This is a genomic window from Agrobacterium sp. 22094, assembly GCF_052046015.1.
In the GTDB taxonomy this organism is placed as follows: domain Bacteria; phylum Pseudomonadota; class Alphaproteobacteria; order Rhizobiales; family Rhizobiaceae; genus Agrobacterium; species Agrobacterium cavarae.
Genome location: NZ_JBQEPX010000006.1, coordinates 57,672 through 164,086 on the forward strand (window position 1 = coordinate 57,672; position 106,415 = coordinate 164,086).

A 106,415-nucleotide genomic window follows, 5' to 3' on the forward strand; every position below is an offset into this window, starting at 1 on the left:
ACGTCGACTTCCTGGCTCGTGGACAGGATCTTGCCGGGATGTACGTTCTTCTTGGTCCAGGACATTTCGGAAATGTGGATCAGGCCTTCGATGCCCGGCTCCAGCTCGACGAATGCACCGTAGTCGGTGATGTTCGTGACCGTACCGGAGATCTTCTTGCCAACCGGGTACTTGGCAGAGATGCCATCCCACGGATCGGACTCGAGCTGCTTCATGCCGAGCGAGATACGGTGGGTTTCCTGGTTGATGCGGATGATCTGAACCTTGACCTGCTGGCCAATGTTGAGGATTTCCGAAGGATGGTTGACGCGGCGCCATGCCATGTCGGTGACGTGCAGCAGGCCGTCGATGCCGCCGAGGTCAACGAACGCACCGTAATCGGTGATGTTCTTGACGACGCCGTCAACAACCTGGCCTTCTTCGAGGTTCTGAACGATTTCAGAACGCTGCTCGGCACGGGACTCTTCCAGAACCGTACGGCGCGACACGACGATGTTGCCGCGACGCTTGTCCATCTTGAGGATTTCGAAGGGCTGCGGGTTGTGCATCAGAGGCGTTACGTCGCGGATCGGACGAATGTCGACCTGCGAACGCGGAAGGAAGGCAACAGCGCCATCGAGATCGACCGTGAAGCCGCCCTTGACCTGGTTGAAGATAACGCCTTCAACGCGCTCGCCAGCTTCGAACTTGGCTTCGAGCTTGACCCAGCTCTCTTCGCGGCGAGCCTTCTCGCGCGACAGAACGGCTTCGCCCAGAGCGTTTTCGATGCGCTCGACATAAACTTCGACTTCGTCGCCGACTTTCAGCGTGCCGTCCTTGGACTTGGCACCGAATTCCTTGAGCGGAACGCGGCCTTCGACCTTGAGGCCAACGTCAACAATCGCGACATCCTTTTCGATGGCCGTTACGATGCCCTTGGCAACGTAGCCTTCGGCCAGGTCGTTGGAAGCAAAGGACTCTTCGAGCAGGGCTGCGAAATCGTCGCGCGTGGGGGTAGCTACAGACATTAAATCTCCTGAAGTGTCCGTTTCATCAAGGGACACACAAGCGCCGGGGGTTTGCGTTGATCATTCCCGAAATCCATGCCCGCCTTGTCGTGCAAGGCTTTCCGGCGCAGGGCATGCTTTCGGGACATTCCAGAACGGAAATCGGACCTGCCGGTTCCCGTGCAATTCTCATTTCTTCAGCGCGGCATCGATAATCGCTTTTGCCGCTTGAAACGCCGCCTCTATACTCATTTCCGACGTATCAAGCAAGTGCGCGTCTCCTGCTGGTTTCAAAGGACTATCAGACCGGCCCATGTCCCGCTCGTCACGCTTCTTCACATCTGCGAAAATCGCCTCGTAATCGGCAGTCCCGCCGCCCGCGACAATCTCGTCATAACGTCTCCTGGCGCGGATTTCGGGCGAGGCCGTGACGTAAAGCTTCACCGGCGCCTCCGGGCAGACAACCGTGCCGATATCGCGCCCATCCAGAACCGTGCCGGGCTCGCGCAGAGAAAAGGCACGCTGCGCCGTCACCAGTGCGCGCCGCACCGCGGGCATGACCGCAATCTTCGAAGCCGCCTCGCCCACCTCATGTCGCGAAAGAACCGAGCGATCCAGCCCGGCAAGATCGAGATGGAGCGCGGTCGCTTCCGCTATTGCCTCATCATCCAGAGGCTTGCCCGCATCAAGAAGTGCCTTGGCGGTGGCGCGATAGGTCAGGCCGGTATCGAGGTGATGGAAGCCGTAAACCTCGGCGATCTTGCGCGAAAGCGTACCCTTGCCTGCGGCCGCGGGACCATCGATGGCGATAATAAAAGTCATGGGGATAAAATCTCGAATGGACGTTTGTCTCGGCTTCGGGCTCTATCATAAAGAATGCGAGTATTCACCCCGAGAGCGGCCGAAAACTTCCACCCCCGTAATCCCATGCAGTTTATCTTTGACAGGCACCACGGCAGGGATTAAGGGGACCGGCTATAAATTTACCGTCTACTGCCGAATTCACGGCGTTAAGACCGAACTCATTCAAAAATTCGAGGCTTTGACAGTGGCAAAAGCGGAACTTGGAACCAAGCGCACCGACCCCGATACCGGCAAGAAATTCTACGACCTGAACCGCGACCCGGTTGTCTCTCCTTACACCGGCAAGTCCTGGCCGCTTTCCTTCTTCGAGGAAACGACGGCTCAGGCCAAGATGGAACAGGCCGAGGAAGAGGACGTACAGGAAGTCGATACCGAAAGCACGGATGTCGAACTCGTTTCGCTGGAAGACGCCGATGGCGACAACACCAACGACGAAGTTCCTGATGATATCGGCGATGACGATGTCGAACTGGACGACGACGATGACACCTTCCTCGAAGCCGATGAAGATGACGACGATGACGACGTCTCCGGCATCATCGGTGTCGGCGGCGACGACGAAGAGTCCTGATTTTCCAAAGTTTTTTCGCCCGGCCACAAAAAAATGTTGCCGGGCGAACTTTTCGGCTTGCCATCTTCATTCATGAGAAGTATCAAGCCGCCACCGAACGGAAACAACCGCTTCGGTTCCCGGAACCGGATCAAACATACCGGAACCCTTATGGGGCTATAGCTCAGCTGGGAGAGCGCTTGCATGGCATGCAAGAGGTCAGCGGTTCGATCCCGCTTAGCTCCACCAAATTTTCCAGCGACTGATCAAAATCTCACTAATCGCAAGTTTCGCATTGATCGCCGCTTCCATCCGAAACGTGTGATCGATTTCTCTTGCTATTCCGCTGCAAAGAGCGGCTATCTCTTCTTTTAAAGAGGAGAATCGAATGGCCAAGGGTCAGGTAAGAGGCAACAAAGAAATCCGCAAACCCAAGAAGGACAAGGCCCCACCGCCTGCCGCTCCTACTCTGGGTGCGAAGACAGTCGAAGCCAGCAAGCAGAAGAAGCCTCAGTAATTCTTCTCTTTATCCACATGTGGCGCGGGTCGCCGGGATTTTCCGAGACCCGCTAGGCAGCTGCGAAGATTGTCGCTATCAAAACGGACACGGCGGCGTCGGGGACCTGAGTTCGCACGTTTCGACAAGGGATGGCTTTCGAGCACAGATTTCTTCGGAACGCCCCTTAATTCATTTTACTGCAAGCCGAGAAATGAACCGTCATGTAAACCTGCGACAAAACCGACACGCGTGGTCGCCGACTATTCTCGACGTTTAAAGACTCAGACCTAGAGCATTTTTCCAGGCTTCGCCCGCTAAACTAGTAAGCGGCTTAAAAAGTAGCGCAACGACGAGTGACCACCAAAGTGCGCGATGACGCGCGGGAGAACTGTTCTGATCAATTATTTCCGTGAATGGAAATGCCCACTTTGCATAGCTGAACATGAAGCGATAAATCCATATCGCACTCAAAGCGATATAAAGATAAGCGGCACCGACAACCACAGGACTAGTTAGTCCAAGCCACTTTGAAACGAATGGCTCAAACGCCCAGCATGCATAGAGAGCTAACGGCAAGGCAACAACGAACAGGAATAGATCGTAGATCATCCCGCCGTGGAACCAGGTTCGTATTGGCCGTCTGCGCGTGATGTTTCTTCTGACGACCGCTTCCAACCCGCCCTGCCAACCTGGTCGGTTTCCAGAAATAGCCAAGCTCGTGTTATTGGGGGTTGGCTCAGATAGTACACTGCCAGCATCGAACAATGCCGGGGTCCGTAGATCAATTATAACTTCAAAAGCGTGTTCGGGCCGAACCCCAACTGTTTGCTGATACGGTGTTATGTTGGACAGGTGAATCACTCGTATACGCGGGCCCTCGTCTTCAACCTTGACTATGTCAGGATCGGTATCGTGAACAGCGTCGCCGTTCTCAAATTCCACAGTTCCTAAAATCTTAAATGTGTCGCGCCTTGCGTTTTCTTTATAGGTTTCGAACTCCTCGGCCGACTGGTCCGTCGGCTTCACTAACCGCGCTAATTCTATCTCGCCCTGCTCTGATACAACTTCATTAAGTTCCCTCCACATTCGTCGAACGCTGCTCAGTGTTAGAGAGATAGAGCCAAGAGGGATCTTCTTATTCGTCAAAGTTGGCATCGAAACCTCAGGCACCGTTGTCTGAAGAAAGACTTCACATCTGCTTATACTTTTTTGTCAATCTTCTTAATTATCCCGCACCGCGTTATTCACTGCTGGTTTATGAACGCGCCTCTCGCGATGTCTATCTCGATACGTCCTCAGCTTGAGTTTCGCTGTGCCCTTGACTTCTGTGAGCAGTCACGGGTCCCACAGCGTGCAGACTTAGGGGCATAGTGGCTAGACACTTACAGGCGAGCAGAAACCAAGTTTCTGTTGGCTACACTGTGACAATGAAAATTAATTTGGAAACGAGGTATCGCTCCTGAACACCGTGCTGACGCTAACCAGCAATGCCTCCGAAAAGAGAGTCTGACTACAACACCAGCAGAGACGCTTCGATCTCGTGCAGCGACATTATAGCTAGATCGATGACACAGAGAACTTATTCCTCGTCCCCATCATCCCCCGACAGATGATTGCGCGTCGACTGCTTCACTTGCCCCACATGCATAATCAGCCCCGAGATCACGATAGGATCAACGTCGGCCATCATGTCTTTCAGCCAGCCGTCATGGGCCTTTGCCATGGCGTCGAAGGTTGTGCGGCCCTTGTCGGTGAGGTGGGCGACGATGACGCGGCGGTCGTCGGGGAGGCGTTCGCGGATGACGAGGCCGTCTGCTTCCAGCCGCTCCACCAGACCGGTGATATTGCCGTTGGTCACCATTGTCCGCTTGGAGAGTTCGCCAAGCCGCAGGCCGTCGTTTTCGCGGTAGAGCTGCGAGAGAAGATCGAACTGCGGCAGCGTGGCGCCGAATTCGCGGCGCAGGCGGCGACGGATTTCCTGGGAGATGAGTTTGGTCGTAGACAGCAAGCGCAGCCACAGGCGCAGTTCCTGTTTCTTGCCATCCTGCGTATCGCTGATGATCGCTTCCAGATCGATAGCCGACATAACCCATCCCTTGTCCTGAAGTGTGCCGCGGTCTCTCATGCAGAACCCGGGCTCTTCAAGTTTCTTGTTCTAACGCATGGCCCGTAACGGCAAAACCTCTGCCTGCTTTTTACGAGACATGCTCTTATCGGTAGTCTAGAACACCATTCGTGCTGCGGGGTCAACATTCTCAAAGCTTCAAGCAATGTTTCGGCAGCGGCGGACGGGCGATTGCGAGGCTTGGAGTTCTCAAGCTGGCATGCCTTCGTGATGCGGTACGCTTCCGATATATGCATGTACAGATTTGGCAAAATCTTCAGAGCAGCGCGGTTTGGCTGGGAGTCACCTCAAGCCGCAGCTATGTCACTCACCTCGCTGATTTTAAGGCACCATCACGCCTCTTCAAACCTCTTCCGAAAAACAATTTAAGCTTAAACAAAATTCTTGCATATCCATATTTTTGGTCATAGGTTTTTCCCATTATCGCATCTGCTTCTTTCAGCAGCGCTGACGAAGCAGGAACAGACGGTTCAAAAAAGGGGAACTTGAATGACCGATGCTTCGATGATTGCAGGGCTTGCCAGCGGGTTGCTTTCCGGCAAGGTGAAGGTGGTGGATCTGACCGCGCCGCTTGGGCCGGACACGCCGGTTCTTTATCTGCCGCCGCAGTTCGGCAAGAACACCCCCAATGTCAAAGTCCACACCATTTCCGCCTATGACCAGGACGGCCCGTTCTGGGCGTGGAACTGGCTGGAGCTTGGGGAACATACCGGCACCCATTTCGACGCGCCGTGCCATTGGATTACCGGCAAGGACAATGCCGAAAACACGACCGACACCATTCCCCCGCAGAACTTCGTCGCGCCGGTCAACGTCATCGACCGCTCAAAGGAAGCGGCTGAAAACCCGGATTACCTGCTGACTGTCGAGAGCATTCAGGAATGGGAAGCAGAGCACGGCGCGATCGAGCCCGGCACCTGGGTGCTGCTGCGCACCGACTGGTACAAGCGCAACGGCTCGACGGAGACCTTCCTCAATGCCGATGAGACCGGTCCGCACTCCCCCGGCCCAACAGCGGAAGCCATCGAATATCTTCTCTCCAAGGGCATCATCGGCTGGGGCCAGGAAACCATCGGCACGGATGCAGGCTCCGCAGGCGGCATGAACCCGCCCTTCCCGGCCCACAACCTCATGCACAAGGCAAACAAATACGGTCTTGCCAGCCTCTGCCATCTCGATCAGTTACCGCCAAAGGGCGCGATCCTGATTGCGGCGCCCCTGAAGCTGGTCAAGGGAACCGGCTCGCCCGTGCGTGCGCTGGCGCTCGTTGCCTAAGCCAGCCTGGCACAGCCTTATCTATCGGTCGGAGGCGTGGTTCACGCCTCCGCATCGCCCATCATGAAGATGCGGCCTCCGCGTCTCCCGGAGTTTCCCCATGGCTGATCCTGATTACATCATCGTCGGAAGCGGCATCAATGCGCTGGTGGCTGCAGCTCTCTTAGGCAAGAAGGGCAAGCGCGTCCTGCTGCTTGAGAGAAACGACCGCATCGGCGGCTGCCTGCGCACCGAAGAGATCACCCTTCCAGGCTTTCGCCACGATGTCATGGCAACGACCATGGTTCTGTTTTTGACCTCACCTGCCTTTGCCGCTCTCGGCAAGGATCTGGAGGAGCGAGGGCTGGAATTCTGCCACACGTCGATGCCAACCGGCGTTCTGCGGCCGGATGGCACGCATGCCATTCTCTCCATGGATCGTGCCCGCAACATTGCCCATTTCGATGGCATCTCCGAGGGGGACGGCAAGGCCTTCGACCGGGAGATGGGTCGTTTCGCATGTAATGCCGGCTTCGTCTTCGGCCTGCTCGGCGGCAATCTCTGGTCCACGGCGACAGCCAAGCTGCTTGGTCGCGAGGTCTGGAAACGGGGTTTGAAGGGACTTACCGCATTTTTCGGTGAAGCCTTGGCGCCCGCGCGTGGCTATCTCGAAACAACCTATCGGTCCGAAGAGCTGCGTGGGCTCTTTGCGCCCTGGGCGCTGCATTGCGGCCTCGGGCCGGAGAGCGCCTATTCCGCAGAAATGACCCGCGTCATCGGCTTTGCCATCGAGGCGGCGGGTTGCCCAATCGTCAAAGGCGGGGCCGATAATCTGCTGGCAGCCTTCGAGAGGCTGATCACCGATCAGGGCGGCAGCATCATGCGCAACGCCGATGTTGAGCGGGTCGATGTCGATGGGTCCGGCAAGGCCGTCGGCGTCACGCTCGCCGATGGAAAGCAATTGCGCGCAGCCCAAGGCGTCATCGCATCCGTTACGCCACACCAGCTTTACGAGCGCCTGCTCAGCGCCTCATCCACCGCCCTGCCCCAGCCCGTTCAGGAAGGACTTGCCAGCTATCGATACGGCAAGGGCAACATGCAGATCCATTATGCGCTGAAGGCACCCCCGCGTTGGCGCGCCGGGGAGGAACTGAGCAAGGTGGCGCTACTGCATCTAACCCCTGGTCTCGATGGCGTGTCTCGCTCCGCCAATGAAGCCGAACGCAGTCTTCTTCCGGCAGAACCGACGGTCTGCGTCGGCCAGCCGACATCGCTCGACCCAAGCCGCGCGCCGGATGGCGCTGCCATTCTCTGGCTGCAGGTGCCGGATACGCCGCGCCATATCAAGGGCGATGCGGCCAACGAGCTTGCCTGCCCGGCGGACGGCCGCTGGACGGAGACGCTGCGAGAAGCCTTTGCCGATCGCATAGAAACCACGCTGCGCGCACAGATCGAGAATTTCGACGCGATCGTTCTGAAACGCCGAGCCTACGCGCCGACGGACCTGGAGGCGATGAACATGAACCTCGTCGGCGGTGACCCTTACGGCGGTTTCTGCGGGCTCGACCAATTCTTTCTCTGGCGTCCGTTCAAAAGCTCGGTTAACCACAAGACCCATGTTGCGGGGCTCTACCATATCGGGGCGTCCACGCATCCAGGTCCGGGTCTGGCAGGCGGCTCCGGTTTCCTGCTCGCCTCGTCTTTGCGCTGATAAAGGGATGAAAGCACATGGATAACGGCTTTTCCGTCGAATTCCTCGGAAATCCCGACGACCAGACCAAACGCATTCCCAGCCTCGGTGAGATCGGGCTCAACAATTTTGCGCCCTACATCATGAACCGCATCATGGCGCGGTGGAATGCGAACCTTGCCGAAGACATGAAGGCGCGCGACGTCACCACCGTGAAGATGCGCGCCCTTGCCGTCCTTAACGTCTCCTCGTCGCTCACCATCAACGAGCTTTCCGTCTTCGCCGTCACCGAGCAATCGACCATGAGCCGAACGCTGGATTCGCTTGAGGAACAGGGCCTCGTGCGCCGCGTGCCGCGCGCGGACGACATGCGGGTGCGCGATGTGACAATTACCGATGAAGGCCGCGCCGTGTTCGAAGATGTCTGGCCGATCATGTACAACGACATGTGCCGGATGTTCAAAGATATCGACGACGAGGAATATCGCGCTTTCGTGACGACCCTGCACAAGATCCTGCGCAACATCCGTCGTCACGATATCTAGAGGACAATCGGTCAGCCGCTTTGACGCAGGTCTCCACAGGCGCAGGCATCGTTTGCCGCTTCTTGTTGTCCCGTCACCTCAACCGCCTCCCATTTGCGCAGCCGCGATGTCTTGCCGATTCCCGGATTGAAGCTGTTGGTTGGGTCCAGTTGACGGTAGAAGGCCTTGAGTGCTGGCTTTGCCTCATAGAGGTGGCCGACATTGTGCTCCGCCGGATATTCTGCGCCGCGCACGTCCAGCGTTTTCATGATCGCGTGCTCCAGCGCTTCGCAATCCACACCCTTATGCACCAGATATTCCTGATGCATCACCTGGCAGAGAAAATGGCCAACGTAGATTTTCAGCGCAATCTTGTCGCTGATCTCTTCTGGCAGCGTCTCGAACCAGTCGATCGTATCGCGTGGCAGGGCGACGTCGAGCGCCACGATATCCTCGATCGTCTTGCGATGAACGGCGCGGTAACGCACCACGGCGCCCCCCGTGACAAACCTGTTGAGGAAGGCCGCCTGTCCCTCTTCCTTCGTGCATTCCAGAAAGTCACCGTTGAGGCCCGGAAAGATCGAATTCAGGTAGTCGCGCATTTCCGCAATGCAGGCGCCACCGGTGCGAAACATCAGGTGATGCGCATAGCGGTCGCGATAGTCGATGAGACGCCTCGGAAGGTGTTCGGGTAGGAGCCGGCTCAAAGTCTGAAGCAGACGATCCGACAGCGTCTTGCCAAGCCCGAGCATTTCAGTGACGCCATCGAACCAGCTTTTCGCCGCATAGGCGCGGGGCACATTGACCGAGCCAAACTTCTGAATGAAGACGAAGAGATCCTTGCCATAGGTCTGCGCTGCGCCAAACGCATCGGCATGCATATACTCGCCGGCAATGGGCAGGTTACGAAACTGGCCCAGCACGTGGCGGCGGATCGTCTGCAGCGCGGCAGGGTCGTTGCTGCCCACGTAGAAGACCTGCTCTTGCGCCTCGGCAGCAAAGGTATCCATGCGCACCGCAAAAACGGCAACCTTGCCGGCAGAGCCGGAAACCTCGTAATGCCGCCTTGGATCAGCGTTGAAACGCGCTGGCGTCGAGGCATCGATATCGCGGACATAGTTTGCATATTCGCGGTCGGATGCCCACGCGCCATTTTCGTCGTGGATGTCGGCGGCGGTGTAGTCGCCGCGGTCCAGACGCGCCAGAACATCTTCCGGGTTCTGTCCAAGTTCAACGCCCAGATGGTTGACGAGCTCGAGCTTGCCGTCAGCATTCACCCGCGCAAACAGCGAAAGCTGCGTGTAAGCCGGGCCGCGATGGACCAGCGAGCCGCCGGAATTATTGCACACACCGCCCGTCACCGAAGCACCGATGCAGCTTGAGCCGATGACGGAATGGGGCTCGCGCCCAAGCAGCTTCAATCGGCGTTCGAGACTTTCAAGCGTCGCACCCGGCAAGCATATGACCTGTGCACCATCGCGGATCAGATCGACGCGCGAGAGGCGCATGGTGTTGATGATGACGATTGGCCGGTCATATCCGTTTCCGAAGGGCGTGGAGCCGCCAGTCAGACCGGTGTTTGCGGCCTGGAGGATAATCGCCACATCAGCGTCCACGCAGGCTTGCAAGACATGCCACTGTTCCAAGAGCGTGCCCGGCTGAACGGCTGCAGCAATCTCCCCGTCTCCGTAACGATAGCCGGTGCGGAAGCGACGGGTGGCGCGGGCGCCGACGTGGACATGGCTGTCGCCTGCAATGCTGCGCAAACGTTCGATGAGGGTCGTGATCATGGAAGGAGCCTTTCGATCCTTGCAGGCCGTCCATCTCCTCAATACGGGACGTCATGCTGATATCGTGGTCGGCCTGGTATGGCAGGTCGCGTTATTTTAGGAGAAGTCCGGCGGGTGTAAATCCGCTGTTGCCTAATAGGGATATAACATTAGCAGATAGCGAAACCATCACCTGAGCGTCAAGAGCCGGATAAACTCGGAGGCTGCCGGTGGCAGGGGTGTGCGGGTGCGGGTAATCAGCTCATAGGCCTGGCTCTTGGAATGAAGCCTGAAAGAGAGTTTGCGGGCAATGCCGAGACCTGCAAACACATTGGCAACATCATTGGACAGGAGGGCAACGTAGTTCTGGCTGGACTGAACCAGAGACATGGTTGCGAAGGCGGATCGCGTCTCGACAAGCGTGCGAGGAAAGGCAAGACCCGCCTGCTGATACTCCTGTTCCAACGACAAGCGCATCGGCATCCGCGCCGTGTAGACGATCCAGCGCGAGTCGGAAAAGTCGGTGAGCGTTACGCGCTTGCGCCCCACCAGCGGATGCGCCGGATTGGCGACGACCGTCAGAATTTCATCCTGAAAGGCAAAGACATCGTAGAGTTCGGGTGTCGGACTGACGGAACTGCGACCAATCACCAGATCAAGGTCGCCGCGATCGAGTTGGCGCAGAAGCTCGCCGCTCGTATCCTCCAAAATCTCGATCGACACGCTTGGAAATCTTTCGGTGAAGGCAAGTACAGCCTCCGTCACCAGCGGCACCGCACCCATGATGGTGCCGACCCGCAGCCGGGCCCACTCTCCGTCGGCAATATGGCGCAACTCTTCCTGAAAGCTTCGAACCTGAGACATCATCACCTTCGCATGGCGGATGGCGCATTGACCTGCGGGTGTTGCCGACAGCCCGCGATTGGTGCGTACGAAAAGCTGCTGCTGCGCGGTTTCCTCTATTTCCTGGAGGCTTTTGGTGGCCCGAGGCTGGCTCATGCCGATACGTGCGGCGGCAGCCTTGAGCGAGTTGGCATCATCGATGGTAGCAAGCAAGTGGATCTGCCGCATCGTGAGACGGCCAAGCCCGCGCATCGTCTGATCCATCATCATATATTCCCTCCCGTTATACCCATATCGACACTTAGCGCATTTACGGGGGGAAATATATCGATATCGTCGTCAACCAACGCACAAGTTGCTGGCTCTCGCGACGACCCTCACAGGGCCGGCGGGGGTCGCTTGCGCCGAATTTGGGAGGTTAGACGTGCCACTGATAAACTACATCACCCGTGTCCAGTTTGGATATGGTGCGCTTGAACTTTTGGCAGACGAGCTTGCACTGGCAAAAATCGACAGGGCGCTGATTGTCAGCGACAAGCCGATTTCGGCGCTTGGGATGGTAGAGCGGGTTTGCGCGCTCGTCGGCAACAAGGCTGCAGGCATCTATGACGAAACGCCGGGCAATCCCAACGAAGTGGCCGTACGCGCGGCAACCGAGCTTTTCGTCTCCAGCGGCGCGGACGGTCTGATCGCAATCGGCGGAGGCTCAGCGCTCGATCTCGCCAAAGCGGTCGCGGTGATGGCAGCGCATGACGGACCGCTTAAGACCTTTGCCGCAATCGAAGGCGGCACGGAAAAAATCTCCGCCAAGACATTCCCTGTGATCGCCATTCCAACGACATCCGGCACGGGAAGCGAAGTCGGGCGCGGCGCGATCATCATCCTCGAGGACGGCCGCAAGGTCGGTCTCCTATCGAACTATCTCGTGCCGAAAGCTGCAATCTGCGATCCGGAACTGACGCTCAGCCTCCCTGCCATGCTGACAGCGGCAACCGGGATGGATGCGATTTCCCATTGCATCGAGACCTATCTCGCCCCCTCCTTCAACCCGCCAGCCGATGGTATCGCGCTTGAGGGGCTGCGCCGTGCCTGGGGGCATCTTGCAGCCGCCACCTCAGAACCTGGCAACCGTGAGGCCAGGCTCAACATGAGTATCGCCGCGACCATGGGAGCAATGAGCTTCCAAAAGGGTCTTGGCTGCGTTCACAGCCTCAGCCATTCATTGGGCGGCCTGAACCCTAAACTGCACCATGGTACGCTGAATGCGATTTTCTTGCCTGCGGTTCTGGAGTTCAATCGCTCGGCACAGACGGCAATCGCGGAAGACAAGTTCTCCCGTCTGGCTCATGCCATGGGTCTTGCCGGTCCCGACGACGTGGTGCCTGCAGTGGAAGCCATGACACGGCGCATCGGTCTTCCCGTCAAGCTCTCCGAGCTCGGCGTTGAAGAGAGCCTGTTCCCCGCAATCATCGCCGGCGCGCTGAAAGATCACACCCATAAGACCAATCCGCGCGAGGCTTCCGACGAAGATTATCAAGCGATGCTCTCACGATCCTACTGACATCACACACAGGCCCATGGCGCATTTTGACCGGCTGCGGAGCCAGGGTTGGGAGCCCTGAGCGCCGCGTGCGGCTTGCCTTTTACCGGGCGGCCATATGCCGGGCACCATGACCGCGCGCGTGACCTGACTTGCAGACAACTGACTACTGTGGAGGAAATCATGTCAACAACAGACAAAGGAAGCCTGGAGGCTTCCACCATGAAAGCCGTTCTCTGGCGGCTCATTCCCTTTGTTATGCTTCTTTATTTCATAGCCTATCTGGACCGCGTCAATATCGGTTTTGCAGCGCTGACCATGAACGCGGATCTCGGTTTTTCCGCGACCGTTTATGGACTGGGCGCCGGCATCTTCTTCATCGGCTATGCGCTTTTCGAAGTGCCGAGCAACATCTTTCTGCACAAGCTTGGTGCGCGAGTATGGATCGCGCGCATCATGATCACCTGGGGATTGTTGTCCGGTGCCATGGCATTCGTCACGAATCCCACCAGCTTCTACATCATCCGCTTTTTGCTCGGTGCCGCCGAGGCTGGCTTCTTCCCCGGCATCATCCTGTACCTCACCTACTGGTTTCCGGCCAAGACGCGCGGTAAGGCCATTGGCCTCTTCATGGTTTCCATCCCGTTGTCGGCCATGATCGGCGCGCCGATCTCTTCAGCCCTTCTCGGCCTCGACTGGTTGAGCATGCGGGGCTGGCAGTGGATGTTCATTTTGGAAGCGATTCCCGCGGTTATTCTCGGCATCGTCACGATCTTCTACCTGACAGACCGCCCTGAACAGGCAAAGTGGTTGTCGCCAAGCCAGCGTGACTGGCTTTCGGCCAAGATGGCCGCCGAAAGGGGCGCGATTGCCAATCAGCATGGTGAGAAGTCGCTGAAAGCAGCCCTCCTGGACAAGAAGGTTCTCGGCTTCGCATTCATCTATTTCTGCGTCGTGCTGGGTTCCTATACGCTCGGTTTCTGGCTTCCGCAGATGATCAAGAGCTTCGGCGAGATGAGCAACTTCCACATCGGACTTGCGACAGCCGGCGTCAACATGTTCGGCGTGGTGGCGATGATCTACTGGACACGCCGCTCCGATGCGCGGCAGGAACGTCTTGGCCATTTCGCCTTCGCCGTCATCCTCGCAGCAATAGGCTTTGGTGTCTGCGCGGCGACACTTTCGACCCCGATCGTGGCCGTGATCGCTCTGACCTTCGCCGGCATGGGCATCTTCTCCGCCCTTCCCACCTTCTGGGCACTTCCGACGACCTTCCTGACAGGTGTCGGCGCGGCTGCAGGGATTGCACTTATCAACTCCATCGGCAACCTTGCCGGTTATCTCGGACCCTTCGTCATGGGTTATTTGAAGGATCAGACCGGCAGCTACTCGGCCGGATTGGTCATCGTCTCAGCACTTCTCGCCTGCGGTGCTCTGAGCCTTCTCTTCGTCACCCGGATGAAGGCACCATCTGCAAACACGCAGCATCCCGCCTAACCCAATCGTCCTCCCGCGGACCAAGACGCTCCCTCGTTCTTCGAGGGGGCGTTTTGTATGTGCTGCGGCTGTGCTTTCGCGTCTTTCGCTGATCGGCCTGAACTGCATGCCGATATCTGAGTTATCGAGTGGATGACCGTTCGAAACAATGAAATCAGAGCTAGGATAGCGAGATGCAGATAGACCATTTTATCCCTTCGCCAAGCGACTGGGTTCCCAATCATCCTACTTTGCCAGTTCTGGTCTATAGCCAGATCCGGGCCGATGTGGATTCATCGGCTTTCGAGGACATGTTCCACGACAATGGCTGGACCGGCATCTGGCAAAACGGTGTCTTCGCCTACCATCACTATCACAGCGGTGCGCACGAGGTCCTCGGCGTCGGACGCGGTGAGGCGAAGCTGCAGATCGGTGGACCGGATGGAAAGTTACTGGATGTGAGGCAAGGCGACTGCCTGCTTCTGCCTGCGGGAACGGGGCATAAGCGGCTGGAAAGCTCGAGCGATTTTCAGGTGGTCGGTGCTTACCCGCCAGGGCAGGAGGCAGACATTCAACGCGACGCGCCGAATGAGAAGATGCTGGCGCTGATAAAATCTCTTCCTGTTCCCGAAACCGATCCGGTCCTGAAAACATCCGGCGGCTTGGTCGAACTCTGGCGTTAGGCGATAACAACGATCAAAGGTGACGAGGCCTCTGTCTTGAATGACGAGGCCTCGCCGTTTTTTACATCATGAAAGCAGAGGCACCAGCGCGCTGACGCTCTGCTTGGCGTCGCCATAGAACATGCGGGTGTTCTCCTTGAAGAACAGCGGGTTCTCGATACCGGAATAGCCGGTGCCCTGGCCGCGCTTGGAGACGAAGACCTGTTTTGCCTTCCACACTTCGAGCACCGGCATGCCGGCGATCGGGGAGTTTGGATCCTCCTGCGCCGCCGGATTGACGATGTCGTTGGAGCCAATGACGATGACGACATCGGTGTTCGGGAAATCGTCGTTGATCTCGTCCATTTCCAAGACGATGTCGTAGGGCACCTTGGCTTCGGCAAGAAGCACGTTCATATGGCCCGGTAGGCGGCCTGCAACGGGATGGATGGCAAAACGCACGGTCTTGCCAGCTGCGCGCAGCTTGCGCGTCAGTTCCGACACCGCGGCCTGCGCCTGCGCAACCGCCATGCCGTAGCCCGGGACGATGACGACACTGTCGGCCTCGTTGAGAGCTGCAGCAACGCCTTCGGCATCGATCGCCACCTGTTCGCCGCTGATTTCCATTGCCGGACCGCTTGTGCCGCCAAAACCACCGAGGATGACCGAAATGAAAGACCGGTTCATCGCCTTGCACATGATGTAGGACAGGATCGCACCCGAAGAGCCGACCAGCGCACCGGTGACGATCAGAAGATCATTGCCAAGCGTGAAGCCGATCGCCGCTGCCGCCCAGCCGGAATAGCTGTTGAGCATCGAGACCACGACCGGCATATCGGCGCCGCCGATGCCCATGATCAGGTGATAGCCGATGAAGAAGGCGAGCAGCGTCATCAGCACCAGCGTCCAGGCACCCGCGCCGTTGCAATAGAGGATGAGCAGAAGAATGGAGAGCGCCGCAGCCCCTGCATTGAGGATGTGCCCGCCCGGGAGCTTCTTTGCCTTGCCATCGACCTTGCCGGCCAGCTTGCCGAAGGCAACCACCGAGCCGGTGAAGGTGACAGCTCCGATGAAGACGCCGAGGAACACCTCGACCTTCATGATCGCCAGTTCCACCGGCGTCTTGTGCGCCAGAAGTGCAGCAAACCCGGTCAGCGCCGAGCGTGACGCTTCATCGAGAGAAGCCACATGCGCTTCTTCGATATGGGCGTTGAAGCCGATGAAGACGGCTGCCAGACCGACGAAGGAATGGAGTGCGGCCACGAGCTGCGGCATTTCCGTCATCTGCACGCGGCTTGCCACGAAGTGGCCGAGAACCGCCCCGCCTGCCAGCATCACCAGCACGATGAACCAGTTGCCGACATCCGGTCCGAAAACCGTAGCGATGATCGCGAGCGCCATGCCGGTGATGCCGTACCAGACGGCGCGTTTGGCGCTTTCCTGGCCGGAGAGACCGCCGAGCGAAAGGATGAAAAGAACCGCAGCGGCAACATAGGCCGCCGAAACAATACCAAGTGTCATGATTATCCTCTCACCCGGCTCAAGACTTCTGGAACATGGCAAGCATGCGCCGTGTCACGAGGAAGCCACCCACGATATTGATCGTCGCAATCAGCACCGAGAGTGCCGCCAGAATGACGACAAGCCAGTTGCTCGAACCGACCTGCAACAACGCCCCCAGGATGACGATGCCCGACACGGCATTCGTCACCGCCATCAACGGCGTATGGAGAGAATGGCTGACATTCCAGATGACCTGGAAGCCGATGAAGCATGCCAGAACGAAGACGATGAAGTGGCTCATGAAGCTTGCAGGCGCATAAACGCCGACGAGAAGAAGCAGTGCCGTGCCCACAGCCAGAAGAGCGACCTGATTCCTGGTCTGGGTCTTGAACAGCGTGATTTCCTGCGCCCGCTTTTCCGCAGGCGTCAGCTCCTTGGCTTTCTCCTTCGGCTTCTGCGCGGCAATGGCCTTGATCTTCGGCGGCGGCGGCGGATAGGTAATCTCACCCTCATAGGCAACCGTTGCACCACGGATGACATCGTCTTCCATGTTGTGCACGACCTGCCCATCCTTGCCCGGCGTCAAATCGGCCATCATGTGGCGGATATTGGTGGCATAGAGCGTGGAGGCCTGGGCCGCCATGCGGCTTGGAAAATCCGTATAGCCGATGACGATCACACCGTTGTCCGAAACGATGCGTTGATCGGGAACGGTCAGATCGCAGTTCCCGCCGCGTTCCGCAGCAAGATCAACGATGACGGAGCCGGGCTTCATTGCCGCGACCATATCGGCGAGCCAAAGCTTTGGCGCATCGCGACCCGGGATCAGCGCCGTGGTGATGACGATGTCGATCTGCGGCGCAAGCTCGCGGAATTTGGCCAGTTGCTTCTCGCGGAATTCAGGCGATGACGGAGCGGCATAACCGCCGGTCGCAGCACCATCCTGCTGCTCGGCGAAATCGAGATAGACGAATTCAGCGCCCATGGACTCGATCTGCTCCGCCACTTCCGGGCGGACGTCGAAGGCGTAGGTAATCGCGCCAAGCGACGTGGCGGTGCCGATCGCAGCAAGACCCGCAACACCTGCGCCGATGATCAGAACTTTGGCTGGCGGCACCTTGCCCGCCGCCGTCACCTGACCGGTGAAAAAGCGGCCGAAATTGTTGCCCGCCTCGATGACAGCACGGTAGCCGGCGATGTTTGCCATGGAAGACAGGGCATCCATCTTCTGGGCGCGCGAAATGCGCGGCACCATGTCCATGGCGATGACGGCGGCACCCTTGTCCTTTGCCTGTTGCAGAAGCGTCTGGTTCTGTGCCGGGTAAAAGAAGGAAATCAACGTCTTGTCCGGCGAAAGCCGATCGATCTCGGAGGCTTCCGGCGGGCGAACCTTGGCGATGATATCGGAACCCGAGTAAAGCGCATCGGCGCTCTCCACCACTGTCACGCCCGCTGCTCGATAAGCCTCGTCGGAGAAACCGGCAGATTTGCCAGCTCCGGTTTCGATGAGGCATTCATAGCCCAGTTTCTGCAAGGCCTGAGCGCTATCCGGCGTCATCGCGACGCGCGCTTCGCTCTCATATATTTCTCTCGGTGCACCTAGTCTCAAAAGTCCCTCCCTTAAACCCGAAACACTGCAATGACGTCGTCTCATATCGACCCGGGCATCGGCCCGAAAATCGACGTCGATTTTTGGACAGCCCAATGCACAGGCTCAAAATGGAGAGCGGCCTTTGTGCGTCCTAACGGACTTAAGACGCTCTCGTCGATGACGGTATTAACACAGTCGCGAGTGCCGCCAAGGCCGCTACAGCCGCAAATATGTAAAAGTTCCATTCAGGCGCAAGATTTGTGCTGGCGATGAAGCCGCCTAGCAACGGGCCTGTCAGCGCGCCGATACGGGAGAAGCTCAGCGCAAAACCCGTGCCCGCCGAACGGATTGTGGGATCAAGCCGCTGCGCCAGAAATCCGGTAAGAATGAGGGACGCAGACACCGTGCCGAAACCGGCTATGGCGACGAAGACGTAGTTCAGGAGAATAGAACTCTTGAAGGTGAGTGCGGCGATGCCGATGGCACCGACCAGATAGGAGAGCGCGACTGTGCGCTTGATCCCGAACCTGTCGGCCCATGTGCCGAGCACGATACCACCAATGGCCGAGGACAGGCTGAAGACCGCGAGGAAAAGCAGGCTATCGCCCAAATCGTAGCCGTTCTTGCGCATGATCTGCGGCAGCCACTGCGCCAGGCCATAGACGAGAAGAAGCCCGAGAAACAGACCGACCCAGAAGCATATCGTCTCAAAGGCCTTGTCGCGGGCAAAGATGGTTTTCAAAACAGCCGACCAGCCCGGGCCTTTCGGGTTTTTTTGAACGGTCTTCGGAACGGCGATACCCATGCGCCTTGCCGTTTCAGCAGCCTCTTTTTGCTTGCCGCGCAAGACGAGACTTTCAACGGATTCAGGCAGCAGGAAATAGAAGACCGGCACCACGAGAAGCGGTGCTGCACCGAAGAGAACGATCACCCGCCATCCATAGTCTGCGAGAAAACCCCGGCTGAAAAGCGCCGCCGCCAGAATGCCGAGCGAGTAACCGGAATACATCAGGCCATAATTGAAGCTCTTGCGGCTTTTGGGCGAGTACTCCACCGTGAGCGCCGCAGCAACGGGAATGATGCCGCCAAGGCCGAGACCGGCGACGAAGCGACTGACCGCAAACCAGAATGGTGTCGGCGCCAGTGAGGTCGCGATCATGCAGGCGGCAAACAGGCTGAGGCAGCCCATGAAGAGCGGCTTGCGGCCATAAAGTTCGCTCAGCGTGCCAACGACGATGCCGCCGATCAGCATGCCGATCACGGTATAGCTTCCCATAGCGCCCAGTTCGAGCGGCGTCAGTTTCCAGACTGGATCGGTCGCAAGGGCAGGAAGAATGGCGCCGAGAACGCCAACGTCGTAGCCTTCCGCGAAGATAGCGAACCAGCAAAGCGCCACCACTAGCAGGCTCTTACGCGATGAGATTTCTGCAGGCGTCGCTGCAGCGTGAGACGGTCGTCCGATGGACTGTGTCATGACAAAGTTCCCCCTTGTGCACGAGACCAGGCCCCGCGCATTCGACACGAATTGAAATGGTGAAATGGGGACGGTCGCCCTTCCCAGGGCGCCGCCGTTCTTATGGTTATAGCTTCGCCGCCAAGGCTCAGAGCGTCGCGACGGTCTTCAGGGCGCCATCGAGCGCAATCCCCTGCTCATCCAGAAGTGCTGCCTGCCGCAGACGTCGCATCCAGGCAGCCCCATCCTCACGATCGCGCAGCAAGGGCAGCGCCGACATAACGCGATCGAATTTGGACAGGCCACGCGAATGCGTATCCGAATAACCCTTCACCAGACGGCGGTTACCAAGGACCTCCACAGCGAGATCGTAATTGGCGGCCAAGACCTCTTCCGCTTTTTGAATCCAGGCATCGCGGTGAGCAACTTCGATATGGTGGCGCAAGCTGCCCCGGCGGAAGCGTCGCAAAGCGGACGTGGAGTAAAGCCCGAGAAACCAGAACAGAGTGCCGGTCTTCACGCGCCTGCCCTTGTCGATACGGCGATTGAGGAAAGCGAAGAGTTTCGGGCTGTTTTCGATCCACTGGCCAAGCCTGCGTGGAAGCGTGCCGCACACTTCTTCCATGCGCGGATGCATGTATTCCGTCGTGTAGAGCAGCTGATCGCCCTTGACGCCGACTTCCTTGCGCACGCGCTCGAAGCGGGCGGAACGTGTTTTCAGATCTGCGACACGGATGACGTCATCATAGGCCATGGCGACAGCCAGATACTTCGCCGCCTGCGTTGTGAAAGCATAATCCCTGTCTGCGCCACCTTCGGCGGCATCTACCTTATGAAGCGAGGCCACCCTTGTCAGGTACTCGTCTGCGTAAGCCGGATCCTGAAACTCCGTCAGCTTCTTCACACCGGCATAGAGCATGGAATGCGCGTTTGGCGGAAACTCCGTGCGAATGCGACCAATGAGTTTATCCAGCGCGGGATGTCCGGCGGAAGCGGGCAGCTCTTCCAGCTTCTTGATGGGGGTGGCGGAAAGCTTGTCATTCTCGCCCTTGGTCGCCCGCTCGTGAGCAGCGTTGAAGGCGCGAAGGCTGGCCTCGATCCCCTTGCCGCCAGATTTGATCGTCTCTTCGAAGACATCCTTGGAAAAGGGCAGCGCCTTGGAGGCCGCCAACGCACCGAAAAGCGCAGACGACACGACGCTGCCATTCTTCACCGCCAGGGTATCCATGTCGAAAGCGATCGTCTTCTTGGCGGCAAAGTCCGTCGCATCGACCACGACTGTGGGATCACCGATACCATCGCCCGGCTTTTCCTTTTCCCCAACCGCGTAAGAGCGATGAGTTGAAGCGATCAGCAATGTCTTGTCGGGCGTGACAAGGCCGCGAATGACCGAGCGGCCAGCCTCCATCAATTCGGCGGCAATGACGATATCGACGTCGCCGGGTGTCGGCATCAAAGACAGGATCGGCTTTTCGCCCTCACGGGCCTTGAGCAATTCGAGATAGTAGATGGTTGCGCCCGTGCGCTGGGCAACACCTGGGACCGAGGTCGTCTGAGCAACCCATCCCTGGCCCTCGGCAAGCGATATGATCCAGTCCGCCAGGACACCGCCGCCCTGGCCACCCATGGCGAGGATGGCGATCGAAAGCGGCTTGTCGGCGGAAAGGACGGACGAAAAATCTGTTTGCAGGCTATCCATGATGATCTTCCCTCCTTACGCCGGAAACACAACGCGCGACGCGTTTCTGCGCTTTTGCAGCCACTGGATGACCGCCGACCGCAGGCGATAGAGAAACCTGTCGGTCTTTGTCGGATTGTGGATGACATCGGCCCGGTAGAAGGATGGGCAGAGCACCGCGGCTTCCGAGACTTCCCCGCAGTTCCCGCAACCGACACAGGAATTATCGATCGCCGCGACCGGATCGTCCTTCAGCGGATCGTCGGTATGCTTGACGGAAAGCGACGGACAGCCGGACAGGCGGATGCAGGCGTGATCGCCGGTGCAGACATCCTCATCCACGCCGAAGCGTTCCTTGACCATGCGCTTGCCGTCCTTCACGGCCTTGGCAAATTGCGGTTTGACTCGGCGCTGTTTGTTCAGCATGCATTCGGAGGAAGCGACGATGATCTTCGGACCCTTCTCATCCGTCGTCAGCGCCTCTTTTAACGTGTCGCGCATCTTCGCAACATCATAGGTGCGGTCGATCTGCTTGACCCAGGTGGCGCCGATGCCCTTCACCGCTTTGACGATCGAATTGTTGGTCTTGCGGTTGGGATTGTCGGCGCGCGACGACAGGACGTCCTGCCCGCCCGTTGCGGACGCATAGTAATTGTCGACGATGATCGTCACGCCATCCTGCTTGTTGAAGACGGCGTTGCCTACGGAAGTCGCAAGACCATTGTGCCAGAAGCCACCATCCCCCATCACCGAAATCGAGCGCTTGTCGGCTTCGACGTTGAATGCCGAGGCAGAGGCCGGGCCAAGGCCGTAGCCCATCGTTGTGCCGCCAATATTGAAGGGCGGCAGGATGGAGAAGAGGTGGCAGCCGATATCGGCCGATACATGGTGTGGTCCAAGTTCTTTCTCAACCAGTTTCATCGCAGCGAAGATGGGCCGCTCGGGACAGCCGGTGCAGAAGCCGGCCGGACGGGCTGGCACGACCTCCGCCAGTGCCTTCACCTTCGGATCGCTCAACACGGCAGAAGGATCGGGAACTGGTGGGCGATTGCCGAGAAGCTGCGGCGCGTTGACCTCGAGAAACCCGGTCAGCCCCTTGATCAGTACCGGCGTCGTATACTCGCCGCCCATGGGCAGCAGGTCTTTGCCGGATACCTTGGTCTGGATGTCGCGACGGCGCATGAGCGTGTGGAGCGCCTGCTCGATATATTCAGGCGCGCCCTCCTCCACCATCAGCACCGCCTTCTTGCCAGCGGCAAACGCGATGATTTCGTCATCGATCAACGGGTAGGAGACATTCATGACATAGAGCGGGATGCGGCTGTTGCCATAGACATCGGCGAGGCCGAGATGCTGAAGCGCCCGCATGGTGCTGTTGTAGAGACCTCCCTGAAGGATAAGACCAACCTCGCCTCCGGATGGGCCGAAGAACTCGTTCAACTGGTTGGTCTTCACGAACTCGACTGCCGCTGGCCAACGACGCTCCAGCTTGTCCTTCTCGTGCTGGAAGGACGCAGGCGGCAGAACGATGCGGTTGAGATCGCGCACCGGATTTTCCAGCGCCTGTTTCAGCGTGTAGGACGGACGCTTATTGTCCTTGGCAACGAACTGGCCATGAACGTGACAGCTGCGGATACCGACCTGCAGCATCACAGGCGTGCTGGACGCTTCGGAAAGCTCAAAGCCCTTTTCGACGGCATCGACGATGGAGGTCAAATTCGGACGCGGCGTCAAAAGCCACATCTGCGATTTCATCGCAAAGGCGTGGCTGCGCTCCTGCATGATGGAGGAGCCTTCGCCATAATCCTCGCCGATGATCACAAGAGCGCCACCGGTCACTCCACCGGAGGAAAGGTTGGAGAGCGCGTCGGAGGCCACATTGGTTCCAGCCGTGGACTTCCATGTCACCGCACCGCGGACCGGATACATGACAGAGGCAGAGAGCATGGCCGCGGCTGCCGCTTCGGACGCCGAGGATTCAAAATGAACGCCCAGTTCCTCCATCACATCCTTGGCGTCTGCCAAGACATCCATGAGGTGGGAAATCGGCGATCCCTGATAGCCGCCGACATAGGACACGCCGGATTGCAGCAGCGCCTTGGTAATGGCGAGGATCCCCTCGCCGCTGAAGATTTCGCCTTCACCGAGCTTGAGATCTTCGACCTCGCGCGCAAATGACCGTTCGGCCATGGTGGTTCCCCTTATGACTATTACGCCTTTATATGCAAAATCATATTTCTACTTTCGAGCAGATGTCAACAGGGAAAGATTTAAGCCTAAAGTAATTTCAAAAACTCGATATCAAGCCTCTAAACTGCATATTTTTGCACGGCTATACAGGCAGAGCCATATGCATATGCACATTTCTTGCGCAGATCGGCGCCACGGCGCAACTTTTCCACCCCAGTGGCGCGGAGCCAACGCCAGCACAGTTGATTTCCTTTATGCTTGAAATATCATCGAATTGGGTGGCGGCACAAAGGACCATTCCGAGGCTCGTCCTCACGGCTGTTCACGAGACCTTCGACCATGTCGCGGGTCACACGGCACGTACGCGTCAAGACATGCCTCTGCTCTGTCGCAATGTCTGCGAGGGCGTTTCGCCGTACCTTTCTCGATAGGCAAGGGCGGCACGGCCGAGATGGCCGAGACCGGAGGAGAAGACGGCGTCTGCGACACTGATATCGGCAGATGGCGCCAGCAAGGTTTTGCGCAAAAGCTCCAGGCGTGCATCCTGCACCGCCTCCATCAAGGTCTGGCCCTTGGCCTTTCGATAGCTGTCCTGAAGGGTGCGCAGTGGAACGCCCGCCGCCTCAGCAATATCGGTTGCGGTGATGGAACGCTCGGCATTGGCCCTGATATAGTCTTCGGCGCGCTGAACCGGTACTGGACCCGCACCTGGACTTGATCGTTGAAGAAGACCCTTGCGGTTATGCGGCAGTCCGCTCAACAGGAGGTTGATCAGCCCGTCCCGAAGCATGATCCGATAGGCCTCGGAAAAATGCCCTCTGTCCTTGGCGGCTCCTGACATCAGCAAGCTGTGCTGAAAGATCCCCTGCCCGATTCCGGAGGTCAGATCGATCGCCGGTTCGAACTCGATGCGCTCGGATCGCTCATGCGCCAGGTTCTCGAAGTGGCTTTCCACCAGATCGCGCTCCAAAAGCACGATCAGCTTCTCGCATCCCTCCGCCCAGCGCATGCGGGTCGAGAGCGTCGGCGACAGAAGCGTTGCCGTGCGGCCTTCTGCAACATGGGTCTCATCATTCCCGCAACGAACGACGGCACTGCCCTTTATCGGAAGCTGCAGAAGAAAGAAGCGCGAAAGCTCGCCCGGATCGATTTCGACAGCGGAACCATAGGAGACGACATTGATGGAGTGGCCCGGCTCCTCCACCACATCGTGAACCGCGTGAAAGCCGCTTTTCCAACGTCCATCGACGAGCAGAAAATGCGGACAGAATATCCGTCCGATCGCTTCGCGCGCCTCGTCCACGTCGTGGGTGTCTACCACAGGACAGGCTCCTGGCTGCTGCTTGCCGATATCGATCATCAGTCACTCGCCGAAATGACAAAAGTGAAGTTTCAGACCGCCTGTTGCCGAAACTGGACAAATCCCTGCGCAATCTGGATTGCCGATTGGACCTGTTCGCCGGAACATCATGGAAAGTTTAAACATAAAACGAATGCGAAATCCATTCGCAAAGGGAACAAAAACATGAGCAGTGAGGAATTCCGCGCCGGCATGCGCAAGCTGACCGGCGGTGTTACCATCATCACCTCCATGGATGCAGAGGGCAACCGCTGCGGACTGACGGCCACGGCCGTCTGTTCGCTGTCGACTGAGCCTCCATCGCTTCTGGCCTGCGTCAACCGGTCGAGTTCGGTGGCCGCCGTGGTGGAAGCAAGCGGCGTCTTCGCCGTCAACGTTCTGTCACTCGATCAGCAGCCAGTGGCGGAAGTCTTTGCCGGGCGTGCTGGCCTCGTGCGTGAAGAACGCTTTGCCGCCGGCGAATGGATCAAGGGTATCATCACCGGCGCGCCGGTTCTGTCGCAGACCTGCGTCTCCTTCGAATGCGAGATCGCCGAGGTCAAGGAATTCGGCACGCATCTGATCCTGATCGGCACCGTCGCCAAAACCCATTGCGCACCGGAAGACGATAATCCGCTGATCTACGGCAACGGCGCGTTTTTGACGGCAGCGGTTCCGCCGCAGGCAGCCGCCTGACATCCACTCACAATTTCTGCTGACATTTGCAAGGAGACGACGATGCGCGGACTTCAAGGGAAAACTGCGATCATTTCCGGCGGCGCGACACTGATTGGCGAGGGCATTGCCAAGGTGCTTACCGGTTACGGCCTTTCGGTGGTGATTGCCGATATCAATGAAGAGGCAGGTCAGGCAGTGGCTGAACGCGCGGGAGAGAAGGTCCACTTTATCCGCACCGACATTACCAGCGATGCCGACATCGGCGCGCTCGTTGAGAAGACGGTCCAAGCCACCGGCCGCCTCGACTTTCTCGTCAACGTCGCCTGCACCTATCTCGACAATGGCGTTGAGACGAGCCGGGCCGACTGGCTAAAGGCCTTCGACATCAACGTCGTCGGCTCGACCGCTCTCATGCAGGCAGCCCACAAGCACCTCGCCAAGAACAAGGGCGCCATCGTCAATTTCGGCTCGATCTCGTCGCGCGTCGCACAGACCGGACGGTGGGTGTACCCCGTTTCGAAGGCCGCGATCCTGCAATTGACCCGCAACCAGGCCATGGATCTGGCGCCTGACGGCATTCGCGTCAATGCCGTGTCTCCCGGCTGGACCTGGAGCAATGTGATGGTCGAGTTGACCAAGAACACCCGCGAAAAGGCAGACAGCGTCGCCAAGGATTTCCATCTGCTGGGACGCACCGGCAGCCCCGAAGAAGTGGCGGAAGCCGTGGCATTCCTCCTCTCCGACAATGCGAGCTTCATTACCGGTACCGATATTCGCGTCGATGGCGGCTACACCGCCATGGGACCGGAACGCAACGAGCCGGCTATCCCGCGCCTCATGGATTGAGCCGCGCTGAGATCAATAAACGGGAACATCACAGCGGAACTTGAGAAAACAGGGAGAATGGAAATGACGAAGAAGCGCAGTTTCACCATTGTTGGCGGCGGCCAGTCCGGACTGCAACTCGCCTGTGGCCTGCTGGATGCGGGGCACGCGGTTCACATCGTACAAAACAGAACGGCAGAAGAGATCGCCGCCGGTCGGGTTCTGTCCAGCCAGTGCATGTTCGATAACGCCTTGCAGAATGAGCGCGAACTCGGTCTGAACTTCTGGGGCGACAGCTGCCCCACCGTCGATTCGATCAACTTCGTGGTTCCGGCACCCGATGGCGGCAAGGCCATCGAATGGAACGGAAAGCTCGACAGCAAGGCCCAGAGTGTGGATCAACGCGTCAAGATTCCGCGCTGGCTGACGGAATTCGAACATCGCGGTGGGCAGTTGACCATTCATGATGCCGGGATCGAAGACCTCGAAACCTATGCGCGGGAAAGCGATCTGGTGATCGTCGCCGCCGGCAAGGGCGATATCGCCAAGATGTTCGAGCGCGATCCGCAACGCTCGCCCTATGACAAGCCGCAGCGCGCATTGGCGCTGATCTATGTGAAGGGCATGGCGCCGCGCCCCGGCCATTCGGCGGTCAATTTCAATCTGATCCCGGGCGTGGGGGAATACTTCACCTTCCCGGCGCTCACCACCACGGGCGCCTGCGACATCATGGTGTTCGAAGGCATTCCCGGCGGCCCAATGGACTGCTGGAAGGATGTGAACTCTCCGGACGCGCATCTCGAAAAGTCGAAATGGATTCTCGACACCTTCCTGCCTTGGGAGGCGAAGCGCTGTACCAATGTGTCGCTGACGGACGACAATGGCCGCCTGGCAGGAGCCTTTGCTCCGACGGTGCGCAAGCCGATCGGTAAGCTGCCATCGGGAGCGACCGTCCTTGGCCTCGCCGACGCCGTCTGCCTCAACGACCCGATCACCGGGCAGGGTTCGAACAACGCATCGAAAGCGGCGAAATATTATATGGACGCCATCCTCGCCCATGGCGACAGGCCGTTCGACGACGCCTTCAAGCAGGCAACCTTCGAGGCCTATTGGGACTATGCGCAATATGTGGTCGGCTGGACGAATGCGCTGCTCGCGCCACCACCCCCGCATGTACTCAACATCATGGGCTCGGCCCAGGCCTATCCCGCACTGGCAAAGCGCATCGCCAACGGCTTCAACGATCCGCGCGACTTCTTCCCTTGGTTCGCCGTCCCGGAAGAAGCCGATGCTTATCTGACGAAGCTTGCCGCTTAAGGCTTTTCACGAATTGACAGGCCGTGCATCCGTGCGGCCTGTCAGTCTTCCAGTGGTTCTTTCGGCAGGCGACGATGGGTCGCGGCACTCAACGCCGCATGCTCGTAGATTCCGGTCATCAAATCGAGCGTGGTGGTGGCGTCTTCAAGACGATGGCGTAGCTCCGGCACGGATTGAACCGCCTTCGCCAGTAGTGAGGCGCGCACATCCGCATAGCGATCGGTCACCAGCTTGCCTTTCTCCGTCACGCTGTAGACGACGCCAGATCGTCCGCTGCCGCTCTTTTGAACCAGACCGGCTGCGATCAGCTTTCGCAGGCTATACTGCATGTTCGGGATGTCTTCGCGATTGGCCAGTCGCGCCAGATCCTTGATCGATTTCGGCCGCTCATTCATGCGGATGATATGCAGCATGGCGTTTTCCGGACCACTCACCGCAAGATCGACCACAGAACCCAGACATTCTGCCTGCCATCGGCCAAAAGCCTCGAAGGCCCGCATCAACGCGAATTCGGCCTCCGCCAGATCGACTTCGACGGGTGTGCGGGCCAGATGCCAACGCCGGTCCAGTGCCGGGTCCTGATCCTGCTTTTCGTCGCCGCCCTTCTGCTTGCTCATCGATCTCGTCGCCCTGCTCTTGCTACTGCATCGGCCCGAAAATTGGCCTCGATTTTCGGAAAAGCACGATGCGTCGATTCAAAAAGGTAAAGCGTCCTTTGCGCGTCCACTAGGACGCACAGCACTTTAGTGCCTTTGTGATGGCTCGATTGCCCATTGACAAGCTTCAAGTTTAAAATAGACTTTCTATTGTAAATTCTATTAGAAAAATGGGGAACCAACCATGACGGAGAACTCGATGTTCGCCGCCGGGCAGTTTTTGCTTGGCACATTCGCATCCAATTGCTCGGGCGGCATGTCCGTGACCAAAGTGCCGGAGCGCTGGGACAACAGCTGGACCAACAATCTGAAGCTCGCCCGCCTGCTGGATGATGCCGGGATCGACTTCATGCTGCCGATCGCCCGCTGGATCGGTTACGGCGGCGAGACGAATTTCCACGGCAACGTGCTGGAAACAATGACCTGGGCTGCCGGATTGCTGGCCAGCACCCGCACCATCAATGTCTTCGCCACCATTCATACCGCCGCCAATCATCCGGCCGTGGTGGCAAAGCAGATCGCCACCATCGATCAGATCAGCAACGGCCGCGTCGGGTTGAACATCGTGGCTGGCTGGAACCAGCCGGAATATGAGGCGCTGGGCCTCAATCTACCCGCGGATCATGAAAGCCGCTACGCCTATGCCGAAGAGTGGTTCGATGTCGTCAAGGCCCTCTGGCAAAAGGAGGAAGCGTTCGATTACGACGGGACGTATTTCCACCTAAAGAACGTCCTGGGAGATCCCCGCCCTTCCCACAAGGTGCCGATCCTGAATGCCGCAGGCTCCGGACAGGGCCGAGACTTTGCCCTGCGCAATGCCGATTTCCTCTTCACCCCGGCAATCGATCTCAGCCGCTCCACCGCGGAGATTGCGGAGTTGAAGGCAAAGGGTGCGGAAGCCGGCCGTAATACCGGCGTCCTGACCTTCTCACACGTCGTCTGCCGTCCGACCGAAAAGGAGGCGAACGACTATCTGCAGCATTTCGGCAAGGACAATGCCGACTGGGGCGCGGTGGATAATCTGGTGAAGCTGCAATTTGCCCATGCAAATTCCTTCCCACACGATCTTCTGGCACTCATCAGAGATCGCATGGCAGCCGGCCACGGTGGTTTTCCGCTGGTCGGAACCCCGCAACAGGTGGCAGAGGGCCTGGTCTCGCTGTACAAGGCTGGCTTTGCCGGGACGACGCTCTCCTTCGTCGATTACGCCGAGGAGTTCCCATACTTCCGGGATGCCGTTCTGCCGCTTTTGGAGCAGGCGGGCATTCGTGTGCCTGTCGTAAGACAGCACGCCGCTCTTGCAAGCTGAGCTATCAAGGCTTGCGACCCCTTGTATTGAAAACAAAGGCTTAGCGCGCCTGTGGCGGAAGCTTTGGGCATACGAACCCTAATTTCCTAAGGTCGCAGGCACCACCCCTGCGGCCATTTATTTTAAGCCTAAAATAAAATTTGATATATGCATCTGCATACTTGACAGTCCCGATATCGAAAATTAGTTTAATCTTCAAATAAGCACACATGACGGTGCACTCAAAGCCACGGAGGGTTACATGCGTATCGTTTGTATCGGTGGAGGCCCAGCAGGGCTTTATTTCAGCCTACTGATGAAGAAACTGCATCCCGAACATCATATCCGCGTCGTCGAGCGCAACCGTCCCTATGACACATTCGGCTGGGGCGTCGTCTTCTCCGACCAGACCATGGCGTCCATGCAGACGTGGGACAAGGAAAGCGCTGACGAAATCCAGCAGGCGTTCAACCACTGGGACGACATCGAGGTGCTCTTCAAAGGCACGCGCCAGCGCACCACTGGCCACGGCTTTGTCGGCATCGGCCGCAAGAAGCTTCTCAACATTCTCCAGAGCCGCTGTGAGGCGCTCGGCGTCGAACTCATTTTCGAGACCGATGCGGGCGGCGACCAGGATTTTCCGGACGCCGATCTGATCATCGCCTCCGACGGCTTCAACTCCAAGGTTCGCAACCGCTATCCGGACGTTTTCGAGCCGGATCTCGTCAAGCGCCCGAACCGCTACATTTGGCTTGGCACCAACAAGCTGTTCGACGCCTTCACCTTCGACTTCCGCAAGACCGATCGCGGCTGGTTCCAGGCGCATATCTACAAGTTCGATGAGAATACCTCGACCTTCATCGTCGAAACCACCGAGAAGGCTTACGAGGACCATGGCCTCGGCCAGATGACCCAACAGGAATCGATCGATTTCTGTCAGAACCTCTTTGCTGAGACGCTTGAAGGCGCGGAGCTGATGACCAATGCGCGCCATATGGTCGGTTCCGCCTGGTTGAACTTCAACCGGCTGATCTGCGGCAAGTGGAGCCACTTCAACGGCAACTCCCATGTGGTGCTGATGGGCGACGCCGCTCACACCGCGCATTTCGCCATCGGCTCTGGCACGAAGCTTGCGATCGATGATGCAATCGAGCTTGCCAACCAGTTCAACAAGGCTGGCCACGGCAAGGACAGCATCGCCGATGTGCTGAAGACCTATGAAGACATCCGCCGCGTCGACGTGGCCCGCATCCAGAATGCCGCCCGAAACGCCATGGAATGGTTCGAAGTCGTCGGCGATCGCTACGCCGATACGCTCCCGCCGGAACAATTCATGTATTCGATGCTGACCCGCTCGCAGCGCATCAGCCACGAGAACCTGCGTCTGCGCGACAAGGAATGGCTCGAGGGTTACGAGCACTGGTTCGCCCGTCACTCGGGCCTCGCCGTCAAGGAGAATGAGCGCTGCCTGCCGCCAATGTTCACACCCTATACATCCCGCGGCACGACGCTACCAAACCGCATCGTTGTCTCTCCCATGGCAATGTATTCGGCGACAGACGGTCTACTCGACGATTTCCATATGGTGCATCTTGGCGCCCGCGCGCTTGGCGGTGCCGGTCTGGTCTTTGCTGAAATGACCTGCGTCTCTCCGGATGCCCGCATTACCCCCGGTTGCCTTGGGCTGTGGAACGACGAGCAGACGAAGGGCTGGAAGCGCTTTGTCGATTTCGTCCACACCAATAGCGCCGCCAAGGTCGGCATCCAGCTTGGTCATGCAGGACGCAAGGGCGCAACCGAACGGGCGTGGGATGGTATCGATCAGCCTCTGGAGGAAGGCGGGTGGCCGCTTCTCTCCGCCTCGGCGATCCCATACTTGAAACACAGCGTCGTTCCGAAGGCCATGGACCGCGCCGATATGGACCGGGTAAAGGCCGATTTCGTGGCCGCCACGCGGCGTGCAGCGGAAGCCGGCGCCGACTGGCTGGAATTCCACGCAGCCCACGGCTACCTGATCTCCTCCTTCCTGTCGCCGCTGACCAACCGGCGCGAGGATGAGTACGGCGGATCTTACGAAAACCGTGCTCGCTACCCGCTGGAAGTTTTCGCCGCCGTGCGTGATGCCTGGCCGGAAGACAAGCCGATCTCGGTTCGCCTGTCCTGCCATGACTGGACGGAAGGTGGAAATACGCCGGAAGATGCCGCGATCTTCGCCAGGATGTTCAAGGACGCAGGCGCAGACCTGATCGACTGCTCATCGGGCCAGGTCTGGAAAGAGGAAAAGCCGGTCTATGGACGCCTGTTCCAGACGCCCTTCTCCGACAAGATCCGCAACGAGATCGGCATTCCAACCATTGCCGTCGGCGCCATTTCCGAGGCCGATCACGCCAACTCCATCATCTCCGCAGGCCGTGCCGATCTCTGCGCCGTGGCGCGTCCTCATCTGGCCGATCCCGCCTGGGCTCTCCACGAGGCGGCGAAGATTGGCCTGAAAAACGTGCCCTGGCCGAAACAGTACATGTCCGGCAAGTTCCAGTATGAGGCGAACCTCGAACGCGCCAGCGCGGGCAAGTGAGAGCGCCATGCTAGATGCTCTTCCCCTTGAAGGACGGCACGCGCTCGTCACCGGTGCCGGAAGCGGCATCGGTGCTGCCATCGCCCGCACGCTGGCGAAGGCTGGGGCCAATGTGACGCTCGCCGGTCGCCGCCGCGAGCCACTCGAAGCGGTCGCTGCCGAGATCGGAAGCCAGGCCCTGGTCCTCGACGGTTTCGACGTGACGAAACCGGAGGCGATTGCCGCTGGTCTGGAGAAGGCCCAAAGCACCTTCGGCCCCGTCTCCATTCTGGTGAACAATGCCGGTGAAGCGCCAAGCGCGCCCTTCGAGAAGACATCGTCTGATATGTGGAGCCATGTTCTTTCGGTTGATCTGACAGGCGTGTTCAACGTGACTCAAGCCGTGCTGCCTGACCTTAAGGCCCATGGCGAGGGAGCGCGCCTCATCAACATCGCCTCGACGGCTGGGCTGACGGGCTATGCCTATGTTTCCGCCTACTGCGCCGCCAAACATGGCGTGGTCGGCCTGACACGGGCTCTGGCGCTGGAGCTGGCGAAGAAGGGCGTAACGGTCAACGCCGTCTGCCCCGGCTTTACCGATACGCCGATCATCCAGCAGTCGCTCGACACCATCATCCAGAAGACCGGGCGCAGCCGCGAGGAAGCGCTGGCGGAATTCACCAAGTCCAACCCGCAAGGCCGGTTGATCCAGCCGCAGGAAGTCGCGGACACCACGTTGTGGCTTGCTTCGCCTTCAGCGGGTTCCGTCACCGGCCAGGCAATCGCGATTGCCGGCGGTGAAGTCATGGCAGGCTAAACGGAGTTCAAGACGAAAATGCCCTTTACCCATTCCAAACCCATGCGCTTTGGCGACTGCGACCTCACGGGGATTGCCTATCATCCGGCCTATCTCTCCATGCTCGTTGACGTGAACGAGGCGATGTTCGCTTCCTTCGGCGTCACCTGGAAGGAACTGATGTTCGAGCGCAAGCTCGGTCTGCCGACGGTGACCATGAACCTCGAGTTCAAGAAGCCCGCCGTCTATGGCGACACGCTCGATTTCGCCGTGCATGTGCGCTCGATCGGCCGGGCCTCGCTTGATCTTGAAACCATCGTCACCGTCCGTGGCGACATCATCTGGTCGGTCAAGCAGAGGATCGTAATGACCTCGCTTGAAGACCACAAATCCCATCCCTGGCCTGACGACGTGCGCGCAGGTCTCACACGTTATCTGGAGCCAAGACATGATGCATGAAATCATCCAGCCGGACGGCTGGGCAAAGCCGATCGGTTATTCGAACGGTATCAGCGCGCGCGGTCGCATCGTACAGGTCGGCGGTCAGATCGGTTGGGACGAGCATTGCCAGTTCCACTCGGACGACTTCGTCGAGCAGGTGCGCCAGACGCTAATCAACATCGTCAGCGTGCTGAAGGCAGCGGATGCGAAGCCTGAGCATCTGATCCAGATGACCTGGTACTTCACCGATCGCGTCTCCTACAAATCACGCATGAAGGAAATCGGCGCGATCTACCGCGAGATCATCGGTCGCCACTTTCCGCCGATGGCGGCAGTCCAGGTGGTGTCGTTGATGGAAGACCGCGCCAAGATCGAAATCCAGGCGCTGGCCGTCGTTCCCGATTGATTGAAATCTGCAGAGGAGGAGAGAGTCCATGACCAGCACCATCAAACCCTTCATCACCCGCAAGGGCCAGGAAGACACCGGAACCGGCCAATCCGGCGGCTGCGTCCGCATTTCGGGTGTCAGCCCGCAGCACACGCCAGCCACCAAGATCTGGTTCGGCAAAGTCTCCAACGAGCCGGGCTATCGCTCCTATCCGCATCACCATGGCGAAGCGGAAACTGGCGGATATGTGCTGAAGGGCAAGGCGCGCATCTATTTCGGCGAGAACTGGAAAGAGTATCTCGACATGGAGGAAGGCGACTTCATCTTCGTGCCGCCGAACTGGCCGCATATCGAGGTGAACATGTCGACGACGGAAGAGCTGGTGTGGCTCACTACTCGCACCCCGGACAACATCGTCGTCAACCTGCCGGATGTAGACGATTCCGTTCTCGAAGGTTTCAGGAGAGCCTGATGAAACTATTGCGACACGGCCCCGCAGGCGCCGAGAAGCCAGCCCTTGTGGCGAAGGACGGCTCGATCCGCGATCTTTCCGGCGTCATTGCCGACTTCAACGGCGAGGCCCTCTCCGACGCCGGTCTCGCGCGGCTCGCTGCAATCGACCCGATGACGTTACCAGAGGTCTCGGTCGAGCGCATTGGTGCCTGCGTGCCGCGTCCGGGCAAGTTCATCTGCGTCGGTCTCAACTATGCAGACCATGCAAAGGAAACCGGCAAGGCTCCGCCGGAGGAGCCGATCCTGTTCATGAAGGCGACCTCAGCCGTCGTCGGCCCGAATGACGATGTCGAAATCCCGCGCGGATCGAAGAAGGCCGATTGGGAGGTCGAGCTTGGCGTCGTCATCGGCACGCGGGCGAAATATGTGAGCGAAGCGGACGCGCTGAACCACGTCGCCGGCTACTGCGTGGTCAATGATGTGTCCGAGCGGGCCTTCCAGTCCGAACGCGGCGGCCAGTGGACCAAGGGCAAGAGCCACGACACGTTTGGCCCGACAGGCCCTTGGCTGGTCACGCGCGACGAGGTAGCCGACCCTCAGAACCTTGCATTGTGGCTGGATGTGGACGGCGTGCGCCGGCAGACCGGCAACACGAATACGATGATCTTCGGCGTCGCGCATCTCGTCAGCTATATCAGCCAGTTCATGACGCTTGAGCCCGGCGACGTGATCGCCACCGGCACGCCGCCGGGTGTTGGCATGGGTATCAAGCCGGAACCTGTCTTCCTGAAGCCTGGCCAAGTCATGACGCTCGGTATCGAAGGTCTGGGTGAGCAGCGGCAGCAAACCGTAGAAGCGAGGGACTGAGCCCATGACCAATCTTTCAGGACGTCTTGCCATCATCACCGGGGGTGCGCGTGGCCAGGGCGAGGCTGAAGCCCGCCTCTTCGCCTCCAAGGGTGCCGCCGTCATCATCGCCGATGTGCTGGCCGAGGAAGGTCGTGCGCTCGCGGAAGCCCTACAGAGGGAAGGCCGCGAGGCCCGCTTCATCTATCTCGACGTGACAGACCCAACCAGCTGGGCAGGCGTTGTTGCGCTTGCAACCGAGTGGAAAGACCGCATCGACATTCTCGTCAACAATGCCGGCATCATCAACCGCAGCATCGTCGAAACCACCAGCCTGGAAGCGTGGGAGCGCGTGCTGAAGGTCAACCTCACAGGCGCCTTCCTCGGCATTCAGGCGGTGACGGAATTGATGGCGAAATCCGGCGGCGGATCGATCATCAACATCTCATCCAATAGTGGGTTTTCCGGCCATTATGATCCCGCCTATACGGCAAGCAAATGGGGCCTGCGCGGGCTTACCCGCAGCGCTGCCATGGAACTGACGCCCAAAGCCATCCGCGTCAATGCGGTCTGCCCTGGCCTCGTCGTTACGGGTCTGAACGCCAACAGCCCTCACCTGAAACCGATGATCGACATGACGCCGATGAAGCGCAGCGGCAAGCCGGAAGAGATCGCCGAGCTCGTCCTCTTCCTGGCGTCTGACGCCTCAAGCTTCATTACAGGAGAAGACTTTGTCATTGACGGCGGCTTCACGGCGGGTGCGGCTTATCGCAAGGTGGCGTCCCAGACAGGGATATTCGACCAATAGTTCTCCATCCGAGGCACTGATCACCTGCATCGCCGGCATGGGTACTGCTCACTGCCGGCGATGCCGTTTCTAGCGATCAACGAAAATATTTTATTCTGATTTTTAAAGAAATTAGGAATTGATAATTCCCGCCGCTTTTGCCAATGTGGAGCCCGTAGAAGGGCGTAGCGCGTTTTTCCTTCGCATTATAGGGTTGTTCCTGCGGAGAATATGTGGTGGTCAAGCCGGATAGACACAGCGACGACAAGCTTATCGTCTTCGATGTCGGCGGAGTCTTCATCGAACTGAATGTCGAGAGGCGCCGCGCTGCGCTTGAAGCGGGTGGGCTCTGGTCGCCGACCGCTCAAGCGAATGCGGACCTGCTTCGCCTCAACATGCAGTTTCGCCTGGGACAGATCGGCGAAGATGACTATCTGGCTCGCGCGTCCGAGATTTATGGACTAACCGCTGAACAGGTGGCGCAAGCGGAAACCGCGCTTCTCGAAGGCGTTTTCACCGGTATGGTGGATTACGCCCGCACCCTGAAATCCAGCCATCGCGTTGTCTGTCTGTCGAACACGCAGGCCATTCATTGGCGCCATATCATCGAAACCATGCTCGGAGCCGATCTCTTTGATGCCTGCTACCTCTCCCATGAGATGGGCATGGAGAAGCCGGGCGAGGAGATTTACCTGGCGGTTCAGCACCGCGAACATGTTTCGCCCGAGCAGATCGTCTTTATCGACGACACGCTGGAAAACATCGAGACATCGCGCAGGCTCGGCTGGCACAGCATTCACCATATGGATGCGGCCAAGACGATCGCGGCGATAGACGAAGCGATCGCCGATACGCCGCCAAGCGGCACGTCCTGAGCGAAATGGAGGTCTGACCTTGGCTCAACTGTCACTGCGCGGCATCAAGAAACGGTTCAAGTCCGTCGAGGTTCTCCATGGCATCGATCTCGATGTGAAGGACCGCGAACTGATCGTCTTTGTCGGGCCGTCCGGTTGCGGAAAATCGACCCTTCTTCGCCTGATCGCCGGTCTCGATCCGATCACCGATGGCGAATTCCGGCTGAATGACAAGCGCATGAACGAGATCGCGCCATCACGACGCGGGATCGCCATGGTGTTCCAGTCCTATGCGCTTTATCCGCATATGAATGTCTATGAGAACATGGCCTTCGGTGCGCGGCTGATGGGCCTCGGCAAAGCGGAAGTCGAAGCGCGTATTGGCGAAGCTGCTCGCATGTTGCGGCTGGAAGCCCTGCTGGAGCGCAAGCCGCGCGAATTGTCAGGCGGACAGCGACAGCGCGTTGCCATCGGCCGGGCGCTGGTGCGCAAACCGCAGCTTCTCCTGCTGGACGAACCGCTGTCCAACCTCGATGCCGCGCTCCGGTCAGAAGTGCGGCTCGAGATCGCCCGTCTCCACCGCGAGATCGGCGGCACGACCATCTATGTGACCCATGACCAGGTCGAGGCCATGACGCTTGCTGACCGGATCGTGGTGATGAATGGCGGCCGGATCGAGCAGTTCGGTTCCCCGCGTGAGCTTTACGAGACGCCAGCCAACGTCTTTGTTGCCAACTTCATCGGCTCGCCACGCATGGCGATGCTGACTGTCGAACGGGAGGGCAACCGGCTCGCTGCACCCGGCATCGGCCAGATCTCCCTGCCCCGTCTGCCATCATCGCCAGAGCGAGAACTGTTGATGGGTGTGCGGCCGGACGGCATGTCGATTTCGTCAGGCACGCGCGAGGACGGTTTCGCTGCGAAGGTCGTCTACACCGAATATCTCGGCGATAGCGCCTACGTTTATGTGCGGATGGGGGATGGCGCACCTGTCTCGGTACGTTGCGGGCCGGATACGCAATTTGCGCCTGACACCCCGGTCACCATCAGCGTCGAGCCTGAGAAAGTCCATTACTTCAGCCGTGAAACATCGCAACGACTTGCGGTGTGATCGAATAAATCGCGTAAACCAAAAAAGAAGGAGAGGAACAGATGAAACGATTTCTACTGGGAGCGGCAATTGCCTGCACCACCATGCTTTCAGCCGGCGCGACCTTCGCAGCTGACCTGACCTTCTGGACCTGGCGCCAGGAAGACAAGGCCGAATATGAAAAGTTCTTCGGCGATTTCAACAAGGCCAACCCGGACATTACGGTAAAGTTTGAGGCCTTCGAAGCAACGAGCTACAATACCGTCCTTTCCACCGCGCTTGCAGGTGGCAAGGGTCCGGATTTGATGATGACCCGTACCTATGGCGGCATTGAAAGCCTGGCGGGAGCTGGCTACCTGATGCCGCTGGACGATACGAAGATCCCAGCACTGAAGGGCTTCTCGGAACCGGCTCTTGCCTCCGCAACGATGCGCTCAGACAAGACGCTCTATGCCGTTCCCGCCGCAAGCCAGACCATGCTCGTCATCTACAACACCGAGATCTTCGAGAAGAACGGCATTACCGAGCCCAAGAGCTGGGACGAGTTCATCGCTGCTTGCGAGAAACTGAAGGCAGCGGGCGTGATGCCTTTTGCCAATGGCACGGCAACCGGCTGGCAGAATGAGACCATCGTTTCCGCACTCACGTCCTCCATCATGGGCAAGGCTTTCTATGCCGACCTTATGGCCGGCAAGACCGACTTCAACGACAAGCGCTATGTCGAAGCGCTGACCAAGCTCAAGGAAATCTCGCAGTATTTTCCGGATGGCTTTGTCGGTCTGGACTATGCGTCCGCGCAGCAATTGTTCACCTCCGGCATGGCCGGCATGTTCGCTGGCGGCTCCTTCGAGCTTGCTAACTTCGCTAAACAGAACCCGGAGTTGAAGATGGGTGTCTTCGCCGCCCCCGGCCTGAAGGCGGAAGATGAGAAACTGGTTGGCCTCTTCTATGATTCCGGCTTCGGCGGCAACGCCAAACCGAAGGACCCGGAGGCCGTGCTGAAGTTCCTGAACTACGTTTCCAGCAAGGACTTCGGACAGGCCTTCGCCAACGGTCTGAACAACGTTTCAGCCGTTCCCGGCGTTACCTTCGACAACCCTCTGCTCGCCGAGGTTGCCGAGCTCAACAAAGATTCGATCCCCTACATGACGCTCGTCAACTTCCGCTACGGCGAACCGACGGGTTCGAACCTTATCCAAGCGGGCGTTTCGAAGATGCTGAACGGGCAGGCTACACCGGCCGAAGTCGGCAAGTCGATGACCGATGGTCTCTCTGCCTGGTATGCTCCGTTCAAGAAGTGATCGGACTTTAGCCGGGCTTTCCAAAAGTTCAGCCTCTCACCTTTCGCAAAGCTCGAGAGCACTGCCGGTGAACCGCCTTCACTGACGATGCTCTCACAGGTCGCTCCTTAACCGGAGCGGCCCACTCCACCGATCGATGGCCGTTGGGATAGTGTCGATGATGTCCAGCAAGTTGACAGGCAGAAGACTTTGGATTGCGGCCCTTGTGGTCCCGCCGATCGCCTTCATGTGCCTGTTTCTCGTATATCCGATCCTCTCGGCTTTCGCTTACGCCTTCTATGAATGGAGAGGGCTTGTCCGCGGCGACTTCGTCTGGTTCGATAATTTTTACCGCGTGCTGTTCAAGTATCCGTTCTCTGAGCGCACCATCAACGCCTTCAAGCACAATATCTTCGTCTTCTTCGCCCTGATGGTGCTTCAAAACGGCGTTGGCTTCATCCTCGCCTATTGCCTGTGGCGCGACCTGTGGGGCGCGCGCTTCCACCGCATCGCCGTCTTTTTGCCAGTGGTGCTTTCCACCGTCATCGTTGGCCTTCTGTGGAAGCTCTTCTATCACCCGCTCTTCGGCGCAGTGAACGCGAGTCTCAGGGCCGTCGGGCTTGGCAGCCTGGCACAGCCCTGGCTGGGCCAGGATTCAACCGCCTTGATGGCGATTATCGTTGCCAATGCCTGGCACATGGTCGGCTTCCCGACGCTGGTCTTCCTCGCCGGGATGCAGCGCATCCCGTCGGAGATTCTCGATGCCGTGCGCATGGAGACCGAAAGCGAATGGGTGAAGATGAGCAAGATCGTCTGGCCACTGGTGGCTCCTTCAGCAACAGTTGTGTTCACCCTGCTCTTCGTCGGTGCCTTCAACTGGTTTGAGCTGCCCTTCATCATGGCCGGTGTGGACGGCAATCCGCACGAGGCTACGGATGTGCTCGGGCTTTACTTCTACCGCACCGCCTTCGGCAGCATGTCCGCGTCCGCTGAGAACTTCGGGCCCGGCAGCGCGCTTGCGGTGCTGATCTTCCTGTTCATCGCCGTGGTCTCCAGCGTCATTACAGTCAGACTGCGCAGACGGGAGATCCAGCTATGAGGAAGGGGATCGACCGCGGCAGCTTCCGCACCTATGGCTGGGATGGGCTGATCCAGATTCTGCTGATCGGCAACAGCATCGTCATGCTGACACCCATCGTCATCATGTTCTTTTCCGCCTTCAAAACCAATGCGCAAATCTTCCAGTCCCCTTTCTCCATTCCCGATTTCACCAATGTCAAAAGTCTTCTTCGCGTGTGGAACGAGACGGACTTCCTGCTCTATATGAGCAATTCGCTCATCGTCACGGCGAGTTCCATCGCGCTGATCCTGATCCTCGGCACCATGGCGGCATACGCCATCGCGCGTTACGAGTTTCGCGGTTCAGGCTTCATACTGCTGTTTTTCCTGGCAGGGCTTACCCTACCGCTGAAACTCGCCATCATTCCGCTCTTCATTCAGATGCGTGATTTTGGCCTGATCGACTCACGGCTGTCGCTGATCTTCATCTATGTCGCAACCGGCCTGCCGACGACGGTGTTCATCCTGACCGGCTTCATCCGCAGCCTGCCGAACGAGCTTGAGGATGCCGCCCGCATGGATGGCGCCAATGAAGCGCGGATCATGTGGTCGATCATGCTGCCGTTGGTCCGACCTGCCATGGTGATCGCGGCAATCCAGAATGTCGTGCCGATCTGGAATGACTTCTTCTTCCCGCTGATCTTCATCCAGAACAACAATCTGAAGACCCTGCCGCAGGGACTGACCGCCTTCATGGGCGAGTTCGGCACCGATTGGGGCGTGCTGTTTTCCGGTCTGACGCTCTCGGCCCTGCCGATCATCATCCTCTATATCGCGCTGTCGCGACAGTTCATCAACGGCATGACGGCGGGCGCCATCAAGTAGAACGACTCAGGATTTGAGAACCGAGACCGCCGCCTCACTGGCATGAATGGCCTCATTGGCGCCGGGGATCTTGGCGATCAGCAGCAGGAACACCAAGTCGCAAATCGCAAGCTGCGCATCGCGTGAAGTAATGGCAGAGGACCGTACGCGCTCCTCGTCTGCAACGGTGTGGAGGGTGATATCGGCAATCTGGCTTAGCTTGTTTCCGTGCAGGCCTGTCAGCGTCACCACCGTCGCACCGCCCTTTTTCGCCAGTTCTGCAAGCCGGATCGTCTCGTTGGTCGAGCCGGATTGGGAGATCGCGAATAGAACGTCGCGGCTGTTGAGCGAAGCGGCATTCGCCATCTGCACATGCGGATCGCGGTCCATCAAAGCGACAAGCCCTAGCTTCAGAAGCTTGTAGGAAAAGTCACGTGCCACCAGCGAGGACGCGCCAATGCCGGCGAGATGGATGCGCCTTGCCGACGCAATAGCCGAGACCGCAGCTGTGACCGCATCCTCCGCATTGACCTCCATCGTCTGCTGCATGGCGGAAACCTTGCTCGCCACCAGCTTCTGCTGGATGGTGACGAAGTTGTCGCCCGCATCGATCGTGCCGTGGATCATCCCGGATGGCACGCGCCATTCTTGCGCTTTTGCTTTCGTTACGGCCAGTTTCAGCTGCTGATAGCCGTCATAGCCGATCTTCTGCGAAAATTTCACCACGCTGGACTGGCTGCGACCGGTTGCTGCAGCCAATTCGGCGGAAGAAAGCTGCACCATGCGATCGGGATCGTCGACGATGAACTGGCCGATCTGACGCTCCGCATCCGTCATGAATTCCAACTTCGCCTGGATGACCTTCAACACGGACATCGCGTTCCTCCGACCGGAATAAGATATTCGTAAATCAAAAATTCTCTGGAATATTATAGCGCTTATCTTATGATTGGCTATCCAGATTTCAGCATCAGTTTTGACCCGGAAGGTCTTTTATGGATGAGTTGCATATCACCGGCGGAACGAGGCTTGATGGCGCGGTCCCGATTGCGGGCGCCAAGAACGCGGCACTGCCGCAAATTGCCGCCGCCCTTCTCTCCCCGCATCCGATTGAACTGACGAACCTACCGAAGGTTTCGGATGTCGACAACATGCTGCGCATCATTTCCCTTTATGGTGCCGCGGTTGAAAGACATGCGGGCGGCACCGTCATCAATGCGCAGAACGTGATGCCGGGCGAGGTCGATTACGAGACCGTTCGCAAGATGCGCGCTTCCATATTGGTCCTTGGGCCACTGCTCGCCCGTTTCGGTTCTGCGCGGGTGTCGTTGCCCGGCGGCTGCGCGATTGGCGCACGACCTGTCGATATACACTTGAAAGCTCTTTCGGCCCTTGGCGCGACGATTGCCGTGGAAGGTGGCTATATCGTTGCCTCGGCATCGAATGGACTTAAAGGTGCCCGCGTCGTCCTGCCCGGCCCTTCCGTCGGTGCCAGCGAAACGGCATTGATGGCGGCCTGTTGCGCCACCGGCGAAACCGAAATCCTCAATGCGGCGCGTGAACCGGAAGTCGTCGATCTTGCCGCCTGTCTCTCTGCCATGGGCGCTGAGATCGAGGGCGCTGGCACGCATCGGCTTCTGGTCAAGGGAAGCACGCGCTGGCGCGCGGCAAGCCATCACGCCATTCCGGATCGCGTCGAGGCCGGAACCTATGCGGCAGCGGCGATGATAACGGGCGGTCGCATCGAGCTTGTCAACGCACGCATGGAGCATCTCTCATCGGTCCTGCAGGTCCTGGAAGGTATGGGCGCTACCATCTGGCCCGGTGATCGTGGTGTTGTGGTCGAAGGCGGTGAGCGCATCAAGCCTGCTGATTTCACCACCGAGCCTTACCCAGGCTTCCCGACGGACTTGCAGGCGCAGTTCATGGCAATGGCCTCGATTGCCGATGGTGCCAGCGTCATCCGCGAAACAATCTTCGAAAACCGCTTCATGCATGTGCCGGAATTGTCCCGGCTGGGCGCGAACATTGCGCTCAATGGCTCCGTCGCGACGGTTCGCGGACAGCAATCCCTGAAGGGCGCGCCGGTGATGGCAACCGATCTGCGCGCTTCGGTTTGCCTCGTGCTTGCGGCACTTGCCGCGCAGGGTGAGACTATCATCAAGCGCGTCTATCACCTCGATCGCGGTTATGAGCAGCTTGACCGAAAGCTCGCCCAATGCGGCGCCAATATTCGTCGCGTGTCCCTATGACTGAGCCGAAGAGCGATCAGAGACTTTATCTCGGCGTCGATGGAGGCGGCACCGGCTGCCGGGCAAGAATCGTCGATGAGGCAGGCCACGTTATCGGGCAAGGATTGTCTGGTCCGGCCACGACGCGTCTTGGCGTACCCAACGCATGGGCGTCCGTACTTCGCGCCTGGACGGGCGCGGCCGAAGAGGCAGGGCTTGATCCTTCCGGCGCGCCGAATGTCGTGGCTGGCATCGGCATTGCTGGCCTGACGCGTGCGGGCTCGCGCGAACAATTGCAAGCCCTGCCCCATCCCTTCGCCGACATCTACTTTACCTCAGATGGCGCTGCCGCATGCCTTGGCGCTCATTCGGGTCGTGATGGCGGGATCGTCATTGCAGGGACCGGCTCCATTGGGCTCGCACTGGTCGCAGGCGAAGAAAAACGGGCGGGTGGTTACGGCTTTCCGATCTCCGACGAAGGCAGTGGTGCCGATATGGGATTGAAGGCGATCCAGTCCGCGCTTATGGCCTTTGACGGGCGTTGCGACAAGTCGGCGCTTCTCTCCGAAGTTTTGAACCGCTTCGATAACCTCCCCGCCAATATCGTCGGCTGGATGGATAAGGCAACCGCGACAGATTACGCGACGCTCGCGCCCCTTGTCCTGCGTCACGCCGATCATGGAGATCCGGCAGCCCGGCAGATCGTTCAATCCGGGGCTGGCCATATAGACGGGCTCGTGCGCCGCCTCATCGAGTATGGCGCGCCAGCGGTCACCCTACTTGGCGGTCTCTCAGGACCACTGGAGCCGTGGCTTGCTCCCGACGTGCGCAAGCGGTTGAAACCTGCAGATGGCGACGCCGTTTCCGGTGCAATAATCCTGGCAAAACGCCTGTCAGCCTGAACGCAATCTGGGTGAATCTTTTGCCGCTTCGAACGGAATAATATATTCCGTTATTCATTGACATGCGGAATATACGATCGTAGTCTGTTAAAAAATCGAGTGAGGATCCATGTCGCACCTGCACCTGATGGCGGAACTTGAGCAGCTGGTTTCCGAGGCTCGCAACCCCAATTCCATGTCGATCGATCTGCTTCCAACGGAAGAAATCCTGAAGGTGATGAACCGGGACGATGCGCTGGTTCCCGAGGCGGTCGCTCGCGTCATTCCTCAGATTGCTGAAGCAGTCGAAGAGATCGTTCGCGCCTTTCGCAGCGGTGGACGGCTGATCTACATCGGCGCCGGCACCAGCGCGCGCCTTGGCGTGCTCGACGCCTCCGAATGCCCTCCCACCTTTTCCGTGCCGGAAGGCATGGTTGTCGGTCTGATTGCCGGTGGGCCGCGTGCCATTCTGCATGCGGTCGAAGGCGCGGAGGACGATGTGGAGGAAGGCAAGCGCAATCTTGCGGAGATCGATCTTTCCGCAAAGGATGTGGTGGTCGGCATCGCCGTCAGTGGGCGCACCCCTTACGTCGTGGGCGCGCTGACCTATGCGCAATCCATCGGCGCAAAGACCGTGTCGCTCACCTGCAACCCGCATTCGACGCTGGCGGACATGGCCGATATCGCCATAGCGCCCGTCGTCGGGCCGGAGGTTGTGAGCGGATCGACTCGGCTGAAATCCGGCACGGCGCAGAAGCTCGTCTTGAACATGCTGACGACCGCCAGCATGATCCGTATCGGCAAGACTTACGAGAACCTGATGGTCGATCTGACCATCAGCAATCAGAAGCTTCGCGCCCGCGCGATCCGTATCATCATGGAGGCAACGGGGTGCTCGGCGGACATTGCGGAAGATCAACTGACGGTCAGCGGCAACAATGTGAAGCTCGCAATCCTGATGATTCTGAGCGGATTAAATCGGGAAGAGGCCGAAGCCGCGCTGGTTCGCAATGACGGATTTTTGCGCAAGGCGCTGACTGAATCAACCAATTGAACGCAAGACGTGCTGCATACCCGGCGTTTGAAAAGGACGGGATCGGCCAACCAGAGGGAGAATAAGCATGACGATGATCGCTCGAAAATGGCTGGCTTGTGCGGCAATCGCCGGGAGCCTTCTGACAGCCACCGCCGCACCCGGATTTGCCGCCACCTTGAAAATGGCATGGGCACAGGATGCGACAGGCCTCGACCCGCACAAGCAGACGGCCTTTTCCTCCATCCGCCTGCTGGAACTGATTTACGAACCCCTTGTCCGCCTGGATGGCGACCTCAAGGTGGTGCCGGCGCTCGCCAAGGAATGGACATTTTCTCCCGACGCCAAGACGCTGACATTCAAGCTCGATCCAGCAGCCAAGTTTCACAATGGCGCAGCCGTGACCTCGGCGGACGTGAAAGCCTCTTTTGAGCGCATCCTCGATCAGGCGACGGGTGCATCCGCACGCGCCAACTATCTCTCGATTGCCAGCATCGATACGCCGGATGCTACGACGGTGGTCTTCAACCTGTCGCAGCCGGATGTGCCTTTGCTCACCGCCATGGGCAGCGTCAATGCGGCCATCGTTCCGGCTTCCGAAATTACCGCTGGCAAGATCGGTACGGCTGCCATCGGCAGCGGTCCGTTCAAGCTGGAAAAGTGGGAACCGAACCAGAAGGAAGTGCTGAAAGCCAATACGGAATGGGCCGGCGGCAAGGTGGGCGTTGATGGTATCGACATCAGTGTGCTGCCGGATGAAAACGCCATTCTCGCAGCGCTGCGCGCCAAGAAGGTCGATTTCGCCCTGCTCAACGACCCGCTGGTCGCAACGCTCGTGCCGAAGGTGGCAGGGCTGACCTTGAACCGTAAACCGGTCCTCTCCTACCATGCGCTGCAGCTCAATGCCTCGCGTAAGCCGATGACGGAGCTTGCCGTGCGCCAGGCGATTTCCTGCGCCATCGATCGTAAGGACGTTCTCGATACGGCTCTGCTTGGCGAAGGCGAAGTCACCGGGCCGCTGACGATGCCGCTCTATCGCTCCGATCCAAACAGCCTCTTCTGTTACAAGAAGGATCTGGAAAAGGCGAAGAAGCTGATGGCCGATGCCGGGCTGAAGGACGGCTTCTCGGCAACCGTGATTGCCGCCACTGGTGAACCGCCGACCGCAGCTGCCGAAGCTCAGGTCATCCAGTCGCAATTGAAGGAAATCGGCATCAATCTCGACATCAAGATGATGGAGCTCAACGTCTATGTCGACACATGGCTGAAGGGTGATTTCGACATGGCGGTGGCGCTGAATGGCGGCCGGGCCGACCCCTACACCATGTATAACCGCTACTGGACCAAGGCCGGAAACCTTCAGAAGGTCGCGAACTATATCGACGACACGCTGGATGATCTGATGCAAAAAGGCCGTGTCGAAACCGATATTGCCAAGCGCAAGGAAATCTTCGCCGCCTTCGACAAGCACCTCGCCGAAGTCTCGCCATGGATCTGGCTCTACACCGGCTATTCCTACACGGCCCAGCAGCAGAATGTCGAAAACTTCGTGGCGACACCGGACGGTTCGCTCTTCGGCCTTGCCAAGGTCACCCTGAAGTAATGCGTGCATGAGGCGGATGACGAAATGACCTACTTGCTAAGACGTCTCGTGACATTCCCGCTGGTGATGCTGGGTGTCTCCGTTCTGGTCTTCGTCGCCATCCGCCTCGTCCCCGGCGATTCCATCACTGCCATGCTCGGCACGGAAGCCGGGCTTCTGACACCGGAGCAGAAGCAGGCACTGTCCGCCTATTTCGGCCTCGATCAGGGCTGGCTAGTGCAATATGGCCGCTGGCTCTCTGGCGTCGTCTCAGGCAATCTCGGCCTCTCGGTCACCTATGGCAAGCCGGTACTCGACGTTATCCTCCAGCGTTTCCCTCTGACGCTGGAACTCGCCTGCCTTTCGGTAGCGATTGCGCTTGTCCTTGGCCTACCGCTCGGCGTCTTTGCCGCCACTCGCAATGGCCGGGGCTCGGATCTCAGCGTGCGCATCTTCGCCATGATCGGCCAATCGACCCCGAGCTTCGTCTTTGGCCTCGGCATCATCTACATCCTCTCGGCAGGCTTCGGCATTCTGCCAGCCATGGGCGATTATGTGCCCTTCACGCAGGATCCGATCGCCAATCTCTCACAATTGTTTTTCCCGGCGCTGACACTTGGGCTGTCCTTCACTGCCTCCGTCACGCGCATTTCCCGTTCGGCCATGCTTGATGTGCTGAGCGACGATTATGTGCGTACCGCCCGCAGCAAGGGTGTGGCACGTCGCAACGTCATCTGGCGGCACGCCCTGCCGAACGCGCTGATCCCGGTCATCACCCTCTGCGGTGTCGAGTTCGGTTATCTGCTGGGCGGCGCAGTGTTGGTCGAGCAGATTTTTGCGCTGCCCGGTCTTGGACGCATGACGCTCGAGGCCATTCTTCAGCGTGACTATGCGCTGGTTCAGGGTGCGGTGCTGTTCATCGCGCTCAACTTCATGATCGTCAACCTCCTCGTCGATCTCGCCTATGTGGCGCTCGATCCCCGCATTCGCCTGGGGAGCCGGTCATGACATCATTGATCTCCCGCCTCCTTCGCCACCCGAGCGGCTGCGTCGGCGCGGCCATCGTCCTCATCTACCTGTTGCTGGCATTTGCCGCATGGCTTGGGCTGACGCCCTACGATCCGCTGCAACAGTTTCGAATCGACCGCCTGCAAGGCCCAAGTGCCGCGCACTGGATGGGAACCGACATGTTCGGGCGTGACGTACTCAGCCGGTTGATGATCGGCATCGGCCAGTCCTTCCTCGTCGCTTTTTCCTCCGTCGGCATCGCCGCCGTCATCGGCACCGTTCTGGGGCTGACTGCCGCATGGGTCGGGCGTCTGTGGGATGGTGTGGTCATGCGGCTGATGGATGTTCTGCTTGCCTTCCCGGCGATCCTGCTGGCGCTGCTCTTCATCACCGTCGTCGGCCCCGGAACCTTCACCAGCATTCTCGCCATTGCCTTTGTTTATACGCCGATCTTCACCCGCGTGGTGCGCGGCCCGGCGCTGTCGATCAAGGCGCGCGATTTTGTCGATGCGGCGCGGACCTTCGGCAGTTCCACATCCTATATCCTTACCCGGCACCTGATGCTCAATCTGGTCGCGCCGTTGACTGTGCAGGTGACGCTGGCACTGGCATGGTCGCTCCTCACGGAATCGGGCTTGAGCTTTCTCGGCCTTGGCACGCAGCCGCCGGACTCCTCGCTCGGCCTGATGCTGGCCGATAGCATCAACCTGATGGAGATGGCGCCCTGGCTGCTGATCTTCCCCGGTCTTGCCGTCATGCTCGGCATTCTCGGCTTCAACCTTCTGGGCGATGCGCTTCGCGATCTGCTCGATCCCCGCATGCGACGGGTGGCCTCATGACTCGACTTTTTTCAGTTCAGAACCTTAGCGTCGGCTTCGGTCGCGGCAATGCCATCAAGCCAATCGTCGAAGGCGTCAGCTTCACTCTCGATGCAGGCGAAACACTTGCCATCGTCGGCGAAAGCGGGTCGGGCAAATCCGTCACCGCGCTGTCGATCAACCGTCTGATCGATTATAGCGGCGGCAAGATCACCAGTGGTCGGATCGATCTGTCTCTCGCAGATGGAAAGACGCTAGATCTCGCCACTCTGGACACTGGGCGCATGGAGCGCATCCGAGGGTCGGAGATCGGCATGATCTTTCAGGAGCCGATGACCTCGCTCAATCCGGTTCTCACCATCGGCAAGCAGATCGAGGAAGTCTTCCGCCTGCAAGGCAAGGGCGGGACTGAGGCGCGTGCCGAGACACTCCGCGCGCTCGACCGGATGCGCATTCCCGACGCAGCGAGACGCCTCGGCTACTATCCGCACCAGCTTTCGGGCGGAATGTTGCAGCGGGTAATGATCGCGATGGCGCTCGCAGCCTCCCCCCGCCTTCTCATTGCCGATGAGCCGACCACCGCACTGGATGTCTCTGTCCAGGCGCAGATCATGGCGCTTCTTGCCGAGCTTCAACGCGAGACCGGCACCGGCCTCATCTTTATCACCCATGATCTCGGGCTGGTTGCCGGTATCGCCGATCGCGTGCTCGTCATGCAATCCGGAAAGGTGGTGGAACAGGGAAAAGCCGACGATATTCTCGACCGTCCGCAGCACAGCTACACACAACACCTGCTGAATGCCGTGCCGCATTTTGCCAACGGTCGGCATGTCCGCGACGACGCGCCGCGACTGAAACACGCGTATGAGCCCGCCATACTTGCGGTCAAGGAGTTGACCGTACGCTTCCCCACGACGACGGGGCTCTTACGCAGACCCGCCGGCGCAACCCATGCGGTGGAAGCTGTGGATTTCGAGATATGCCGGGGCGAGACTCTGGCGGTTGTCGGAGAAAGCGGATCGGGCAAATCGACCACTGCCCGAGCTCTTCTCGGTCTGGTCAAGACCACACGAGGCTCTTTCACCACGCAATCGTCCGGGTCGACAAAGGCGCAGAAGCCGATGCAGATGGTGTTCCAAAACCCCTATGCTTCGCTCAATCCGCGTCTCGATGTGCAAAGCCTTTTGGCCGAGCCCGTCATTGCAGCGGGCATCCGCATCGACGGACAGATCACGTCGCGCATGACAGCGCTTCTCGATCGCGTTGGCCTTCCATCCGATAGCCTCACCCGCTATCCGCATGAGTTTTCCGGCGGCCAGCGCCAGCGTCTTTGCATCGCCCGCGCGCTGATGCTCGATCCCTCCATTCTCGTGCTGGACGAGGCAGTGTCGGCGCTCGATGTGTCCGTCCAGGCTCGCGTTCTCGATCTTCTGATCGACCTGCAAAAGGAGCGCGATCTTGCCTATCTCTTCGTCTCCCACGACATGGCTGTGGTCGAACGCATCGCCCACCGCGTGGCCGTGCTCTATGCAGGCCAAATCGTCGAAATCGGCGACGCCCGCTCCGTCTTGTCGAATCCCCAACACAGCTATACCAAGAAGCTGATTGCAGCGGTGCCGACCATGGAACGGCGGCGCGAGCGGTATGAGCTGAACACCGAGGCCTTGCCGACATTGCTGCGTCCCGAGGGCTTCGAGCCGCAGCCCTCACGCTGGGACCAATTTGGCGCAGACCACCGGGTGAAGCTTGAAATGGCGGCAGCCAACTGAGGGGGAAATATCCATGGCCGAAGCACAGTCGCCTCTCCTTACGCCTTTCGACAGTGGGTTTGGTCTCCTGAAAAACGCCGTGGAGGACGGTCGCATTCCAGGCGGCGTCTTCGGCATGATCGACCGTGAGGGCATGCGACTGACAAGCGCGATCGGTCACGCGCAGACGGTGGGTGGCGAGCGGCCGATGATGCTCGACACCTGGTTCGATCTCGCTTCGCTGACCAAGGTCATCTTCACCACGCGTAAGATTCTCGAGCTGGCAGTTTCAGGCGCGATCGATCTCGATAGTTCCATTACGACGCTCATTCCCGATTTCCGGCAATACGCCCCAGATTGCTGGGAACGGAAAGTCACCTTCCGCCAGTGCCTCGGCCACCAGACCCCGTTTCCGGCGGTAGAACCGGTCTACACCTATGGCGATGATCCCGACCGCTTGCGCGCCTTTGTCCTTCAGCGCGAATGGCGCCATGGCGAGCCTGCCTATTCGGATATCAATTACATCCTGCTTGGCATCGCTCTCGAGAGGTTGGAAGCCAAGCGTATCCGCGAGATGGATGCCGGTCCGGGCTTTGCCTTTGAGAGCACGCCTGAAAAAACCGCGGCCACCGAGTTCTGCAGCTGGCGTAACCGGATAATCTGCGGCGAGGTGCATGACGAGAATTGTTACGCGCTTCAAGGCTCCGGCCATGCGGGACTGTTCGGCACTGTCGATGCCGTTCTCGACTATGCCCAATCGCTATTGATTTGGAACGAGAACAGCGATCCCGTGGTCGGGCTGATGCGCCAACCGCTTTCGGATAAACGCACCCACGGATGGGAACGCCCCTATGAGGGTTGGTCGGGTGGCGCGCTCTGCAATGATAGCGTTATCGGCCATACCGGCTTTACCGGAACCGGTCTCTGGATCGATTTCGACAAGGGTCGCGCCTGGACCTTGCTGACCAACCGCGTGCATCCGAGCCGCCACGTCGATAGCGGCATTTTCGCACTGCGCGCTGCCATCGGCGATATGATCAACACGCATTGAGGAGAGACGACATGGAACCGATCTGGGCCGTGGGTTTGATGACGGGAACCGTGCTGGATGGCAACATCGACGTTGCGCTTCTTCACACCGATGGAGAACGCGTCGAGCGCTTTGGTGCCTACACGCTCGCACCCTATGATCAGGCGGTTCGCGAACTTCTGGAGGAGACGCTGGCTGAGGCCCGCAAATGGAATTTCGAAGGACCGGAGCCGGAGATTTTTGGCCGAGCCGAAGACGCGCTGACCCGCGCTCAGTCCGCGGCCGTGGCAGACCTCGTGACGGATGCCGGGCTTTCGCTCTCCGATATCGGCGTTGTCGGCTTCCACGGGCAAACCGTTCTGCACCGTGCGCCGCAACCGGGCCGCCTTGGCGCCACGCGGCAACTGGGCGATGGCGAATTGATGGCGAAGCTGCTGGGCACCAAGGTCGCCTACGATTTTCGCAGCGCCGATGTTCGCGCTGGTGGACAGGGTGCCCCGCTTGCTGCCGCCTACCACTCGGCGCTGCTGAAAGGCGTCGCGCAGGACGGGAGTGCTGCCATCCTCAATCTCGGCGGTGTCGGCAATGTCACCTGGAGCGATGGCAAGAGCCATGTCGTTGCCTTCGATACCGGCCCGGCCAATGCCCCGATCAACGACTGGATCAAGCAGCATGGACTGGGCGACATGGACCGTGACGGCCTGATCGCCGCATCGGGTCAGGTCAACGAAGAGCGCCTGGCGAAGCTGCTACAACATCCCTATCTCACCGCCCGCTTCCCGAAATCGCTAGACCGCTTCGATTTCGGTGCCAGCATGGCAGACGGCCTTTCGCTGGAAGACGGCGCCGCCACGCTGACGGCCTTCACCGCCTCCGCCGTCGGCAAGGCACTGGACCTTCTTCCACAGCGCCCGGAGAGACTGTTCGTTAGTGGCGGCGGTCGCCATAATCCGACGTTGATGAGAATGCTGGCAAAGCTGGCGCGAGTGGACGCGCAGCCTGCTGAAACACTGGGCTGGCGGGGCGATGCCGTAGAGGCAGAATGCTTTGCTTTTCTGGCCGTCCGCGTTCTGCGCAATATGCCGATCAGCTTCCCGACCACGACCGGTGCACCAGAACCGATGACCGGAGGTCGACTGGCGGCCTAAAATTTTTCGGGTAGGACCGTTTAGAGTCGCTTCTTCAAAAATTTGCGTGTGCGGCCGATCGGAAAATCCGGCAGCTCCCCGAACACCTCGTAACCCTGGCGGCGATAAGACTTCTCCGCCGCCGGGTTGAAGGTATCGATCCAGGCGGAGTGACATCCGCGCACCCGCGCTTCCTCTTCCGCGGCCGTCAACATGCGGCCTGCCATCTGCTGGCCACGGAGGCTTTCGTGAACCCAAAGCCACTGTACGTAGAGCCAGCCCCAGGCCGTGTATCCATTGATGCCGGCAAGTAGCGCGTCGTCATTGCCACGAATGATCACCGCGAGCGGCACCCTTTCGGCAGAGCCGACGTCGGCATCGTTGAACGCGCTAAGATTGGCACCGATGGCCGCAATGTCTTCGGGGGAAGGATGATCGGTCACTGTCAGATCGGGCTTCATGCGAGTTCTCCGAGACTGAAGAGCGCTTTAAAAAAGACTGCCCTGATTTCCCGGGTCGCTTGCAACCGGCTTCACGGACTTTTTGCGTACCTGAGCCGAGGACGTATCCGCTAAAGCCGGCGCATCAGCACCCGCCACCGCCGAAACTTCGCCATCGGCAAACTCCACCGAAATGACCGCACCGGGAGCAACGGCCGCGGCGCGTGTAAGTGGCCGGTTCTCCTCATCGCGAATGACCGCATAGCCGCGCTTCAAGACGTTTTTGTAGGAAAGCGATTGCAAGATGCGCTCATGTGCAGCGAGACCGGATCTATTCTGCGCCATGCGATGAAGAACAGCCGTGTCGGCGCGCCGCACGCAAGCCAATAGTCGTTCTTTCTGCCGATCCAGCTGGCCAGACAGGCGCATAGGCAGGGCGCGCAGGGACGAGTCCGATGACGAGACCCGCGCCTTGGCTTGCAGCAGGCGTCTCTCGATCAATGCTTCTGCCCGCTGCATGCGCTCATTCACGCGCTGGCGATGCTGGCGCAGGCCGTGGCCGAGAACATCCGGCCGCAATCCGGACGCGGTGCGCTCGAAGCTGCGGCGCTTGTTCATGGTGTTGAGCTCAAGCCCTCTGCCAAGCCCGACGGATACCTCATCGAACCGACGGCGGGGAAGCGCCAGCAACTGGTCGAGCGAGGGAAGCGCGCGCACCAACGCACGAAGTCCCTGGGCGCGATTATCCATATGCCGGCGCGTCGAACCAGATAGACGTGCCGCCAGACCGGCAAGCTGGGCCTCGAGATCGGCCCGAACCGGCACGGCCATTTCCGCAGCCCCTGTGGGCGTTGGCGCACGAACATCCGCGGCGTAATCGATCAAGGTCGTATCGGTTTCGTGGCCGACAGCCGAAATCAGCGGAATTGCGCTTTCCGCCGCCGCCCGCACGACGATTTCGTCATTGAAGCTCCACAGGTCCTCGAGGCTGCCACCGCCACGCGCAACAATCAGCACATCGGGCCGGGGAATATCGCCGCCGTGAGGCAAAGCGTTGAAGCCCCGTATAGCGTTCGCCACCTCTTCACCCGAACCCTCGCCCTGAACCTTGACGGGCCAGACCAGAACGTGAACCGGAAAACGATCTGAAATACGGTGCAGGATATCGCGGATGACGGCACCTGTCGGCGAGGTCACCACACCAATGACCTGCGGCATATAGGGCAGCCGACGCTTGCGCGCCTGATCGAAGAGCCCTTCCGCAGCCAGCCTACGGCGGCGCTCTTCCAGCAAGGCCATCAAAGCGCCTGCTCCCGCGGGTTCCAGGCTTTCGATGACGATCTGATATTTCGACGATCCCGGGAAGGTCGTGATCTTTCCTGTTGCGATCACTTCCATGCCCTCTTCCGGGCGGAACTTCAGCTTGGAAAAGCTTCCCTTCCAGATGACGGCATCGATGCGTGCGCGATCGTCCTTCAGCGAAAAATAGGCGTGACCGGATGTGTGCTGTCCGCGGTAGCCGGAAATCTCACCACGTACGCGCACCTGATCGAACGCTGTCTCCACCGTCCGCTTGATGGAACCGGACAGCTCGGAAACGGAAAATTCGGTGAGGTTGCTCAGCGCTGGCTGACTGAAAATATCGCTCATACCCAATGGTAACCGATGCGCCACGATTCGGGAACCGTAAGGACTTTGTGACAGTTTGAATAAAAACTGGCAGAATCGTTATACTGTGTTACCTTCGATATCTTGAAGTGCATGCCATCGAGGAGACATCGCAGCTTTTGAGGAGAAGATGCCTTGTCTTGATTGCTTTGGGAGGAGCGGCATCATGGAATTTGTTCTGGGAATAGCACTTGGCTTGAGTGCTGCGGCAACACGTTCGACCTTTGCCGTCGCGAGCGTCGGCATCCTTGTGGTGGCAGTCTTTGCAGCTGCCGCGCTTATGGCGGCAAGCGGCGTTTCGATTCTGACGCTTTTGGCGACGTTGGTAGGGCTGAACATCGGTGTCGCCATGGCCTTCGTCGGAGCGTTCGCGCTTCGGTAAGCAGCTGCTGACAACGCTCAATTGAGGACTTATGATCACGCTTGCTCATGATCGAGGTTTGGCGTGACATTTCTTCGTTTTATTTCTGTTCAGTTCACGTGCATGGCACTTGATGCTTTCGTCACGTGGATGCTCCTGTCACAGGTTGGCGTTCCGGTTCTGCTTGGAAAAACACTTAGCTTTCTTTCCACCGCAGCTTTTGCCGTTCTCTATCTGCGGCGCAGAGGCGCAATTGCGAGCACCAGCCGCTTCATCGTAACCAGCATCACTCTGATCTCGTTGCTCGTCAGCTACGGCATCTCCACGCTGCTCTTGTTGCGCAATCCTATGCTCCAATGGCCGTTGGCCTTAATTGCCGCCTTCGTTGCGGCTCTGCTTCTGTCCCTCATCGGCTACTGGCGCGCTCCTCGCTCAAGTCCCGGACGATGAAGCGACGTCCAAAGACGACGTGTAGCGCATCGAGAGTCTAACGTTCGCTTCTTCCTTCCGTCGAGGCTCTTCGACCACGAGCAAGATGGCCCGATATGTCCTCTTTTCGTCCGATGAACGCATTTCGCCTTTCTATCGCGGGCGTAAAACAGTATTCAGATGAACACTGGAGTTACAAAAATGTCCCACAACACCGCGCTTCTCGTTATCGACGTCCAGGAATCCTTCCGACACACACCCTACTTCGAAGAAAGCGGCCTGACGAAATTCATCGCAGCCCAACAGGCGTTGATCGATGGAGCGGAAGCGGCAGGCATTCCCGTCGTGCAGATTTTCCATGTCGATGGAGACCGGGCCTTCTCGGCCGAAAGCGGCTTTATTCGCACATTCGAAGGAATCAGCATCAACCCAAGCGTGACTTTCCAGAAGAACCGTCATTCGGCCTTCGTCGGCACCGGGCTTGACGTCTGGCTGACGCAGCGGGGGATCAACCGTCTGATCGTCTCCGGCATCCGTACCGAGCAATGCTGCGAGACCACAACGCGCCATGCCGCCGATCTCGGCTATAAGGTCGATTACGTGACGGAAGCCACGCTGACCTTCCCAATGACGCATGCCTCCGGCGAGGTCTTCTCGCCCGCCGACATTGCCAAGCGCACCGAACTTGTTCTTTCGGGACGATTTGCGCGCATTGCAACCGTCGAAGATGCAATCAATGATATGAGGAAGGCTGACTGATGAGCCAAGGGCCTGGCGACACGCCGCACGTCATTCCTGTTTTTGTGGTGCTGCCCCCGCAGACACTACTGCTGGATGTTGCCGGGCCTCTGGAAGTGCTGCGCTACGCCAATGAACAACAGAAGAAAATCCGCTTCGTTTGCCACTACATCGCAGCGCAGCCAAACCAGACGACGACGATAGGACTTGGCCTTTGCGGGCTTGAGCCTCTGCCAGATGTGCTGCCCGCACATGCGATGATCCTGATCTCCGGAAGCTCATCTATGACGCCGCAGCAGCCGGAGGCGTCCAAGGAACGGCGCGCTCTTTCCGACTGGCTGCTGCGAACGGTGAGGCCGGACACGACAATCGTCAGCATATGCTCCGGCGCGTTGATTGCCGCGGAGGCCGGGCTGTTCGATGGCCACTCTTGCACCACGCACGCCCACTGCATCGCCGATCTCAAGCGAATTGCGCCGCTTGCCTTGGTTCAGGAAAACAGGTTGTTCGTCGAGGATGGCAAACGCTTTTCAAGCGCTGGCATTTCCACCGGCATAGACCTCATTCTGCATCTCGTCTCGACCCTCGTCAGTCCAGAGGTCGCCGCCCGCATCGCGCAGATCATGGTGGTCTATATGCGCCGCACGACTCACGATCCACAAATTTCACCCTGGCTTTCGGGCCGAAACCACATTCACCCCTCCATTCATCGAGCCCAGGATGCCATCGTTGCAAATCCGGCAGAGGACTGGACGCTGGCGCGCCTCTCAGACATTGCCAATCTCAGCCAGCGACATCTGTCCCGGCTGTTTCGAGAGCAGACGGGGCTAAGCGTCGTGGACTATGTCAACCTCATCCGGGTGACCCTGGCGCGCGATATCATCTCCCAATCCAGGCTCGATATGGAGGCCGTGGCAGAACGCTCAGGCTTTGCCTCCGCGCGTCATCTGCGCCGCATCTGGCAGCAGCATCATGAAAAGCCACCGACTGCGTTTCGAAACCTCTCCTCGTGACAGGCGTTTGCCTCTTTGGCGAGATAATTGGATCACGGAAATTCAATAGTCATCGCCTGGCAGCACCGCTAAACCATTCGAGAGACAATTGAGGAGAAACTCCATGCAGAACCGAACGCTTGGCCGCACCGGCCTTCCCGTCGCGCCTATCGTCTTCGGTGGCAACGTCTTTGGCTGGACCGCAGACGAGAAGACCTCCTTTCAACTGCTGGACGCCTTCTTCGACGCCGGCTTCAATGCCATCGATACGGCCGATGTCTATTCGGCCTGGGTACCAGGCCATCAGGGTGGAGAATCCGAAGCGATCATCGGCAAGTGGCTGAAGAGCGGCTCCGTGAAGCGTGACGACGCCGTCATCATCACCAAGGTCGGCTTTGACAATAATGAGCGCAAGACAGGGCTGAGCGCTGACTGGATTGCCAAGGCGGTCGACGATTCGCTGCGTCGTCTGCAGACCGACTATATTGATCTCTATCTCGCCCATAAGCCGGATGATGCCGTGCCTCTTGAAGAAACGCTAGGCGCTTTTGCCCGGCTGAAAGAGGCTGGCAAGGTCAGAGCCATCGGCTGCTCGAACTACAATGCGCAGCAGCTTCAGGCCTCACTCGATGTCGCGGAAGCGACCGGGCTCGGACGTTTCGACGTTCTTCAGCCGGAATACAATCTCTATACCCGCGACAAGTTTGAAGGCCCGCTCGCGGACCTTTGCGCCCGCGAAGACATCGGCGTCATCAATTACTACAGCCTCGCTGCCGGTTTCCTGACCGGCAAATACCGAACCAAGGCCGACACCGAGGGTGTTGCGCGCTCCTATCGCGTCGCCAATTATCTCGATCCGCGTGGGCTTGCCATCCTTGGCGCCATGGACACAATCGCTGCTGAGACCGGTGCACGGCACGCCGACATTGCGCTCGCCTGGCTATTGGCAAAACCATCCGTAACGGCCCCGATCGCCAGCGCCACGAGCCTTTCGCAGTTGGAAAGCTTTAAACGCGCGGTCAACCTTCGCTTGAGCGACGAGATGATCCGGCTATTGGACGAAGCAGGAGCCTGACAGAGACAATGACACTGACGATCCGCGATGCCACCAGCAGTGACCGGGATGATTGGCTCCGTCTGTGGAAGGCGTACCTCGCCTTCTACAAGGTCGATCTACTAGACGACGTGACCGACCATACCTGGGAACGATTGCTGGACCCGGTATCGCGGCTATCAGTGCGACTTGCCGTTCTGGACGGCACGGTCGTCGGCTTCGCCATCCACCATTTTCATGAATCCACCTGGGCCAAGACGCCGGATTGTTATCTTGAAGATCTCTTCGTTGATGGCACCATCCGCGGCAAAGGCATCGGTCGCGCCCTGATCGAGGATCTCATTCGGATCTGCCACGAAAACGGATGGTCGCGCCTCTACTGGCATACGGATGAAGGCAATCACCGCGCCCAAGCGCTATATGACAGCTACGTCAAGAGCGACGGTCATATCCGCTATCGGCTGAAGTTCTAGAGCGCTCCAGCAGAGGTTTGCCAGCCTCTGGCGGCGCTCAGTGATCCTGCTGGAATGCGCGCAGATCAGCCACGACGTTGCATTGCAGACCGCTCGGCTCATAACGAACCGTGACCTTGCTATTCGAGACCCCGGACACCCCGGCCTTGATCAATCGTGAGCCAGCGCCCTCGCGGTCCGGTGGGCAGACCGGCGGACCGCTCTTTTCATGCCACGTAAATTCGAAGGTCTCCCGGTTCTCGCCAACAACTTGCCAGGAAATCTCGATCTTGCCAGTCGGCGTCGAGAGCGCTCCATACTTCACGGCATTGGTGGCAAGCTCATGGAGAATAAGGGAAAGCGACAGCGCCGGGCGAGAGCCGACGTGGATTTCCGGCCCCTCCACGATGAAGCGAGGCTCGCTCGGGTCATCATGCACCGCCAGCATCTGCCCAACGAGATTGCGGACCGTGGAGGAACCTAGCCCTCCCTGGATCACCGTATCATGGGCACGGCTCAAAATATTGATGCGCTCGGCGAGCGTCTGCCGCGCCACATTCATATCCGGTGCGGATCGCAATGTTTGCGATGCGATGGCCTGAACCATGGCCAACTGGTTCTTCAGGCGATGCCCAAGTTCATGCGCCACCAGTTCCTTGTGCCGCTCTTCGGCCAGGCGCTCGGTCACATCCTGTGCCTGAACCAGGATGCCGAAGATCTCGCCCACGGCATCACGCATCGGCTGATAGACCAGATCGATCGACCGATCCTGCTTTTCACCGCCCGGCCCGCGGTTCAGCTCGATCGACTGGCCTTTTGCGACAAAGGGTTTACCTGTCCTGTAGACCTCGTCGATCTTCTCGATATGCCCCTGCTGCGCCACTTCCGAAAGCGCCTCGGCGATTGGCTTGCCTATGATCTCGCGCCCGGCACCGATGATGGAATAACATTCCTCATTGGCAAATTCGAAAATGTGGTCGGGACCGATCAATGTGGCGATACCGCCAGGCGACAGTTCGAAGACCTGCCTAAGGCGCTCCTGCTGCAGCTTCTGCTCACGGCGCATCAGCACCTCGCCGGTGATTTCCGAGCACGCGCAGAACATGCCGAGCACCGTCCCCGAATGATCGCGAACCGGCGTATAGGAAAAGGCAAAATGCGTTTCCTCCGGATAGCCCTTGCGGTGCATGGTAAACTCGATGTCGTCCATCGATGTGCCCTGACCAGCATAGGCGGCACTGATGATCGGTTCGACCTTGTCCCAGATGTCAAACCACAGATCCTGAAAAGGCTTGCCAAAGGCGTCCGGGTGACGGTTGCCGCACATGAGCGAATAGCCGTCATTATAAAGGGTGATCTGCTGCGGCCCCCAAACGATCAGCATCGGCTGAAGCGAGCCAAGCATGACGTTGACAAGAACTTTCAGCTCGACGGGCCACGCGTCCTTTGGCCCTAGGGGATTGTTGTCCCAATCAAACTCCCGAAAAATCCGCCCGCATTCACCGCCGCTGACATAGTGCAAAGACATCCCCTTGGAGCAAGCGTATCAAGGCAGCATCGTTCCCGAACACGCCAACCGCAACTATAAAATCCGAGTACCAAAATCCAGTTGGTCCCGACGAAAGTCAGCGTTGCCGTTGCCAGCAGCGACCGCCCCATTTCGTGACCTCATTCAAATCAGAAGCACAATAGCCGAATACACATGAACGTGCCAGAGAGCCCGCCAATATGCAAAGGGTCGCAGGCTGCGTGGATTTCCGAAACTGCGTTTGAGCGCCCCTGGAGGCGCCTACTCAACTGCCTGAAAGAGACATGGCCACGCGCGGACGTGCTGTTGCTTAAGGTCGAAATCCCAGAATACAGAGGCTTACCGAACTCCAAGACTCTTTAGCCGGCGCGATATCGAAACCCTGCCTATTCCCAGGATCGCAATTCGCATGGTTTTCAAGACAAAACAGAATTTTACGCTTGCATGGCGCCATGGCTGTGGCTATGAACGGCCCGCTTACCACAGCGCGCCGGAGAGGTGGCAGAGTGGTCGAATGCACCGCACTCGAAATGCGGCATACCTGCAAGGGTATCGTGGGTTCGAATCCCACCCTCTCCGCCATAAATAACTTGGGTTATCAGCGCTCTTCATGATTTTCCGATTATTCAAGAACGTGAATGCCGCTGCGCAAATTGGCGAGGGCCAAATTTGAGGCGCTCCACCAGTCAGTGAATGTCAAAACGTCCTTTTTGAGAAGTAGCTTCACCCTCTCCGCCAAGCTGCTCGTCCCAAAATGGTTGTCGAACGTCTTTAAACCCTGAACCTAGCCACCCCACCACTCTGACTGATTTGCTGCTTCGCTTCTCAGCAATCGTTTGATTCAGGTGGGTATTGTTTCCTGAATAACCGGAAAGCACTATCTCAGCACTTTCGTCGATAGCTCTTCTCAAAAACGGCCAACACCTTTGAAGAATTTCTGAGGCTTCTATCATGGTCCGCTTGTGCGCGACATGGCTCGGTCGTCCATTGACGCGCCGCCCGGCGGGTAATCTCCATCATCTGTTTCAGGCGACACCTGATGGCATATTGGCATTTGCAAGATTATGCCACGTGAGAGCCGCTTGCGTTGCCTTATCAGCTTCTCGACGCATGCGATCATGACGGCCCACGCAGGCCGTCATGAGTTTTTGTGCTGTTCAGCCCAAACCCATCAAGACCTCGGCGGCAGAATTGGAAGAGGTTCTGCGCGACCGACGATGAAGGCGTAGGAGAAGGCGCCGACCAGTGCCATGCCGGCTGCCATCATGAAGGATGGCGTGTAGCTTCCGCCGAACATGTCCAGCAGAAATCCGAAGAGCAGCGGGCTGATGATGCCGGCGATGTTGGAGGCGAAGTTCTGGATGCCGCCGATCGAGGCGACGTGGCGGGAGCTTGGCGCGACGTCGGCGGGTAGCGACCAGATGCCTGTCGCGGCAATGGCAAGGCTGCTGTAAGAGATCGCCAGGAAGAACAGCGCCATATAGAGCGACTGTGTCAACGATGCCGGCAGGATGGCAGCGCCACCCAGCATGCCGCCGACCATGATGATCTTGCGCACCGTGGTGACATTGGCACCATTGCGGATTGCTCTATCGGCCAGCGCGCCGGCAATCCATGCGGTGACGACAGCAGAGAGACCTGGCAGCATGCCATATAGGCCAAGTTCCGCGAGGTTGAGGCCGCGGGCGGTCTTCAGGTAGCTTGGGAACCAGGTGAGGAAGAAGTAGATCACGAAGTTGAGGCAGAAGAAGCCGATCATCATGCCCCAGATGGTGCGGTATCTGAAGAGATCGACCCATTTGATCTTGGCTGCTTCAGGATCGTCGTTTTCGACGGTACGCCCGCCATTCTCGATGATGTAGCGACGCTCCAGGTCGTTTGCCCGCTCATGCTCTGTGGGATCGCGGTAGGTTACGTACCAGAAGAAGGCCCAGATGATGCCGACGGCGCCGAGGATGATGAAGGAATAGTGCCAGGTCGCCACGGCAATGATGGCCGTGACGATGGGCAGCGCCAAGACGGTGCCGACGCGAGAGCCCGAGTCGATGACAGCCGTTGCAAAGGCGCGCTCGCTCTTCGGGAACCATCGGGAGGCGGCTTTGGTGGCAGACGGATAGGCCGGGGCTTCACCGGCACCGAGCGCGAAACGAACGGCGAAGAAGGTCCAAAAGCTGTAGGCGAGCGGCGTCAATGCCGTAAAGACCGACCACCAGACGGCGGCAAGCGAAAAGGTCTTGCGCGCGCCGAGCTTGTCGGTGATCCAGCCGGCAAGCAGCATCATGCCGTCATAGGCCCAGAAAAACGCGCCGAGAATCAAGCCTTTCTCGGTGTTGGTGAGATTCAGGCCAAGCTCGGAGTCGATGAAGGGAAGCGCGACGCTCATATTGGCGCGATCGAGATAGTTGATCGAAATCCCGACAAAACACATGAACAGAATAAAATATCGAACTTTCGTGGCGCCGGCGGGCGCACTCTTTGGGTTTATCATGACATCGAACCTCCCTAGCATGATGAACTCACCGCAGGCCGCGGGATTGCTCTGCTTCTGAGGATCGAGCAGATGGCACCGATCTTTTCAGAACGATGGAAGGCCTTCGGCATGCCGGGCAACATCAACGGAAGAACAGACGTCCTCCGATAATGGCCAGCATCATTCATTTATCAATCAACTCTCCACCAGTAAATAGACGAAACGGGCGAGCCGATGCGAACGACAGGCGACGCTGGGATGCAGGGCACAACGTTATCTCTCGTTGGGACGCTGGCTCCCTATCGTCTGTTGGTCGGGGTCTGGGTCGAATAATCGATAAGCTGTTCTGCAGATGGACGCTGCGCGACTTGCTCGCTCAGCCTTAAGAGTTCGCCCGACATGGACGAAGACTAGAGATGCGGATGGATGCGGTCACTCCATCCGTGAGTGTGGATCTGGTGAGGCAAAATGCGGCTACAGCATCGGCCCGAAAATCGAGCTCGATTTTCGGAAAAGCACGATGTGTAAATTTGAAAAGGTAAAGCGTCCTTTGTGCGTCCAATAGGACACACGGCGCTTTAGGGCTTCTTAAGCGCAGGCCGTGCTCCGTGTCGGTCAAGAACGGTGACTGATCCGCGTTCTTATTGCTGGGCCATGCGCGACAATCAGCGCGCCGCGAGTTCGATCTTCAATGGAGCAGCACCGGCCACGATCTCCAGCAAGCGGTCGATGTTCGGATGGGCGCCGGGACGGTTCTTTGCGTCGGCCGTGTGCTCGGCGAAAATATCGAGCCCATGGGTCGCTGCTTGCCTGCTCAGCGTCCCGAAGCATTGCTCAAGATATTGATAGACGGCGAGCGAGCCTTGCTTGCCGGGCTGGTTTTCGATCGTGGCAACAATATTGCCGTCGGCATCAATGAGGTTGATCTTCGCCAGTCCATCGATCGAAGGCAGCAATTGCAGGTTATCCTTGAAGGAAGCGGTCGGCTCAATCATGATCTGGTTCTCCTAGAGCATCGGCCCGAAAATCGGACTCGATTTTCGGATAACACGATGCGTCGATTCAAAAAGGTAAAGCGTCTTTTGTCCGTCCAATAGGACGCACGGCGCTTTAGCGTCTGTTTCGCCAGCGTTTAGCAGCTTCATCACGCTGCCGCCACCGGCATCGACTGAGCTTTTGAATTGACGCTTTCGCTGCCATCACGCAGGCAAAAATCCTGATTGCCTGTCGGCATAAAGGCGCTATCATCGCGGTGTTGTAAGATCATTGTCTTTGGGAGGAGCAATAATGAGACGCATGTGGCCAGAGGAATTTTCCGCTCTACTCGACCATGCCGAAGAGGTGAACCTCTCCATTCCACCGGCAGAGGGCGGCGGCGGCAAGGAGCCGACCACGAGAAAGGCCCTCAAAGCCCGCATCACCCAGGACGACTTTGAGAAGATCTGGCCCCTGGCGGAAGCACGCTACCGGCTGGATGGCAAGTTTTCGGGCAAGGCGATTACGCTCATCGCCAACAACCCGCATTACCGGCAGTGGCACCCGTCTGATGGCGGTAGCGAAGAAGGCGTGGCAGACAGCGGCCACACATACACGACACGATACGTCATCGTGCATTTCCTATTGGATGAGGTGCGCGAACCCGTCGAGGCGTGAAAATGGCCTGATCGGCTTTGCGAAGCGATCGGTCATCCGATTGCCGAGCGACTGATCGCGCGCGGCAGCCTTAAGCTGCCGCGGCGTGCATCCCGCCCCTGACCGAACGCGTGGTGGCAAACTGCCCCACCATCTGCGCCAGTCTTTCGGTCTCGTGCACCAGGGTCTGTGCTGCTGCAGTCGTCTCCTCAACCATCGCCGCGTTCTGCTGGGTCACCTTGTCCATTGCGTCGCCAGCAGCGGAGACTTCGCGCAGGCTCACCGCCTGTTCGCGCGCTGCAATCGCAATCCTGTCAATGATAGCGCTGATACCACCCACCTGCTCGCAGATATCCTTCAGAGACATCCCCGTTTCATCGACGAGCTGAACGCCTGTCGTGACCTGGGCTGACGATGTGGAGATCAGAGCCTTGATCTCGCGTGCGGCACCGGCCGATCGTTGCGCCAGTTCGCGCACTTCCTGAGCGACGACAGCAAAACCCTTACCGGCCTCTCCGGCGCGGGCCGCCTCCACCCCGGCATTCAGCGCCAGGAGGTTGGTCTGGAAAGCGATTTCGTCGATCACGCCGATGATGTTGCCGATCTTGGTCGAGGATTCCTGAATTTCGCTCATGGCACCGATGGCGCGCTCCACCACGATACCGCCACTCTCCGCATTGGTCTTGGCAAGGGACACCGTCTTCTGCGCGTGGCTTGCGCCATCGGCAGTGCCGTTGATGCCGCTTGCCACTTCACCAAGTGCGGCAACCGTTTCTTCAAGAGAAGCGGCCTGCTGCTCCGTGCGGCGGGCGAGATCGTTGGAGGCGCTTGAGATTTCAAACAGTCCCGACTGAATGGTGCCGACGCTCTGGATCACCGCATCGATGGCCTCTTCAAGCGTAGAAACCGCGCTGTTGAAGTGGTCTCTGATCCGATCGTAGCGTGGATCGACTGCGCCGATGCGCGCCGTCAGGTCGCCCTTGGAAAGCGCATCAAGACCCGTCGAAATCTGGCGGAAGGCATGTTCCATCGCCTGCGCTTCCGTCATGCGTTCAGCCTCGCGCTCGAGGCGCATATGTTCGGCCTGCTGTCTTTCCCGATCGGCCTCCGCCTCGGCATGGATGCGGGCGCGGTCATTTTGCTGAAACACCTGCAGCGCACCGATCATCTCACCGATTTCGTTGTCTGTCTTGGCAAGCTTCAGTTGGGTGTCGGCCTCGCCCCGTGCGAGCCGCGCCATGGCTTGCGCCACCTGCATCATCGGGCGAGCCACGGAGCGAACCATGAAGAGCGCGATCGCCATCGCCAGGACAAGGCTGAACAGGCCAGCACCCCACATCCAGGATGTGCCCTGGCTGCCTTGACGTTCCGAAGTCGAGGCGATTTCGCCGGCGATCTTCACGATGCCGTCGGTAACGCTTTGCAATGTGGAAACGACGAGCGACGCCTGCTGGTCGGATGTCGCCAGATTGGTCTTCATCGCGTCGAAGGACTGACCGAGCTGAGCGAGATTGGCGGTCATATCGGTGCCGCTGGTTTTCGACAGCATGGTGCCCAGCGCTTGCGCCTTCTTCAGCCCGGCCGCAATCACCTCGGCGGAGTCTGTCGATGGCTGGACGCGGTATCGTTCGACCTGGGCAAGCGTGTCCTTCAACACATTGCTGAAATTGCGCGCCGTACCGGAAATGATGCGCGCCTTGGAGCGCGCCTTGTCCTTCTCGCTTTTGGAGGCAAGTTCGGTCTCGGCGGATTTGCGCAGCGCTTCGTCAAGCGCCTGGGTGATGGTGGAAATCTTGGAGAAGAGGGCGAAATCCTGCGTTGAAACCAGTGCCGCGCCATTGTCCTTGGCAATCGCTTCTTGGATATCCGCAAATGTCGCCGCCAGATTGCTAACGATCGGCTGGATGTCCGGCGTGCCGCCGAGCTTCACGACTTCGGCAAGGCCTGCCTCGGCACGCGCCATCGGTTCGGCAAGCTGCGCGGTAGAGACCTGAGCGCCTTGGCCTGCGGCACGAACCAGCGCAAGCTCGATCGCGTTGATGCCTTCATTGAAGGTGCTGGCGTTCTGAATGAGAATGCGGATGCTGTTGAGCGTCACCAGCGCGTTGTTGGAATTGGTCTCTGCCTGGCTGGCAATATCCTGAGAGGTCTTCTCGGTCTGTTCGGCAAGCGTCACCATGCTGCCAGCGGCATCGCGCAAGGCAGTCCCCGCCTTCTGAACAGTATCCTGCGAGGCCGCAAGGGCTTTTACCGCGTCGGATGTCTTGGCGATCCCGCTGGAGAGTTCGGATTTCTCGCTTGTGGAAAGAGCAAGCGCGTTGAGCTTGGATTGGGCCGTATCGAGAGCGCCGACAGCCTCGTCGATCCATTTGGGATCCTTGCTGACGAGATATTGGATGATCGCGCCTTCGGCCTTGTTGGCGCCGATCAGCACCTTCGACGTGTCCACCGTCTGGGTTACGGCGCCGGTCAGGCTTCCCATGCCCCGAATGCCAACAACTGCCACAAGCACGACCGATATGAGCAGCAGCGCCATCCCACCCGTCGTTCTGAAACCGATGGACTTCACCTTCTGGGATAATGCCATGCTCGTACCCTCTTCCCCACAGCGGCTTAGCCGGCTGACCACCGGCAGACGCTAGAGGAAATGGATAAAAAACATCTTAAGTATCGAACGAGTATCGGCCACGCCGATACGGAGACGTCTTCGAAAAGGCCCCGGTATCAGCAGGATTGCATCATATGTCATGGTCGTCGCTGTTGATGCACGATGCGCTTGGGCGACGAGGTCTGGTCTTCATGTCTCGGCACCTTCCACTCTCGCCACGGAATACAGTCCTTTCGCTAAGAGATTGGCGGGCTTGGAACACAAGGCGAAAGATGACGTTGTGAAGAAAATGTCATGGATGAAGAAGCACTGCTCGACTTTTTCGACACGTTGAAATTAGACGCTTCTTTCGGCTGGCATGCGATTACACATGATGGATTATCGAATGGACATCCGCACGCACTCTGACGTCGAAAGCCATAATCTCTCAAGAGATGAGAACGCGGGCAGCAACATCCCGCGGCCGATCTCAGATCACGGTATCGTCGGCGATCTGGCAACACTGGCGCTTATTGCTAAAGACGGTGCGATCGATTTCATGTGTTGGCCAAATTTCGATAGCCCAACCATCTTTGCCGGCCTGCTCGATCCGGAACGCGGTGGTCTGTTTGAAATCCTGCCGGATATTCCCGATGTTCGGATCGTGCAGCATTATCGGCCAGATACCAATGTGCTGGTCACTCGCTGGATGGGCGAGAACGCCAGCGCCGAACTCACGGACTTCATGGCGGTGAGGGAAGACAGTGCCTCTACCTCAACGACATTGGTGCGGCGACTGAGAGTGACACGCGGGACGATTGCCCTCACGCTACGCTGTGCGCCTCGGTTCGACTATGCAAGGCAGAAAGAAACAGCGGAGGTTTACGGTCACACTGCCCTTTGGCGGCCGAAGCACTGCGACGGGATCAGGCTCACTTCCAGTCTCACGCTTCAGCCGCTCGATGGCGACGTGATCTGCAAGGCAAACCTGACCGCCGGAGAAACAGCCGATTTCGTTCTGACCGGCGCCGACGAAGAGGCAATGGACCTGGCAGACGTCGCGGGGTTCGAGGACGCGACGATCCAGTATTGGCAGGACTGGGCCGCACAATCGTCCTATCGTGGTCGGTGGCGCGAAATCGTGACCCGTTCTGCCCTGACGCTGAAACTGATGACGTCACGCCGCCACGGGTCGATCATTGCCGCGGGAACCTTCGGGCTGCCAGAGGCACCTGGCGGAGTCCGAAACTGGGACTACCGCGCAACCTGGATCCGCGACGCATCCTTCACGGTCTATGCGCTGATGCGGCTTGGCTATCAGCAGGAAGCGCAAGACTTCACATCCTGGATCGGCAAACGCGCGATGCGATGCGGTGCGAATGGAAAGCTCGACATCATGTACGCCGTCGACGGAAGCACAGTCGCCGATGAGGTATCTCTCGATCACTTAAGTGGATATGGCGGAGCGCGTCCCGTGCGGATCGGAAATGGTGCGGCAAAACAGGTGCAACTCGATATCTATGGCGAGTTGATGGATGCCGTCTATCTCAGCAACAAATACGGCCACGCCATTTCCCATGATGGCTGGAACGGTGTGCGCGATATCATCAACTATGTCTGCGAACACTGGGAAGAGCCTGATGCCGGCATTTGGGAAATGCGGCGCGGCCCGCAGCATTTCCTGCATTCGCGCCTCATGTGCTGGGTCGCAGTCGACCGCGCCATTCGCCTGGCGAGCAAGCGATCGCTCGCGGCACCCTTCAGCCGATGGATCGACGTTAGAAACAATATCTACGAAGACATCTGGGCAAACTTCTGGAACGAGGAGAAAGGACACTTCGTCCAGACCAAGGGTGGAGACACCCTCGACGCCTCGCTGCTGCTGATGCCGCTTGTGAGGTTCGTCAGCGCCACCGACCCGCGCTGGTTGGCAACTCTGGACGCGATCGGTGACACGCTCGCCGATGACGGACTGGTTCATCGCTACAAGAGCGAGGACGGCTTGAGCGGTCAGGAGGGGTCGTTCTCTGCCTGCTCGTTCTGGTACGCCGAATGCCTGGCAAGGGCTGGTGACTTGAAGAAAGCGCGTGCGACCTTCGAAGCACTGTTGAATTACGCCAACCATCTGGGCCTTTACGCAGAAGAGTTCGACCACCGTGGTGAGTTGCTCGGAAACTTCCCGCAGGCCTTTACACATCTGGCCCTGATCAGTGCCGCCTTCTATCTGGACAGAGAGCTTGACGGCAAAAGTCCGCAGCAATGGCGACCCTGATATCATTCACGACGGGAACCGTCATACCAGCTGTTTTGCTTTATTCCCGCCTTCCATCTGCGGGCGTCAGGGTCGCGGAAGCGCTATAGCCTCAGCATAAGATTTAAGCACAAAAAAAGACGCATTTTCCTTAAGCACCCCCGCTTGCGCACCGCATAACTTCGTGCTTGTATAGACAACCAAGGAGACTGGATCGCTGGCGACATCCGGGACCAGAAAAGGGAACGCGCCTATGATAACATTCGATCATGTCAGCAAGCACTATCGGGGGCCGACCACGGCTGTCGACAATCTGTCGCTGACGGCTCCCAGCGGCAAGCTCACCATTTTCGTTGGCCCATCGGGTTGCGGCAAGACGACGTCGCTTCGCATGGTCAACCGGCTGATCACGCCCTCCTCGGGCAGGATTCTTCTCGATGGCGAACCGACGGACGCCATGGATGTGGCGCTGCTGCGCCGCAAGATCGGTTACGTCATTCAAAATGCCGGCCTCTTTCCCCACCGCACCGTCGTGCAAAACATTGCAACAACCGCGCGGCTGAACGGAACGCCCAAGGAGCAGGCGCTTCGGACCGCGCACGATCTTCTGGAGCGCGTCGGCCTCTCTTCGGCTTTCGCCAATCGCTATCCCTGGCAGCTTTCCGGCGGCCAGCAGCAGCGCGTCGGCGTTGCGCGTGCACTCGCTTCAGATCCGAAATTCATGCTGATGGACGAGCCTTTCAGCGCCGTCGATCCCGTGGTCCGTGGTCAATTGCAGGACGAATTCCTCCGCCTCCAGCGTGAAATCGGCAAGACCATCATCATGGTCACGCATGATATCGACGAGGCTCTGAAGCTTGGCGATCAGGTCGCGGTTCTGCGCACTGGCGGAACGCTGGCGCAGATCGCCACTCCCCAGGAATTGCTGGCACGACCCGCAGACGAATTCGTCGCCGATTTCATCGGACGCGACAGGGGTTATCGCATCCTGGGTTTTGCCGACTTCAACGATGATGGCGTGCAACTTGGCCAGGAACCGACAGCCACGCTCGGCGCCACACCGGAATCCCTTCGCCAGATTGCGACCGACAGATGGGTGCTCGTCGCCGACGCCGAGAACCGCCCGTTGGGTTGGGCCGATGTGGAAAGCATCAAGGCTCCTTTGAGAGAGGGCGATCTCAATCTCAGCGGCACGCTTGCGGTGGAAGGCAGCAGTCTGCGCAACGTTCTTGACGCCGCCCTCAGTTCACCCTCAGGCCGAGGCGTGATCGTCGGTCCGTCAGGCACATTGGCAGGCACCGTCGCTTTGTCTCATGTTGTCACCGCGATCGAGGCCGCACGCACCGGTCGCGCGAGGGCGCAAGCATGAGGTTCGATTGGCTGTACCGCGAGTCCGGCCGTATCGCCGAACTCTTCCTCTGGCACCTCTGGCTTTCGGTCATCCCCGTCGTCATTGGCCTCCTCCTCGCGCTGCCGCTTGGCTGGCTTGCGCACCGGGCCGGCTTCTTCCGCTCCACGATGCTTGGTGCGGCTGGTTTGCTCTACACAATCCCGTCGCTTGCCCTCTTCGTTCTGCTACCGCTCGCTCTCGGCACACGCATTCTCGATCCGCTCAACGTGGTTGTCGCGCTGACGATCTATGCGCTGGCGCTTCTCATCCGCACTGTCACCGACGGTCTCGATTCCGTACAGCCCGATGTCATTCAGGCTGCCAATGCCATGGGATACCGCACATTGCCGCGGCTTCTCTTCGTTGAGCTACCGCTTGCCGTACCCGTGATTGCCGCGGGCCTGCGCGTTGCGGTGGTATCCAACGTCAGTATCGTTTCCGTCGCAGCACTCGTGGGCACGCCGCAGCTCGGTCTTCTGTTTACACAAGGGCTTCAACTGCGCTTCCTGACGCCGATCATCGCCGGTATCGTTCTGTGCGTGCTGCTGGCAGCGCTGCTCGACGGGATCGTGCTCTTTGCCACGAAACGCCTGACACCATGGCAGCCCGGAGGTGCAGAACGATGATCGCATGGTTTTCCGATCCGGCCCACTGGACAGGCACCGACGGCGTCTTCGCGCTCGTCATCCAGCACCTGATCTATAGCGGCATTGCCCTCTTCTTCTCCTGCCTGATCGGCCTGCCGATCGGTCTTTATGTCGGCCACACCGGCCGCGGCGTGGTTGTCATCGCAGGCCTTGCCAATGCCCTGCGTGCACTGCCGAGCCTGGGTTTGATCGTGTTGCTCGTCATTCTCTTCGGTCCGGTCTTTGCCTCCGACATGGCGTTCATCGTGCCCAGCATCATTGTTCTCGTGCTTCTGGCCGTGCCGCCCATCATGAGCGCGACCTATGCCGGCGTTGCGGCGGTGGATCCCGCAGCGGTGGATGCGGCGCGCGGCATGGGCAAGCGGCCGCTCGATATTCTCTTTGATGTCGAACTTCCTTGCGCCCTGCCGCTGATCTTCTCCGGGCTTCGGAGCGCGACATTGCAGATCATCTCAACGGCAACCATTGCGGCTTACGTATCGCTTGGCGGTCTTGGGCGCCTCATCATCGATGGCCGTGCGCAGAACGACTACTACCAGATGGCGGCGGGCGCCGTTCTGGTCGGTGCGCTCGCCCTTATGGTCGACCTGGTGATCGGCATCATATCGAGGCTCACGGTCTCACCAGGACTAACCCGCCGGGCATAGGGTGGGCATCAACCAAAACTGCATTTTCATTCTGAAGACGTTGACACAAAAGGAGTAGCTTGCATGGCATTCAATATCTTAAAGGCCGCCGGCGCATTCGCGCTGATCGCGCTTTCCGCCACCACGACGCTTGCGCAGACCGATCCTCTCGGGAATGCTCCGGCTCAGCGTTCGGACACGTCCACCATCATCGTCGGCTCGGCCGACTTCCCTGAAAGCCAGCTTCTGGCCACCATCTATGCCAAGGCTTTGGCCGCCAAGGGCATCAAGACGGAAACCAAGCTCAGCATCGGCAGCCGCGAAGTCTATATGCCGGCACTTCTCGATGGCTCGATCGACCTCCTGCCGGAATATGCCGGCGCGACCTTGAGCTATCTCGACAAGAACGCCACCGCCCATTCGCCGGCGGACGTCGCTGCAGCACTGACAAAGGCGCTGCCCGAGGGTGTCGTCATGCTGACGCCATCCGCGGCTCAGGATTCCGATGGTGTGGCGGTCACCCGTGCCACTGCCGAGAAATACAAGCTGAAGACCATTGCTGATCTCAAGCCCGTGGCGTCCGAACTGGTGCTTGGTGGCCCGCCGGAATGGAAGACCCGCAAGGAAGGCATCATTGGCCTGAAGGAACTCTACGGTCTTGAATTCAAGTCGTTCAAGTCTCTCGACGTCGGTGGCCCTCTGACCCTGTCGGCACTGCTGAACGACCAGGTTCAGGCGGCAAACCTCTTCTCGACGGACCCGGCGATTGCTGCCAACGACTTGATCATTCTGGAAGACATCAAGAACCTGTTCCCAGCCCAGAACATCGTGCCGATCATGGCCAAGGCCAAGGTCAACGACACGGTCACCAAGACACTGGATGCGGTTTCGGCCGCTCTGACGACCAAGGACCTCATCGTTATGAACGGTCGCCTTGCCAACCATGACAGCTTCGACGTGGTTGCCGAAGAGTGGCTGACGACGCACAAGTTGAACTGACGGCTGTTTGCGGGTATGGCACGCACCATACCCGCACACGCGCCCCGGACGCGTCCGGTGCCGAACCTTCGTCGTTCGCCTTTTGGAGCCCCATGCAAACGGTAGAAAAACAGATCGAAAAAGCGCAGCACGAGCCGGCCTCCGACAAGCCGCTTTACGTCACGCTCAAGGATTATGTTCGAAGCCGCGTCGAAACCGGCGAGTGGGCTGTCGGCCATCGCGTGCCGTCCGAAAATGAACTGGTCGAGCTGCTTGGCGTCAGCCGCATGACGGCCAACCGCGCGTTGCGCGAACTGGCCGATGAAGGCTTTGTCGTTCGGGTACAGGGCAAGGGGTCTTTCGTTGCCAGCAAGAAGCGGACGTCGCAGTTTCAGAGCGTTCCCAATATTGCCGACGAAATTACCCGCAATGGCGGTGTCCATACGGCCAATGTCATCGTACTGCGGATGGAAAGCTGCGATGCCGAACTGGCAGAGGCACTTTCGATCGAGATCGGCAGCCCGGTGTCCCATTCGATCATGGTGCATGCGGAAGATTCCGTGCCGATGCAGATCGAAGATCGTTTCGTCAACCACGCCATCGTTCCGCACTATATCGATCAGGATTTCGGCAAGGCGACGCCGAACGGCTATCTGACCGCTATTGCGCCGATCGTGAGGGCTGAGCAGCATATCGAGGCGGTGACGGCGCAGCCGTGGGAGTGCAAGCTGCTTGCCATTTCCAAGACGGAGCCCTGCCTTCTGGTGCGCCGCCGCACATGGTCTGAAGCCGGCGTGATCTCTTCCGTCCGCTTGCTCTATCCCGGCAGCCGCTATCGCCTCTACAGCACCTGATCCAGCGTCTGGGAAAGCTGAAACCGCGCGTTCCAGACGAACCCTCTCTTTCCATTGAATATTATCAGGAAAACCGAATGACCGTGTTGCTCGATAGCAGGCTGACTTGGCAGGACGTGGCAAAGGTCGGCCAGGGAGAAACACTTGCGCTCACCAACGCTGCAATTCAGCGGATCGAAAACGCGGCGCGGATCGTCGAGAGCATCGTCGAGCGTGGCATCCGTGCCTACGGCATCAATACCGGCGTCGGCGCTCTTTCGGATACCGTTGTTGATCGCACTGCGCAGGGCAAGCTTTCGCGCAGCATCATTCTGAGCCATGCCTGCGGCGTCGGTCCGCTGCTTCCCCCTCGTGAGGTGCGCGCCATCATCGCCGCGCAGATCGCCAACTTTGCCCATGGGTATTCCGGCGTCAGCCTGGAGATCGTTCGCCATCTTACCACCTTTCTCGAACGCGACTGCATTCCGGATGTCCCTTCCCGCGGATCGGCGGGCTACCTGACGCACAATGCGCATACGGCGCTGGTGCTCATTGGAGAAGGCTCCGCCCATATCGGTGGACGTGCCTTGAGCGGGCGTGAGGCCTTGGCGGAGCTCGGACTTGAGCCGCTGGTTCTCGGCGCCAAGGAGGGATTGAGCCTCGTCAACGGCACCGCTTGCGCCACCGGCCTCTCCAGCATCGCGCTGGACCGGGCCGCGCAATTGCTCGACTGGGCCGATGCCATTGCCGCCATGACGCTTGAGGCGGCTGGCTGCCAGATGCCGGCTTTCAGCGAGGTCGTCCTGTCGTTACGAGTCTCCGATGGTATTGCCAAGGTGGGCAAGGTGCTGCGGGCACGTCTTGCCGGGAGTGGACTGATCGAAGCCGCTAGAGGCCGGCGCACACAGGATGCGCTGAGCCTGCGCTCTATCCCCCATGCCCACGGCGCTGCCCGCGATCTGTTCGAGACATGCGCCGCCGTGGTTGACCGCGAACTCGCGTCGGTCACCGACAACCCGGCTGTCGCCGGCACGCCGGAGGAGCCGCTTGTCTGGTCGGAAGCCCATGCGGTGGCGCCGGCACTCGGTCAGGCCGCCGACGCGCTTGCCATTGCCATTGCGCAAATTGCGGCCATGAGCGAACGGCGGATCGACCGCCTGGTCAACCCGCTGGTGAGCGGCCTTCCGCCCTTCCTCGCCTCCGACCCAGGCAGCCATTCCGGCTTCATGATCGCCCAATACACGGCAGCAGCGCTTGCAAACGAAAACCGCAGGCTTGCAGCGCCCGCCTCCACCGATGGCGGCCTCACCTCGGCGCTTCAGGAGGATTTCCTCGCCCATCCGACCGCTGCAGCCAACAAGCTTCTCGCCGTCATCGACAATGCCGAATACATCCTCGCGATCGAGTGGCTGGCGGCTACGCAGGCCCATGATTTTCTGGAAACCGTGGCGCGCAGAGCACCGGGGACGGACGCTCTCTACAGCGTGCTCCGGTCGCACGTCAGCCATTATTCTGACGATCGGCCGATCTCATCCGACATGGAGAAGACCAGAGCGCTCATATCGAAGGCCCTGCCTCCCCATCACAGCGTCTGAGGTGCGCGCCGCGCCTACATCAGGAAGTCGAGATGTATGTTTCTGGCGCGGATAAAGGGCAGGCCCTTGCGCCGCCCTGTCCAGCCGACGACATGCAGATCCCTCGCCGCAGGCTCATGGCGCTCAGCCAGCATCCAGGATCGGCAGTCAATTGCCGCGAAGTCGGCTTCTCCCCGTGCGACAGCCGTCACCGACGCCCGATGCGCCCCGGTTTCCACCAATTCGGAAAACAGCTCAAGGCTTTCGCCCATGGCTTCCAGATCGCGCTTCAAAGCCAGATGACCGGACATCGAGCGGTGCTCGTTAAAGGCAAGTTTTCTTTTTCGAAGTAACGAGATCGGCAAGATCGGTTCGCCGGTCTCAGGCGCCATCACGCTGGCGCCCTCCCCTCTCCGACCAACAATGGCGCTCGAATAGAATATTCCCGAGCCTCCCGCGACATCATCATACGGGCTTTGCCCAATGACCTGGACATGATCCTGCAAGCCAAGTTCCATCGGCCCCCAACAGGTGGCAGAAAAGAGAAGAGCCGGATGGCGCCACAGGACATCGAGATCGAGCGCATCCGGATCGAGCGTTGCCGGGTCTGGCGCGATGATCGAACCATCCTCACCACGAATGCCGCCCGGTACCGGCGGCATGTCCGCGTTGCGTCGAACGAGGTGCTCAGGCGCATCAACGCCATTTGCGATGAAGCGCGCGCGCATCGTTTCCCAGCTGCGATCCACATCGGATCGCACTTCCGGCCAGTCATACATCGGCAGAGCGGCAATCCACGTCATGCCGGAAGATCCGGAATTGCGGTACCACCCGCGGCTTGATAGCTCGCGACCTCGCCCTGATCCTTTACAACGATATCGTTCGCCACGACCGGTTCCGCCCGCCGCCAGGCAGGATGCACCACCGGCTCCTTCGCCTTGAAAGCGAATGCACGGAAAACCTCGAAATAGTTGGCGAAGACATATCCCTCGTTCATCCTCTGCCATTCTGCGCGTCCGGCGCGATAGAGCGATGGCAACCTGTACCATGCGACGGTAGGCAGCTTGTGGTGCACGAAGTGCAGGTTGTTATAGAGAAAGAGCGGTGCCAGAATCGAGTTTTCGACGATGATCGTGCGCCCATCCGGCTGCTCAGCCCACTGATGCTCGCAATAGGAGCGGATGGCGATGATGGAAACACCGAGATAGGCGGAGACGCCGACGTAGAGCCAGACGGGAATGCCGAACAGGTTCGAGACCACCAGCAAGGTCGGAATGAGCCCGGCAAGGTGGAGGGTCCACGCCATGGCGACCTTGCGGTCTCCCTTGAAAATCTTACGCCATTCGGAAGCGGTGAACCCGACCACCATCAGCGGCGGACCGATTAGCACACGTCCAATCAGCGTGTTGTTCCAGGCAAGCAGGCGCTTCAGAAAAGTCGGCATCGTCTCCCAGTCGCTCATGGCGCGGTAGTAGCTCTCGGGATCATCGAAGGGATCGGTGAGACGCTCATCCGCGTGGTGCTGAAGATGCGTCCGCTTGTAGCTGCGGTAGGGGTAAAACACCCCGAGCGGAGCGAAGACCAGCGCCTCGTTCACCTTGGCACTCCTTGTGGGATGTCCGTGCAGAACTTCATGTTGAAGCGACGAGTGAAGCGCGACCGCCACGCCCATCAGCACGAGCGCGACGATGGGATAGGCCGGATAAAGACTGTAGCCGGCCATCCCCCACAGGCCGTAGCATGCAAGAAGCAGAGCGACTGTCGGCCACTCTATTCTAGGCGCCCTTGTTCGACGTTGATGGATTCCTCGGTGTTGCCTATCGAATGACGTGTCGCTCATCATATCCCCTGATGCTTTGCCCCGGAACAGAGTTTCACCGGGCCGCGACGCGCACAATGAGAGTTTGGTGACCGACTGTTGATTTTGATAACAGAAACCATACAATGTTGATAATAGTGAACATTGGGGTTGATTATGGACAAACGCGCCCTGGCGGAGCTCTTTCGCCTCCGCCTGCTGGAGCTGGTCACACGGTCTGGTGACAGCCATTCGGCTTTTGCGGCCGGGATCGGCATCGACCGCTCGGCGCTATCACAGCTTTTGTCGGGTGATTCGGCGCGTCTACCGCGCGTGGAAACTCTTCTCAACATTGCCGAACGCCACGCCGTATCGCTCGATTGGCTGCTCGGCATCTCGCACGATCCAGGCCTGACGGGCGAACTACGCCCGAGCTTCGAGATCGAGGAAGGCGGTGAGGACTATACCGACACGCTGCTGATGAAGTGGCATGCCGAGGCCACAGGTTCGAAGATCCGCTACGTGCCAGCCCGAATCCCGGACCTGCTGCGCACCCCGCAAATCATCGCCTTCGAAGCCGAAAGCGCGCACCAAAGCGTGAAAGCACAAGCCAGCGAGTCCGCTTTTCGCCTCAACTACAACCGCCAGCCTGGCACGGATATGGAAGTCTGCATGCCCTGCGAGACATTGGAAGCTTTTGCCCAGGGGCGCGGCATGTGGAGTGGCTTGAAGAAGGAGATCAGGGCGACACAGCTGCAATACATGTCCGAACTCATCAACGAGCTCTACCCGTCGTTCCGGCTATTCCTGTTCAACGAGAAAGAGCGCTTTTCCGTACCCTATACGATCTTCGGCTCGCAGCGCGCAGCAATCTTCGTGGGCGGCATGTATCTCGTTCTCAACAACGCCGAATCCATCCGCAAGATGCAGCGCCACTTCGACGAACTGATCCGGTTCACCCGCATTCATGCTCATGAGAGTGCTGATTTTGTTAAAAGTCTGGAGGTTGCGTGATGGGTCGTGGTGACAGCACGCAGTAACGCGTCCAATTCGCTATGCGTGGTCTTCGCAAAACCGTCGGGGCATTGCTTCGGATGAGCATACCACTGCGGACCTGCTTGAGACCTGCTTGAGACCTGCTTGAGACCGGTTTCTCAACCGCATCCTTGCCGCAAGCTCTTTGGGTTGCAGCACAGCCTCAGAGCATGGTGAACCGGTTGCTAACTGGTACGCGCTTTATCGTGGTACCCACGCAACTCGTTGCTACCAGACTACCGGACACACGATCGCGAGATGTGGTTCACCGTCCAACGCTTGCGGTCGTCATCATGTCCGTTTGCGGGTGAAAGAACCGAAACGTTACCAGTGAACCTTGTATCAACATCACCCACATGACGAGGGACGTCGCGACAGCGAGAATAATATTTCGAAGTTTGAGTGACACGGACGAGACTCCTTGTGAGCCACCAGGCTGTCACTCAGGAGTAAATTTTGTCTGAATTGAAAGTCATTACCGACCCTAAACTAACGAACGACGCTATTCTTCCTGCTTTCTTGTTAACAGATTATTACACAGCGTGAAGCACTATTTACCATAACTATCTAAAGGCAGATAATACTTTGAAATAAAGTAAAATTTTCTTTAAAATGTACGCTCGCCCGCAAATCTCTTCACGCGTTAGGAGAACGTTCTGGCGGTGCCAACAAGTTCGACCACAACATTTTGGCATGCCCTGAGCCTGAACCTCTAGACCTACCGATAGGGCGGCATTGATCCGCAGGATCCCAAGTCTCCGCTCACCGAAGCCTCTGCTCAGTGCGGCCGATTAACGAACTCAGGTTTCAGCCGATCAAGGCATTTATGCGCTCGCCCGAGACTTCTGAGCCGATTGTAAAAAAAGGCAAATTTGTGCCAGGTCAACTTCAAGCGAGTTAGTCAAATACGTGAGCTCTTGAGTTTGCCTCTTTCGCAACGCCTCACTTGATCACTTCATTCTGGGAGTACTCATGGTCGGAAGGACAGCGGCAAAAATAGATGCGTTCTCGTACACTTCACGATCGATCTAAGCTGCGTTCATCAGCCAAATCTAGTTTTGGCTGATGAAGATGGTCACGCTAGAAGCCGTTACCGCCCTGCATCTCCGAATAGATGGTTCCGACGATAATTCGGCAATCGAGCCAAAAAGAAAAATTTTCGATGTAGTGAAGATCGGCATTAATCCGGGCGCGGGCTTTCGAAGGACGATCTGTAGGGCCTCGCAGACCACGCATTTGGGCAAGCCCTGTGAGACCTGGACGCATCGCATGGCGCTGATGATACTCAGGAACAAGGGTTTCATACGGTACGCCGGCTGCAAACATACCAACGGCGTGGCAGCGTGGCCCGACAACAGACATATCACCACGAATGACATTTATGAGCTGTGGCAGTTCATCAACGTTAAAACGACGCAGATAGCGCCCCACCTTTGTGATCCGCGGATCGCCTACGACGGTCTGCGCAACCCCACTGGGATCGCCTTTGTCCGTGTACATAGAACGGAATTTATAGACCTTGATTTTCTTCCCGTTCATCCCCCAACGGGTCTGCGTGAAGAGTGCCCCGCCAGGACTTTCACATCTGATCAAGCAAAAAACTGTCAACAAAAGCGGCGCCAGCACAATAAGGGCGAGCGTAGCTAACACTATATCGAGAAATCGTTTTGCAGCTAAATGCGAAATATTCTTTTGGGACATCTGAACGGAAAACGGCTGAAATACTTCAACCGGACTGGAATCCAGAGTCCCGAGAACACACTCACCTGATTGGAAGTCTGACATTTTTGTCGCCCCACATTGCGCACATATGACGCACCGCTAAAATAATCGCTGAAGTTACTTTCATCGGCTTTATATTCTAACTCTGTAACACTGTCAGTACCAAAATTAAAGATTGGTTAACCTGTTTTAGCTTGCAAAATACGAAGACATGCTATGCAGTTTTAGATCACTACGAAGACTTGATGGTGCCAGGACAAGATGAAGCTACATTTACGGCGCCTTGGAAGAGCTTTCTGATTGAGCCCCGGATTATTGACGGCTTGTTCGACGGAAACCTTGTGGACGTCGAAGATTCAAGTCTAGGCTTGGAGGCTAAGCAGGATTGAAGATCTTTTCTCTTCAGCCCATGTCTCGTCTCCACAAGTCAGCCTAAAGGAGCCAAATAGATCATCTGGTTCTTTTCCGACGAGACCAGCGATCGCCATCCTAAGTCCACAGCCGCTTGAGGTGCGGGGCGCGCTGTCAGAGCGTCGAGTAGGATAAGTCATTCTTCCTTTTGCCTATGCTGCCGATATCGAATTCACGCCAGCTCGACCGCGATCCGTGGGGAAGGTGGTCCTTGACGTCACTCCCCACAAAGGGGCCGAATTCAAACCCGCAACATCAGCCAATAGACGCAGACCACTCTTTCGTAGTTGATACGGGGAGTTGTAGAAACAATCACCGAATGATCTTCGACAAGCAGGAATGCCGGGAAACCGGTTCAATTGAATCAGAGTGACCCGAGGCCGACATGTCTTGAAAAGCGATAGGTCCTCGATAGCCGTTAACCGAGCGTTAGACATGATGATGACCCGCGCTTCTACTGAGATTAAAGTCGAGGCATTGTCTCGCTTATGACACGGCGATTCCGTAACTACCTAATCCTACTTAGCATTTCGCTGGCAATGTGGGCCGTCGCGATCATCGCAATAGCATTGCTATGGTGACCCCTAAAAAGCGCCTGCGCTTAGAAGCTTTTGTAATCGAGCGCGCGTGACAATGAACCAAACATGCAGGCGCGCCAGGACCCTCTTTCGCACCTATTCGATCGTGTGCTGGTTGAAAGCGCTCAGGTCCTGTTGAGCGCCTTGATTTCATCGCCACAGGTGATAAAGAAGCGGCGATACTGAAGGTATGCCTGCACGCAATAGGTGTGTAGGTGATGGAATCGCCGAGCACGATACTCCAATCACTCCCACAGGGCCGCCTCAAAACAGGATCGATTTCCCTCGAACATCATCGCTTCGAGATAGCTTGGACATCGATACGGATCATGACACGTGTTTCCTAAATGTAATTTTGGAATGGTTCACCGCCACCTGATGAAGCGTTTCCGACCTAGTATCGCGCCGGCTTCCCCGAGGCCCAGGTTGACGATGTATGGATCGGATTTCAGTGCACTATACGCAATAAGCGACATACATGGTTGCGCATCGGCATTCAGGGCTGCACGCCGTTTAATCGCGCGCGATGCGCAGGGCTATCCGGGACGAAAGCTTGTCGTGTTGCTTGGAGACTATGTAGACCGGGGGCCGGCAAGTCGAGACGTTTTGGAACTGCTCACCCAACCGATATCAGAAGAAATTGAGGACATTGCCCTGTGCGGCAACCATGACGACCAACTCGTCAAAATGGTGCGTGGCGACTTGCCAATTAATGCTTGGCTGGAATTTGCTGGCAGCGCGACACTAACCTCTTTCGGGATAGATGTTGAAAATGTGCTAAAAAGGGTTGGATTAAAAGGGCTACATCACGTCGTCCGAGAGACTATACCAACCGCCTACATTTCAAGACTAGAAGCTCTGCCTGTATCATTGCAGATCGATAATCTTCTCTTCGTGCATGCCGGCGTCAGACCTGGTGTGGCACTCGCGTCGCAGACAGATAACGACCTTATGTGGATACGCGAACCTTTCCTGGAGGATGGACCACAGTTACCGATCTTCGTGATCCACGGGCACACTCCTGGCATCACTGTGAATATCGGGAACGCCCGACTTGGCATAGACACTGCGGCAGTCGCAACCGGTAAGCTTACCGTTCTTAGGATTGTCGGGACGAAGTTCTCCACAATACAAGCGTCGAATTGAGCAACTCATGAAGAGTGGAATTCTCGCTAAGACAGAGAACGTCTCCTCTTCTCTGACAAGCGCAATAAAAATCGAAGGGCTTCAGCGTGCCACGACGCAAACGGGTTTAGGCTACCACGCGTTTCGACCGCCGCAGGATTCAAGTCGCGACTCTGTGCGAAGATAGGTTTGAAAATCGATTTAGCAGGCGCGCGTAGCAGGATCTCGCAATCAACTTGATCCAAGGCAATCTTGGCTCGCTGGCCCGGCTGAAGCGGCTTTTGACCTACGCCGCCTGAGCGAGAACGCGAAAAACGCTCACTCAAGCCGTAAAAATTGGATTGTCGAAGCGAGCGACGTGGAACAAACCGCACGCTCAAAAATTGACTCGTACACCGATACGCAAATCAAACTCATTTAAAATCATTTCGTTATTCTAGCTCACGGGGAAAATTATGCGATTGCGCACCATCTGCATTTTGAGCCTTTCTGCCTTGCTTCCGTTTCCTGCGGTATCCGCCGACATGATCCAAAATTACGAGCCGCAGCGAAAACGAGAATATGTCCGATACGAGCGTCCAGTGAGAGCCACTTACGTCGAACGTCGTAAGGCCCTTGAATGCGGCGACCTCATCGTTGAGTATCGTTACGTCCCTCGCACCGAAATAGTTACCGTCTGTCATCCGCCAGTTTTTTAACTGCCCGTTTCTGATGGGCAGGCCGCACTGGTTGCAGAGCGCCGATCGGCATGCACCGGTGTAGGCCGCTATGACCAGCTACCTGAGAATAGCAAAAGTCAATAATTGCCGATATCAGATGCTTGGCGAAGCACTGGATCCGCTCTCCTGAGCGTCGCTGTCACAGTGCGAACTTTCTTGGGCGCAGAGGCGACCAGCTTAGCTTTTTGACCAACATTCTGCCATTGCTTGGGATTGTCCCGCGACTGCACTTTCAGGAACCTCAGGTCGGTTTTACGCCAGTCCATGATCGCACTCGTGCGGTTATCGAGCACGAGGTCACCGGCGGATGTCTTTGCGATAAGGACCGCATGCCCTTCACCGCTGGAGGTTAGCGCCACAGCAATACGCAAACTCGAGGACGACCAGCCAAGCTCGATAAGCTGTTTGCGCTTTGTCAGCGCAAAATCCTCGCAATCGCCGCTTTTGACATCTACTTCCCAGTCGTCCGTACCCGATCGGTCGTTAACAGGCCGGATGGATCTGTTGACAGTCGAATTTACCCTCGACAGCTGCGCTCCGCGCTCCGCATCCAGATCCATTATGCTCTGACCGCCAACCTTTCGGCATTGTTCTGGCGCCTTCATGCAGAACACGACACTCGCGAAGGGCGCCAATGTCCCCTCCTGTTCGAGCATTCGAACAACATCAGAGCCAAACTCTTTAGGTACGCCGGAGGGCCCGAATGCCCTTGCAACTTCCGGCGCTGATGAGAACGCAATTACGGCGCTAACGAGCACACAAAAATTTGACCGGATTTTCTTCGACATCACTGGCAGAGACATGGAACACCTCGCTGTTATGTCGCAAGAAGTACCGCACGCCTTCTGCAGATTTGGTGGTGAGAAATGTTCAAATTTTATGGAAATGCGTTTTTTTTGGGAATTATGTTCTTCGCCATCGTGGTTACACTCTTAGAACGGCTCGCTGATTATACTTCATTCACAATGTTCCTGACGGATTGATACGCACTTGCCGACACTCAGGTGCCATTTAGCAGTGGCGGAAACGCTCTGTTCCTTATGGCTGCGTTGTATCGGTAGTTTATCCTTGCTTGAGGAGCAGGCATGCCTGTCTTCGAAACTTCGCCTGGCGATTGCTCGTCTCTGTCGTCACGCACGGCGGCCGTCCGTAAATCCTATTCACGAGAGCAAATTCGTGTATTCATTTCGATAGAGGGCTATATTGGGGAGGCTCCACCCTTTTTAAACCACAATATAGTGAATTTTCTATTTGGATAGATGGCGCTAAGCTACGCGTTTGAGAAGCTGGAAATGCTCGATTGGCACAAAGCTCATCACACGTGGCCTAGCAACCCGGACAGGATCAAGCATGCAGTTGGTAAAAGTTGTCAGTATACTCGTTCCAGGGATTGTCTGGTCTTGCCTCTTATTTGGAAGCGCAGCCGCGCAACAGCAGCAATACCCAAACTATGAGGAACAAAAGAGCCTCGATGGAGGCGTTACCGGCACTTACGGCAACCAAAATTTCGATGTTCCGCCTCAGCCTGGACAAATCTCTCCAAGACTGGTTCGTCCCCTTCCTCGCGATCCTAATGGGGCTAAGTCAGGAAATTCGGGGGCTACGCATCGCAGCTGTGTCGTCGACTCTTACGGGAACGCGGTGTGTCGGTAGTATATGCCTTTAAAAAGAAGAGGACTCCTTCACTGACGGCAGTCCAACTAACGTACCTTATGTAATCAATAGCGTGGCGCCACTTTTTACGATAATAACTGCTCGAGCCCAGTATATGTGACGTTTTTGCGGTCCGTCGAAACTCGGTAGATGTCGATCTTTATCCGACGTCGAAATTAAAGTTGCAACCGTTCGCATATGATCCCGAAGTGACGGCGGAGAGAGCACTGCGGCGAAGCGTCAGGCTAAAGACTTTTTCGTTACGCCAGTTACAATACGAAGGATTGCCAGACAGAAATTTTGACGAGGTCGACAGAAGTATAAACCTAAACCCAGCGCATCCCGGATTCCGATGTTCCCGCCACCGCCCTGGCTACTGCTGCCGGCGAAAAATAGTGCCGTCGAATAACTTAAGACAGATAGTCGCGAAACGGTTTTATCCACGGAAGAACGTTGCACTCATGCCGATTTACCAAAACCATATTTATTTCGGTCACAACATTTTGTTTTGTGGATAATATTATAACTTTCAGTTATGAACAGCAATAAGCATACCTATTACCTTTTAGCTTGTTGGTACATTGTTAGTAGCATAGCTATCGTGCCGTCGCGAGGTTGGCGTGAAAACACTTAATTCTCGAAGCAATACATCGGACTATACCGATCCTATAGCTGAGATTATAAAAAAATGTCGACCTGGTGTCGTTGCAGTGGGAGTTGCCAGCGCTCTGGTCAACATCCTATACCTCACTGCGTCATTTTTCATGCTGCAAGTCTATGATCGAGTTATCCCAAGCAGGAGCATTGCCTCACTCGTGGCGCTTGGTGTGCTTGCCCTGATGCTGTACGCCTTCCACGCGGCGTTCGAGATTGCTCGTAATCGAATTCTGGTTCGCATCAGCGGCGTTTTCGACGAGATGATGGCTAGGGCCATATTCAGCACGACTGTTCGAAGCGCACTTAAACTACGGTCCGGCGGCGACGGACTGCAGCTTCTTCGGGACTTTGATCAGCTTAGAACATTTTTAAGCGGTTCGGGCCCGACGATCATCTTCGACTTGCCCTGGATCCCGTTCTACGTTGCGATCTGCTTTCTCTTCCACCCCCTTATCGGTGCGATGACAATTGTCGGCGGCATCATCCTGGCATTATTGACGCTGGTAGCGAACAAAAGCACGCAGAAATCCGCACAGAAAATACATGATCTCAGCAACAGGCGAACCTCCGATATCCAGGCGGCTCAAAGAAATGCGGAGATCGTCACAGCTTTGGGAATGGCCGATACGCTCGCCAATCGATGGGTTTCGCAAAATGATGCCTACCGGGCGGCTTACCGCAAAAATTCAGATGTGGCGAATTCCTACGCGACCGTTTCAAAGATTTTCAGAATGGTGCTTCAATCTGCTGTACTCGCAGCCGGCGCCGTTCTCGTGATTGAGAACCAAGCATCGGGCGGTATAATTATCGCGTCATCGATCCTCACCTCGCGCGCGCTGGCTCCCGTCGAGCAGGCAATTGCCAACGCTCGAGCCTATGCGGCCACCCTGCAGGCCTGGCGGCGTATGAAAGAGCTGTTAAAGGCATTCCCCGCCGCGCCTTTCCCCATGCTGCTACCGTCTCCTCGCCGATCACTGTCCGTAGACAACCTTGTCAGCGGCGCACCTGGGCAATCCCAAGCGCTGATTGCAGGGGTTGACTTCAGACTTAACGCCGGCAGTGCTGTGGGGATAGTAGGGCCAAGTGCTTCGGGAAAATCATCTCTTGCTAGAGCTCTGACTGGCGTTTGGCCAATCTATCGTGGGAATATTCGTCTTGACGGCGCTGCGCTCAATCAATGGAGCGACGTCGAGCTTGGGTCTCATATCGGATATTTGCCTCAGGACATTGAGCTTTTCTCAGGGACGGTATCGGAGAATATTTCCCGGTTCCGTCGGGATGCTGACCCTTCTGCCATCATCGCCGCGGCAACCGCTGCTGGTGTCCATGAGTTGATCTTAAAACTCCCCCGAGGTTACGAGACGGAAATAGGCACCGGCGGAAACATGCTGTCGGCAGGGCAACGTCAACGCTTGGGTCTGGCTCGCGCGCTTTACGGTGATCCGTTCTTAGTTGTTCTCGACGAACCGAACTCGAACCTGGACGCAGATGGTGAGGCAGCGGTGACTGCTGCAATTCTCAGCGTACGTGCCCGCGGCGGGATAGCGATCGTCATCGCCCATCGTCCGAGCGCACTTGCCGGCGTCGACCACGTGATGATGGTAAAAGACGGTCAGATGCAGCTTTTCGGAAGAAAAGAAGACGTGATCAATTCGATACTTCAGAAGCAGGAACGGCCAGTAACGCTGGAGCGCGCACCTACATTGAAGGTCGTTGATGGATCAGAGGCTTAACTCATGAATGACAACACGAACTCCCTGACCTCAATAAAGCGTCATGTCTTGATAGTGGGGCTTCTCGGCGCAGTGTTGGTCTTCGGCATTGGCGGGTGGGCTGCGACGGCATCGCTTTCCGGCGCCGTGGTCGGAGACGGTATGGTCATCATCGATGAGAATGTCAAAAAAATCCAACACTTGACCGGGGGGATCGTCTCCGAATTGGTCGTTAAGGAAGGCGATCACGTTCAAGCAGGCGATCTCCTCTTAAGGCTTGACGCGACCTCCATCAGAGCGAGCCTGGGCATCATCAATAGTAGTTTGGCTCAGTTGTATGCGCGGCGTAGTAGACTTATCGCAGAACGCAGTGGCGCCACCGAGTTTACCGTAAACGATGTTGACTTGAACGGTCTTGAGCCCGATGCAGATCTAAACTTGGTAGAAGGAGAGGTACGGCTTTTTACCAGCCGCGTTGCTTCGCTCGCTGGCATGCGTCGACAGTTGGAGGAACGAAAGAACCAGCTCTCTGCCGAGATCGAGGGAGATACGATACAACTCCAGTCGATCGATGATGGCGCAAAACTTGTTGGCCAGGAACTAGACGCTTCGGAAGAATTGTACAGGCAAAAGCTGGTTACGCTGCAGAAGGTGAACAGTCTGCGTCGGCAGAAGGTTGAGCTGAGTGGCAACCGCGGAGAACGCCTCGCCTCCCGCGCTCAAGCCCAAGGCAAAATCAGTGAAATCGACCTTCAAATTCTCCAGTTGGATGAGGATAGACGATCCGAGATTGCCAAAGACCTTGCCGATACAGAAGGGAAAATTGCTGAGTTCGAAGAGCGACAGGTGGCGGGTAAAGATCAGCTGAGACGTCTTGATATCAGAGCGCCGTTAGATGGTAAAATATACCAGCTGGCCGTTCACACTGTTGGTGGCGTTATAAATCCTGGCGAACCTCTTATGCTTTTGGCACCTGACCAGCGAGCACTCACAGTTGAGGCCCGCATTGCTGCCCGCAGTATTGACCAAATCACGCTCGGCCAACAGGTAGATATCCGATTCACTGCGTTCGACCAAAAAACCACTCCAGAAGTCACCGGTAACGTCACTTCGGTCTCGCCAGACATCATCATAGATCAGAAGAGTGGGCAATCTTACTACGCAGTCCGCGTTGTTCCGAACATCGAGAGCCTTGAGAACCTGAACGGCAAGAGCCTTTATCCCGGCATGCCTGCGGAAGTATTTATCAAAACTGCCGATCGGCAGGCGCTGTCCTACTTCGCTAAACCACTTACCGATCAAATGAAACACGCCTTCCGGGAAGAGTGACTGCGTAGAGATCGAGCCCAACACAAAACTCGTTGCACGCCAAGGCGTACCTTGCCTTGAGTACGTTATTCGAGGCTCGGGTGAGTGCGCTTGCACCGGTGCGACCTTCCAATGAAAAGGATATACTTGACGGGCCAAGTGCACGCTACCGCAAGAGCGTTGGCACCGGAGTCGAGTGAGCCGATTGAAATGTCTAAAGCACCGCGCGTTTAATCGGATGCATAGCCCGCGGCTTTGAGATAGCTCCAACACTCGGCTCCGTCGAAGAGATGCAGATTGATGCGAGAACATTTGCAAGGGCCTTGAAGGTCCTTGCGGCTGCGGTGCGCAGGTGGGCCGTGATCTTGGAGAACGCCATCTCAATGGGATTGAGATTTGGACTGCAGGGCGGCAGGAACAGAAACCATGCGCCTTTTTCTGTCAGCGCCTGTGCCGCCTTGGCGCTTTTGTAAACCGTGAGGGTGTCGATGAAGACCACGTCGCCTCGCTCAAGCGCTGGTACAAGTCAGGTCTGGATGCAGCTGTCAAACAAGACGCGGCTCTTGGGGTGATGGATAATCATGGCGCAGTCAGGCCGTGATAGCGCAGTGCGGCAATGAAGGTCTGTGTGACGTTGCCCCAAGGTTCATCCAGCTTTGAGTTTGCTGTGGCGGCTTTGACGTCTTCCCCACTGTCCGAACGGCGCGTCTAAACGCCAACGTGGCAGCGACAGCGCAACTGGACTATCTTGGCGTTCACGATGTTTCGTCACTGAAAACACCACAATGCGGCTCCAGTCTCATCCCAGGCGGACGTTTGGCAGTCGAGACACCACGACCCCCAGCTGCACCGTCGTGCGTGCGCGTTCCGATGCCATCAGGGCGCTTTTATGTGAACACTTGAGCCAGCAGGCCTTGCGACAGCGACGAGGCGGAACCCGCACGCCACGCTTCATCAAGCTTGTCAGTCAGTTCCGGCATAGTGATGTCGGGCTTGCGCTCGACCTTGGCGATCAGCAAAGATCGATAGGGAGAAAGCTCTCCGCTGCCCGGCGGGCACCCCTACCCCAACGGCTCGATCATGCCGCTCACCGCATGACGCCGAACAAGTTTGATCGCAGCGATCTCGCTGACGCGGAACTGCCGTGCCGCAGACCGACACGACTGGCGGCAGTTACCTACCGCCACAACACGTGCGCAAATATCAAACGAATGAAACCGACCCCGTGACGATCCCCCATTTAAAGGGAATCAGAGATTGTCCAAAATGGAATCCATGCGATTAAGCTTAGTCGATCGATGCTCTAATTCATCTCACTGGTGTTGAACGTTGTGGGAGAAATTGCCCCTCACCTGTCTAACATAGTAACTACCGGGTGACTCTGCGTCTACGAAACCTTCATAGACGTCACGCGGCACATCACAATATTCGCGGCGTTGACCGTTTGTGAGAAAGATTTTTAGGCGGTTCGCGCTCTCATCATAGTCTACGCCTTCAATCAACTTCGACTTCAGAAGTACTTTCATGAGACAGCCTCCTGTTTGCTATGCAGCATAGGTTACGTTGCATCGCAAAAAAGTCAAGCAAACTGAGCGCATGCGTTTAAGTTTTCGGTAACACTTTCCACCGCTCCAGTCTCTGACGACGTTCTTCTGGAAGATGCATGGTAACGCTAAAGATATAACTAGATAGCGTGGGGCTCGGCTGCTTCAGCAGCTCGCGAACTGTCGCGGGCGATGCGTAACCCAACAGGGTAGTGAGGTCTCTCGTGAGAGCGGGCTCTGCTGCCATGAGACTGGCCGCATCCAGCTTTCGCCATTGCGCAAATCGACTGCGCAAACCACGCATGCTCGCGGGATCAAGCTCTACAGCCCTGGACATCAAAGTAGCTTGCTGGCTAGCCTCCTCACCCGCAGCTCTCTTGATCATAGCAAGCCTGAGTGAATAATCGGAGACGAACGGTGCACAGCGTACAGCATGTTCGACCACGTTTTGCGCGCGAGCTGCCGACTCCACCCATCGTTCGTAATCTGTATCAGGGTTTAGCCGATCAAGATCCGCAAGAACGACACCGACCGCAGCATCTAAGATATCCGAGCGGCACTCGCCACGCATCGACACTTTCTCGGCTACGGATGCGTATTCGTGAATGATGGAGTTGGCACGTTCGCCCCTGCCCTCGAACTTCTCGTTCACATACACAAGGTCGACATATCGGAGCGTCCTGGCAAGTTCATTCGCCGCGATAGCAAAAACCAACGTTGCTGCAATTAAAACAAGTGCACCGGACAGCAGCTTCACTCTAACCTCAGCTCGCCTCGGAATAGTAGGACGTATATCGCGACATATAATACGCCTCCGAGCCATGCGTCTCGTAGAGTTTCATTTTCTTCGTATCAACCTTGTTCAATATGGCGCCAACGCATTTTGAACGGATCTCTTCGTCTCTGCCCAAGGTCGTCGAAACAATCCGTCGAGAAATCCTGCCCCATTCGATGACAAACACAAAGTCATCGATGAGCGGTTCAATACCACGTGCATCAACAACGGGCGCCAAAGGTGGCAAGTCAAGAATGACATAGTCAAACTTAGAACGAGCGAGATCCAGAACGTTACGCATCATTCGCGAAGACAGTAGTTCGGATGAGTTCGGTACTCGGTGCCGAACAACAGCAGGCACAAACGAAAGACCAGTTTTTTCGCTTTGAAGGATGACGTCCTGAAGCCGTGCACCGGAAATCAATACCTCCAAAAGCCCGACCTCAGCATGCGATCCAGCGGCTTTCGTTGCTCCTGGATTCCGGAAATCGCAGTCGATCAGCAGCACCCGGGAACCTTGAGACGCCGCCAATTCAGCGAGATTGAGCGCGACGGTGGACTTCCCTTCTCCTGGGAGGGTCGATGCGATTCCGACGACACGGCCACCTTCACCGGCCTTTCGCATGTCAATCGACATTTTGGCACTGCGAAGTGTCTCGGCAAACACCGAGAGAGGGTGATCGATGGCGTAACTGGCAAGTGTCCCAGTCTTCTGCAGATTTCGTTTCTTTGTATTATCGATAACCGTCAAGCCGAGAGGCTTGTCTTCGAGCCGCGGAAGGGAGCCCAAATACTCCAGATTAACTTCGTCCCGAATTTGCTCTCCCGTCCGGAAAAAACGGTCGCGCATTTCACGGATGCCAGCAAATCCAGACCCAAGCGCAGCACCAAAGATGCCAAAAAGTGCAATGACCATCAACTTTCGTGGATAGCTGGGGCGTTGCGGCTTAACCGGGCGGGTTATGATACGCGCTTCTGTTATGGGGAATGACTGTTGCTGGATCGCTTCTTGGTATCGCTGAAGGAATGTCTGATAGAGATTTCTATATGTTTCCGCTGAACGTTCCAATTCACGCAGCTGTACGCTGCTCTGCCCCGCCGATGCACTTTCAGTCTTGGCACTAGTGACGCTATCGGCAAGTGACTTCTCACGAGAACGAGCCACATCGAGCTCGTTTTTATAGCTTTCCGAAATACGGTTTAGCTCTTCGAACATCAGGCGGCGGTACTCTGCCATCTCTTCGCGAAGGCGAACCGCACGAATATGGTTCGGACCCAGCCGCGAAGAGATATCAGCTTCGAGCTTAGACGCTGCAAGATACTTTTGGCGGAGTTCGTTGGACACCGAGCTTTCAAGCACCTCGGGTACGATAGCATCGGACTGACCAGACTTCAGTATTTCCTGGATATGATTATATTTCGCTTGGGCTTTCGAAGTATCCGCTTGCGCAACAATCATAGCACTATTCAATTGTGCAAGCTGCTGATCAGCGAGAAGGCCGTTCCCTGTCGCCAAAAGGTTGTTTTCAGCACGGTATTTCTGAACCGCCAGATCGCTTTCCAGAGCCTTTTGCTTGAGTTCGTCGATGCGCGTTTGCAACCATTCACTGGCGCGACGCGTCGCCTCATACTTGGCCTCGAGCTTGTCGTTGATGTAGATGTCGGCAATCGCATTCGCCACCGTCGCGGACATCTCCCGGTTCGGTGAGGTGAAGCTGACGTCCAAGACGTAAGACTTTCCCACGCGCGCAATGGTCATATTGCTCTGCAGGACGTTTAATGCATCGCGGCTGGCCTCTTCTTCGTCAGTCTGCGCCAGGTCGGAACTCACAAACAGAGAGGGCAAGTCCAGGAGCACGTTGAACGCACGCTTCAGCGTGTCGACCGCGCCTCCCGAAGAGGCCATGAACTCGCCATTTGTCGAAAGCGACAACTTATTGACGACGGCCAAGCCGATCGTGTCAGATTTCAAAATCTCGATTTGGCTCAAGATAGTCGCATCATCATCTGCCGCGGCCTGGTCCATCGAAAGCCTCGTCACGAGACCTTCCGGCGAACCGCCGATGAGCACACTGGCTGTAGCAGTATAACGAGGAACCGCAGTAATGACATAGGCGCAGCCCAGTAGCATGGAAATCAGCGTGATACCCGCTACCACTCTCCATTGCCGCCGAATGATCGCGAATGCGCGATCAAGGTCAATTGAACTGACAAGCGGCCCGTTGTCCTCCCATACAAATTGCGAGCCCGATTTACTATTGGGTGACTGCACAGGATACTCCAAGTGGCGACAGATGGCAGCCCGCTGCTTAGAAGGGGCTAGTGCCGTTAACTTCGTTTGTAATGTTTGTGATGTTGGTCACGAGCCTGCGGGACCGCGAACCGGTCGTGAAGTCCCCAGCCGTCTGCGCAGTTGAGCTGTCTCCTCCGAGACCGCCTGAACTGTCGCCTGCAGCGCCGCCTCCAACACCGGCTGCTGCGCCCCCAGCACCCCCGCCAGCGCCGGCGCCAAGTGCCGCTGTCTGCACTTCATTCAAAGCAGAAAGGAATGCCGTCGTGACCTCAGGCGAATTTGCAGCAGCAACCTTTTCTTGAATTGTCTGAGCGTATTCAGGAGTCGAAGCCGCACAGGCGCGCGCAACCCGCGCCAACCCTGTACCCAATGCCGCCTTCTGTGTCGCATTGAACTGCGGCACAAGACCAATCATCGGGTCGAGCACGTCGGCACTAGAGCCCGCGAGAGCGCGCACGCGACTTACCATTTCGAAACCGCCGCTAGGATAGACGGTGACCATCTCCGCTGGCGCACCCAAAAAAGCGCCGATCACGTCGTCGCCTGCCTTAGCTGGAGCGATAAAACAGCCAGCCGCATGAGATTGCGCGAATACTTGACCCGGCGCAATAATTGCCAATGCCAATAAAACCGAACCTACCGTTAATCTACTCATACTATCTATCACCATCGTGGTTTTTCTGGAAATACAATACGTCCAGAATGTCGCACAAGCAAGCCCAGCAGGCTTTGCTTTAGGATTAAGAGTTAAACGGTTAATTGCGGAAAATTCTCTTGGCAGCGTCACGTCCGTCAACTGCGTCGGTCACAGCACCCGAGGTGTTGGATGTAACCGAATTGAGGACGTTCAGGAACTTGACGACTTCAACAGAGTCCGCATTCGAGATGTAGATAATATCCTTGTCCTGCATCGCGAATTGTTGGACGGCGAAGAACGATCCCGGGTCACGCATGTTTGCGCGGAAGATCACAGGTATATCTTCTCCAACGAAGCGGCTGGTGTCTATGCTAAGCGCTTGCATCGTCTTACGAGAAACCTTCCGATAGAGAAAGACCTGGCCTGGATCGGCACGTGCGTCCAACAGGCCGCCAGCCTTCCCAAGCGCCTCACCCAAAGTAAGTTTCGTTTCTTCGAAATCGAAACGGCCATTCAGGCCCGCAGCACCATATACGGTGTAGGTCCGCCGCTCGCGATTCACGAGGATAGTGTCGCCTGGAGACGCATATATATTCTCAGCTGGCGTTGTTTGCAGCTTGTCGTAAGAAATTGTCCCCGATTTCCCGCGGCGCTGGAGGGTCACATAGGTTTCGATACTCGGCGCACTGATGCCCCCAGCTTCCGAAATCAGGTCAAGAACGCGTTCCCCAGCCGATGTCACCTCAAACTTACCGGCCTTGGCGACATCACCCAGGACTGCAACCTCACTCGATCGGCCGTTGACTGTCGTTATAACGACCTGCGGCTCGATCGCGCGGTTTGAGAGCTTCTCTTCAATTTCCCGCTCGACTTGCTCTTTCGGTCGTCCTGCCGCGACGATTCGTCCGGCATACGGAACCGTAAGTGTTCCACTTCTGTCGATCGATTGAGAAGGCAATGTGATGTAGTTTCCGGGACGGCTACCCGCTTCGGTCGGAATGAACAATCCACCTGCCTGAGCTTCGAAAATGGAGACCTGGACGGTATCACCAATACCGAGAGGTACATCAGGCGGACCGCCGCGCCCGCCACCGAAACTATCACGAATCGACGTCGCGGCCGGCTGCTGGAAACTTGGCAAAATTGTCTTGTTGATATCAACGAGAATGTAGTCGATTCCCACTTTTCGACCTTCAGTCGTCACGCGGACAGACGCCTGCTTTTCAACGGCAGCATCGTCGGGCCCAGATCGAGGTAACGCCGTGCATCCGGACAATGCGGCCGTTGATGCAAATAGTGCTAGCAATAGAAATTTAGCCAAATTCATTCTCGAACAGTGGGATTGTTATTGATCATGAATTACATAGATCAGATTATTGTAAAAGGAGTTAATTATAAGCCTCGGCAATAATCAGAGGGATGTGTCTATGGGGACACAATGATTCTTTCGTTTCGATGAGATGCCTTCGGCAGTTGTATGTATTACATAAATTATACGAAGCTTAGCGAACAAATGGCGGTAGAGACCGGTAATAGGCACCGTACGCTTCGCGGCTTCCGTCATCTTGAAAAGTCCGACGTTACGCCTCGATACCGCTCGAACCGGGCCAGTGTCATCGGGTCCGTTTCTTCATCGAGCGACCGAACTTAGAGCGCCGCGCGTCCTTCTAGACGCATTAAGGACGCGTCTCGCTCTTCAAATCTAAGCCTCGTGCAGGGATGTTTTCGCCACTGGGTATCTACATGCAGTCCCGAAACCCGAAAGCACGGCTGCGCTGATTCGTCAGTGGAGATCGACTATGAGGGTATCCAAGCGTCTCCGTTGCTGCGCTCCACTCGGCACCGGTTCCTCCAAAGGCCGTGGCTTTCCCAAGCGAATACGTTGCAGAATTACCTCGTCGCTTAGGGCGTTTCCGCTCCCTTCTTCAGGACACGAAACATCAATGAGCCAACGAACCGAAAGAAAGTCGGTTCACGAACCATTGCTGAAAGTGACAAGTTTTACATCGGAAAGATCTTCAAGCGTAAATGCCTGACCACCGGCAGCAGACTTCAATTCTAGTTTGGATTTCACGCCCGAGACGACATCCAAACTATCTCCAGTATTGGACTGAACTCCTGCGGTAGAGGTGAGTACGAAATTAACCGGCTCTTTCGATGGCCCTGTGCGCCAGATGGCAACTATGGTCCTACCTTTGGCATCGACCCACGGGTGAACCTGTACATCTGAGGCGTCAGGCGTGAGTGTCACGTTGCTCGGTTTTAGCTCAGAGACATCTGGCAATGCCTCCATAATTCGACGATAGACGTCGAAGGCGGGCTTCTCACGCTTCAAATCGGCAGAGACAAGTCCGAAATTGTGCTCCTGATTGCTCGCATCTGCGCCGTCGTTTTTCAGATCGTACCAAAAGACCGCTTCGGTTGGTATTCCGTCACGTATTTTGAAGTCTAGATGAAGCATCATCAATCGGGCCAAGTATTTGGCCTGTAGATCCTCGCTTCCAATTCCTGCTATACCATTAGGGGCGCTGGAATATCCAAGCTCCGTGAGGTAAATTTTCAAATTTTTCCCTGCAGGGGAAGCGGCCTTCATCTCCTTCCAAAATGCCAGCATTCCTTCGCGGAGACTGCCCTTTTGAGAGCCCCTCTTAAGGTGCGGATCAATTTCTGGAGCTTCCTTGAGATTGTAGGGATGAACGGAAACTCCGTCGGCAAATTCCAGCAAGCCAGCGCTTATAGCCTCCCGAAGCCATTTTCGACCCGGCTCCCAAGAAAGGCTCGATATCGCGCCGACCGTTATAGCGACCTGCGGGTTCTGTTGTTTTATCTTTCCCGCAATTCCACGGTAGAGCTCGACATAGTCAGCGGCACTGTCAGGCCAAAACGAACGTAAATTTGGCTCGTTATGAAGTTGTACGACTTTGATCGACTTATGCCTCGACACAAGTTCTGCAATCCAATTGCCGAAGTCGTCATTGATTTTATCGGAATTCTTCGCCCGAGGGGCAGCAGCCATCACTGTCAGCAGAACCTTGGTTCCGGCCTCGTCGTAGTTTGACAACCACTTGTCTATCAGTTTCCGTCGTTCGGATATTCTGTACTTATCGGCATTGTTCGCTGTGCCGTCATCGACGAGAGCTCGGCTCTTTGCCGTCAATGCATAGATTTGCTCGGTAACCCAAGGATTTCCCAGTCTAGCTTGAAGTGGGGCGGTCCGGGTTAGCGACCAACTGTCATCTTTATCTGTGTAGATTTGCCTGGTGTGTAAGAAATGGCTCACGACACCGAAAAACTCCGAACCCGCTTTCCCACCGTCTGAACTCTGTGCCCAGCTGGAATATCCGAGCCCTAGAGCAAACGCGACTGCGAACAACTTTCTCATGTAACGTTTCCTCTTTTCAGCCGGGCTAGGGCTAGACGTAGAAGTTTATGCGAACCGAAGGCATTTGAGGCGAGAAGTATGCCGCCGTAGACGAAGGCACCTAAGGCGACCGATGCCGCGAAGTCGACTATTGCGTTATCAAAACGAACTAGCTGGATCGAAGCATACATGGTGATTGCCGCGACCGTGATTCGAATGAGGCTTGGCAAATCCGAAGAGAAATGGAACAAGCGCCGAGCAACGATGATTGACGAGATCGATCCCGCTAAGACCCCGAAACAGAGAGCTTTCGAAAATAGAAGTGCTGACGGATTTTCTAATGAAGTAAGCGCAAAAACGGACGCAATCGTAACCGCGGCCGTAACGAGCGGCCCTACCAGTCCAGTATACGGTCTACCAAGAACGATAAATATACTGTCGAGTGCGAAAGCTCGAAATCCGAGCAACCCAGCCGCAACCATGCACCACGCGATGTTTGGAAGAAAAACATCGCGGTAGGCATCGGGAATGAAGATGAAAGTAAATCCGTCTTGTACCGCGATGAACCCAACTACGGCCGGCAAGATTGTAGCTACCACCACTGAAAGCTGCATGCCGATGCGCTGCCTGACAACCTCATGCTCCCCAAACTCGCGCGCACGGAAAGTGGCTTGCAGAGTTAGAATGTTGATACTGACGCCGATTACCCCGACTATTTTCTGTGAAATATCCATCGCGAGCATGAGTTTTCCGCTGTCCGAAAGTGTGATGAACTCTGCAGCAAGAAGACGCACAAGCGGAGATAGCAGCGTGTTGGCGATCGCAGCCATTGCAACCCCGACCCCGAAACCAAGTAAGAACCTGAGAGTTTTCCAATCCGTAGGCTGCGGGACCGATTTTCCTGCAAGCGATCGGGTAAAAAACAGGACCACCACGTAGGACGCCGCCCATCCGCACATCACGAAAAAAGCGTCGTTGGATAAATACCCTATCGCGCATAAAAGAGAGAACCCCAGAAGAGCTCTGGAGACAAGGCTTACAGCATAATTCCGGTCCAGAAAGTCTGCTCGAAAAAACGCCTGGCGAGCTTCAAACATAGCTTGGGATACCGCGAAGAGGCACGCCATACTAAAAACAAGCGCATACCAGTTACTGCTAAAACTGTAGGCAACAATGCTGATCACGAGCAGAACTATGCTGGTAACGATATTGGCGCGCTTCAATACTGACCTACGACGGCTCATCTCCTCGGGATCAACGGCAACGCTGTATCGCATTATCGTAATGCGATTCCATTCGTAGAGGACAGCGATGAGGAAAAGGCCTGAAGATGAGGCGAGGCTGAAGAGAGCAAACTGGCTGGGGTCGATGATCTTGGGAAGAACAACGATACCCACCATATTGAGGAAATTCGCCAGCAGAAGTGCCAGTGGAAGGAGTATCGCGGTTTTGCGTCGTGCGGCCATCTTCATTCTCTGCTAGGCGATCGGCACAGGATCTCGACGCGATCCCTCCGTCACACTGAAGGTCGCCCGCCTCTGGGCTCTAGAGGCGGGCCTAACGAAAGGCACGCCCGCGATAAAGAAGGAGAAATAGCCGTAGGTCCCGAGGTAGCCGACGTTCCATATAGACAGCAAGCACACAAAAATTGATGCTGGATTTCCTGACCGCCATGTTCTCAAGATCGAAATCATTAAGGTGAAAATCCAAAGCCCTAAATACACGTAGCCTAAGGTCCCGTATCGAAGATAAAATAGAACCCAACCATAATGTGCATTAGAATAGTCCAGTTTCCATTCCCACGTATATTTCACATCGTACGACGCGCCATGACCTGCGCCGAAAATCCTGCCGGTTGGTCCAAGCGCGGCAATTTTGTCTCCTACTGCGTCGGACTCTGCTTCACGTTCGCCGATCGAGCCAGTACGGGCTGACAGATCGACGTCCTCAAGGCCCGCAAGTCGACGAGAGAGGGCACTATCCTCCGGGAGGGCGGCTAAAGCGACGGCGGCCACCATAACTGATGCCATCGACAAGTAGGTGATTTTGAAAGGCATCTGCCCAACCTTTCTCGCGAAAAGGATGAGCACTGCGGCGGCCACAAATACAAGTGTTGTTCTATTCCAGCCCTGAACGGTCGCAGCGAGCATCAGCAATCCAACCGTCCCTCGCAATATCGCTCTGCCCGACAGCGAGCGCATCAAGTAGATCTCGGTGAATATCAGTGACACGGAGATCGCAGTTGCAGTCGAGCCTCCCAGGGAAATGACGGAAGAGGGATTTACAACCAGAGCAACGGCAGAAAGAGCGACCATTACGACCGCATATACGCGGTTCACGAAGAAGATGCGGTCAAATGCAGTATCCGCAATCTTGCGTGGGTCTGAGAGAATGACAACGTTGGCAAAGACTACAAAGACGTTTACCGTATCGATCACCATGCGAGAGATAGAGTTTCCCCACCATAGCCCAATAACTATGCCGTGAAACATCATAACTATTAGCATGATGCATATAGGACTAACCTGCGCCAAGGCAGGCCTAAACGTTTTGTAGCGAAAGGCTATTATCAAGTACTCTAGCGCTACAAGTCCGTAAAACACGAATTGCTTCGGCTGATTTACAGTAATTGCAGGGACTTTCAGAATAATCTCATACACAATCTTTGCCATCAGATCTGGCAGAAGAAAGTAATAAATTAATCGCTCAAAAAACGTAGGCCAACGATAGACAAGCTTCATTCAACTCTCCGGGTATTTGAGCTGTTGCATGAAGATCTATTATTGTCAATTTGAGAGTCAAACAAGCAAACCAATTGATTGAGAATGGCCGGCTTGAGCCGGCCATTCTCAGTTTCTCAATTATACGGGCGTCGTCCAATCGATACCGATGAACTTGATATCGCCACCGGCAAAGTGGAACGTTACCGAGTCGCCATTGGTATCATACGTCGCAGAGCCGGAATTGACGAGAGCATGCAGATCATCGACAGAGCTGACCGTAGCTACTGCCTGTCCAGCTACATACCCGTCGTAAAGATTGATCTTGTCGCCAGCGGAGAAGTCGGCGATTGTGTCTTTACCGTCGCCGAACTTGAAGTTGAACGTGTCGTTGCCGCTGCCGCCGGTCAGGATATCGTTACCGGTTCCCCCGGAGATTTCATCGTTGCCGGCACCGCCGAAGATCATGTCGTCGCCACCCTGGCCGCCGAGAATGTCATTCCCTGCACCGCCCACGATGAGATCATGATCTGCTCCGCCGCTAATCTTCGTTCCACCGGCGCCTGCAAAAACCGTATCGTCGCCGTTACCGGCATTGATCAGGTTGCCGTTCTGGCCGCCGAAGATTGTGTTATCCGCGGAATTGCCGTTGATATGAGCACCGGCAGCCGACTGGTCGCCGAAGCCTTGCAACGTCAGGGTGTCACCATTCGGGCCGTACTTGATGACGAGATCGCTTCCCTTCACCTCAGACGAAACATCGGTGCGGCCGAGGAATGCCATCAGGTCAGACTGCGAAGAAATCGTCAGCTGCTTGTTTCCCATCTCGGTCAAGGTGCCGACGGCAAATGTGATGACATCGCCTTCACCAAAATTCAAATCGGTGATGCGATCGTTACCGGCATTTGCTTCAAAGAAGAACTTGTCGGCACCGTTGCCACCTGAAAGGATGTCGTTTCCGACTCCGCCAAACAGTACATCGTTTCCTTCTCCGCCGAGAAGGATATCGTCGCCTACGCCACCATTAAGCGTGTCATTGCCAGCGCCGCCGTAGAGAAGGTCGTCCCCGGCGTCCCCACGCAGGGTGTCATTGCCAGTGCCGCCGAAAACGATGTCGTTGCCGTCGCCGGCCTGCGCAATTCCAGCACCACTCATGAACAGGAGATCATCTTTGCTGGAGCCATTGATGTTCCCCTGGCCGTCCGCCGCGATCTTCGTGACGTCAATATCAGCTATGGTCGAAACCATGTCGCAATCCTCTCTTTTAAGTTAACTAGCTCTCTATTTTTAATTAGCGAACACGTCTAAATTAACTGTTCTGAAACTATTTAACTTTTCATTAACCTATGGTCAACTAGTAATCGCAGAAGACTTACTTTATAATTAACGCTCAAATCGCCCAGTGCGGAGTTTCCGCTCTCGAAAAAAAGGTAAAATTGAATATTTTTGAGAATGTTAGCAATATTCCCTGCCATCATGACTTTTCTTAAAGATTCAAGGGATTCTGCGATCTAATTTTGCACGGCGGTTTAATTGATTTAACTTAAAATTGCATAATCCAGTGAGTCCGGCGAAACAGCCTTGCATGTTAGCCCGCGCCGCTTTATTTGTTTTTTGCGCTGCACTCTCGGGATTAACAATATCGAAATGGCGCAGATTTCTCTTCGCCCCGAACAATTCGCCTGCCGGAAGGATACTAACTTGAAAGTCGCGATCGTACATGACTGGCTCTACGTCATGGGTGGGGCAGAAAAGGTATTGGCGGAGCTATTCGAGATTTTCCCTCAGGCAGAGCTGTTCACCCTCATCGATTTTCTGCCGGAGGCGGACAGGGGCTTCTTGGAGGCAAAGAAGATACATACGAGCTTCCTTCAGAAGATGCCCATGGTGCGGACCAAACACCGGCAGTACATTGGAATTATGCCCCTTGCTATTGAGCAGTTCGATTTTTCTGCTTTTGACCTCGTGATCTCATCTTCGAGTTCAGTTGCCAAAGGGATAATAACTGGGCCGCAACAGATCCACATCTCTTATGTCCACTCGCCGATGCGGTATGCTTGGGACCAGCAAGCGGTTTACCTCAAGGAAGCTCGGATGGAGAGAGGCATCAAATCGGGGATTGCTCGCATACTACTTCATTATTTACGGATGTGGGACATAAGAACCGCCCACGGACCCGACCTAATGATTGCCAATTCAGCGTTCGTAGCTCGACGAATTAAGAAGACCTATGGCCTCGAAGCAAAGGTCGTCAATCCTCCGGTAGATCTTCGTTTTTTCAAACCCCATTATGAAAAGCAGGATTATTATATTACGGCATCCCGAATGGTGCCTTACAAGAAGATTCCTTTGATCATCGAAGCTTTCGCCCAGATGCCAGATAAGCACCTTGTCGTTATTGGCGAGGGTCCGGATTATGAGAAGGCTCGTAAGGCCGCGAGCGGCAATGTCACGCTGATGGGATACCAAACCAGCGACGTGCTGCGATCGAAGATAGCTCAGGCGAAAGCGTTTGTTTTTGCGGCCGAGGAAGACTTCGGAATTGTCCCCGTAGAAGCTCAAGCTTGCGGCACGCCAGTCATAGCTTTCTCGAAAGGCGGCACTTTCGAAACTGTGAGAGGCTTGGATAAGGCTTCTCCCACTGGAGTCCACTTTCACGAACAGACAGTCGATGCAATCATTGCCGCGGTAAAGCAGTTCGAAAATCATCGATCGGAAATTACGGTCGAGAATTGCGTCAAGAATGCAGAGAATTTTTCCGCTCAACGTTTTAGAAGCGGCATTACCACCCTCGTTGCGGATTATTTCCCGAATTTAGGCTTGCCAGATGCAGAAGATCAAAGCGCTCTATCTTTCGCCAGTTCCAGATTTTAAGGGGGGCGCCGAACGGTCTCTTTTCGATCTTCTAGCAAACCCGAATATCGACCCGGTTTTGGCTGTCCCTGAAGAGGGGGAGTTGGCCGTGCGAGCGCGGGCCATGAGTATTCCGGTTGAGGTCATCGACTTTGGCTCTGTTCATCACGTACGTCGGCCATTTAAAGTATGGCACGGACTTAAGGCGCTTTCCGACGCTTGGCGTGCTTCGAGAGATCTGCGGTCCACCGCCTTGCGTCACAACATTGATATCGTTCACACGAATGGCCTCAAGGCTCACTCGATCGCCCTGCTGACGAAATTTGGCAAGTCGCCAAAGCTTGTCATGCACTTTCGGGACATCGCCTATACGGCGCAAGAAAAGGCCGTATGGCGACTTCTCACCAAACTTGCGTCGAGGGCGGTTTTTGTTTCTCGGGCTTGCTATCCAGACGAGAAGCTTCCCAGCAATGGAAGAGTTATATTTAACGGCATCGACCCGCGTCCGCAAATTGCGTTATCTCCCGGTACGCCGGTGAGGGTTGGTTTCATCGGCCGCATTCATCCTCATAAGGGGCTCCACACACTTCTTAACTGGGTGAAGCAATCAAATTCTGAGGGATTAGAGACGCATCTGTTTGTCCGTGGAAAGTTCGCTGCTGAGTCTCCTGAGTACGAGGCGGAAATCAAGTCGCAGGTCGCTGCTTTGGATTTGACACGGAATGTCACATTCGAGGGATTTTTCACTGATCCAGAGGCTGTCTATCAGAATTTGGACGTCATTTGCGCGCCTGCCCAGGCAGCGGAACCACTGGCCAGAACGATTTTAGAGCCTATGTCGATGGGGCTTCCAGTGATCGCGACACCAACGGGCGGCACAACGGAAATGGTGCTTGATGGCGTCACTGGCTTCATAGCGACAGACGCAGAGGGTTTCAAAAGCGCGATACGAACGATTATCTCTGACGAGGCCAGGATTAGTTCGATGATGACCGCCGGTCGCGACCATATCAATAAGAACTTTAGTAAACACAAACTCCACACAACGGTGCATCATCTCTATCGCGAGCTTCTCGATGGCCAACATGCCTCGGCCACCGAAGTGGTTAAGTCGCCACTTTAAATTGGCCTCTCTCCTGTCGGCGGCTTACACCGCCATCATCCTGTTAGGGATAGTCGCTTTCGGCTCCGCGCGTCCTTTCGCCCTTTCAACCGCATGCTGCGCGATATCGATATTGCTCATTCTTGCCGTTTGTCTGCGAGGAATCCCGAGCCGGAGTACTAGCCCCGTCATCGTAGCATCAAGCTATCTCTGTATTGCAATCGCATGGATTCTCATCCAAGCGGGACTACTAAATTTTGGCATACCTGGAAGCTCTGGGACGATCTCCGTCCAACCAAGCGATTCAATTTTCGCCGTACAATTCTTAGCGTATCCGGTCTTGATCTATTTGACGGGTGTCGTCGTTTTACAAACAGAGACTGATGCAAGAGAATTCAACGTCATGCTGACGTTAGGTTGCAGCGCTCTTGTCATGGTGTCGTTTGTTCAGTTCCTTTTGAGCCCAGGATACGTTCTGACAGTCGAAAAACAGGCTTATATCGACAGTTTCACAGCAACATTGATCAATCGAAATAGTGCTGGTACTCTTGTCGGGCTTACGATCATACTTGTTGTGCGGCAGCTTTGGTCTGCGTGCCGTGACTTTCGCAGCCGCGATATTTTCGCTGGTGTGCTGTTTATGCCAAAATCTACCGACCGCTCAATGACTAAGATCTATTTTTACATGATCTTGTTTTGCGCACTAACTGTAGCGTTATTTCTGACAAAATCGCGAGGCGCCATCGCGTCGACTATCTTCGCTGCACTACTGCTGGCATCTCTGCTCGTGTGGCTTAGATTAAAGCAGAGATATGCCGGAGTAAAATTGGCGCGCCATATTGCCGGCTCGATCGTAGTTATTGCTGTTCTTTCAGTGGGAGCTACCGTCTTGATTGGCGAGCGTGTCGTATTTCGGGCGACGGCTATTGGATCGAGCGAGCCCCGCATGTGCGCATTGCCGGGGATGTTCCGCGCGCTCGACGCAAACATGATACTGGGAAGCGGAGCTGGAACATTCAGGGATGTCTTTGCGCCTTACCGCGATCCTAGATGCGGATTGCAAGGAATTTGGGAAAAAGCGCATAATACCTACTTACAGTCCTGGATTGAACTTGGCGTAATGGGACCGGTATTAATTGTTGCGACAATTGGTTGGATCTCGTTCCTTCTCATATCATCGCTTAAAGCAGCCCCGCGGCAACGTTCCTATGTTGCGATGGGCATCAGTTCGCTAGCTCTCGTCGCCATACATGCTTTCGTCGATTTCTCGCTCGAGATTCCGGGGATATCAGGGTTATTCGCAGCAATTATTGCGATATCGACCTCAATTGCTAAAAAGAATCTTCAGTGCGGGCGTAACGACGGATCAGACTTCGTCGCTACGTAGATCGTTTCACCACGCACCAAACTATATTTGGAAACATCAGGTTCTTGAGCAATATATTCATCGATCTCGAAGCCGACCCGCTGGAGACTATCCTTGAAATCAGCGCCGTAGTATCTGAGGTGGTCAGATTGACCGAACAGTAAATCTCTCGTTTTTGCATCACTTGCGCCAATATCAACCAGTGAACTCTTCCACTTGGTGACGACTGGCGTGGTTAAGAGCACTCGTCCAGAGGGCCGCACTACGCGATGAAGCTCTCGCATCGCAGCAGAGTCGTCTACAACGTGTTCCAGGATCTGATGGCAGATCACGGTATCAAACGTGTTATCGGGATATTGGATTTTTTGGATATCGACCTGTGTTTCCTCACGAGTCGGGACCGCATCAGCCATGACATAGCGAGAGGCTCGCGACTTGTATTCAGGGACAAAGCAGCGCTCCGCACCAAAATGCAGGATTTCCGCCCCATCAATCCAATCAGGGTGCTTTTTGGTCAACAGATGATGCTGCCTGTGGCGCTCAACCGAACTGCATTGCGAGCACGCAGCGTCGAAACGGAGTGGCACTCCTACCGCGTAAAAGAAGCCCTTGTATCCACAAATAGGACACTCGCGCTTGTGGCGGCCGTTAAACTCGCGGAGAACCTGGAACATCCTGCGATAGCGCGCAAGGCGGTTAGCGATAGAGACAGGAATATATCTTCGCAATTCATAAGCGAGCTTTCGGTTCATAGTCCCCAGCCAAAATTTTCACCCCTAGTTCACAAGTTGTTGAACTGATCGATGATTCGCGCAAGAACTATTGGAGTTGAAACCCACAAGTCTCTAATATTTGTCGATTACTGTTGCCAGCATAAGTCGATTGTTGACGGAACCCGCGCCGGCGCATCCAGAACACGCACCAATAGGGTTGTGATTCTAGGAAGTGCAATCAGAGACTTACGCAGCAATAAATTGCTATCCAGACACCCATGTAGAAAATCCGTAGTCAGCGAGGCAATTCTCGCAGCTTAATGGGCGTGTCTATCCGCGCTGCTGCACAGATCCCAGTTACTCGGGCTTCGTCACATGTAGAGTTGTGATCTCATTGGGCTGGATGGGAAGAGATATCGATCGCATCCTTTTCTCGCTGCAGATCCCTAATTAGCCTAGCAGGCACGCCGCCGACCATTGTGTCCGGCGCAACGTCTTTGGTGACTACTGCCCCGGCAGCAACGATTGCTCCTCGGCCAATCTTGCAGCCGCCAAGTAAGACAGCATTGGCACCGATCCAGGCACCATCCCCGACAACAATCGGAGCGGGCTTGACGTTGCCACATCGAGTGCTGCTGTCGCCTATCTCATGGTTGGCAGTGACAAAGCTGACACCTGGCCCAACCTTGACGTTAGCGCCAATTGTGACCTCTGCCGAGAGATCGATGTAGCAACGTTGGTTAAGATAGACGTTGTCGCCGAGCGTCAGCTTTCCACTGTTAATATAAACGAAGGGTAAGATAGCGACATTCTTCCCAAACCTCCGTCCGCCGCTCAGCTTGTAGAAGTATGCTCGAGCCCGGTTACTCACCGGATCAGGAGGTAGGAGGCAACTCACATAGTAGAGACCATGCACGATCGCTTTATTCAGCGTTTTCTTAATCACGAAACTTCCCCAACAAGCAGCGTCGCGCTCAGAAACCACTTTGCCAAAGAGATTACAATCCCACTGCGGTCGAAACTAGCTATTGCAGCTGCTCAGCCGCCCCTGAACGCCTTCAACGAAAGCTCAAATCGGTAATTGCTAGATGTACTCCTGAATGAAAAGCTTGTCTCATCACTGCCCCCCGCTTGATCAACGCTCTCAAACTGGCGTAGCGATTACAACGATAATCAACAATATTGGACTTGGTCGCTGACATCCTTCAAGTTCGCTGAGCTGTCAATCAGATACGTGATGCGAGTTCAAGTCGCCGGACGGCTTGGCGCCGCAACCCACGGCTAACACCCTAAAGACAGCAACTAAAAACCGCCGGAGCGAACTCAAAACAAGATTGAACTTCTGGGCACTGTTACATCAAACCGCCCACGGTTTTTCGTGATAGCGTCGCGCCAGGCCCAAAACGCAAGAAAGCCCTCCTTTCGGGAGGGCTTGATACATTGAAATTTTTAAAATTTTTTGGTTGCGGGGGCAGGATTTGAACCTGCGGCCTTCAGGTTATGAGCCTGACGA

91 protein-coding genes and 2 tRNA genes (1 of these 93 only partly in view) are annotated in these 106,415 nt (G+C 57.0%); 56 read left to right on the forward strand and 37 right to left on the reverse strand.

What is annotated here, in order from left to right; translation table 11 throughout:
* Positions 1-1,007, reverse strand: partial view of a 30S ribosomal protein S1 gene (rpsA, locus tag ACTJK5_RS20840; protein WP_062427705.1) — the 5' portion only. 694 nt of this gene lie to the left of the window's left edge; the window shows 1,007 of its 1,701 coding nt (coding positions 1-1,007); it begins with the start codon at positions 1,005-1,007; the stop codon falls past the left edge of the window.
* 168 nt (positions 1,008-1,175) lie between these two features.
* Positions 1,176-1,808 carry a (d)CMP kinase gene (gene cmk, locus ACTJK5_RS20845; RefSeq protein ID WP_153312816.1) on the reverse strand — a complete coding sequence of 211 codons (633 nt, stop codon included), beginning with the start codon at positions 1,806-1,808 and terminating at the stop codon, positions 1,176-1,178.
* Between the two features lie 226 nt (positions 1,809-2,034).
* Between cmk and ACTJK5_RS20850 the strand changes: the two genes are divergently transcribed.
* From ACTJK5_RS20850 to ACTJK5_RS20860, 3 genes are all read left to right on the forward strand, one after another.
* On the forward strand, positions 2,035-2,421 hold the full coding sequence (locus tag ACTJK5_RS20850; RefSeq protein ID WP_062427762.1) for a TIGR02300 family protein: 387 nt from the start codon (positions 2,035-2,037) through the stop codon (positions 2,419-2,421).
* Between the two features lie 152 nt (positions 2,422-2,573).
* Positions 2,574-2,649: transfer RNA gene (locus tag ACTJK5_RS20855), tRNA-Ala, on the forward strand.
* 139 nt (positions 2,650-2,788) lie between these two features.
* Positions 2,789-2,917, forward strand: a complete 129-nt coding sequence (locus tag ACTJK5_RS20860) for a hypothetical protein (protein ID WP_272865816.1) — start codon at positions 2,789-2,791, stop codon at positions 2,915-2,917.
* Positions 2,918-3,172: 255 nt separating this feature from the next.
* Here ACTJK5_RS20860 and ACTJK5_RS20865 read toward each other — a convergent pair whose 3' ends face one another.
* Complete coding sequence (locus ACTJK5_RS20865) at positions 3,173-4,054, reverse strand: hypothetical protein (protein WP_153312817.1); 882 nt, start codon at positions 4,052-4,054, stop codon at positions 3,173-3,175.
* A gap of 424 nt (positions 4,055-4,478) precedes the next feature.
* Entirely contained in the window at positions 4,479-5,024 is a 546-nt protein-coding gene (locus tag ACTJK5_RS20870; RefSeq protein WP_236769812.1) for a MarR family transcriptional regulator, read from the reverse strand.
* A gap of 489 nt (positions 5,025-5,513) precedes the next feature.
* On the opposite strand from ACTJK5_RS20870, the gene ACTJK5_RS20875 reads away from it, so the two are divergent.
* The 3 genes from ACTJK5_RS20875 to ACTJK5_RS20885 all read left to right on the forward strand — a co-directional run bounded on the left by ACTJK5_RS20875 (position 5,514) and on the right by ACTJK5_RS20885 (position 8,513).
* Positions 5,514-6,299, forward strand: a complete 786-nt coding sequence (locus tag ACTJK5_RS20875; protein ID WP_153312819.1) for a cyclase family protein — start codon at positions 5,514-5,516, stop codon at positions 6,297-6,299.
* Positions 6,300-6,399: 100 nt separating this feature from the next.
* The gene (locus ACTJK5_RS20880) at positions 6,400-7,989 is read left to right on the forward strand and encodes a phytoene desaturase family protein (RefSeq protein WP_153312820.1); all 1,590 of its coding nucleotides are present in this window, start codon (positions 6,400-6,402) and stop codon (positions 7,987-7,989) included.
* A gap of 17 nt (positions 7,990-8,006) precedes the next feature.
* The gene (locus ACTJK5_RS20885; protein ID WP_062445126.1) at positions 8,007-8,513 is read left to right on the forward strand and encodes a MarR family winged helix-turn-helix transcriptional regulator; all 507 of its coding nucleotides are present in this window, start codon (positions 8,007-8,009) and stop codon (positions 8,511-8,513) included.
* An 11-nt stretch (positions 8,514-8,524) separates the two neighbouring features.
* Here the strand turns inward: ACTJK5_RS20885 and dld are convergent, their stop codons facing one another.
* Complete coding sequence (gene dld / locus ACTJK5_RS20890) at positions 8,525-10,282, reverse strand: D-lactate dehydrogenase (RefSeq protein WP_153312821.1); 1,758 nt, start codon at positions 10,280-10,282, stop codon at positions 8,525-8,527.
* Positions 10,283-10,450: 168 nt separating this feature from the next.
* A complete protein-coding gene (locus ACTJK5_RS20895; protein ID WP_236769814.1) occupies positions 10,451-11,374 on the reverse strand; it encodes a LysR family transcriptional regulator in 924 nt (307 codons plus the stop codon).
* Positions 11,375-11,528: 154 nt separating this feature from the next.
* Here ACTJK5_RS20895 and ACTJK5_RS20900 point away from each other — a divergent pair, with 154 nt between their 5' ends.
* From ACTJK5_RS20900 to ACTJK5_RS20910, 3 genes are all read left to right on the forward strand, one after another.
* Positions 11,529-12,665, forward strand: coding sequence for an iron-containing alcohol dehydrogenase (locus ACTJK5_RS20900; RefSeq protein WP_440613144.1), 1,137 nt, complete (start codon positions 11,529-11,531; stop codon positions 12,663-12,665).
* Positions 12,666-12,827: 162 nt separating this feature from the next.
* Positions 12,828-14,141 (forward strand): MFS transporter, encoded by a 1,314-nt coding sequence (locus ACTJK5_RS20905; RefSeq protein ID WP_236769815.1) that lies wholly within the window; start codon positions 12,828-12,830, stop codon positions 14,139-14,141.
* 173 nt (positions 14,142-14,314) lie between these two features.
* Positions 14,315-14,803, forward strand: a complete 489-nt coding sequence (locus ACTJK5_RS20910; RefSeq protein ID WP_153312822.1) for a cupin — start codon at positions 14,315-14,317, stop codon at positions 14,801-14,803.
* A gap of 66 nt (positions 14,804-14,869) precedes the next feature.
* Here ACTJK5_RS20910 and ACTJK5_RS20915 read toward each other — a convergent pair whose 3' ends face one another.
* From ACTJK5_RS20915 to ACTJK5_RS20940, 6 genes are all read right to left on the reverse strand, one after another.
* Entirely contained in the window at positions 14,870-16,303 is a 1,434-nt protein-coding gene (locus tag ACTJK5_RS20915) for an NAD(P)(+) transhydrogenase (Re/Si-specific) subunit beta (RefSeq protein WP_112956938.1), read from the reverse strand.
* A 19-nt stretch (positions 16,304-16,322) separates the two neighbouring features.
* Entirely contained in the window at positions 16,323-17,894 is a 1,572-nt protein-coding gene (locus ACTJK5_RS20920; RefSeq protein ID WP_111850819.1) for a Re/Si-specific NAD(P)(+) transhydrogenase subunit alpha, read from the reverse strand.
* Positions 17,895-18,036: 142 nt separating this feature from the next.
* Entirely contained in the window at positions 18,037-19,350 is a 1,314-nt protein-coding gene (locus ACTJK5_RS20925; RefSeq protein ID WP_111850818.1) for an MFS transporter, read from the reverse strand.
* A gap of 127 nt (positions 19,351-19,477) precedes the next feature.
* Positions 19,478-21,028, reverse strand: coding sequence for an indolepyruvate oxidoreductase subunit beta family protein (locus tag ACTJK5_RS20930; RefSeq protein ID WP_113225938.1), 1,551 nt, complete (start codon positions 21,026-21,028; stop codon positions 19,478-19,480).
* A 15-nt stretch (positions 21,029-21,043) separates the two neighbouring features.
* Entirely contained in the window at positions 21,044-23,197 is a 2,154-nt protein-coding gene (locus tag ACTJK5_RS20935) for an indolepyruvate ferredoxin oxidoreductase subunit alpha (RefSeq protein WP_113225937.1), read from the reverse strand.
* A gap of 367 nt (positions 23,198-23,564) precedes the next feature.
* On the reverse strand, positions 23,565-24,557 hold the full coding sequence (locus ACTJK5_RS20940; RefSeq protein ID WP_062427691.1) for an AraC family transcriptional regulator: 993 nt from the start codon (positions 24,555-24,557) through the stop codon (positions 23,565-23,567).
* Between the two features lie 165 nt (positions 24,558-24,722).
* Here ACTJK5_RS20940 and ACTJK5_RS20945 point away from each other — a divergent pair, with 165 nt between their 5' ends.
* From ACTJK5_RS20945 to ACTJK5_RS20955, 3 genes are all read left to right on the forward strand, one after another.
* Positions 24,723-25,232: a flavin reductase family protein gene (locus ACTJK5_RS20945; RefSeq protein ID WP_062427690.1), complete on the forward strand. Its 510-nt coding sequence runs from the start codon at positions 24,723-24,725 to the stop codon at positions 25,230-25,232.
* A gap of 42 nt (positions 25,233-25,274) precedes the next feature.
* A complete protein-coding gene (locus tag ACTJK5_RS20950) occupies positions 25,275-26,060 on the forward strand; it encodes an SDR family oxidoreductase (protein WP_113225936.1) in 786 nt (261 codons plus the stop codon).
* Positions 26,061-26,123: 63 nt separating this feature from the next.
* The gene (locus ACTJK5_RS20955) at positions 26,124-27,356 is read left to right on the forward strand and encodes a styrene monooxygenase/indole monooxygenase family protein (RefSeq protein WP_113225950.1); all 1,233 of its coding nucleotides are present in this window, start codon (positions 26,124-26,126) and stop codon (positions 27,354-27,356) included.
* A 41-nt stretch (positions 27,357-27,397) separates the two neighbouring features.
* On the opposite strand, the gene ACTJK5_RS20960 is transcribed toward ACTJK5_RS20955, so the two are convergent.
* A complete protein-coding gene (locus ACTJK5_RS20960; protein ID WP_062445153.1) occupies positions 27,398-27,973 on the reverse strand; it encodes a winged helix DNA-binding protein in 576 nt (191 codons plus the stop codon).
* Between the two features lie 223 nt (positions 27,974-28,196).
* Here ACTJK5_RS20960 and ACTJK5_RS20965 point away from each other — a divergent pair, with 223 nt between their 5' ends.
* The 13 genes from ACTJK5_RS20965 (at position 28,197) to ACTJK5_RS21025 (ending at position 40,733) form a co-directional block, all read left to right on the forward strand.
* Entirely contained in the window at positions 28,197-29,321 is a 1,125-nt protein-coding gene (locus tag ACTJK5_RS20965; RefSeq protein ID WP_440613145.1) for an LLM class flavin-dependent oxidoreductase, read from the forward strand.
* Between the two features lie 241 nt (positions 29,322-29,562).
* Entirely contained in the window at positions 29,563-31,875 is a 2,313-nt protein-coding gene (locus tag ACTJK5_RS20970) for a bifunctional salicylyl-CoA 5-hydroxylase/oxidoreductase (RefSeq protein WP_440613146.1), read from the forward strand.
* A gap of 7 nt (positions 31,876-31,882) precedes the next feature.
* Entirely contained in the window at positions 31,883-32,671 is a 789-nt protein-coding gene (locus ACTJK5_RS20975) for an SDR family NAD(P)-dependent oxidoreductase (protein ID WP_440613147.1), read from the forward strand.
* 18 nt (positions 32,672-32,689) lie between these two features.
* On the forward strand, positions 32,690-33,109 hold the full coding sequence (locus ACTJK5_RS20980) for an acyl-CoA thioesterase (protein ID WP_062597582.1): 420 nt from the start codon (positions 32,690-32,692) through the stop codon (positions 33,107-33,109).
* Positions 33,102-33,497 carry a RidA family protein gene (locus ACTJK5_RS20985; RefSeq protein WP_162723217.1) on the forward strand — a complete coding sequence of 132 codons (396 nt, stop codon included), beginning with the start codon at positions 33,102-33,104 and terminating at the stop codon, positions 33,495-33,497. Before ACTJK5_RS20980 ends, ACTJK5_RS20985 begins: the two co-directional genes overlap by 8 nt.
* A gap of 28 nt (positions 33,498-33,525) precedes the next feature.
* Positions 33,526-33,951 carry a cupin domain-containing protein gene (locus ACTJK5_RS20990; protein ID WP_112956949.1) on the forward strand — a complete coding sequence of 142 codons (426 nt, stop codon included), beginning with the start codon at positions 33,526-33,528 and terminating at the stop codon, positions 33,949-33,951.
* Positions 33,951-34,799, forward strand: a complete 849-nt coding sequence (locus tag ACTJK5_RS20995; RefSeq protein WP_112956950.1) for a fumarylacetoacetate hydrolase family protein — start codon at positions 33,951-33,953, stop codon at positions 34,797-34,799. The genes ACTJK5_RS20990 and ACTJK5_RS20995 overlap by 1 nt, the downstream gene beginning before the upstream one ends.
* 4 nt (positions 34,800-34,803) lie before the next feature.
* A complete protein-coding gene (locus ACTJK5_RS21000; RefSeq protein WP_440613148.1) occupies positions 34,804-35,586 on the forward strand; it encodes an SDR family NAD(P)-dependent oxidoreductase in 783 nt (260 codons plus the stop codon).
* A gap of 215 nt (positions 35,587-35,801) precedes the next feature.
* Positions 35,802-36,440, forward strand: a complete 639-nt coding sequence (locus tag ACTJK5_RS21005) for an HAD-IA family hydrolase (protein WP_162741047.1) — start codon at positions 35,802-35,804, stop codon at positions 36,438-36,440.
* Positions 36,441-36,459: 19 nt separating this feature from the next.
* Positions 36,460-37,530, forward strand: coding sequence for a sn-glycerol-3-phosphate ABC transporter ATP-binding protein UgpC (locus tag ACTJK5_RS21010; RefSeq protein ID WP_113180544.1), 1,071 nt, complete (start codon positions 36,460-36,462; stop codon positions 37,528-37,530).
* Between the two features lie 41 nt (positions 37,531-37,571).
* Positions 37,572-38,810, forward strand: coding sequence for an extracellular solute-binding protein (locus ACTJK5_RS21015; protein WP_440613149.1), 1,239 nt, complete (start codon positions 37,572-37,574; stop codon positions 38,808-38,810).
* Positions 38,811-38,967: 157 nt separating this feature from the next.
* Positions 38,968-39,888, forward strand: a complete 921-nt coding sequence (locus ACTJK5_RS21020; protein ID WP_440613150.1) for a carbohydrate ABC transporter permease — start codon at positions 38,968-38,970, stop codon at positions 39,886-39,888.
* Positions 39,885-40,733 (forward strand): carbohydrate ABC transporter permease, encoded by an 849-nt coding sequence (locus ACTJK5_RS21025; protein ID WP_062445176.1) that lies wholly within the window; start codon positions 39,885-39,887, stop codon positions 40,731-40,733. The genes ACTJK5_RS21020 and ACTJK5_RS21025 overlap by 4 nt, the downstream gene beginning before the upstream one ends.
* Before the next feature lie 6 nt (positions 40,734-40,739).
* Here ACTJK5_RS21025 and ACTJK5_RS21030 read toward each other — a convergent pair whose 3' ends face one another.
* The gene (locus tag ACTJK5_RS21030; protein WP_279872995.1) at positions 40,740-41,588 is read right to left on the reverse strand and encodes a MurR/RpiR family transcriptional regulator; all 849 of its coding nucleotides are present in this window, start codon (positions 41,586-41,588) and stop codon (positions 40,740-40,742) included.
* Positions 41,589-41,707: 119 nt separating this feature from the next.
* On the opposite strand from ACTJK5_RS21030, the gene murA reads away from it, so the two are divergent.
* From murA to ACTJK5_RS21075, 9 genes are all read left to right on the forward strand, one after another.
* Positions 41,708-42,964: a UDP-N-acetylglucosamine 1-carboxyvinyltransferase gene (gene murA, locus ACTJK5_RS21035; protein WP_440613151.1), complete on the forward strand. Its 1,257-nt coding sequence runs from the start codon at positions 41,708-41,710 to the stop codon at positions 42,962-42,964.
* Complete coding sequence (locus ACTJK5_RS21040; protein WP_440613152.1) at positions 42,961-43,845, forward strand: BadF/BadG/BcrA/BcrD ATPase family protein; 885 nt, start codon at positions 42,961-42,963, stop codon at positions 43,843-43,845. The genes murA and ACTJK5_RS21040 overlap by 4 nt, the downstream gene beginning before the upstream one ends.
* 109 nt (positions 43,846-43,954) lie before the next feature.
* Entirely contained in the window at positions 43,955-44,878 is a 924-nt protein-coding gene (murQ, locus tag ACTJK5_RS21045; protein ID WP_440613153.1) for an N-acetylmuramic acid 6-phosphate etherase, read from the forward strand.
* Between the two features lie 67 nt (positions 44,879-44,945).
* Positions 44,946-46,460 carry an ABC transporter substrate-binding protein gene (locus tag ACTJK5_RS21050; RefSeq protein ID WP_440613154.1) on the forward strand — a complete coding sequence of 505 codons (1,515 nt, stop codon included), beginning with the start codon at positions 44,946-44,948 and terminating at the stop codon, positions 46,458-46,460.
* A 24-nt stretch (positions 46,461-46,484) separates the two neighbouring features.
* Complete coding sequence (locus ACTJK5_RS21055) at positions 46,485-47,447, forward strand: ABC transporter permease (RefSeq protein ID WP_296022356.1); 963 nt, start codon at positions 46,485-46,487, stop codon at positions 47,445-47,447.
* Positions 47,444-48,286 carry an ABC transporter permease gene (locus ACTJK5_RS21060; RefSeq protein ID WP_296037531.1) on the forward strand — a complete coding sequence of 281 codons (843 nt, stop codon included), beginning with the start codon at positions 47,444-47,446 and terminating at the stop codon, positions 48,284-48,286. Before ACTJK5_RS21055 ends, ACTJK5_RS21060 begins: the two co-directional genes overlap by 4 nt.
* Entirely contained in the window at positions 48,283-50,034 is a 1,752-nt protein-coding gene (locus tag ACTJK5_RS21065; protein ID WP_440613155.1) for an ABC transporter ATP-binding protein, read from the forward strand. Before ACTJK5_RS21060 ends, ACTJK5_RS21065 begins: the two co-directional genes overlap by 4 nt.
* 13 nt (positions 50,035-50,047) lie before the next feature.
* Positions 50,048-51,064, forward strand: a complete 1,017-nt coding sequence (locus tag ACTJK5_RS21070; RefSeq protein ID WP_440613156.1) for a serine hydrolase domain-containing protein — start codon at positions 50,048-50,050, stop codon at positions 51,062-51,064.
* An 11-nt stretch (positions 51,065-51,075) separates the two neighbouring features.
* A complete protein-coding gene (locus tag ACTJK5_RS21075) occupies positions 51,076-52,191 on the forward strand; it encodes an anhydro-N-acetylmuramic acid kinase (RefSeq protein ID WP_440613157.1) in 1,116 nt (371 codons plus the stop codon).
* Positions 52,192-52,211: 20 nt separating this feature from the next.
* Here the strand turns inward: ACTJK5_RS21075 and ACTJK5_RS21080 are convergent, their stop codons facing one another.
* Complete coding sequence (locus ACTJK5_RS21080) at positions 52,212-52,631, reverse strand: GNAT family N-acetyltransferase (RefSeq protein ID WP_440613158.1); 420 nt, start codon at positions 52,629-52,631, stop codon at positions 52,212-52,214.
* Between the two features lie 27 nt (positions 52,632-52,658).
* Positions 52,659-54,260 carry an exodeoxyribonuclease VII large subunit gene (gene xseA / locus ACTJK5_RS21085; RefSeq protein WP_440613159.1) on the reverse strand — a complete coding sequence of 534 codons (1,602 nt, stop codon included), beginning with the start codon at positions 54,258-54,260 and terminating at the stop codon, positions 52,659-52,661.
* Positions 54,261-54,444: 184 nt separating this feature from the next.
* Here xseA and ACTJK5_RS21090 point away from each other — a divergent pair, with 184 nt between their 5' ends.
* The 6 genes from ACTJK5_RS21090 to ACTJK5_RS21115 all read left to right on the forward strand — a co-directional run bounded on the left by ACTJK5_RS21090 (position 54,445) and on the right by ACTJK5_RS21115 (position 58,325).
* Positions 54,445-54,660, forward strand: coding sequence for a hypothetical protein (locus ACTJK5_RS21090; protein ID WP_062427663.1), 216 nt, complete (start codon positions 54,445-54,447; stop codon positions 54,658-54,660).
* A gap of 102 nt (positions 54,661-54,762) precedes the next feature.
* Complete coding sequence (locus ACTJK5_RS21095; protein ID WP_440599430.1) at positions 54,763-55,089, forward strand: hypothetical protein; 327 nt, start codon at positions 54,763-54,765, stop codon at positions 55,087-55,089.
* Positions 55,090-55,269: 180 nt separating this feature from the next.
* On the forward strand, positions 55,270-55,827 hold the full coding sequence (locus ACTJK5_RS21100) for an isochorismatase family protein (protein ID WP_062427661.1): 558 nt from the start codon (positions 55,270-55,272) through the stop codon (positions 55,825-55,827).
* Positions 55,827-56,819, forward strand: a complete 993-nt coding sequence (locus ACTJK5_RS21105; RefSeq protein ID WP_113180532.1) for a GlxA family transcriptional regulator — start codon at positions 55,827-55,829, stop codon at positions 56,817-56,819. Before ACTJK5_RS21100 ends, ACTJK5_RS21105 begins: the two co-directional genes overlap by 1 nt.
* A 103-nt stretch (positions 56,820-56,922) precedes the next feature.
* A complete protein-coding gene (locus tag ACTJK5_RS21110) occupies positions 56,923-57,873 on the forward strand; it encodes an aldo/keto reductase (RefSeq protein WP_440613160.1) in 951 nt (316 codons plus the stop codon).
* Between the two features lie 8 nt (positions 57,874-57,881).
* Positions 57,882-58,325, forward strand: a complete 444-nt coding sequence (locus ACTJK5_RS21115) for a GNAT family N-acetyltransferase (RefSeq protein ID WP_113180530.1) — start codon at positions 57,882-57,884, stop codon at positions 58,323-58,325.
* 37 nt (positions 58,326-58,362) lie between these two features.
* On the opposite strand, the gene ACTJK5_RS21120 is transcribed toward ACTJK5_RS21115, so the two are convergent.
* Positions 58,363-59,826, reverse strand: a complete 1,464-nt coding sequence (locus ACTJK5_RS21120; RefSeq protein WP_427927920.1) for an HWE histidine kinase domain-containing protein — start codon at positions 59,824-59,826, stop codon at positions 58,363-58,365.
* Between the two features lie 498 nt (positions 59,827-60,324).
* On the opposite strand from ACTJK5_RS21120, the gene ACTJK5_RS21125 reads away from it, so the two are divergent.
* A tRNA-Ser gene (locus ACTJK5_RS21125) sits at positions 60,325-60,414 on the forward strand.
* A 104-nt stretch (positions 60,415-60,518) separates the two neighbouring features.
* Here ACTJK5_RS21125 and ACTJK5_RS21130 read toward each other — a convergent pair.
* The 3 genes from ACTJK5_RS21130 to ACTJK5_RS21140 form a co-directional block, all read right to left on the reverse strand.
* Positions 60,519-60,785, reverse strand: a complete 267-nt coding sequence (locus ACTJK5_RS21130; protein ID WP_162741044.1) for a hypothetical protein — start codon at positions 60,783-60,785, stop codon at positions 60,519-60,521.
* A gap of 218 nt (positions 60,786-61,003) precedes the next feature.
* Positions 61,004-62,320, reverse strand: coding sequence for an MFS transporter (locus tag ACTJK5_RS21135; RefSeq protein ID WP_082447464.1), 1,317 nt, complete (start codon positions 62,318-62,320; stop codon positions 61,004-61,006).
* A gap of 647 nt (positions 62,321-62,967) precedes the next feature.
* Positions 62,968-63,297 (reverse strand): DUF2322 family protein, encoded by a 330-nt coding sequence (locus tag ACTJK5_RS21140; protein WP_111850774.1) that lies wholly within the window; start codon positions 63,295-63,297, stop codon positions 62,968-62,970.
* Between the two features lie 301 nt (positions 63,298-63,598).
* Between ACTJK5_RS21140 and ACTJK5_RS21145 the strand changes: the two genes are divergently transcribed.
* Positions 63,599-63,955: a hypothetical protein gene (locus ACTJK5_RS21145; protein WP_113180528.1), complete on the forward strand. Its 357-nt coding sequence runs from the start codon at positions 63,599-63,601 to the stop codon at positions 63,953-63,955.
* A gap of 70 nt (positions 63,956-64,025) precedes the next feature.
* Here the strand turns inward: ACTJK5_RS21145 and ACTJK5_RS21150 are convergent, their stop codons facing one another.
* On the reverse strand, positions 64,026-66,521 hold the full coding sequence (locus tag ACTJK5_RS21150) for a methyl-accepting chemotaxis protein (RefSeq protein WP_440599432.1): 2,496 nt from the start codon (positions 66,519-66,521) through the stop codon (positions 64,026-64,028).
* 406 nt (positions 66,522-66,927) lie between these two features.
* Between ACTJK5_RS21150 and ACTJK5_RS21155 the strand changes: the two genes are divergently transcribed.
* The 7 genes from ACTJK5_RS21155 to ACTJK5_RS21185 all read left to right on the forward strand — a co-directional run bounded on the left by ACTJK5_RS21155 (position 66,928) and on the right by ACTJK5_RS21185 (position 74,841).
* Positions 66,928-68,793 (forward strand): glycoside hydrolase family 15 protein, encoded by a 1,866-nt coding sequence (locus tag ACTJK5_RS21155; RefSeq protein ID WP_440599433.1) that lies wholly within the window; start codon positions 66,928-66,930, stop codon positions 68,791-68,793.
* Positions 68,794-69,025: 232 nt separating this feature from the next.
* On the forward strand, positions 69,026-70,141 hold the full coding sequence (locus tag ACTJK5_RS21160; protein ID WP_440599434.1) for an ABC transporter ATP-binding protein: 1,116 nt from the start codon (positions 69,026-69,028) through the stop codon (positions 70,139-70,141).
* Positions 70,138-70,788 carry an ABC transporter permease gene (locus tag ACTJK5_RS21165; RefSeq protein ID WP_062445271.1) on the forward strand — a complete coding sequence of 217 codons (651 nt, stop codon included), beginning with the start codon at positions 70,138-70,140 and terminating at the stop codon, positions 70,786-70,788. The genes ACTJK5_RS21160 and ACTJK5_RS21165 overlap by 4 nt, the downstream gene beginning before the upstream one ends.
* Complete coding sequence (locus ACTJK5_RS21170; RefSeq protein WP_440599435.1) at positions 70,785-71,456, forward strand: ABC transporter permease; 672 nt, start codon at positions 70,785-70,787, stop codon at positions 71,454-71,456. The genes ACTJK5_RS21165 and ACTJK5_RS21170 overlap by 4 nt, the downstream gene beginning before the upstream one ends.
* Positions 71,457-71,519: 63 nt before the next feature.
* A complete protein-coding gene (locus ACTJK5_RS21175) occupies positions 71,520-72,434 on the forward strand; it encodes an ABC transporter substrate-binding protein (protein ID WP_062427649.1) in 915 nt (304 codons plus the stop codon).
* 92 nt (positions 72,435-72,526) lie between these two features.
* Positions 72,527-73,267 (forward strand): histidine utilization repressor, encoded by a 741-nt coding sequence (hutC, locus tag ACTJK5_RS21180; RefSeq protein ID WP_440599436.1) that lies wholly within the window; start codon positions 72,527-72,529, stop codon positions 73,265-73,267.
* Positions 73,268-73,344: 77 nt separating this feature from the next.
* Entirely contained in the window at positions 73,345-74,841 is a 1,497-nt protein-coding gene (locus ACTJK5_RS21185) for an HAL/PAL/TAL family ammonia-lyase (protein WP_440599437.1), read from the forward strand.
* Between the two features lie 14 nt (positions 74,842-74,855).
* Here ACTJK5_RS21185 and ACTJK5_RS21190 read toward each other — a convergent pair whose 3' ends face one another.
* Both ACTJK5_RS21190 and ACTJK5_RS21195 read right to left on the reverse strand, forming a co-directional pair.
* Positions 74,856-75,623, reverse strand: a complete 768-nt coding sequence (locus tag ACTJK5_RS21190) for a phosphate/phosphite/phosphonate ABC transporter substrate-binding protein (RefSeq protein WP_440613161.1) — start codon at positions 75,621-75,623, stop codon at positions 74,856-74,858.
* Positions 75,620-76,663 carry a fatty acid desaturase gene (locus tag ACTJK5_RS21195; protein WP_440599439.1) on the reverse strand — a complete coding sequence of 348 codons (1,044 nt, stop codon included), beginning with the start codon at positions 76,661-76,663 and terminating at the stop codon, positions 75,620-75,622. The genes ACTJK5_RS21190 and ACTJK5_RS21195 overlap by 4 nt, the downstream gene beginning before the upstream one ends.
* 132 nt (positions 76,664-76,795) lie before the next feature.
* Between ACTJK5_RS21195 and ACTJK5_RS21200 the strand changes: the two genes are divergently transcribed.
* A complete protein-coding gene (locus ACTJK5_RS21200; protein ID WP_440613162.1) occupies positions 76,796-77,632 on the forward strand; it encodes a helix-turn-helix domain-containing protein in 837 nt (278 codons plus the stop codon).
* A gap of 1,101 nt (positions 77,633-78,733) precedes the next feature.
* Here the strand turns inward: ACTJK5_RS21200 and ACTJK5_RS21205 are convergent.
* A complete protein-coding gene (locus ACTJK5_RS21205; RefSeq protein WP_236760387.1) occupies positions 78,734-79,354 on the reverse strand; it encodes a sugar transferase in 621 nt (206 codons plus the stop codon).
* A gap of 1,442 nt (positions 79,355-80,796) precedes the next feature.
* Between ACTJK5_RS21205 and ACTJK5_RS21210 the strand changes: the two genes are divergently transcribed.
* Positions 80,797-81,510, forward strand: a complete 714-nt coding sequence (locus ACTJK5_RS21210) for a metallophosphoesterase family protein (RefSeq protein ID WP_440613166.1) — start codon at positions 80,797-80,799, stop codon at positions 81,508-81,510.
* A 775-nt stretch (positions 81,511-82,285) separates the two neighbouring features.
* Here ACTJK5_RS21210 and ACTJK5_RS21215 read toward each other — a convergent pair.
* Complete coding sequence (locus ACTJK5_RS21215) at positions 82,286-83,011, reverse strand: transglutaminase-like cysteine peptidase (RefSeq protein ID WP_440599441.1); 726 nt, start codon at positions 83,009-83,011, stop codon at positions 82,286-82,288.
* A gap of 1,470 nt (positions 83,012-84,481) precedes the next feature.
* On the opposite strand from ACTJK5_RS21215, the gene ACTJK5_RS21220 reads away from it, so the two are divergent.
* Together ACTJK5_RS21220 and ACTJK5_RS21225 are read left to right on the forward strand one after the other, a co-directional pair.
* Positions 84,482-86,251 carry a type I secretion system permease/ATPase gene (locus tag ACTJK5_RS21220; protein WP_440599442.1) on the forward strand — a complete coding sequence of 590 codons (1,770 nt, stop codon included), beginning with the start codon at positions 84,482-84,484 and terminating at the stop codon, positions 86,249-86,251.
* A gap of 3 nt (positions 86,252-86,254) precedes the next feature.
* Entirely contained in the window at positions 86,255-87,559 is a 1,305-nt protein-coding gene (locus ACTJK5_RS21225; RefSeq protein ID WP_130977469.1) for an HlyD family type I secretion periplasmic adaptor subunit, read from the forward strand.
* A 193-nt stretch (positions 87,560-87,752) separates the two neighbouring features.
* On the opposite strand, the gene ACTJK5_RS21230 is transcribed toward ACTJK5_RS21225, so the two are convergent.
* From ACTJK5_RS21230 to ACTJK5_RS21275, 10 genes are all read right to left on the reverse strand, one after another.
* A complete protein-coding gene (locus tag ACTJK5_RS21230; protein ID WP_440599443.1) occupies positions 87,753-88,037 on the reverse strand; it encodes a transposase in 285 nt (94 codons plus the stop codon).
* 814 nt (positions 88,038-88,851) lie between these two features.
* Positions 88,852-89,064 (reverse strand): KTSC domain-containing protein, encoded by a 213-nt coding sequence (locus tag ACTJK5_RS21235; protein ID WP_062597541.1) that lies wholly within the window; start codon positions 89,062-89,064, stop codon positions 88,852-88,854.
* 76 nt (positions 89,065-89,140) lie between these two features.
* Complete coding sequence (locus tag ACTJK5_RS21240) at positions 89,141-89,839, reverse strand: hypothetical protein (protein WP_440613163.1); 699 nt, start codon at positions 89,837-89,839, stop codon at positions 89,141-89,143.
* A gap of 7 nt (positions 89,840-89,846) precedes the next feature.
* Entirely contained in the window at positions 89,847-92,129 is a 2,283-nt protein-coding gene (locus tag ACTJK5_RS21245; RefSeq protein ID WP_245495202.1) for a polysaccharide biosynthesis tyrosine autokinase, read from the reverse strand.
* A 37-nt stretch (positions 92,130-92,166) separates the two neighbouring features.
* On the reverse strand, positions 92,167-92,946 hold the full coding sequence (locus ACTJK5_RS21250; RefSeq protein ID WP_156462176.1) for a hypothetical protein: 780 nt from the start codon (positions 92,944-92,946) through the stop codon (positions 92,167-92,169).
* Complete coding sequence (locus ACTJK5_RS21255) at positions 92,906-94,114, reverse strand: polysaccharide biosynthesis/export family protein (RefSeq protein WP_062597538.1); 1,209 nt, start codon at positions 94,112-94,114, stop codon at positions 92,906-92,908. The genes ACTJK5_RS21250 and ACTJK5_RS21255 overlap by 41 nt, the downstream gene beginning before the upstream one ends.
* Positions 94,115-94,759: 645 nt before the next feature.
* Positions 94,760-96,169 carry a hypothetical protein gene (locus ACTJK5_RS21260; RefSeq protein ID WP_440599445.1) on the reverse strand — a complete coding sequence of 470 codons (1,410 nt, stop codon included), beginning with the start codon at positions 96,167-96,169 and terminating at the stop codon, positions 94,760-94,762.
* A complete protein-coding gene (locus ACTJK5_RS21265; RefSeq protein ID WP_440613164.1) occupies positions 96,166-97,614 on the reverse strand; it encodes a hypothetical protein in 1,449 nt (482 codons plus the stop codon). Before ACTJK5_RS21265 ends, ACTJK5_RS21260 begins: the two co-directional genes overlap by 4 nt.
* Positions 97,615-97,626: 12 nt before the next feature.
* Positions 97,627-98,889 carry a hypothetical protein gene (locus ACTJK5_RS21270; RefSeq protein ID WP_440613165.1) on the reverse strand — a complete coding sequence of 421 codons (1,263 nt, stop codon included), beginning with the start codon at positions 98,887-98,889 and terminating at the stop codon, positions 97,627-97,629.
* A gap of 120 nt (positions 98,890-99,009) precedes the next feature.
* On the reverse strand, positions 99,010-100,116 hold the full coding sequence (locus ACTJK5_RS21275; RefSeq protein ID WP_113226914.1) for a calcium-binding protein: 1,107 nt from the start codon (positions 100,114-100,116) through the stop codon (positions 99,010-99,012).
* Positions 100,117-100,569: 453 nt separating this feature from the next.
* Between ACTJK5_RS21275 and ACTJK5_RS21280 the strand changes: the two genes are divergently transcribed.
* The 3 genes from ACTJK5_RS21280 to ACTJK5_RS21290 are packed head-to-tail and all read left to right on the forward strand — an operon-like array spanning position 100,570 to position 104,210.
* Positions 100,570-101,742 (forward strand): glycosyltransferase family 4 protein, encoded by a 1,173-nt coding sequence (locus tag ACTJK5_RS21280; RefSeq protein ID WP_440599450.1) that lies wholly within the window; start codon positions 100,570-100,572, stop codon positions 101,740-101,742.
* The gene (locus ACTJK5_RS21285) at positions 101,696-102,844 is read left to right on the forward strand and encodes a glycosyltransferase family 4 protein (RefSeq protein ID WP_440599447.1); all 1,149 of its coding nucleotides are present in this window, start codon (positions 101,696-101,698) and stop codon (positions 102,842-102,844) included. The genes ACTJK5_RS21280 and ACTJK5_RS21285 overlap by 47 nt, the downstream gene beginning before the upstream one ends.
* Positions 102,798-104,210, forward strand: coding sequence for an O-antigen ligase family protein (locus tag ACTJK5_RS21290; protein ID WP_440599448.1), 1,413 nt, complete (start codon positions 102,798-102,800; stop codon positions 104,208-104,210). The genes ACTJK5_RS21285 and ACTJK5_RS21290 overlap by 47 nt, the downstream gene beginning before the upstream one ends.
* On the opposite strand, the gene ACTJK5_RS21295 is transcribed toward ACTJK5_RS21290, so the two are convergent.
* Together ACTJK5_RS21295 and ACTJK5_RS21300 are read right to left on the reverse strand one after the other, a co-directional pair.
* Positions 104,168-104,941, reverse strand: coding sequence for a class I SAM-dependent methyltransferase (locus ACTJK5_RS21295; protein ID WP_113328072.1), 774 nt, complete (start codon positions 104,939-104,941; stop codon positions 104,168-104,170). The genes ACTJK5_RS21290 and ACTJK5_RS21295 overlap by 43 nt on opposite strands.
* A gap of 352 nt (positions 104,942-105,293) precedes the next feature.
* Entirely contained in the window at positions 105,294-105,848 is a 555-nt protein-coding gene (locus ACTJK5_RS21300) for an acyltransferase (protein ID WP_440599449.1), read from the reverse strand.
* Between the last annotated feature and the right edge of the window lie 567 nt (positions 105,849-106,415).

Bases quoted from the DNA above. Each gene is read 5' to 3' on its own strand.
- cmk (WP_153312816.1), bottom strand. From the start codon at position 1,808: ATGACTTTTATTATCGCCATCGATGGTCCCGCGGCCGCAGGCAAGGGT.
- ACTJK5_RS20860 (WP_272865816.1), top strand. From the start codon at position 2,789: ATGGCCAAGGGTCAGGTAAGAGGCAACAAAGAAATCCGCAAACCCAAG.
- ACTJK5_RS20865 (WP_153312817.1), bottom strand. From the start codon at position 4,054: ATGCCAACTTTGACGAATAAGAAGATCCCTCTTGGCTCTATCTCTCTA.
- ACTJK5_RS20870 (WP_236769812.1), bottom strand. From the start codon at position 5,024: ATGAGAGACCGCGGCACACTTCAGGACAAGGGATGGGTTATGTCGGCT.
- ACTJK5_RS20875 (WP_153312819.1), top strand. From the start codon at position 5,514: ATGACCGATGCTTCGATGATTGCAGGGCTTGCCAGCGGGTTGCTTTCC.
- ACTJK5_RS20880 (WP_153312820.1), top strand. From the start codon at position 6,400: ATGGCTGATCCTGATTACATCATCGTCGGAAGCGGCATCAATGCGCTG.
- ACTJK5_RS20885 (WP_062445126.1), top strand. From the start codon at position 8,007: ATGGATAACGGCTTTTCCGTCGAATTCCTCGGAAATCCCGACGACCAG.
- dld (WP_153312821.1), bottom strand. From the start codon at position 10,282: ATGATCACGACCCTCATCGAACGTTTGCGCAGCATTGCAGGCGACAGC.
- ACTJK5_RS20895 (WP_236769814.1), bottom strand. From the start codon at position 11,374: ATGATGATGGATCAGACGATGCGCGGGCTTGGCCGTCTCACGATGCGG.
- ACTJK5_RS20905 (WP_236769815.1), top strand. From the start codon at position 12,828: ATGTCAACAACAGACAAAGGAAGCCTGGAGGCTTCCACCATGAAAGCC.
- ACTJK5_RS20910 (WP_153312822.1), top strand. From the start codon at position 14,315: ATGCAGATAGACCATTTTATCCCTTCGCCAAGCGACTGGGTTCCCAAT.
- ACTJK5_RS20915 (WP_112956938.1), bottom strand. From the start codon at position 16,303: ATGACACTTGGTATTGTTTCGGCGGCCTATGTTGCCGCTGCGGTTCTT.
- ACTJK5_RS20925 (WP_111850818.1), bottom strand. From the start codon at position 19,350: ATGACACAGTCCATCGGACGACCGTCTCACGCTGCAGCGACGCCTGCA.
- ACTJK5_RS20930 (WP_113225938.1), bottom strand. From the start codon at position 21,028: ATGGATAGCCTGCAAACAGATTTTTCGTCCGTCCTTTCCGCCGACAAG.
- ACTJK5_RS20935 (WP_113225937.1), bottom strand. From the start codon at position 23,197: ATGGCCGAACGGTCATTTGCGCGCGAGGTCGAAGATCTCAAGCTCGGT.
- ACTJK5_RS20940 (WP_062427691.1), bottom strand. From the start codon at position 24,557: ATGATCGATATCGGCAAGCAGCAGCCAGGAGCCTGTCCTGTGGTAGAC.
- ACTJK5_RS20945 (WP_062427690.1), top strand. From the start codon at position 24,723: ATGAGCAGTGAGGAATTCCGCGCCGGCATGCGCAAGCTGACCGGCGGT.
- ACTJK5_RS20950 (WP_113225936.1), top strand. From the start codon at position 25,275: ATGCGCGGACTTCAAGGGAAAACTGCGATCATTTCCGGCGGCGCGACA.
- ACTJK5_RS20955 (WP_113225950.1), top strand. From the start codon at position 26,124: ATGACGAAGAAGCGCAGTTTCACCATTGTTGGCGGCGGCCAGTCCGGA.
- ACTJK5_RS20960 (WP_062445153.1), bottom strand. From the start codon at position 27,973: ATGAGCAAGCAGAAGGGCGGCGACGAAAAGCAGGATCAGGACCCGGCA.
- ACTJK5_RS20965 (WP_440613145.1), top strand. From the start codon at position 28,197: ATGACGGAGAACTCGATGTTCGCCGCCGGGCAGTTTTTGCTTGGCACA.
- ACTJK5_RS20970 (WP_440613146.1), top strand. From the start codon at position 29,563: ATGCGTATCGTTTGTATCGGTGGAGGCCCAGCAGGGCTTTATTTCAGC.
- ACTJK5_RS20975 (WP_440613147.1), top strand. From the start codon at position 31,883: ATGCTAGATGCTCTTCCCCTTGAAGGACGGCACGCGCTCGTCACCGGT.
- ACTJK5_RS20980 (WP_062597582.1), top strand. From the start codon at position 32,690: ATGCCCTTTACCCATTCCAAACCCATGCGCTTTGGCGACTGCGACCTC.
- ACTJK5_RS20985 (WP_162723217.1), top strand. From the start codon at position 33,102: ATGCATGAAATCATCCAGCCGGACGGCTGGGCAAAGCCGATCGGTTAT.
- ACTJK5_RS20990 (WP_112956949.1), top strand. From the start codon at position 33,526: ATGACCAGCACCATCAAACCCTTCATCACCCGCAAGGGCCAGGAAGAC.
- ACTJK5_RS20995 (WP_112956950.1), top strand. From the start codon at position 33,951: ATGAAACTATTGCGACACGGCCCCGCAGGCGCCGAGAAGCCAGCCCTT.
- ACTJK5_RS21000 (WP_440613148.1), top strand. From the start codon at position 34,804: ATGACCAATCTTTCAGGACGTCTTGCCATCATCACCGGGGGTGCGCGT.
- ACTJK5_RS21015 (WP_440613149.1), top strand. From the start codon at position 37,572: ATGAAACGATTTCTACTGGGAGCGGCAATTGCCTGCACCACCATGCTT.
- ACTJK5_RS21020 (WP_440613150.1), top strand. From the start codon at position 38,968: ATGATGTCCAGCAAGTTGACAGGCAGAAGACTTTGGATTGCGGCCCTT.
- ACTJK5_RS21025 (WP_062445176.1), top strand. From the start codon at position 39,885: ATGAGGAAGGGGATCGACCGCGGCAGCTTCCGCACCTATGGCTGGGAT.
- ACTJK5_RS21030 (WP_279872995.1), bottom strand. From the start codon at position 41,588: ATGTCCGTGTTGAAGGTCATCCAGGCGAAGTTGGAATTCATGACGGAT.
- murA (WP_440613151.1), top strand. From the start codon at position 41,708: ATGGATGAGTTGCATATCACCGGCGGAACGAGGCTTGATGGCGCGGTC.
- ACTJK5_RS21040 (WP_440613152.1), top strand. From the start codon at position 42,961: ATGACTGAGCCGAAGAGCGATCAGAGACTTTATCTCGGCGTCGATGGA.
- murQ (WP_440613153.1), top strand. From the start codon at position 43,955: ATGTCGCACCTGCACCTGATGGCGGAACTTGAGCAGCTGGTTTCCGAG.
- ACTJK5_RS21050 (WP_440613154.1), top strand. From the start codon at position 44,946: ATGACGATGATCGCTCGAAAATGGCTGGCTTGTGCGGCAATCGCCGGG.
- ACTJK5_RS21055 (WP_296022356.1), top strand. From the start codon at position 46,485: ATGACCTACTTGCTAAGACGTCTCGTGACATTCCCGCTGGTGATGCTG.
- ACTJK5_RS21060 (WP_296037531.1), top strand. From the start codon at position 47,444: ATGACATCATTGATCTCCCGCCTCCTTCGCCACCCGAGCGGCTGCGTC.
- ACTJK5_RS21065 (WP_440613155.1), top strand. From the start codon at position 48,283: ATGACTCGACTTTTTTCAGTTCAGAACCTTAGCGTCGGCTTCGGTCGC.
- ACTJK5_RS21070 (WP_440613156.1), top strand. From the start codon at position 50,048: ATGGCCGAAGCACAGTCGCCTCTCCTTACGCCTTTCGACAGTGGGTTT.
- ACTJK5_RS21075 (WP_440613157.1), top strand. From the start codon at position 51,076: ATGGAACCGATCTGGGCCGTGGGTTTGATGACGGGAACCGTGCTGGAT.
- ACTJK5_RS21080 (WP_440613158.1), bottom strand. From the start codon at position 52,631: ATGAAGCCCGATCTGACAGTGACCGATCATCCTTCCCCCGAAGACATT.
- xseA (WP_440613159.1), bottom strand. From the start codon at position 54,260: ATGAGCGATATTTTCAGTCAGCCAGCGCTGAGCAACCTCACCGAATTT.
- ACTJK5_RS21090 (WP_062427663.1), top strand. From the start codon at position 54,445: ATGGAATTTGTTCTGGGAATAGCACTTGGCTTGAGTGCTGCGGCAACA.
- ACTJK5_RS21095 (WP_440599430.1), top strand. From the start codon at position 54,763: ATGGCACTTGATGCTTTCGTCACGTGGATGCTCCTGTCACAGGTTGGC.
- ACTJK5_RS21100 (WP_062427661.1), top strand. From the start codon at position 55,270: ATGTCCCACAACACCGCGCTTCTCGTTATCGACGTCCAGGAATCCTTC.
- ACTJK5_RS21105 (WP_113180532.1), top strand. From the start codon at position 55,827: ATGAGCCAAGGGCCTGGCGACACGCCGCACGTCATTCCTGTTTTTGTG.
- ACTJK5_RS21110 (WP_440613160.1), top strand. From the start codon at position 56,923: ATGCAGAACCGAACGCTTGGCCGCACCGGCCTTCCCGTCGCGCCTATC.
- ACTJK5_RS21115 (WP_113180530.1), top strand. From the start codon at position 57,882: ATGACACTGACGATCCGCGATGCCACCAGCAGTGACCGGGATGATTGG.
- ACTJK5_RS21130 (WP_162741044.1), bottom strand. From the start codon at position 60,785: ATGATAGAAGCCTCAGAAATTCTTCAAAGGTGTTGGCCGTTTTTGAGA.
- ACTJK5_RS21135 (WP_082447464.1), bottom strand. From the start codon at position 62,320: ATGATAAACCCAAAGAGTGCGCCCGCCGGCGCCACGAAAGTTCGATAT.
- ACTJK5_RS21140 (WP_111850774.1), bottom strand. From the start codon at position 63,297: ATGATTGAGCCGACCGCTTCCTTCAAGGATAACCTGCAATTGCTGCCT.
- ACTJK5_RS21145 (WP_113180528.1), top strand. From the start codon at position 63,599: ATGTGGCCAGAGGAATTTTCCGCTCTACTCGACCATGCCGAAGAGGTG.
- ACTJK5_RS21150 (WP_440599432.1), bottom strand. From the start codon at position 66,521: ATGGCATTATCCCAGAAGGTGAAGTCCATCGGTTTCAGAACGACGGGT.
- ACTJK5_RS21155 (WP_440599433.1), top strand. From the start codon at position 66,928: ATGGACATCCGCACGCACTCTGACGTCGAAAGCCATAATCTCTCAAGA.
- ACTJK5_RS21160 (WP_440599434.1), top strand. From the start codon at position 69,026: ATGATAACATTCGATCATGTCAGCAAGCACTATCGGGGGCCGACCACG.
- ACTJK5_RS21165 (WP_062445271.1), top strand. From the start codon at position 70,138: ATGAGGTTCGATTGGCTGTACCGCGAGTCCGGCCGTATCGCCGAACTC.
- ACTJK5_RS21170 (WP_440599435.1), top strand. From the start codon at position 70,785: ATGATCGCATGGTTTTCCGATCCGGCCCACTGGACAGGCACCGACGGC.
- ACTJK5_RS21175 (WP_062427649.1), top strand. From the start codon at position 71,520: ATGGCATTCAATATCTTAAAGGCCGCCGGCGCATTCGCGCTGATCGCG.
- hutC (WP_440599436.1), top strand. From the start codon at position 72,527: ATGCAAACGGTAGAAAAACAGATCGAAAAAGCGCAGCACGAGCCGGCC.
- ACTJK5_RS21185 (WP_440599437.1), top strand. From the start codon at position 73,345: ATGACCGTGTTGCTCGATAGCAGGCTGACTTGGCAGGACGTGGCAAAG.
- ACTJK5_RS21190 (WP_440613161.1), bottom strand. From the start codon at position 75,623: ATGACGTGGATTGCCGCTCTGCCGATGTATGACTGGCCGGAAGTGCGA.
- ACTJK5_RS21195 (WP_440599439.1), bottom strand. From the start codon at position 76,663: ATGATGAGCGACACGTCATTCGATAGGCAACACCGAGGAATCCATCAA.
- ACTJK5_RS21200 (WP_440613162.1), top strand. From the start codon at position 76,796: ATGGACAAACGCGCCCTGGCGGAGCTCTTTCGCCTCCGCCTGCTGGAG.
- ACTJK5_RS21205 (WP_236760387.1), bottom strand. From the start codon at position 79,354: ATGTCCCAAAAGAATATTTCGCATTTAGCTGCAAAACGATTTCTCGAT.
- ACTJK5_RS21210 (WP_440613166.1), top strand. From the start codon at position 80,797: ATGTATGGATCGGATTTCAGTGCACTATACGCAATAAGCGACATACAT.
- ACTJK5_RS21215 (WP_440599441.1), bottom strand. From the start codon at position 83,011: ATGTCTCTGCCAGTGATGTCGAAGAAAATCCGGTCAAATTTTTGTGTG.
- ACTJK5_RS21225 (WP_130977469.1), top strand. From the start codon at position 86,255: ATGAATGACAACACGAACTCCCTGACCTCAATAAAGCGTCATGTCTTG.
- ACTJK5_RS21235 (WP_062597541.1), bottom strand. From the start codon at position 89,064: ATGAAAGTACTTCTGAAGTCGAAGTTGATTGAAGGCGTAGACTATGAT.
- ACTJK5_RS21255 (WP_062597538.1), bottom strand. From the start codon at position 94,114: ATGAATTTGGCTAAATTTCTATTGCTAGCACTATTTGCATCAACGGCC.
- ACTJK5_RS21260 (WP_440599445.1), bottom strand. From the start codon at position 96,169: ATGAGAAAGTTGTTCGCAGTCGCGTTTGCTCTAGGGCTCGGATATTCC.
- ACTJK5_RS21265 (WP_440613164.1), bottom strand. From the start codon at position 97,614: ATGGCCGCACGACGCAAAACCGCGATACTCCTTCCACTGGCACTTCTG.
- ACTJK5_RS21270 (WP_440613165.1), bottom strand. From the start codon at position 98,889: ATGAAGCTTGTCTATCGTTGGCCTACGTTTTTTGAGCGATTAATTTAT.
- ACTJK5_RS21275 (WP_113226914.1), bottom strand. From the start codon at position 100,116: ATGGTTTCGACCATAGCTGATATTGACGTCACGAAGATCGCGGCGGAC.
- ACTJK5_RS21285 (WP_440599447.1), top strand. From the start codon at position 101,696: ATGCAGAAGATCAAAGCGCTCTATCTTTCGCCAGTTCCAGATTTTAAG.
- ACTJK5_RS21290 (WP_440599448.1), top strand. From the start codon at position 102,798: ATGGCCAACATGCCTCGGCCACCGAAGTGGTTAAGTCGCCACTTTAAA.
- ACTJK5_RS21295 (WP_113328072.1), bottom strand. From the start codon at position 104,941: ATGAACCGAAAGCTCGCTTATGAATTGCGAAGATATATTCCTGTCTCT.